The following is a 101,147-nucleotide window of genomic DNA, read 5'->3' on the forward strand; positions in this document are numbered from 1 at the left end:
CCTTGTGGCGCGGCACCTCGACGCCGACGGAGATGTCGAAGCTGACGTCGCGAACCGGTTCGACATGGCTCTCATGAATGACCTGCGTGATCTGCGTCCTCTGTTCCACCGTCACGTTATTGATCGACGCCGTCTTGTTCTGGTCGGTCTCGACGTTGGTGTTGCCCTGGGCGTTCTGCTGGGTGGTCGTGCCGGTCTTGCCCTGGGCGTTCTGCTCAGTCTGCATCTTGGTGGTGCCCTGAGCGTTCTGCTCGGTGGTCGTGCCGGTCTTACCCTGAGCCTGCTGATCGGTTTGGGTCTTCGTCTTGTTCTGGGCATTCTGCTGGGTCGTCGTACCGGTCTTGCTCTGGGCGTTCTGCTCAGTCTGCATCTTGGTGGTGCCCTGGGCGTTCTGTTCGGTGCTGGTGCCAGTCTTGCCCTGCGCCTGCTGCTTCTTCTTCAGCTGTGTGTTGTCCTGGGCGTTCTGGTCAGTGTTGGCGCCTGACTGACCCTGAGCCTGCTCTTCGGTCTTCATCTTGGTCTTGCCTTGAGCCTGCTCTTCGGTGTTTGCGCCGGCCTTGCCCTGGGCGTTCTGCTGGGTTTGCGACTTCATCTGACCCTGGGCCTGGCCGCCCGCCTTGCCGCCCTTTTGGCAATCGGCCGTGCCGGCCGTGCAATTATTGTCGCCGCCGCTCGGCTGCGCGGACTCGGTCTGCGCCATCGCGGCGCCGCAACCGACGCCGAGCGCGATCATGCTTGTGATCAGCAGATGTTTCATTGGATTTTCTCCTCGGAAAGTCGGTCCCTTCGGATGGGTAACCCAGCCCGAAACGCATTGTTCCGAAATTGTTGCCACGGCCGAAGGCGATGGTCGCGGAACACGGCGGCAGTTGTTTTTGCAGGCGCCGGTCCAGTTTTGCAGGAACAAGGGTAGGCGAACGGCGTTACGGCAATGCCGACCCGCTGTGGAAAATCGCAGGCGCAGCATTCAGGCGATTCGATTCAGATCCACATAGGAGAGACGACCAATGAAAATGCACCTCACCTCCGCCGCCGCTGGCTTCCTGCTGCTTGCTGGTATCGGCGCGGCTGCCGCGCAGGATGTCGTGATCGCGCCGGAGCAGGAAACCGTCATCAAGGAATACGTGCATAAACAGCCGCTGGCCTCGGTCAAGGTTCCGGGCGTCGAGCTGAATATCGGCAGCACGCTTCCCGACACGGTCGAATTACATGAAGTGCCCAACGTCAAATACCGTTACGTCGTCGTCGATAACCGGACGGTGATCGTCGACCCCGGTACCCGCAAGATCGTCAAGGTCCTCGATTGATCGATAGCGCATCAAATCGGATGGCCCGCCGCCTGGTTACGGCGACGGGCCATTAACCGATTATTATTTTGTTACCATGTGCTAACGGAACCTTCCCTCAGCGCTTGAGTTACCGGCTCTGGTTCACGTTGTCTCATAGACAACACAAACCAGTGGCAACGTGAAAATACGGGCGGTGGCGAACAGTACGGCGGGGCGAGGAGGAGTTTACCAACATGTCGAAACGAGAAATCGGAACATCCCGTTCGCTCGGGATGCGTGTTGCCCATCTCAAAGCCAGGATGCAAGACGCCCGGATCACCGAGCATGAAATGAAGGCTTTCCAGAAGGTCGCGGCGATCATGGGGGGCGGCGAGGGCTCCCTACGCATTGAGGCCGACGATCTGATCGCTGCGTCCTTCGTTGCCGAGGCGCTGGGCGAATCGGCACCGAACTGACGGCGGCTACCAGTCGAGATCCCGGATCGTTTCAGCCCGACCGTCAGCCGGGAAGGCGGCGGTCGGCAGGCACGATGGACGCCAGGAGGCGCCGAGCTTCCTCCCAGGATCGGCCGGCCAAATCCCAAAACTTGCATGACAACGCCGATCACCTTGCAGGACAACGCCGATCACATGGTGTGCCGAACGCGTCGAGGCTGGGCCTAGCCAGGCACGTGCCGGTTTGGTGCCCGGCTTTCGCGTGCCCGGATTCGCCTGATCTTTGCTTCGCGCAGCACCGCGACGGGATCGGCGCCCGTCCATTCGATCCCGGCCTTCCGCGCGAAGACCAGGAACGCCTGTCGCGCCTTGTCGAGATCGATCTCTCCGCTCCGCGCCGCCTCACAGGCGCGGAATGCATTGGCGTAGCTGCCGCCCCGCATGGCCTGGGGCCATTCCTTGAGAAAGTTCTGCATCGCGGTAAGAGAGGCGATCTCGCGCTTGAAGCCGGCACCCACCGCGATGGCCACGGGGGGGCGAAGTTCGATGTCGCTTCTGATGGAGTCTTCCTGCATGACTGCGGCATCCTTAGGATTTCAACGACTTGGGCAGTTTCAATGCCTTCCAAATGCGGAGCCGATGCGAAGGTTCCGCCAAATCATTTAGTCGCCGCTGACGGAACAACACCCTGCCGGCGGCGTTTGCCCCGGGAGCTCCCATGTTCGACCTGCTCGTGTTTCCGCCCCTGCGGAGGCAGGGCGGAGCTCACCAACGCAACAGGAGAGAAACGATGAAAACCACCCTCATTCCAGCTGTCGCCGGCTTGGCTCTGATGGCCGGCATCGGCATCGCGGCCGCGGACGAGGTGATCGTCACCCCCGAGCAGCAGACCGTGGTCAAGGAATATGTTCACAAGCATCCGATCGCCTCGGTCAATGTGCTCGGCCTTGAGCTTGGCGTCGGCTCGACCGTGCCTGACACCGTCGAGTTGCAGCAGGTTCCGGACGTCCAGTACCGCTATGCGGTCGTCAACGACCATACCGTGCTGATCGATCCCGGCACGCGCCGCGTTGTTCAGGTGATCGAGTAGATCCAGCCCTGGAAGAGCCCGATCCTCCGAAGCACTGGGCAAGGATCGGGCTCTTTTCGCATCCGGGCATAAGGCCTAAGATAGGGCAGTGGTTTGGGAGGCAACGAAGCGCGGAAGGAGTCGTTGCCATGCATCATCCACACGTCGAATCACCTGACATCGCACGCCAAGTCGACAAGCTTTTGGCGGAACATAGGACTGGCCTGCTGTCGATGCACGAGGCGATTACCCTGCTGCGCCAGCGCACGGGGACCGACCGCTCTGACGCGGATTTAGCCGGATTGATTACAAAAAAGGCAGCACATCTGGGCATTGCAGTCGTCACGGACGGACACTGAGCGAAATTGCCGTCCAGGTCGGTCGCTTATTCGTGATACCGAAGACGACACGCGAAAATTCGGCTAATGTTCGCGCCGGGGAACCGTCCCAACATCAGGAGGCGACAGTGACGGACGACAGGCACGAACGCATTCGCCAGCGCGCGCACGAGATCTGGGAGCAGGCCGGCCGGCCCGAAGGCGCTCATAAGGAGCATTGGGATCAGGCGACGGCCGAAGTCGATGCGGCCGGCAAGCCGAAAGCCAAGAGCCCAAAAAAGGCCGCCGCCGCCAAGGCCGACAAGCCGAAAGCGGCCAAGGCGGAGAAGCCCGCCAAGGGCCCGGCCAAGGCAAAGTCCCCCGCCAAGAAGACCAAGGGCTGACCGCCAGCCAAGGCCTGCACCCCTTTCCACCGGATCATGTGACGGTGCGACGCTCCGTGTGAGAACTGTGCCCGGAGGCTATACCGACCATGCGCAAAGTCGTCTTGATCATGACCATGTCTGTCGACGGATATGGCGTAGGGCCGGTAGGAATGTCGACGGGCGGTTTTCCTGAACCGGCAGAGCTCAAGCGGTGGAAACTCGATCGCATCAGTCGCGCTGGCACACACATCATGGGCCGCGTGAGTTACGAGGAAATGGGCCCGTACTGGCAAAAATCCGAGGATGCCTATGCCGCGCCGATGAACGTCATCCCCAAGGTCGTGTTTTCGAAAACGCTGAAAAAGGCAACTTGGCCAGAGTCCACTGTTGCGAAAGATGACCTGCACGAGGAATCGCTAATTGAAAAAGCAACCCGGCGGCGAAATTATTGCATGGGGCGGCGCAGAGTTCGCTCAGGCGCTGTCGAAGGCAGGTCTGATTGATGAGTATGTCATCCTGACTCGGCCGATCGCCTATGGCGGTGGCAAACCGCTATTCAGCGGTTTGACGGACGCGCTCAAGCTAAACGTCCTCGTGACGGCCGCTTACGATAACGGCACCATGCTTCGCATCTACGCTCCCCGCTGAACCGTCACGACCTCTGAGCGAAGGCTTCGACCATGGCGGCTAGCTGACCGGCACGCTCGGCATCGCCGCCGCCAGCAGCCACGCCGGCGGCATGCGGGTTGCAATTAAGCTATAAGAGGAGGCTATCGCGTCCCTTGCTTTCCGGCGTATCGCGCGACCGCGCAGAGGAAGGCAAGCGCTGCCATGTCGCAAGCTGCGCGTGACGGCGACGGACCTTTGGCGAAAAGGACCGCGTCGGCAACCGGGACCGTCAGGCCATGCTTGCGGGCGAATGAAGTGACTTCGTAGGGCTGATCGTCAGGCTGTATGCCGATGTCGATTTGTTGGTCCATCAAAACGAAATTCCTCCCTGGTATACGGCTTTACCCTCCTTCGCCTGCGCAGAATTAACGCCCGGCCGCTCGCCCGCGTCCACCAATTGGCGATTGTGTGAAACGATGCATTTTTCGAGGCCCAGAGCCGAGGGTTGCAGCGGCATGATTGTTCGCGTCGCTGGCGGCATTGGAGTTCCTTCCCTTCTCTAACGGAAGAGGTCAGAACGCTCTCACCACGCATCGCTCGATCGGGCAAACCTGACCCCCGCGGCGATCATCGCGCTTTCGCATTCGCTGATCAGCCTGAGGTTGCGCAAATACCGCGCCGCCGTCTCCGGCAGCCAGGCCGCGCACGCCTCGACATAGGCGCGGCCATGCACCAGCGTGCCGGTCGAAAGCCGCTCGTCCTTTTCGGCGATCACCTTCAGATATTGCCGGATGAAGCGGATGTCGTCGGCGATGTCCTGGCTGGCCATTCGCCAGGCGCCGGCAAGGCGTTCGCGCTCGGCGAGCGGCAAAGGCGACAACAACGGATGGGAGAGGTCGGCAAAAGCGGCATGGTTCGCGGTGTTCAAGCAAATCCCCTCAAAGGAAGGGAAGTATCGTACTTTACGTACGAAAAGCAATCAAGCGAGATTCGTACAATTTGAACGACAAAATAGGTTAGATAAAACGGTTATAACCGCCGGCATCTCCCATAGGGAGATGGGCGCCTGGCCCAACTGACACCGCAAAAAACCGCTTTCCCAGCACCGCAAACAGTGCTTTAACCCCGCCATCCACAGGGGTGCTCCGTACGGTCGGGGCTGAGATGGTGGCGGCAAGCCTCCGGACCCTAAAGCTGATCTGGATAATACCAGCGGAGCGAGGCGGGCCATGTTTTCCGGCGCACAGATTTTCAACGCCGACCGCGCCGCCATCAAGACTCCGAAAAATCTCGACGGCCTGACCTATGGCGGCTTCGGCAGCGCCTGGGAGAACGCGCTGATCTCGACCATCATCCGCCATGACGGCGGCAAGGGGGAGTTTTCCACTGTGACGCTGGGCACCTCGGCTTACGAGGCATTGGCCAACGGCGCGGTCGATTTCACGCTGGAAGTCTCGACCTGGGAAGGCGTCGAGGCCGGACTGAAAGGCCTCAAGCAGCGCAGCTTCCGCTATGCCGATTATGGCGTGCAGGACGAGCACACCACGTTGATCGTCTCCAGCAACGCCTTCCTCGCCGCCAACCGACAGGCAGCCGTGGCCTTCGTCCAGGCGACGCGGCGCGGCTACGCATTCGCCGTCGACCATGCGCAGCAGGCGGGCGAGCTGCTGATCGCCGCGAACAAGGATACGCTGACCAACCCGGCGCTAGCGTACGCCTCGTTGAAGGCGCTGAACGACGGGCATTTCCCGAAAAGCGCGGACGGCGCCATCGGCACGATGGACAAGGCCAAGATGGAGGCGATGGGCGGGTATCTGTTCGCCTCGGGGATATTGCTCGATGGCGATGGCAAGGCGCTGAAGCAGAAGCCGGATCTCGGGGCATTTTTCAGCAACGAGTTTCTGGGTGCCTGAGAGGACGCAGGAACGCAGTGTCGCGCCGGAACCTGCCCGGAAAATCCGGCGCGGTGCCTAATTCTCGACGATGGTAAGAAGCAGCGCGGTCTTAATGTGCCACCCGGGTTCGCCATGCATTACCAGGGCGGCCTCATAGAATTTCGCCATGGCCGGGCACAGACCCGGGAAGTCCTGGTTGACGTTCGAGATAGCCTCCATCTCGGCCGACGTGCCGCCGATCTTTGTGAAAACGTCGGCGATCAGCGACCAGTCCTGATCGCTAGGCACTGCCGCCGGTAGGCCGCTTCTTTTGGCGGCGCCGAAGGCGGGGAACAGGGTGGCGCCGATCCTGTCCAGGTCAGCCCGGAAATCGTGGCCGGGCGCACTGATCGCGTCCGGCCCGTTGCGCAGGTAGTTGTTGCAGGTGGTCGGCGTTTCGCGCGCCATGACATGATTAAGCATGTCGAGTTGCGCCGAAAGCGCTTCCGAGACGTTGCTGTCCGGCGCCGAAGGTAGGAGCGGTGCATATCTGTGCCTCAGATCGGCGACCGCCTGCCTGCTGGCATCGCGCACTTCTGTTTGGTTTCCGGTCTGGGCCGCGGCAGTAATCTTGCGCAACATCGCATCGTAGTCCTCCGGAAATTCGCGGGCGATAGCCTCGAAGATCCGGAGATCCTGCTTCCGGATCTCGGCATCGATGTCGGCGGTGGTTACCGGCTGGGGCGACATCTCCACTGATTGATGGTGATGATGTCTGCCGCCGCCGAACATCGTTGGCATCACTTCAGCCCCAATGATGCTTACGGGGATGACCGCCACCACTTGCAGCCATTTCCAAGGTGACATCCGCCTGCGCTCCGACACCCTGCTCACTCTGCCCCGAGACTTAGCGCCTTCTTGCGGTCGGCTTCCGCACGCTTGCGATTGCCCTTGGCTTCCCACACCGCGCTTCGCGATTTGTAAGCGGCAGCGAAATTTGGCCTTAACTTGATCGCTTGGTTGAGGTCGGCGATCGCGCCGTCATAGTCCGCTTTGCGGGCGCGGATCGTGCCGCGGCCCGAGTAACCGAAAACATTGTTGCGATCGAGTCTAAGCACCGTCTCGAAATCGCTGAGTGCTCCTGTGTCTTCATGGAGCTTCATGCGGAACGCGCCCCGACCGGCATAGATCCTTGCGTTCGTTGGATCGAGGCGGACGGCGTTTTCGTAGTCCGCCGATGCTCCGTCATAGTCCCCCTGGTAGCTGAGGACGCGGCCGCGATCGCTGTAGGTGTCGCCGATGTCTGGGTCGATGGCTTTAGCCTGGCTGTAATCGGCGATGGCGTGGGCATAATCGCCCTTCGTCTCCCAAAGGATGGCGCGCGCTACATAGGCGTCCCGGAAGGCGGGAAACAGCGCAATCGCTTTGCCGTACTGCGCGATGGCGCCGTCATAGTCGTTTTTGTTGTCCAGCACCTGAGCCTCGTTGAAAGCCGCCCTGGCTGCGGATGGAATGCTGCCTGCCGAGGTCGCCGCTCCGCTCTCGATCTTGCCTGACGTCTTTGCCTTCGCGGCCAGTGCCAGCTTGTGGCCCTTGCGGGCGTCGGCATTGCCTGGCTGCAGGCCGAGTGCTTTGTCGAAATCGGCGATGGCGCGACCGTAGTCCTTCTTGTCCGCCAAAAGCTTGCCGCGCGCCACATACATGGAGGCGTCCTGCGGCTTGAGATCGATCGCACGGCCATAGTCGGCAATGGCTTTCTCGGGATCGCCCTTGGCCTCAAAGGTGAGGGCTCTACAAAAATACGCATCGCGCGACTTCGCGTCGATGCCCATCGCCCGTTCGCAATCGGCGATGGCCAGATCGAAATTGCCCTTCTTCATCCATGTCAGGCCGCGGCGGACATAGGCATTGGCCAAGCTCGGATCGAACTGCACGGCCTTGTTGTAATCGGCCATAGCCCGATCGTATTTCTGCAGGCGGAACCACAAATTGCCGCGGCCGAAATAGCCGACCACGTTTTCGGGAGCGAGCTTGACGGCTAAATTGTAGTCGGCGGAGGCGCGGTTGTTGTCACCTTTCGCGAACCAGTCGCTTCCCGCAGTGAAGGCGGCCAGCGCAATTTCTGTGTCCGACATATTTCGATTGGCTTGCAGGATCGCCTGTTGCTCGGCTTTCGCGGCGACTGCTTCCGCGCGCCGGCCGCCGATATCGTCGCGGTCGGGGTCAAGCTTGATCACTTGTTCATAGTCCGCGACGGCGCGATCATAGTCGCCGATATCTTTGAAGGCGTCGCCGCGTAATGAATAGAAGAACGCATCGCCCGGCTTCAGCGTTATGGCCTTCGTGTAGCCGTCAATAGCGCGCTCCGTTTCACCTTTGGCCGCCACCGTAGCGGCCAACGTGGCGACGATGTCGGCATTGTTGGGATCGAGCTGGGCGGCCCTTTCGTAGTCCTGCCTGCATCCGTCGTTGTCGCCGGACTGCGCCTTAGCCATTCCCCGGTGATAATAAGCAAGGGCATCGTCCGGGGCGAGCTCGATGGCCCTGCCGTATTCGACAAGCGCCCGAGCGAATTTGTGCTGCTTGGTTAGCTGGTCGGCATGTTCAATAACCACCGCGACATCGGAGCCATACGCTTTGGAGGCGTCGCCGGCAGGCTCGGGCGCCTCTCCGCCGGCCTCCAAAGCCGCCCTGCGGCTGGCGGCATAATCCGAATTGCCGGGGTCGAGCCGGAGCGCTTGGTCGAAGTCGGCGATGGCGCCGTCATAGTCTTGCCGTCCGGCGCGCGCCATGCCGCGCCCGTAGTAACTGGCGTCATCCTTGGGATCGATCCCGATGGCGACCGAATAGGCGGCGATGGCGCGCCCGGCGTCGCCCTTTGCCTGCCAGGCCAAGCCTTTGCAGTAGTGAGCTTCGCGCGCCTTCGGGTCCAGTTTGGCGGCTCTGTTGCAGTCGGCGAGCCCGCCGTCCACGTCACCCAACATTATCTTCACAAGACCCCGGCGAAGATAGGCCGTGGTAAAAGAAGGGGCGAGTTTAATGGCCGTGTCGTAATCGGCAATCGCTTGGGCGTAGGCGCGTTTGTTCACAGCCGCGTTGCCCAGGCCGAAATAGGCGAACCGGTTGTCGGGATCGAGAGCGATAGCCCCATTATAGGCGCCGATCGCTTCGTCATATTGGCCCATGTCCAGCCAGGCGTCGCCGCCCAGGATCAGTTCCACTTCATGCGGGTCTCTCGCCTCGATAGACTTCTCGGCAAGGTCGTCCGTGGCGGCGAAATTCAGCACGACCGGTGGCATGCCAAAAGCCGCGGTCGCAGACTTCGGACTGACGATCGCCGGTCTTGGCTGCTCCAGGTCTGGCGCCGGCGCAGCTTTGCCCTCATCACCGGCAGCCTGCTGGTCGCAGCTTCCCGACCGTGCGCGATCCAGTTCGACGGCGCGCCGGCAATCCGCCGCCGCGCCGGCCTCGTCGCCCTTGAGCGTCCTGGCGCGGCTGCGGCCGAGATAAGCGTCGGCATTTTTGGGATCGAAGCTGATCGCCTTGTCGAAATCGAGCAGTGCGCCGTCGACGCCATATTTTGCCAGACGCGCTCCTGCGCGTTCGACCAGTATTCTGGCGGCGGCCTGATCCTGGGCAGCCTGGTCCTGTGTGGTGGCGACCGGAACGGTTTGGGCCATGAGCGCGGCGCACGCGTCGGCACGTTTCGGGTCCAGTTCGACGGCGCGCCGGCAGTCGCTCGCCGCAAGGGCATCGTCTCCTTGCGAGGCCGCGGCGACCGCCCGGTCGTAATAGGCCTCGGCGTTGTCGGGATCGAGTGATATGGCATAGCCGAAGGAAGCGATCGCGCCCGGCACGTCGCCGGAGACCTGCTGCTTCAATGCATCCTGGATTTGCGCGGCAGCATCTTTGGAACGGATCTGCCTGCCAGTGGCCTCCAACTGCTTGGTCAAAGCGGAAAGATCCGGTTTGGACGCCGTTTCCACCGCAGGGACCTCGGCGTCGGCGGGTCCCGCATCACAATCACCGGCCTTCTCCGGCTTGAGCGCGATGGCCTTCCTGCAATCGGCCGCCGCGCCGGCAGCGTCGCCGCGCCGGGCTCGTATCAGCGAACGGGCGAACCAGGCTCCGGCATCGTTCGGATCAAGTGCGACCACCTGGCCGAAATCGGCAATGGCGCGTTCGTCGTTGCCTTTGCCCGCCCAGGCGACGGCTCGGTAGTAATAGCCGTCGACGTTTCCAGCATCGAGCTCGATCGCCTTGTTGGCGTCGGCGATCGCGCGAACCCACTCCTTCTTGTTGGCCCAAGCGGCGCCGCGTTTGGCATAGGCGTCGGCGCTCCTGGGGTCGATGCCCAGCGCAGTGTCGTAATCGGCAATAGCACGGTCGAATCCGCCCTGGGCGGCGTGGGCGATGCCGCGGTTGACCAAGGCGGTCACGTCCGTCGGATCGATCCGGATCGCCTCGTCATATGCGGCGATCGCCTTTTCCTGCTCGCCCGTCGCGGCCAAGGCGGAGCCGAGTTCGGCATGCGCCCTGCCGTTTCCCGGATCAGCCTCGATCGCCTGCTGGAAATCGAGGATGGCCGCGTCAACCTTACCCTTGTGCAGGAAGGCCGAGCCCCGGCTGGAATAGGCTTGGCTGTCGGACGGCTCCAGGCTAATCGCCATGTTGAAGTCCGCGATCGCCCGGTCGTCGTCCCCCTTGTTGGACCAGTCGGTGCCGCGATTGAAATAGGCCGAAGTCTGCTTGGGATCGAGCGCGATCACCTCGCCATAATCAGCGATCGCGCCATCCCAGTCTTGCTCGTCGTCCAGGGCCATGGCCCTGAAGAAATATGCCTTGGCGCGCAAAGGGGATGCCCCCGTGACGTCCTCGGCAATCACGCTGCAGGCTGCAATGCGGCGGTCGGCTGCGACTTTGGCATCGCCGGCGCTTTTTTCATCGCCAAAACAAAGGGCAGGGTCCTTGACAACAGCGAGCGCTGGCTCGGTCAGCCCGACAAGCACCAGCATCCCCGCCAGGACTATCAGCGGCCCGCGCAAAACCTCACCAACAAGCACGCGCGAAAACGCGCCGATGCGGCATGACATTGTTGATCCTCCCCCCGGAGTTACCACGGCTGCTGCGACGGACGCTATATAGTTCTCTTTTTGTTCTTTAATGCAAGCAAAAATTGCAAGGGCTGAATTTATGCGCTTGGCCTGGTTGGACAGAAGGACAGAAGGACAAAAGGGGCGGAGGATCGTGACCTTTGCCGGACGACACCGGCCTATCCCCTCACATATCGATCATCGACCGCTTCACCCGTCCGATAATCGTGATCGCGCCTTCCAGCTCCGGCGGCGGGATGTCGAGGTAGGATGCCGGCTGGAAGGGCGGATTGTCGTTCGGGCGCCAGCGCTTGTAGGTGGCGCGTCCCGTCTCGTCTGAAATCACGTAGCAGCCATTGGTCACCAGCCGCTTGTCGCGTAGGTTGACGAAGATGATCGAATCCGGCGGCGAGATCTTGTTCATCGACGGCCCGTCGACGCGCAGCGCGATCCACTCGCCTTCCTCGAGGTCGGCGGTGGGGATGGTCGGATAGTCGGAGAGGTTGACGACGCTGTCCTGGCTGCCGAGCTCGCCGGCGCTGATCCACGACACGATCGGCACATCGATGGTGACGGGCGAGGGGGCGAAATTGACCGGCGCCGCCTCTGTGCCATCCCCGTTGAACAAGAGCCAGCCGGGATCGACGCCGAACAGCCGGCCGTACTTCTCCGCCGCCTTGCGCGACAGCGGCCGGTTGCCGTTCTCGTGGCTGATCAGCGTGTTCTTGTTGATGTCGCGCAAGGCCCGCGCCGCATCGCTGGGCGAGGCATAGCCGGCCTGGGCGCGCGCCTGCTGCAATCTGTGCCGAGAATCCATCATCGTACAAAATGCCTGAAAATTATCGTCCAAAATGTACGATTTCGCTTGCGCGGGTTTCGTACATAACGTACGCTTAGCGCATGAATGAACATCCCGCAAGCATTTCCGCACTGCCAGTGATTCCGGCGCCGCCGACGAGCATTTCGGGGCTTATCGATTCCTGGCGGAGCATCGATGCGTTCGCCGCCATGCAAAAGGAGGCGGCATGAACGCGTTGCCTTTCCAATTCGAACCGTCTTTCCCGTTCGAATTGCCTGTCGAATTCCAATCGTCCGGACCGTCCTCCTCCCCGGTCCGGGCGCATTCCGGGGCGCTTGCCCCGGCTCCGGCTGAACCGCCCGCACCCCGGTTCACCGGAACGGCCGGAGCCGTTCCTCCCCCGGCTCCGGCCCCCAATTCGGGCATAAGCTGCATCCGCACAGAGGACGGCACCGTCATCCTGTTCGACCGGAAGACGGGCCGCGCGGTGTCGGGCCTGACGCGGGCTGCGGCCGAGGCCGCTCTTCTCCGACTGACCGGCGGGGCGCCGGAGCAATTCCAGGAAAGGTGCAAAGCGGTTTTCCGTCCCGAATTGCGCCAAAACGAGATGGAGCGTCCGCCGTTCCTTAAAACGGCGAACGCTCCAGGCGCCGCCTGAGCTTCAACCCTTTCGATGACCACTAAACGGCCTCGCGGCCGAACCTTGGCGCTTGGCCTGAAGGCTGGCGCTTCGCCCCAAGCGCTTCGCAATCAACGGAATGAGCAGATGGCAGCCGCCTACACCGAGAAGGAAATCGACGAGATCGCCGCTTTGCTGAAGGAAGGGCTGTCGGCCTCGCGCATCGCCGGCCGCTTCAGCGCGCTGCGCGGCAGCCCGGTCTCGCGCAACGCTATCATCGGCATCGTCCACCGCAACGCCGGTCTGAGCGCCATCGGCTTCGCCAATCCCAAAGGCGGCCGCGCCGGCGGCAGGCCGAGGAAGCACGCCCGGCCGGATCGTCCGGGCAGGCGGGGCAGGGCGGCGGCCGGAGGGATGGCACTGACGGAGCCGGCCGTGCTTTCGAGATACGCCGAGCTGGCAGAGGGCGCCGGCGCGGAAGCTGCCAATCTCCCCGCAAGCGGGGGAGATGGCCGGTCCACCCTCCGCAGCTGCAGCGCAGCTGCTGCGGAGGACGGGCAGGCCAGAGGGGGGCGCTGTCCCACCGACGTGTCGGTCTATGCGGTTCCCGTGAAACCGGACGCCATTAGCGCTCGTACCAACCGCGCGTCGAAAAAGTCCAACGCCCGCAAACCCGCGCGCACCCTGCCACCCGCCTGGCTCGCCCCCGGTACCCGCGAAAAATCCGAAGCGCATCTCTATAAGCTCCCGGCGCCGCCGCCTCCGGTGAACCCCGGCCGCCAGCCGCATGTCGCGGCCATGCGCTTTCTCGATTGCCTGTTCGGCCGCTGCCGCGCGCCGCTCGATCTCGCGATGCGCGAGGATGCCGAAGCCGACCCCCAAGGCGCGCGCCCGGGCCCGGATATGCTCTGCTGCGGCTTGCCGACATCGGCCACGCGCTCCTACTGCGCCCATCACCATGCAAGGTTTCACGGCCATCGCGGCAGGTGATGTGAGGGCGCAGGCTCTCCCTTCTCCCCTTGTGGGAGAAGGTGGCTCGGCGCTCTGCGCCGAGCCGGATGAGGGGTGCCTCGCGCCAACATCTCTAGAATTCCAACCCAAGGACCGCACCATGCCCCGCAAAGCCGCCAAGAAACCCCAGCCGCCAAAGCTCCCCAAGGGCGAGGCCGAGCAGGTACGCATCCGCCGCGAGGTCGGCCACGACTTCGCGCTGAAGCCCGACGGCTTCGGCCGTCAGCGCCTCACCACCGGTACGGCGGAAGCGCGCCGCCTCTACGAGGTATCGAACGGCGGCTACACCTCCACCGGCGGCGTCGTGCGCCTGCGCAATATCGATCCTCTTGTGGGTATCACCTCGCTCAGCCGCCAGCAGCGCGAGGCAGGAGGGCGCTTCCGCGACGATTTCGAGCGTAGTCAACGCGAAGGCCTGCAGCCGCAATCCTGGAGCGAGCGCGTCGACGGCGGCCGGATCGGCGGTGGCGTCCCGGACCGGGTGCTGTCAGCCGGCCGGGCGTATGCCCACGCTGCCGCTGCGCTCGCCCATTGGGAAGTGGCTGAAGTGGTCCGAAAAATCTGCCTCGAAGGCCAGTCGGTGAAGGCCATCGCCGAACGCAGCGGCGAAGGGCGCGACGTGGTGGTGAAGCTGCTGAAGGTCGGGCTGGACCTGTTGGCGGTGCATTATGGTATGATGGGGACGAAGGCGGGGTGAATATTAGAAAGTGCTGTTTGATCTTGGGATAACCATAAGCAGAGAACACAACAGTCAAGTTGTCGAAAGATGGTTATGGGTACGAGGAGTCGGTATTGTTGTTAAAGCAATGCAATCGGTTCGAAATGTAGCGGGTGGGGATATGCCTAAAGCGAGGGCCAGACTGATTGCTTGGCTCCTGATAGGCCTGGTCGTGGTGGTAGCAATTGGCGTGGGGTTGTTGCTGCTGCGAAACAATGAGATGGACAGAGGTGTACAAGCGCTGAAGCGAGAGGACGGCACCGCTGCATTGGCGAACCTGAAACCGCTGGCGCAGCTTGGGGATCGATCTGCCCAGATGCTAGTAGGATCAATCTACGCCTACGGATGGGGCGGTATACCGAAGAGTGATGCGGATGCCATATACTGGTTCCATCGGCTCGGTTCGAGGGGCCCGCTGGTTGCCGAGGAAGGCGCCGATCCTGCTGCGCCGTACCAGCTTATGGTTGCAAAGGCTTATGCCAGCGGCGCTGACGGGGTGAGAACCGACCCTGCCGAGAGTCTGAAGTGGCTGAAACTAGCCGCCGAAGCTGGAAGCAAGGAGGCGTCCGGGGCACTCTCCCAGCCTCAGCCTTGATCATCGCCGCCCTTTCTTCCCGGCCCGCTTCTGCTCTCCAAGTCGCGTCCCTCCGGCTTCCCCTCCCACCCGAACACACTCCGCCCGCCTAGCAAATGCGACTGGTCCATCTCGCCGGCGACAATCTCCTTCAGACTCGGCCCCGTCACATACCGCTCCATCCTGCGCGACTCGCCGTCCAGCCGCCTCAGCGCCTCCAACTCTTCGGTTCTTCCGAGCTTGGCCTTGCTCACCGCCGATTTGAGCACGGTGATCGTCTCGTCATAGACCTTCAGCGGCACGGGGAAGGGGTGGCGGTCCTTGCCGCCATGGGCGAGGGAGAAGCGCGCCGGGTCGGAGAAGCGATAGGGCGCGCCGTGCACCACTTCCGACACCATGGCCAGAGCCCGCACCGTGCGCGGGCCGACGCCGGGGACCAGCAGCAATTCAGGAAAATCCTTCGGGCCGCTTTCGATGGCCGAGGCGATGTTGCCATGCAGGCGGCGCATGACGATGTCGCTTTCGCGCACGTCGTGATGAGCCGGCATGACGAGGTTGGGCAGCAGCGGCTGCGCGGCGGGCTCGGATTCGGGTTGCGGCTCCAGCGCCGCGAGCTCGGTCAGGATCTTCTCCGGGCTCATCGTCTTGAGCAGCGCGATCTGGCCGCCGCGGGCTTTCTCGGCGCGACGGTCGGTCAGGTTGACGATCTCGCCCTGGCGCTCGCCTTCGATCGCCGCATGCGGCTGGTCGACGAAGCTTTCCAGCCCCTCCGACAGCCAGTGGTAGCGGCGTGCCTGGCGAGCATCGCCATTCATGCCTTGCTGCACCACCACCCAGCGCCCGTCATCGGTGACAATGAAGCCGTGCAGGTAGAGGTCGTAGCCGTCCTGCACGGCGGCGCTGTCCACCTTGGCGACGAGCCGGCTGGCGGTGGCCAGGGCATCGCCGTCCAGCCCGACGCGCTCGCCGATCGCCAGCAACTCGCCGGGCGTCTTGCGCGAATGCGCGCCGCGCCCGCCGCAGACATGGATGCCGAGCTCGTTGCTGAGCGGGTTAAGCCCGCGTTTCAGCGCGCCGATGACCGAGGTGGTAATGCCGGACGAATGCCAGTCCATGCCCATCACGGCGCCGAAGGACTGGAACCAGAAGGGATGCGCCAGACGCCGCAGAAGCTCATCGCGGCCGTAGTGGTGGATGATCGCCTCGCACAGCACCGCGCCGAGCTTCGTCATCCGATCGCCCAGCCACTTCGGGACCCGCCCGCCATGCAGCGGCAGGTCGGCGCTGCCGCTTCGCTGCGTCAAGGATGTTCTCCGTGGATGCCGGAGAATTAGATGGCATTTTGCCGCGAATTTGCAAGGCGCCGACACGATCTCCCCCCACGAGGAGGGAGATCAGTCCGCCGGCCCGCTAATACCGGTAATAATACCCGTGGTGATGCCTGTGATGGTGCCGGTGATGATGCCTGTGGTGGTACCGATGGGGATAGATGTAGTAGTGCCTGTAATACCGATGGTACCGGTAGTGCGGATAGCGGACCACGTAGCCGGGATAGTAGTCATCGTAGTAGCGCGGGCCGTAATAGCGGCCGCCGTAATCGTAGAACGGGCCGCCGCCGTAGAACGGGACACCGAAGAACGGGCTGAAGCCGCCGAACGGCCCGAAGAACTGTGCATCCGCAGGCGCGACTGTGGCTGCGGCGGAGGCGATGGCAATCGCCGAAGCAAGTAAGAGTTTTCTCATGGCAACCTCCTCCTGAAGGCCGATTACCAAATAAACGGTCGCTGCAAGCGTATGTTCCCGATCGCTAATATTCGCCGCGCGTGCTCGCCCTCGAGGGGTAGGTCGCAAAGCGGCTAACTGGAAAACCAGCCGCCGTGCCAGCGAGGTTCAATACCTACAGACGCGGATCGCCTCGTAGACCCGATGGTGATGACGCCAGTGTCTCACATATTCGACTTGGCAGCGCCTGTGATGCCGGAAATAGTAATTCCGGTAGTAATGCGGCCTGTAACTGTAATATTGGTGGTAATACGGCCGATACATGTAGCGGTCAATGTAATAGTCGTCACCATAGTATGGCCTGTAATCGTCGTCGTAATAACCGTCCCCGATGCCGATCCCGAATTCTAGGCGTCCGGCATTGGCCGGGCCGATCACGGCGAATGCCGACGCAATGGCTATAACGGAGGCGAGCAGGAGCGTTTTCATAACTACCTCCTCCTGGAGTTGATCACCCCATAGACGCGCCGGAGGCAGGTTATGTTCCAAATTGCTAATATTCGCCCGCCCATCCCGGGGGATGGGCGGGCGGCCATCTCCCTCGCGAGTAGGAGATCAGCCAATCATGGGCACCGCTCGGTCAGCGCTCGCAGATGCGGATTTTTTCGATGACGCGGTGGTGATGGCGCCAGTGCTTCACGATCCTGACCCGGCAATTGTCGCCATAATACCGGCTATGATAGCGGACCACATAGCGTTCGCGACGCGGGACATAGTAGTCGTCATCATCGTAGACATGCCGGTAATAGCGGTGAGGATAGTATCCGCCATAATAGTCGTCGTCATAGCCTGGACCGACGCCGATACCGAGTTGTAAGCTGCCGGCGCTGGCCGGCGCGATCGCGAACGCCGAGGCGATGGCGATCATCGAAGCAAGCAGAAGCTTTTTCATCGCTGCCTCCTTGAGTTGCAGGACGCCCCTTCAGGGGATAAACGGTTTCGACGGGGCCGGTGTTCCGAGGAAAATGCGCGGCCCTATCGCGGGGACGAGCCCAATGCGGGAAAACGCTCGCTTCGCCCGCAAGGCTGCACGGACCAGGAATAGCGCGTCGCGCGATGTCGCAGCATCGCTCGCGCACCCTTGGCGCCATCGGCTATGCCACACCTGACGTAAATCTCAACCGCAGGAGTTCCCATGACCAAGCAGACCATTCTCAAATTCGGCGCCGTCGAGCATGCCGAGGCCGGCGACCTGCCGGGCTGGATCGTCGTGGAGGGCAGGCCGACCATGCAGACGGCCGTGCAGCACACCACCGAGGACGGCAAGGTGATGTCCGGCACCTGGCGCGCTTCGCCCGGCACCTATCACGCCACCTACACCGATTATGAATTCGTCCACATGATCGCCGGCCGCATCATCATCACGCCCGACGGCGGCGAGCCGGTCGAGGTCGGCCCCGGCGATGCTTTCGTGGTCGAGGCCGATTTCAAAGGGACGTGGAAGATCCTCGAGCCGGTGACGAAGCATTTTGTCGTTGTGGCGGGGTAGGGGGCATGAGCTGCTGATCTCTCCCCACAACGACTACGCTACGCACACAACCTCTGTGGCTGGCGTGACTGATCAGGCCGAAGCTTGATTGCCAGGTGGTTCCCCCAATCCGTCGCTGCTTCGCAGCGCCACCTTTCCCCCCTCCGGAGAAAAAGGAAGGGAGCGTTGCTGGACGGACGTTGACGGCAAAAGCTTGGCGCCTTTCCTCTACCCCGTCGATCGGGCATATGCGCTAAGATAGCTTTGGCATGGCTTGAAACTTGCGTTTTCGCGGTGGCTCACGCCATCGGTGTCGCAAGGCATGGAGCTTTCGGCGCAGGGCTACCAGGGGTGGCTGGGTAAAGATCGCTGCGATCAGGGAGGCGACGATCTGGCGGGTAGCACGCCACAACAGCGGTCGCCCGTCGCTGAAGGGGGAGAGACACCCAACTCCTGCGAGAGGGGTTCGGTCACAAGCGCGATGAGGAAGTGGGCAAGTATCCAAGGCTTTGCGATCCTTGGGTCTTTGGCGGGAGGCGCGCGCAGCCCGATCAGGCTCTTCAGGCGTTTGAAGGCGAGCTCGATGCGCCAGCGCATGCGATAGAGCTGGAGAACCGTGCCGGCGGCAAACTCCTCCCGGTCCAGCGAGGTCACAAGGATGACGAAGCCGGCCGCAATCAGCGTCTGCGGTTGAACCTTGTTGCCCTTGGCCCTGGCTTCCTTGTTGATTTTGCGCCGCGCTTCTTGTGCCGCGGCCTCGGATTTGCGCAAGGCGATCAGGCGCATCTTCACCGACGCGCCCTGCTTGAGGCCCAGCCGGACAGGCGTTTCGAAGACTTCCTCGCGGCAGCTCTCCAGATGGCCGATGAGATCGAACGCCTCGCCGTTGGCGTCGAGCCATCGCGCATTCTTCCACGACGCGCGCACGACAACGTCGCCGCCTTGCGCTATGACCTTTGCGATCCGCTCGGCCTGCAGATAGACGCGGTCGCCGATGCGGATCTCGCCCGCCACCACCGGCACGCGGTCGATCAGCTCGGCCTCGCTCTGGTCGGTGATCTCGAGGAAATCGAACCGCTCGCGCTCAAGCTCGAAGGCGCAGTGCATGCGCCAAAGGCCATTGTTCTTCTTCTCATGCGCACCGGCCTTGGCAACTGCCGTCGCATCGAGGATGCGGATCAGCCGGCCCTTGGTCAGGTCTTTCTCTTCGCGCTGCAAAAGATGCCCGATCAACTGCTGCAGCCATGGCCCTGCGTTGCGCAGCCGGCCGAGCAAGGCCACGTCCGAAATGTCGGCAATCCCGCTCGCCGCCGCCCAGGCCACGACGCCCCGCATCCCTACCTTGCCAAGGCAGTAAGCCAGCGTCAGGCGCAACAGGTCGCTCGCCGACCTGATGCCGCGCGGGCGCAGGAATGCCTTCGTCTCACGCGCACTTTCTGCGATCAACTCTTCGCCGCCGAGAAGCTCAAGTGTCTCGGCCCAGCCGTCTGTCTCGGCCCAGCCGTCATCAACAAGCGATTCGTGTGTCATCCCCAGCGTAGAATCACAATCGATTCCGCGCCGCAATCCCTATCTTAGCGCTTATGGTCGATCGGGGGAGAGGTGGCTCGGCGAAGCCGAGACGGAGTGGGGGTCGACCAGCGCTACATAGGACAATGCATGCGCCAAGCTGCCATGCACGCTATCGCCAAAGGCCAGCCGCTTGGAAATGTGTGCATGCCGTAGCCCACAAGGGGGAGATTGGCAGCTTCACCTTCCCACCTTCGAAATCACCCTCTTCTCCACGTCCGGCTCCAGCGATTTCGCGAAGGGTGTCGCCATATGGTGCCGGTCGCGGAAGGCGAGCTTGCCGTCGATGAAGACGTGGCAAATGGTGGCGGTGCAGAAGCGGTCGGTGAGGTCGACGTAAGCAGCGTTGGGGATGCTGTCGACAATATCGCGCTCCACCGCCGCCATCTTGTCGTTGGCGGCATAGGCCCGCGTCTGGTCGCAGCGCGAGGGTGTTTCGTTCCGCCAAAGCGCCCGCGCCACGCAGGTGTCGACATTCGCGTTGTTGAATGGCACGTCGCGGATGAAGGCGACCTTGAGGCCGGCCTGGCTCAGGCTGGTGAGCGTGGAGCGCAGGCCGGCCCGCCAGTCGGCGTCCTGATCGTCCGTATCGCCGTCGCGCCCCGCCATCTTGCGCCCGCTGCTCAGCGCCAGTTCCGATATGACCACCAGCGCCGGTCTCGCCTCGATGATCTCCTTGATCGCCTGCTCGCGCCAGCGGTCGCATTCTGCGTAGGCGCGCTTCAGCTCGGCCGACCAGACGCTGATGCGCGAGGCGCGGCACGAGTTTTTCAGCCAGGTCATCACCCGGTAGCCGTTTTTCCGGCCCGCCTCGATCAGCGGCGTCGACCAGTGGTCGGCGTGGGAGTCGCCGAACAGGGCTATGGTGCGCCGGCCGTCGCCGAACACACAAGGGATCGGCGTGACCGTCTCGTAGTCCAGCACGCAGCCTGCTTTGGCGCGGGCCGTGGAGGGTTCGGCGGCGCTCGCGGCGATGATGCGCTGCCGCGGGTCGAGATCATGCGCGGCGAGCCTGGCATTGCCGTAGGCGGCTGCGACGCCGGTGCCGGTCAGGAGGAGGGCCGGCACCAGCGCCCGCGCCGCATTGGCCATCAGCCAGCCGCTGCGACGGATCGGGTTCTCGATGAGGTGGTAGCTGAGGACGGACAGCGCGAGTGTCAGCGCAAGGCAATAGAGCCGCTCGGGAGGCGTCAGCTCCGGCGCCAGCATGCCGGCATAGACGATGATCGGCCAATGCCAGAGATAGAGCGAATAGGAGAGCCTGCCGATCCATTGCAAAGACGGCAGCGCCAGGGCGGCGTTCACGCAGTTCCGTTCGGAATTGCGCAAACGAGGAGTGCCGTCCCTGACGCCGGCCGCTCCCGCCTTGAGCAGAAGGACTGTGCCGGCCACCGGCAGAAGCGCCAGAAAGCCGGGGAAGGGAGCGTCCTCGCTGAAGGTGAGATAAGCGGCCCCGATCATCGCCAGTCCGGCCAGGCTCAACGCCCGCCCCAGCCGCGGACGCTCCTGCAACAGCCGCGCCGGCACCATCGATGCGAGGCCGCCGGCGGCAAATTCCCATGCGCGCAGCGGCGAAAAGTAGAACGCCCAGGGTGGCGATACGCTCGTCAGCCAGGCGCAGAGGACAAAGGAGACGAGGCCGGCCGCGGCGATTGCAATGACAATCGAGCGTTTGCCCGGCTTCAGCCAGGCGGCCAGCATCAGCAGCGCCGGCCAGGCGAGGTAGAATTGTTCCTCGACCGACAGCGACCAGTAATGGATGAACGGGTTGCTCGCGGCGTCATTGGCGAAATAGTCGAACGACCAGCGGATCAGCCACAGATTGATCATGTAGGCCGAGGCGAACATGGCGCCCTTGGAATAGAGCGCCTGTTCTTCCGGCGACAGGAAGACCGCGCCGGCGGCAAGTGTGGTGACGATGACGAAAAGTGCCGCCGGCAGCAGGCGCCGCGCGCGCCGGGCGTAGAAACGCAGAAGGTCGAGCCGGCCGGTGCCGGAAATCTCGGCGACCAGATGGCGGGTGATCAGATAGCCCGAGATGACGAAGAAGATGTCGACCCCGGCAAAGCCGCCGGGCAGCGCGGTCAGGCCGAAATGGTAGGCGATGACGCCCGCCACGGCCACCGCCCGCAACCCTTCTATGTCGGGCCGGAAATCCTGCGCTGATGCTGACACGAATACGAACCTCGCAAGCTCGTTCGTATCCCGCCTTGGGGAAGACTTGCGCCTGCGGGCTCATATCGCAATGCAACAAATCTAACGCGGTGCAACATAAAGGGAGGGCGTGACAGGCTTTCGGCGGTGACGGCCGCAGTGCCATCCTCGGACTTCACGTTCTGAGATCCGATCCGATCACGCGCCGATGCCGTCGGTAGGCCTGGTTGGGCGATATTTGAGGCCGATGCCAGACAGGCGCCGGGAACTGGCGGCCGCGGTGCCGTTGTCGGTCAGCGTTGAATCGGGGCGGTGACGCTCCGGCTTGGTCCCGCGATATCCGGCTTGAAAATTGAGGCTGGCCAGGAGCGGGCGGTACACCTCGAGGTGTCCGCCCGTCCGGCGCCGCCGCCAAGCTGCTGAAACCCCGTCCGTCCCCAACAGCAACGGTCATGGCGTGACCAGTGGTTGCCGAGTGCCATTGGCGCGGTGCCCTGTCAACTTCGCCGGACAGCGGCCCGGAAGCGCCTTTTTAGCCGCCTTTTCGTCCTCGAAGCGCGCTTTGCAGCCGTGCCGGGGACACGGCCAAAAGCCACGAAATGGCGGAATTCCGGGCTTTTCAGACATCCACCAGGCAGCGCCGCGCATATGCCTATCCGCTTGAATAGGCTGATTTTTCGCCGGCCGGCATATCGCTTCGACCCCGACTTTTTTTGGGTGCAATTCGGCAGTACGGCATTGATGCCCGGCGACGACGGGATTCCGCTTGAAAGCGGCATCGAATCTATCTGTGAGCCGTTTCATGACCCGCTCATCAAAGACGTGATAGAGTGTCGCCGAATGGGGGAAGTTGCGATGGCCAAACGGTTGTTCGAGGTTCTTGCCAGACGGCGGTCATGGCTGGACCGGGTCGCTTTGGGGCTGCTCGTGTTCTTGGCGACCCTGGTCGCCGCGCTGATGGGCGGCGCCAGCACTTAAAGCCAGGAAAAGTGCGTGGCGGTTTGCTCGGCGACTTCGCCGCGCTTCGTGCACACTGGCGCCAATGCAAAACGAAGCGCGCTATTTTCTTTGGCCTATAGCCTTGAATTCGAATGTCGTGGGCCTGAGCCTGACCGGTTTCGGCCGCTCGGTGAGATCGACGACGCGGACCCATCTGTCGGCGCCGGCGCGCAAAGTGACTTTCTGGCCAAGCGCCTTCTCAGCCGCTTCGAAAGGCGTCTTTGCTGCGGCCGAATGGACCGCGACGACGGCTTCGCCGTCCATTTCCTCGACACGATAGATTGTCATGCGGGGCGCCCGCCGCTCCGCTCTCGCCCTTATACATTTTATTAGAAGTTACGAATGAAAGGCAAGACTCCCGGGTGTAGCGAAAGCGAAGCCGGCCGGGTTTAGTCCTCTATAGCAGAGGGCGCGCCGTAGCCGCGCAGGCCGGTTCCGTTGCAGGCCTGGCAGGAAGCCCGTTGTCCAGGGCAATTGTGGCGCAACGCGCCAGAGGGACAGCATGCGCCGTTCGACGCCACCTGTTTCTCGCACTCGAACACCTTGCCGGCGCCCAGGCACCGGGGGCAGGCGAACTTCCTGAATTCGCTCAAGCGAGCCTCCGGCTATTTCACGCGCGCCCGGCAACGCGCTGACTATGCCGCGGGTTCCATGAGAGATACGGTAAGTCCTGCGTACGACAGTATACTTTAGTAGAAGCTAATATGATAACGGCATCGCCTGCAACGCGCGGTTGGTTCCGCGATGCCGCGGCGTATCAGGGCATGGGTTCCTCGCCCTCGCGAAACGACGGAGAGGAAAGGCGGCACACCTCTTTCACCAGCCCGCGCAGCCAGCGATGCGCCGGATCGGCGTCGAGCCTCGGGTGCCACAAGAGCGAGACCGTCAGCGCGGCGAGCTTCACCGGCAGCGTGAAGGTGAACAGCCCGTCGCGCAGGGTGCCCGTATAGCGCTCCGGCACGGTGGCGATGAGATCGGAGCCCCGCGCCAATGCCAGCGCTTCGGCAAAGCCGCCGACCACGGTCGCAACCCTTCGCGTCAGTCCGGCGAGCTGCAAGGCGTCGTCCACCGGGCCGCGGTCGAGCCCGCGGCGAGAGATCAGTATGTGCCGGCCGGCGGCGAAGCGCGCGGCGGTGATCCGGCCTTCGCACAAAGGATGGCCGGCCCGCGCGACGCCGACAAAGCGGTCGCGGAACAGCGCCTGCGCGCGCACCTCCGGCCCGGTCGAACCGCCCACCACGCCGGTCTCCAGATCGACCGCGCCCTCGCGCATCGGGCCGCTGTCCTTGTCGGGCTTGGGCACGAAACGCAGTTGCACGCCCGGCGCTTCCTCAGCCACGCGGGCGAGCAGCGCCGGGCCGAAATTTTCGACGAAACCATCGCTGTTTCGCAGCGTGAAGCTGCGGCCAAGCCGCGCGAGGTCGAGCCGCTCAGCGGGCCGCAGCACCGCTTCCGCCTCCTTCACCAGCCGCCCGACCTGCCCTCCGAGCTCGACAGCGCGCGGCGTCGGCACCAGGCCGCGCCCGGCACGCACCAGAAGCGGGTCACCGGTCGCCTCGCGCAGCCTCGCCAGGGCCCGGCTCATTGCCGAAGGGCTGAGCTTCATGCGCCGCGCGGCTTTGGCGACGCTGCCTTCGGCAAGCAGCACATCAAGCGTGACGAGCAGGTTGAGATCGGGTCGCGGCATGGCGCGACCATAGCACGGATTTGTCAAAGCGGCATGGCGTCTGATGCACTGTTCAAGTGCATACGCTGCGTGTTCCGCCATGTCATGCGCACGCCTATCTTCCCCGCGAGTTCAACCGACGGAGAAGAAATCATGGTCGACATTGCCGAAACCCGGGCTGCGCCCGTGCGCCATTCGACGGCGGGCGCGCTGGCTGGCCTGTCGCTTGCCATGCTCGTCTCCTCGCTCGGCACCAGCATCGCCAATGTCGCGCTGCCGACGCTGAGCGTGGCCTTCGCCGCGTCGTTTGCGGCGGTGCAATGGGTGGTGCTTGCCTATCTGCTCGCCATCACGGCGCTGATCGTCAGCATCGGGCGCCTCGGCGATGTCGTCGGCCGCCGGCTGCTGCTGATCGCCGGCCTGGCGCTTTTCAGCGCCGCTTCGTTTGCCGCCGCGCTCGCGCCGTCGCTGGCGATGCTGGTCGCAGCCCGCGCCGTGCAAGGCCTGGGCGCCGCGGTGATGATGGCGCTCACGATAGCCCTCGTCGGCGAGACGGTGCCGAAGCAACGCACCGGCAGCGCCATGGGCTTGCTCGGCACCATGTCGGCGATCGGCACGGCGCTTGGGCCCTCGCTCGGGGGCGTGCTGATCGCAGCTCTCGGCTGGCGCTCGATCTTCCTCGTCAACGCCGCGCTCGGCGCCGTCGGGCTGCTGGCCGCCTGGCGCTTTTTACCGGGCGACAAAGGGGCGGGCATCGACCGCGCAGAGGCGAAGGGAGCCGCGCGTTTCGATATGCTGGGGACGCTGCTGCTTGCCGCCACGCTTGCCGCCTACGCGCTGGCCATGACTATGGGGCGCGGTCATTTCGGTGGTCTGAACATGGCGCTGCTCGGCGGGGCAATTGTTGGCGCGGCGCTGTTCGTCGTCGCCGAGGCCAAGGTGGCGTCGCCGCTGGTCAAGCTCGCGCTGTTGCGCGACCCGGTGCTGGCGCCGAGCCTCGCCATGAACGCGCTGGTCTCCACGGTGATGATGGCCACGCTGGTCGTCGGCCCGTTTTTCCTGTCGCGTGCGCTGAGCCTCGGCGACGCTGCGACCGGAGCCGTGATGTCGATCGGGCCCGTGGTCTCGGCGTTCTGCGGCATCATTGCCGGGCGTGTCGTCGACCGCCTCGGCGCTGCCGCGATGGTCATGGCCGGGCTGGTGCTGATGGTCGCCGGCTGCGTCGCGCTCGCCGTGCTGCCGGGCGTCTTCGGTGTCGTCGGCTACGTGGCGGCGATCATCCTGCTGACGCCCGGCTACCAACTCTTCCAGGCGGCCAACAACACCGCCGTCATGGCCGACGTCGACAGCTCCGAGCGCGGCGTGGTGTCGGGCATGCTGAGCCTGTCGCGCAATCTCGGCCTTGTTACCGGCACGGCGGTGATGGGCGCGGTGTTCGCCTTCGCCGTGGGCACCAAGGATGTCGCGACGGCATCGCCGGCAGCGGTCGCCGGCGGCATGGGGTTCACCTTCGCGGCGGCCACGGGGTTGGTGGCGTTGGCGGTCGCGATAGCGGTGGCTGGGCGGAGAGGGCGGATCGCGTAATCTGGGGAGAGCGGCAGCTTCGGCGCCACGCCGTCCCTTCCGCGATCGCGCAATTTCGTCACCGCACGGGGAGCATATTCTGACACGCGGCGGTGCCCATTCCGCCTTCGGCCGGTGCCTCAGCTATCCCAACGAACCCCCGCCCACTGCGGCGCCGGCCCATCCTCCCACCCGATCTCGACCGCGCGCCGGACCGGATGGCGCATGTCTTCCTCCCCGGAACCAAAGCGACAGGCAGCGGTTTACCCAGCCGAAGGGATGATTCAGGAATCAGGAATAAAGCAATGAAAACAGTGCTTCTTGCTGCCCTGGCGCTCTGCGTCGCCGCACCCGCCGTCGCTTCGGCGGCCGAGGCCGATGTCGTCATCAGGACGCATCACAGGCATCATTATCATCACCGCCCCGCCATCATCATCAATGACGAGGGCCATCGCTTGCATCACCGCCATCACGGCACGGTCGCCTTCTATGACAATGGCAAGCGTAGCTGGCGTTATCGCCATCACCGTCGTCAGGACGTGGTCGTCACGAGTTCGATCCACCGGCACCATCATCGTCGGGTCGTCGTCGAGGGCGGCTCCGACTATTGACGCCCCGCGCCCCGGCTCGTGCGATCAGACACGGGCCGGGAGCGCTTTTTTCCGATTTGTCTCTTCAGGACCGATTCCGCTGCGCAGCGCTTTCAGCGCGCTGGCCTGAAGCATGGCGCCCAACCGCAGCCGCCGACGGTTGGCGCAGGCGCCCTTCGACGCCCATTGGACTTCGCCACGGCACAACCCATATTTGAGCTCATGGAGCTTCGAGCGTGACCTTCGCGCGGGTGGCCCTTTTCGCCGTTGCCCTCCTGGCCGCGGCTGCCGTTTCTTCCTTCTCCTCGACCGGGAGCGGGAAGGTCGCGTTGAGCGTTGCCATTGACGGCGCTATCGGGCCGGCCAGCACCAGGCAGCTCGAGGAGGCGCTCGATACTGCTGCTCAACGCAACGCCGAAGTGCTCGTCCTTCAGCTCGACACGCCGGGCGGCCTGGTCACCTCGATGCGCGAGATGATCGCCGACATTCTGGCCTCGCCCGTGCCCGTCATCGGCTACGTCGCGCCGGCCGGCGGCCATGCGGCGAGCGCCGGCACCTACATTCTTTACGCAACCCATGTCGCGGCGATGGCGCCGGGCACCAATCTGGGCGCGGCGACGCCGGTCGAGATAGGCGGGCTGCCGTCGCTGCCGGGCGGCGACAAGGACAAGAACCAGGAGGGCGTCGCCGAGCCGCCCGGCGACGAGATGATGGCCAAGGTGACCAATGACGCGGTCGCGCTCATCCGCTCGCTCGCCGAGATGCGCGGCCGCAACGGCGACTGGGGCGAGAAGGCGGTGCGCGAGGCAGCGAGCTTGTCGGCCAACGCCGCCCTGCAGGAGCATGTCATCGACTTCGTCGCCCGCGACACTACCGAGTTGCTGCAGCTTGCCGACGGGCGCACCGTCGATGTCGCCGGCGCCAAGAAAGTGCTGGCGACGAAAGGGCTGCCGGTCGAGACGCTGGAGCCTGGCTGGTTCATACGGCTGCTCTCCGTCATCACCGACCCGAACACCGCCGTCATCCTGATGCTGGTCGGCGTCTATGGCCTCGTCTTCGAGTTCACCAGCCCGGGCGCCGTGGCGCCCGGCGTCATTGGCACCATCTGCCTGGTGCTCGGGCTCTATGCGCTCAACCTCTTGCCGATCAACTATACCGGCCTGGCGCTGATGGTGCTCGGCATCGCCTTCCTGATCATCGAGGCCTTCAACCCCACCGTGGTTCTGGGGTTGGGCGGCGTCGCCGCTTTCCTGCTCGGCTCGGCCATGCTGCTCAGGATCGAAGGGCCGGGCTTTGCCATGTCGTGGGCGGTCATCGGCCCCGCCGCCGTGCTGACGCTCGGGCTGGCGCTGCTCACCGGAACCTATGTCTGGGCGGCGCGCAAGAAACCGCCGCGCGTCGGCGGCGAGGCGATGCGCGGCCTGCCCGTCGAGATCGTCGACTGGCAGGGCGGTGAGGGCCATGTGCTGGCTTTGGGCGAGCGTTGGCGGGCGAGGGCCGACGAACCGGTCGCACCCGGCGACAGCGTTGAGGTGACCGACGTCAGCGACCTCGTGCTGACCGTGCGGCGTCGCGATGCGAGCAACAACGGAGTGAAATGATGGTCGGTTACGTGGCCTATCTCATCATTGCGCTGCTGGTGATCATCTTCCTGGCGGCTGCCATCCGCATCCTAAGGGAATATGAACGCGGCGTGGTCTTCACGCTCGGCCGCTTCACCGGGGTCAAGGGCCCTGGCCTCATCATCCTCATCCCGTTCGTCCAGCAGATGGTGCGGGTCGATCTGCGCGTGGTCGTCCAGGATGTTCCGCCGCAGGATGTCATCTCGCGCGACAACGTCTCGGTCAAGGTCAATGCCGTGCTCTATTTCCGCATCGTCGACGCCGAGCGGGCAATCATCCAGGTTGAGGATTTCATGGCCGCGACCAACCAGCTGGCGCAGACCACGTTGCGCTCGGTGCTCGGCAAGCATGAGCTCGACGAGATGCTAGCCGAACGCGACAAGCTCAACAGCGATATCCAGGAGATCCTCGACCAGCGCACCGATGCCTGGGGCATCAAGGTCTCCAATGTCGAGATCAAGCATGTCGACCTGAACGAAAGCATGATCCGCGCCATCGCCAAGCAGGCCGAGGCCGAGCGGCTGCGCCGCGCCAAGGTGATCAATGCCGACGGCGAGCAGCAGGCGGCGGCGAAGCTGGTCGAGGCCGGCCGCATGCTTGCGGCCGAGCCGCAGGCCATGCAGCTGCGCTATTTCGAGGCCCTGCACGACATCGCCGGCGAGCGCTCGTCCACGGTGGTATTCCCGCTGCCGGTGGAATTGCTCGGGCAGTTCATGAAGGGCCAGGGCAAATGAGGCATTGACGCTGCCGGTCTTCCCTCGTCGGTAGAGTCAATCAGCCTCGCCGCCCGAACCCTTGCCGCATTCTGCCAGCACCTTGCCGATCCGCAGCACCTGAGCCTTTCAGCGGAAAGGTATTTGTCGGCCGAGATCGTCACCTCGCCCTTTCCCCGCAGCAGCGCCAGCAACGGGTCGGAAGGGCCGGACAGGTCTGCCGTGAAGTAATTGTACATCGCCTCGAGCTCGAGCTTTTTGGTCACGCTCTTGCCGCCGGCCTTGAAGGTGAAGGATCCGCCGATGCCGGGCTCCAGCTGCCCGCCCTCGGCGCCGAGATCATAGCTCAGCACCGGCTTATCGAAGCAGGCCAGCATCAGACGCGCATCGCCCTTCGGCCCGCCGCACACGGAAGCCGTCATCACGCTGCCGCCTTCGTCCTCCTCCATCCGGGCGGACCAGGCGCAAGGCGCGGCATGGGCGGAAGGGGTGGCTAGAAGGGCAAGTGTGACGATTGCCAGTGCGCTTTTCATAGTCGATCCCCACCGTGGCGGGCATCATATAGATATTGGCGAAAGTCGGCGAGCGGCCAATCTCTCCTGAATGGATCTCGCTTAAGTGCTCTTGGCCGGCTCGAACAATTCCAGCAGATTGCCAAAGAGTCGACCAGCAAGATCTGCGAGCCGCCCGGCCTCGTCACGATTTCATTGCGGAAGTTTAGGCCTGCCATGCGCAACCGGGCGACCTCCTTCGTCGCAAAACGCGCGCGATAGCGCTCGGGTTCGTCCGCGGCGTTGCCGGCGACGGCGATTGCACCAGGTATTGACGACAAATCCGACCGCCGACGATTGCAAGGAGGTAAAGCGATGACCGATGACGCAACCGCGATCCGCCAGGTGGTCGAGACCTGGATGGCGGCGAGCCGGAAAGGCGATCTGGAGACCGTGCTTGGTCTGATGACGGACGATGTCGTCTTCATGGTTCCCGGCAAGGAGCCCTTCGGAAAGGAAGCCTTCGCCGGGCCTCCAGGAACATGGGCGAGACGAAGATCGACAGTGACAGCGAGATCGTAGAGCTCAAACTGCTCGGCGACTGGGCCTATATCCGCAACCGCATCGATATGACCGCGACACCGCCCGGCGGCGAGCCGGTGCGGCGGTCCGGCTATACGCTGACGCTGCTGCGCAAGGAGAATGACGGCCGCTGGCGGCTGGCGCGGGATGCGAATTTGCTGGCGGCAAAAGGATAGGGCGCGGCCGCCGGAATTGCCCCTTCTGGGGCGAGGAATCTTGTCCTGCGGCCACCGCGTCCGCGATCTCCGCCGCGGATGCCCGCTATGTCGCGCTTACTTTCGCCACGGCGGCTCAGGCGCAAAGCGTTTGCCGATCCAGTCGGCGAAGGCGCGGGTCTTGGCGGCCTGACCCTTGGCCGAGGGCATGACGACATAGACCGCGCCCTCGTCGGCAAGTGTCCAGTCCTCCAGGATCGGCACCAGCCGACCGTCGGCGAGCTCGCGCCCGACCAGCCAGTCGGTGCTCATCATCAGGCCGACGCCCTGCACGGCGGCCTCGACCAGCACCTCGGCGTCGTCGCTGACCAACGGCCCCGAAACCTCGACGCGCACGCGCCGACCCTCGCGGTCGGTCATCTCCCAGGCCGGAAAGGTCTGGAAGCCGGAGAAACCCAGGCAGCTATGCTCCAGCAGCGCCTGCGGCGTTTCCGGCCTGCCCCTTCTGGCGAGGTAGGAGGGCGCGGCGCAAAGCAGCCGGCGCCGCGTCGCCACCTTGCGCGCCACCAGGCGCGAGTCCTCCAGGCTACCCAGCCGTACGGCGACGTCGAAATTCTCGGCGACGAGATCGGCGAAGCGGTTGGAGAACTCTGCCTCGATGTGGACCTCGGGGAACTCCGCCAGGAATTGCGGCAAGAGCGGCCCGATCCACATGCGCCCGAAGGTCCCGGGCAGCGCCAGCTTGAGCAGGCCGCGCGGCCCGCCGGCGGCATGCGCCGATGCAGCCGCCTCGGCCTCGTCGACCGAGGCAAGGATGGCGCGTACGCGCAACAGGAATTCCGCGCCCGCCTCGGTAAGCGACACGCTGCGCGTGGTGCGGTGGAGCAGCCGCACCCCCAGCCGCTCTTCCAGCGATTGGAGACGGCGCGACAGGATGGTCGCGTCGCGCCCGACTCTCGCTGCCGCCCTGGTGAAGGAGCACGCCTCGGCGACGGCCGCGAAGGCCGCCATTTCGGCAAGGGCGGAGGGCTCAACTGATTGCTGCATGATTTGCAATACTCAAATGCAAAGTCCAACGATTATCGAGTAGTAGCGCAGCAGATAGGTTCGCTCAATCGTCCATCGACCACGCACGGAGTGAACCCATGAAAGCCATCGAACTCAGCCAACCCCGGCTCGACGCCTTCCGCGCCGCCAGCATCGCCACGCCCGAACCGCAACGCGGCGAGGTGCTGATCCGCCAGCGTGCGGCGAGCCTGAACTTCGTCGATGTCGCCGTTGCGAGCGGCAATTATCCCGGCCCGGTGTTTCCGCTCGTTCCCGTTGCCGACGGTGCCGGCGAGATTGTCGCGCTGGGCGAGGGCGTGACGACATTCAAAACTGGCGACCGCGTTGTTGCCCACGCCAAGCCGCGCTGGATCGGCGGCCGGCCGCGTCCCCACGAGATGACGCAGATGCGCGGCATCTCGTTGCCCGGGTCGCTGGCCGAATATGTCGCGCTGCCAGCCAACTCGGTCGTGCCGGTCCCGGCGCATCTCTCCTTCGAGTCGGCCTCGACCTTGCCGATCGCCGGCACCACCGCGTGGAACGCCATCCGCGCCGCCGATGTCGGGCCGGGCTCCGTCGTCGTGCTGCTCGGCACGGGCGGCGTCTCGATCTTCACCCTGCAGCTTGCCAAGGCGGCCGGGGCCACCGTCATCATCACGTCGTCCTCGGACGAGAAGCTCGAGCGGGCCAAGGCGCTCGGCGCCGATCACCTGATCAATTACCGCGCGACACCGGATTGGGACGGCAAGGTGCTGGAACTGACCGATGGCCTCGGCGCCGACCTCGTCGTCGAGACCGGCGGCACCGCCACCTTCGCGCGCGCCGTCAACGCCACCGCGCCCGGCGGCGCGCTGTTCACCATCGGCTTCGTCACCGGCGCCGAGGCGACCGTCAACCTGCTGCCGATCATCATCAAGGCGCTGAAGGTGGTGGGCAACAACACCGGATCGGTCTCAGACTTGCGCGACGCTGCCCGTGCCATCGGCGCCGCCCGGATCGAGCCGGTCGTCGACAAGGTGTTTTCACAAAACGAGGCGACCGAAGCCTACACCTACATGGCCGCCGGCGGCCTGCATTTCGGCAAGCTGGTGTTCGGCTTGGATTGGTAGGAAGAGCCGGCGCTGGAGTGGGCGAAAGCGATGAATCTCTCGGTCTCCCTGAAGCCGACTTCCCTGACAGGAAGATGTGGGAGCTTCAATCCGCCTCGCCGCCCGAGCCCTTGCCGTATTCGGCCGGGCTCCGTCGACCGAGCGTTCTCACGCTACTCCCGATCCTTCTCACCTTTCGCCGTCAGAACTTGACGTCGAGGTTGGCCTTGACGCCGTTGTCGGCGTCATGGGAGCCGAACCAACCGGTGTAGGACAGGCCGAGCGTGGCATTGGCCGAGATCGGCAGGTCGAAACCGGCATCGATCACCACGCTGTCCCTGGCGACAGGTACGCCGGCGATTGTAAAGGCATCGCCGCCGGCGAAGGCGAAAGTCGAAGTCGGAGAGACATCGCCGAATGCATGGCGCCAGCCGAGCGTGCCACTCGCGGTCGCCTCGATGTTGCCAAGCGTCAGGCCGGTCGAGGTGCGTAGCCCGAGCGTGGTGAAGGTCGCGTTGATGGTTGAACTTGCGCTGGTCAGGGCTGCACCGCCACCTTTCTCGGTGAAGCCGTCGGTGTCCACGCTGACATAGGCGAGATTGGCGAAGGGCTCGAACTTGAAGCGCCCGGCATCGGCCTTGTAAGCGAGTTCGCCGAACACCTGTGCCGTGCCGGCATCGTAGTCGGCCGACAGTTGACCGGCGAAGCCGTTGAAGGCAACCGCGCGTTTTGCCGAGACGCTGTTCCAGCTGTAGGCGGCGCCGGTGCGGAACGCGATGGCGCCCCAGTTGGTGCCGCCATAGAGCCCGAGATGATAATTGTCGCCGGCGCCGCTGGAACGGCGAGCGTCAGCGTCGAAAGTCGAATGGCTGTAGCCGCCGATGGCGCCGACACGCCAGTCCCCGACCAGGCTATCGGCGCCGACCAGCAGCCCCCCGGTCGAACGATCGAAGGCGGCGGCATTGCCGTCGCTGCCGGTATTTCCCCACGAGCCGAAAGCTTGGCCCCAGACGGCGACGCGATCGGTGTCGGCCGCGACCATTTCCGGCCCGCCCTCGCCATAGGCCATGACCGGCAACGCGGCTGCGTCGGCATCGCCAAACGCGGCGCTGATCCGCCTGGTGGCGGCGTCGCGGATGAAGCGGCTGTCCTCGAGCAGCATGCCCTTGGCCGAGGCGTGAATTTCCCCGGAAAGCTGGTCGAAGGCGTCCTGGGCGGCTGCCTTGCTCGGCAAGGCAAAGATGGCATCGAAGAGCGGATTGCCGACGCCCAGACTATCCGCTCCGCCGCCGGTGGCGATCTGGTTCGACGTCAGGCCAACGCTGGCAAAGCTTGCCTTGGCCAGGTTGAGATAGACATTGTTCGCGTCATAGGTCAGCGTCGGCGCAATGAAGATCGAGCCTTCGAAACTGGCCTTGTCGAAGGCACCAGTGACACCGCCCGCCGCCGTGACGATCGTATAGGTCGTGCCGGTCGCATAATCCGGATAGGGGATGACGACGACCGTGCCGCCGCCGATCGTCACGGCGCCGGTGGCGCTGATCAGATCGGATGTGCCGCCGCTTTCGACTTCAACGGCATAAATCGAACCGGCCGAGAAGGTTGTATTGCTCACATTGATCGTGCCGATCGAATTGCCCGGTGCGAAGGTCCCGCCCGAAGCAATGGTCACATTGCCTGCCGTGCCCGATCCGCCAAGCAGGCCGCCGGTGACATTGATCGCGCCGCCGAGCGAGCCGTTGACATAGAGGCCGCCGCCGAGAACGTTCGTCGTCCCGGTGAAGCCGGCGGAATTACCGGTCAACTTGGTGTTGCCGGCGATCTGGTTGATCGTCCCCAGTCCGCTGATCGCCGCAGCGAAGCCATTGTTCGCGCTGGTATGGTTGAAATTGAGCGTGCCGGTGCCGGCGCCGAACTGCAACGTGGCCGAATCGAGGACGCCGGCGCCCGTCGCCGCAGTGCCCGCCGCGCCGCCGATGTTCAGCGTGCCGGTCGAGCCGGCCTGGCTGGCGATCACGGTAACGCCGTCCACCAGAGCGATGCCGCCGTTGGAGAGCGTCACCGAAGCTTTGCCGCCGAAACCGATCCCCAGGGCGCCGTGCATCTCCCACAGCGCGGCCGGGCCGTCGACGGTTGCCTGTCCGGTGGCACCCGTGGCGATCGCCATGTAGGCGGTGCCGCCGGAGGCGACGCCGCCATTGGTGACGGCAAGAGTGCCGCTTCCGAGACCGCCAAGGTACATGCCGTTCTTGTTGGTCCATTTCGAGCCCGCGCCGTCGACGGTAATTGCACCGGTGGCTGTTGCCGCCTGGCCGACAAAGACGAAATTGGCATCTGCTGAGCCGCCGTTGGAGATGGAAAGTGTCGCGTGACCGGCGCCTCCCAGGGTAAGACTGTCATCGGTGCTCCAGGAAGATCCCGCCCCGTCCACCGTCACGGTCGCGGTTGCGGTATCGAATTCTCCGAGGATCGCGGCCTGGTTGAGGACGTGGCCGCCATCGGTGACCTGGAGCGTACCCGCGCCCTTGAAACCGACGAACAGGTCGCCGGAATTCATCCAGGTCGAACCCGGTCCATCGACCACGACTCCGCCGGCCGAATCGGCTTCGAGTGCGACATAGCCCTTGGTGTCGTTGACAGCGCCGCCGTTTGAAATCGCCAGCGTGCCGGTACCATGATAGCCGACGACGAGGTTCCCGCTATTGGTCCAGGTCGAGCCGGCGCCGTCGACCGTTGCCGTGCCGGTCGAGGCTGCATCGAAGCCAAGGTAGCCCAGGTCATTGCTGACCGTGCCGCCGTTCGAAATCGTCAACGTGCCCTTGCTGAGGCCTCCGACGTAAAGATTCCCGCTGTTCGTCCATTTTGATCCCGCGCCGTCGACGAACACCGCGCCAGTCGAGCCCGCCGAGTTGCCGACATAGCCCGAGGCGCTGCTGACCGCGCCGCCATTGCTTACCGCCAAAGTGCCGGCGCCGAAATCGCCAATACCCAGGTTGGAGCTGTTGGTCCAGGTCGAGCCGGCGCCGTCGACGAACACCATGCCGATGGAGCCCGCCTTTGCGCCGACAGCGGCCCAAGTGTTGCTGACAACGGCACCGTGAGAGATCGCCAGGGTGCCGTTACCGAAATCGCCCACCATCAGGTTGGAGCTGTTTGTCCAGGTCGAGCCGGCGCCATCGACGAACGCGATGCCTGTCGAGCCTGCCTGCGCGGCGATATTGCCCCCACCATTGCTGACCGCGCCACCATTTCCAATCGTCAGCACACCAGTGCCGCTATCGCCGACATAGAAGTTCGAACTGCTGGTCCAGGTCGAGCCGGCACCGGTAACTGCCGCTGTGCCGACAGAGCCCGTCTGCGCGCCGATCATACCGATGGTGTTGCTGACCGCGCCGCCATTCGAGACCGTCAGCGCACCCTGGCCCTGGAAGCCGATGAAGAGGTCCGAAGTGTTGGTCCAGGCCGAGCCGGCACCGTCGACCGTCACCAGGCCTTTGGACCCCGCGGCATAGCCGGCATAGCCAACCGAACTGGTGACTGCGCCGCCATTGGTGATCTCCAGCGCGCCGAAGCCCGCGTTCCCAACCGCAAGGGCCGCGTTCGCCCAGGTCGAGCCGGCACCGTCGACAGTTGCTGTGCCAGTGGAGCCGGCCAGGTTGCCCAGAATGCCGCTCAGATTGCTGACCTTGCCGCCGTTCGAGATGTTCAGCGCACCGGTGCCCTGATCGCCGACATACAGGTGGGAAGAGTTTGTCCAGGTCGAACCCGCGCCGTCGACCGTCACCATGCCGTTGGAGCCTGCATGCGTACCGATGCTGCCCGTGGCATTGTTGACCGCGCCGCCATTGGTGATGTCCAGTGTGCCGACGCCACGTTCGGCGATATAGAGATCGCCGCTGTTGGTCCAGGTCGAGCCGGTCCCGTCCACCGTGACCGTGCCAGTGCCCTGACCGAAACCGACATGGCCCACGGTGTCGCTCACGGCGCCACCGTTTGAGATCGTAAGGGTGCCGGTGCTGTCGGTGCCCAAGGCAAGGAAAAGGTCGGTACTGTTGCTCCAGAGCGAGCCCGCTCCAACGACGCTTACGTTGCCGTTGGCGTTCGAAGCGTAGCCGAGATAGCCGGCGGTGTCGGCAAGCGTGCCGCCGTTCGTAATCGTCAGCGAGCCTGTGTAACTCGCTATGGTGCCAACAAACAGATTTTGCGCGGCTGCGTTCGCCGCATTGACCACGGTCGGGTGCGGAAACGCCGCGTCGAGGGTGACGTCGTCGCTCGATGTCGGGACAGCGGTGGGATTCCAGTCTCCGGCGGTGAACCAATCCGTGGACGCCGCGCCGGTCCAGATCTCGGCTGCCGTGGCGCTTGGCTGGCCAAGGCCGATCAGCGCCGTCGACGTCAACGCCAGATATTTCAACGCCTTCTTCCGGCCTTCAAATCCATTCTTCGGCATTTAATCCCCTGACAGACAAGTCATTTCACCCTGAAGGTGGACATGTCATTGGAGCCCGGGCATTGTCTTGGGCAGCGCCGCACTGGAATTGGACTGGAAAGAGATGCCGGTTCTTTTCTGCGCGCTGTGATGGTTTGGCACCACCGAGCATTTTGCAGCCAAGCGGCGTCGCTTGGCGTCGCAGAAATGCGGCTAAAACAAACAGATAGAGCGAATGGGTAAATCGGAAATCGCGTCGCCTGACCGATTCGGGAGACGCCCGGTTCTATCTGGCGCTCGTCGGCGTATAGCCGAAGCGACGGCGGAAACAGCGATTGAAGTAGGACACGTCGCTGAAACCGCTCATCATCGCAATTTCGCTGACCCGCATACCGTCATTGTGTCTTTGGGCGAGCATCTTATGTGCGCTTTGCAAGCGCAGCTCGAGCACACGCTCGGAGAAGCTGATACCCGTCTCCTGGAGGATGTCGTGAATATAGCGCGTCGACAGACGGAGTTCCTTTGCGACGCCCTGCGCAGAGATGCCAGGATGGGCGAAATTGTCTGCGATGTTGGCCAGGACCGCCCGCAGCCTGGCCGCGCGCAGGCCGCGCAGGCCAGCCAATTCGGCAGCCTCACCTTTCGCGCCCGTCACCAGACCGATCAGATCGACGATCACGTCCGTTGCGTGCGTGATGAGATCGGCCGAGACGAGGGGGCGGCCGGTCTCGAGAAGTTGGCAATAACGCTTGAGAAGATCGAGAGCCTCGCTTTCGGCGCCGATCTTCAACGCCAGCCTGTCATCGATCTGTGGGAAGGCCTGTATGAGGACGGCGCGTGGGACCACCACGTTGGCCCACACATTCCGGTCGGCACCGACCATTTTCAGTGCTTCCGATGCCGTGACCAGGACCGCTTCTCCCTTGCCGACGCCGTATTCGCGGCCGACCTGCGCCCCGGTCAAAACGGTGTCGGCCTTGTTGATCAGCAGGAGATATCCGTCATTGTCGTCGTCGGCAATGTTGCTTGCTTTCCTCGTTGCATGCCTGATCGTTCCGGACATCTGGCCGAGAACCAGTGATCCGACAGCCGTGGCTTCGATCGCCGCCTCGAAAGGCAGGTCTGCGGATATGCCGTATTCAACCGACCATATCTCCGCGACATGGATGTCCTGCCAGAGGGAAAACCGATCGCGTTCATTGAGATGCGAGGGCAACTGAGCCGATGAAAACACCGTCTTTCGCGACAATCGAACACCTCGAAAAGCTACAGCTTCAAAAATTGTCGAACGCGATGCTTTCCAATCCGGGAATAACAAGCGACATTGATCGCTCGGCGTTCGACCGATCGCATTAGACCCTTAATCGAGTTCAACCAGGCGTGGCGTCACCCCAAAGTATGACGTCGCGAAATCCTTCCAGACGGGATCGGCGTTTTTTGCGCCGGGCGGCTGTCGATTTGTTGCTGTATTCATCTTTTTTCGCTCGTCCCTCATGCGGGGCAGGGCATGTCAGGGGGCGTGGTGGAGAGGCTGGGCAGCGAAGTACTTTATTCGATTATCGGTGAAATTTATGATTGCGTCTTGAATCCGGAAGGCTGGACCGGAGTGATGACCCGTGTCACCGAAGCTGTCGACGCTGCCTATACCACTGTCGCGCTGGCCAGCACTGCTGACAATCAGGGCCGTTTCGCGGCTCAATCAGCTTGGGATCCGGTGCAAATGCGCGCGCTCCAGGAGGATTATGACTTTGACGAAATTCCCGGATTGAAGGCCGCGGTCGTTGGCGACATCGACACGCCTGTTGCGACGCTGTCGCATATGAGCGAGGCCGAGCTCCAGCAAACGCCGTTCTTCCAGAATTGGGCCGGACCGCAGGGATTGCGCGAGGCTTGCATCACTAAATTCGTTCACACGCCGGACCGGATTGGTCTCATGGGCTGCACCACGCGTGCCAACAGGGGTATCATAACCGTTGAAGAGCAGCGGTTCCTGGCATTGCTCTCGCCGCATCTGCGTCGCGCTTCCCTGATTGGAGATCTGCTCGATCAGACCCGCATTACCGCCAATTTCTATCGCGAAGCGCTCGACCATCTCGCCGTGCCTATCGTTTTTGCCGGCGCCGACGGAGCAATCCTCCATGCGAATGGGGCTGCCGACCGGATGTTTTCCGGGCAGGGTCCCATTCTTTCCAGGAAGGGCCTGCTCCAACCGCAGAACCCCGTGGTCGCCCGCGCTTTGGCGGAAGCATTAGCAAGCGCTGCCGGCGCAGATGCTTCGCTTGGCTCTCGCGGCATAGGGCTGCCCGTTTCAGCGCCGGGTCAACCGCCCGCCGTAGCCTATGTGTTGCCGCTGACCGAAGGAACTGCGCGCGCGGCTTTCCGGCCCGCCTGCGCTGCCGTCTTCGTATCGACCACGACGTCCTCTTCTCCGCTGCCGGAGGCCGTTCTCACGACGCTGTTCGATCTTACTCCCGCGGAGGCACGGGTCCTCCTGCGGATCGGCAGCGGATTGCCCGCGTCCAGGAGCGCCTCGTTGCTCGGCATCAGTGAAAACACGTTGAAGACCCATCTCAACCGGATATTCGCCAAGACCGGTACGAGGCGCCAAGCCGATCTCGTCAAACTGATTTCGGACATAGGCATGCCTTTCGTAACTGATCAGGCTGCCGCCCGCCGCTGAGCTGACCGCGCCGAATTCCTCGTCGGCGCCGGGCGGAGCCAGGTAGACTCACACCCAATCGCTGCGTCCAGACCGGCAATCGACTGAGGCTGTATGGCCACACCGACCGGGAAAGCGTTGCGGCGCTCTCCAGGACAATTCAGGTGCGGTCCAGCCCAAGACGCCGCTGGCGAACAATGCAAAACCTCGACGACACCCGGATCGCCGCCGAGCATTTCGCGGCTGGGGAAGCAACATTGGGGTAGCAAACAGTGAAAACGGTTCTTCTCGCCACAGCCTTCATTCTGGCGCCTGTCGGCATCGCGTCGGCGGCGGACATCAATGAAACCTTGCCCGTTGCCGCCGACTACGACTGGTCCGGCCTCTATGCTGGCGCTCACTTCGGCTACGTCGCCGGAAAGTCCAATCTCTTCATCGCCGACGCTGGCCCTGGGGGTGCCGACGTTAACGCGCCCCTCGACCCGGATGGGTTCATTGGCGGCATCCATATCGGCTTCGATCAGGAAATGGCGAACCGCTTCGTGCTCGGCGCCGAGGCGGACATTGCTTACAGCAATGTGGATGGGGTGGGGACCTTCACCGGTGCCGGTGCGTTGCTCAAGACCGAACTCAAGTGGTCGGGTTCGGCGCGGCTGCGGGCCGGCTACGCTTTCGATCGGACCTTGCCTTACATCACCGCGGGCGTGGCCGCGGCCAAGTATGAAATGACTGTGATCGCCACCAGCGGTTCAATACCGATCCACGACGAAACCCATCTTGGCTGGACGGTTGGAGCCGGCGTCGAGCACGCTTTCACCGACAGGTGGATCGCGCGCGTCGAATATCGCTACTCCGACTTCGGCAAAAAGGATGTTTCGGTGCCGCTGTTCGGTCCTGGCACGGTTGCGAACATCGATCTCAAGACGCACGATCTGCGGGTCGGCCTCAGCTACAAGTTCTGATCTGGCAGGCCGAGCAAAACCCTGGCCTCGCGCCGAGGTTTTGTTCGTGCCGTAAAGGCATTCACGTCCGCCGGCGCGGGCCGAGACGATGACGACGCGCGCTCGGCCCGTCGGCGCGACACGTGCCGCCGGCCAGGGCGGAGGCCGTCCCTGGCGTCGACCTCAGATCAGCTTCTCCAGCGTGATCGGCAGATCCCGTACCCTTTTCCCTGTCGCGTGGAACACTGCGTTGGCAATCGCCGGCGCGATGCCGACGATTGCCAGTTCGCCCACGCCCTTGCCTCCAAGGGCGGAGGAGTGCGGGTCTGGGATGCCGACCGAGATGGTCTGGATGTCTGGGATATCGGCATTGGTCGGCAGCATGTAGTCGGCGAAATTGCTGTTGACGATGCGGCCGTGGCGACGATCGACGATGCCTTCCTCGAGCAGCGCCTGGCCGATGCCCATGATGATGCCGCCCTTCCACTGGCTCTCCGCCAGCTTCGGGTTGTAGAGCCGGCCCGAATCCAGCGCCGACACCACGCGCGACACGCGCACCGTGCCGAAATCCTCGTCGACGCGCACCTCGACGAAATGCGCGCACCAGGAATGGCGCGAATAGTCGCCCTCGGTGTGCGGGATCGACATGGCTATAGTGGTGTAGTTCTTGTAGCGCTCTTCCGGCGTCGTGCTGGCCGGCAGCGTGTCGCCCTTGGCTTCGATTTGGTCGCGGCCGATCGCCATCATGAAGTCGGCGATCGACAGGTCCGGCCCTTCGCCGCGCGGCGAGGCGATGCGGCCATCCCTCACTTGCAGCGTGTTCGCCTGCAGCTTCTGGAACGGCGAGCGCGGGTCGGAAAGCGCTAGCCCGATCAGCCCGTCCAGCGCCTGGCCTGCCGCCTTGTGGACGGCGCCGGTCATGACGCCGGCAAGTCGCGAGCCGCCGGTGACGCCGGCGCGGGCGAAATGCGAGTCGCCGAGCTTCACCGACACCCGCTCCACCGGCACGCCTAGCGTCTCGGCGGCGGTCTGCGCCAGGATCGTGTAAGTGCCCTGGCCCATGTCGATGGACGAGCTTTCGACTTCGACGGAACCGTCGGAAAGCAGCTTCACCACCGCCTCGCCATGCGCGCGTCGCACCGGATAGGTGCCGGCCGCGACGCCCCAGCCGATGAGCTGGCGGCCGTCGCGCATCGAGCGTGGCGCGTTGCTGCGCTTCGCCCAGCCGAACGCTTCCGCGCCGGCGGCAAAGGCCTCGCGCAACTGGCGTGTCGACCACGCCTTCTTCGCATGCGGGTCCTGCTCGGCATAATTGATCAGCCGCATCTCCAGCGGATCGATACCGAGCTCATAGGCAAGCTCGTCGATGGCGCTTTCGATGCCGAAGGCGCTCGGGTTCTCGCCCGGCGCGCGTTTTGCGCCCGGCACCACCGTATTGACCCGCACGACATTCTGCTTCGAGGAGAAGTTGGGCGTGGCATACATGATCGAGGTGACCGAGCCGAGCGGCTCGACCCACATGCCGTCGACCGCTGTCTCGTTGACGCCGCGATGCACGATCGACTGGATTTTGCCATCCCTGTCGGCGCCAATCGCAACGGTCTGACGCGTCGCCGCGCGGCCGCCGTAGGACGTAAAATTCTGCGGGCGGGTGAGCACCAGCTTCACCGGCCGGTCGAGCATCCTGGCGGCAGCCGCCGCCACCGCGCTGTGCGCCAGCGCCAGCGCCTTGGAGCCGAAGCCGCCGCCGATATAGGGCGAGACCAGCCGCACATTCTCGAACGGCACGGAGAACCACTCGGCATAGGTGCGCGCCATGCCGTCGAGCCATTGGCTGGGCTCCCAGATGGTCAGCTCGTCGCCCTCCCAGCGCGCGATCAGCCCATGCGGCTCCATTGCCGCCTGGAATTCGCGCGGCGTGTTGTAGGCCGCGCAGATGCGCACAGGCGCTTCGGCGAAGGCGGCTTCAGCGTCGCCCCATTCCTTGGTCATGGCGTCGATCGGGATGCCGTCGCCCGCCTTGCCGTCGCTCAGGTCGACGATGGCCGGCGTCTCGTCATACCACACCTTGACCAGCGCCGCGGCGGCGACCGCCTGCTCGAACGTCTCGGCTACCACCGCCGCGACATGCTGGCCGGAAAAGGTGACCTCGCGCACGAGCGGCGCGTAGGTCGGCTGCGAGGGCGGGTTGCCGAGCCAGTCCGATGCGCCCCTCAATTCCATGATGGTGTCGGGCGTCAGCACAGCGAGCACGCCGGGCGCGGTCTCGGCCGCGCGGGCGTCGATCGCCGTCACCTTGCCGGCGGCAATCGTTGCGCCGACCAGCACCGCATGCGTCAGCCCCTCGAGCTGCTGCTCGAAGGCATATTTCGCTGCGCCCGTGATCTTGGCCGGGCCGTCGACGCGCGACAGCCGGCCGCCGACCGCTTCGAGACGCGCGCTGTCGGACGCGGCGTGTTTCATGTCATGAACGGTCATGCCGTCTCTCCCAATTTGAGAATGGCGCGCGCGATCACGCGCGGCGCCAGCGCAATCTTGTAGTGGTTGGCGCCATGGTCGACGGCGCCCTCCATGGCGAGCTCGCTCGCCTTGCGGATCATGGCTTCGTCGAGCGGCTTGCCTTTCAGCGCCTCTTCGACGGCGCGCGCCCGCCACGGTTTCGTGGCGACGCCGCCAAGCGCCACGCGGATGTCGCGGATGGTGCGGCCATCGCCTTCAAGCTCCAGTCCGACCGCCGCGCTTGCCGCAGCGAACTCATAGGACTGGCGGTCGCGCACCTTGATGTAGGTCGAGCGTCTGGCCGCGGCCGAGCCTGGGATCTCTACTGCGGTGATCACTTCGCCGGGGCGGATGTCGTGCTCCTGCTCGGCGGTGGCGCCTGGCGCAAGGAAGAAGTCCCCGACCTTGAGCTTGCGCCCGCCGAGATCGACCTCGGCGTCGAAGGCGACGAGTGCCACGGCGAGATCGCCCGGATACGTGGCGATGCAGGCCTCGCTGACGCCGAGCACGGCATGGCCGCGCGTCGCGCCGCCGATCGCCGAGCAGCCGCTGCCGGGCGCGCGCTTGTTGCAGGCCGGGAAGTTTTGCGGATCGCGGAAATAGGGGCAGCGCGTGCGCTGCATCAGGTTGCCGCCGATGGTCGCCATATTGCGCAACTGCGCCGAGGCCGCCTGCCACAGGGCTTCCGATACGGCCGGGAAGCAGCTCTTCACGGAAGTATGGTCGGCGACATGGCTCATCCTGGCCAGCGCGCCGATCACGGCGCGGTCGGCGTTGACATCGATGGCGTTGAGCCCTTCGATGTGGCTGATGTCGATGACGGTCGAGGGTTCGGCGACGCCGCATTTGGCGAGGTCGATGAGCGTGGTGCCGCCTGCAAGCAGCATGGCGCCGGGAAGAGCGGCGGCGTTGCGCGCGGCCTCGACGCTGTCGGCGCGTAGATAGGAAAAATCTCTCACGAGCGCAGCTCCTGTGCGGCTTGGCGGACGGCGGCGACGATGTGCGGATAGGCGCCGCAGCGGCACAGATTGCCGGCCATGTATTCGCGGATCTCATCGTCGGAACCGGCATGGCCCTCGCGGATGCAGGCCACCGCAGACATGATCTGCCCCGGCGTGCAATAACCGCACTGGAAGGCATCCTGTTCGAGGAACGCGGCCTGCACGGCGTGCAGCGTGCCGTCCTGGCCGGCAAGGCCCTCGATAGTGGTGATCGAGCGCCCTTCGACTTGGGCCGCGAGCGTCAGGCAGGCCAGCACGCGCTCGCCGTCGACGTGCACGGTGCAGGCGCCGCACTGGCCCTGGTCGCAGCCTTTCTTGGTGCCGGTGAGGTGGAGCCGTTCCCGCAGCGCATCGAGGAGGGTGACGCGCGGCTCGACCTCTAACGCGTGGGCTTGGCCATTGATGATGAGGTGGAGTGAAAGCGTGGTGGGACTAAGGGTTGAACCGTTGGCGGCAAGACCGTTCCTGAAATGGCCGTCTTCGGGAGGATCGATGATGGTCTGGCTGGTCATGGGGCGTCGGGCTCCGATTGCTGGACGCTAGGGATGGAAATGGGACTTGGCAGGGGAGGGGCAAGGGCAACGTTTGAGGAAGGCGCCGTCGGCGGGGAGACTAATCTCCCCCTTGCGGGGGAGATGCCCGGCAGGGCAGCGGGGGGTGTGACGGAACGAGGCGTTTGCCGCTTCTGCGATTCGCTAGATAGCGCCAGGAAGGAAGCGCCTGTCACTTGCCGAGACGTTGGCGGGACAGCACCCCCCTCTGTCCCGCCGGACATCTTCCCCGCAAGGGAGGAGATCAGCAGCCTCATCGCCGCGCTCCACCAACCAGGGTGCGCTTCCCGTCCTTCTCTACGTGACATGCCGCTTCCCCTGGTTATATGATAAAAGCACTCCACTAAAACGGAGGCGCCTCCGTTTATTTACGTGGGGTCTGGCCGGTCATGGTTCAACCCCCATATTGCGTTCGGTGGAGAAAAAAGTGCCTGACCAGGAAATGACCGCTGAAGCGAAGCGCAACACGCATGCGCCAAAGCCGCTGCGCGCCGATGCGCAACGCAACCGCGACAGGCTGGTCGAAGTGGCGGCGCAGGCTTTCGCCACCGATGGCGTCGACGCCTCGCTGGAGGAGATTGCCAAGCGGGCAGGGGTCGGCATCGGCACGCTTTATCGCCATTTCCCAACCCGCGAGCATCTGGTCGAGGTCGTCTATCGCCGCGAGGTGGAAGGACTTTGCCACGCCGCCGAGGAACTCGCCCGGGAGCACACTGCCGATGTCGCATTGGAGCTCTGGATGCAGCGCTTCGTCGACTATATCGCCACCAAGCGCGGCCTCGCCACCAGCCTGCGCCTGTTGCTCACCACCAACTCGACGCTGTTCTCCGACACGTCCGGCCGCGTCTCGGGCGCCATGCGAAGTCTGATCGAGGCCGCCGCCGCCGCGGGAAAAATCCGCGCCGACGTCGACGCCTCCGATGTGATGCATGCGCTGGGAGGCATCTACTCGGCGCCGAACACGCCAGACTGGCGCGAGCGGTCGGGGCGGCTGGTGAAGCTGTTGATGGATGGGCTGCGGTTCGGGGCGAGGGGCTGAGGCGCGGGAACTGCTAATCTCCCCCACGAGGGCGAGATCAGCAGCTTCGGCGCCGCGCCATCTTCTCTCTCCCTGACTGGCATTCCCCAACCCGTGGCCTACATAGTCGGCACCACCCTCCCTTCCAAAAGGAACCTCTCATGCCCGAACAGCTCAAATTGAACGACGGCGCCACCATCCCGCAGATCGGGCTGGGCGTCTGGCAGGTCGATCCGGAGATCACGGCCAAGGTTGTGCGCTGGGGCATCGAGGGCGGCTACCGGCTGATCGACACCGCCGAGGGTTATCGCAACGAGGAAGGCGTCGGCGAGGCGATCCGTGCTGCCGGCATCCCGCGCGCCGAGCTGTTCATTACCTCCAAGCTGCGCAACGGCGCGCATCAGCGTGACGCGGCGCTGCGCGCCTTCGACGACACGATGCAGAAGCTCGGCATTGACCAGATCGACCTGTTCCTCATCCACTGGCCGGTGCCCAGCCAGAACAAATATGTCGAGGCCTGGAAGACGCTGGTCGAACTGCGGAAGGCGGGCCGTATCAAGTCTGTCGGCGTCTCGAACTTCAACCAGGACCATCTGGAGCGCATCATCGGCGAGACCGGCGTGACGCCGGTCGTCAACCAGATCGAATTGCATCCGCGCTTCCAGCAGCGTGACAAGCGCGATTTTCACGCCAGGCACAACATCCGTATCGAGAGCTGGAGCCCGCTGGGCAGCGGCCGGCTGCTGGCCGATCCGACGCTGGAGAAGATCGCGAAGAAGCACGGCAAGTCGGTGGCGCAGGTCATCATCCGCTGGCACCTGCAGGAGGGGCTGGTCGTCATTCCGAAGTCGATCCACCGGGAGCGCATCGCCGGCAATTTCGACATCTTCGGCTTCGAGCTGGACGCGGACGACATGCAGACCGTTCACGGTCTGGAATCGGCCGGCGGCCGGACGGGACCCGATCCGGCCACGGCGGCGTTCTTGTTCTGAGGGCTGCGCTCCTTTTGGCGCGGAGTCGGAACCGCCAACCTTCCCACGGATGGGGAAATAGCAGTTCTGCCGACGACATGCCGCCGCTCATCCGGTGAGCGCAGAGATGGTCTTTCGGGATGTCGATCCGGTGACGAAGCTTCGTATCTCGTCAACCAGACTGTCGCAATCTTCACCCCAGATCACGTGGTCTCTCCCGGCCAGCTCGACGTATTTGGCGCCTTGGATGTGGGTTGCCAAGTAACGCCCTTCCTCTGGGCGTACCCAGCGGTCGCCCGTCCTCTGCACGATCAGCGTCGGCACGCGGATCGCCGGCAGGATGTCGCGAACGTCGACTTCGGTACCCCAGCGCCAGAGCGCGATTGCATCGGCGGGCGAGGCCGAATTCCTGAGATAGGCGGCGAACCATTCGCGTTCGACCATGTTTTCGGTCAGGCTCGGCGCTGCGTTGCTCATGTCGGCTGGCTTGCCCCATTGTCTCTCGACGGCCGCTACGTCGTCGTCCACCTGCGCCACAGTTCTGGCCCAGGGATACTCTTTTGACCAAGTGCCCTTGGCGTAGGTTCCGTTAAGCACCAGCGCGGACGTACGCTCGGGATAGGTGGCGGCGAAAAGCATGCACATCGGACCGCCCTCCGAGCTGCCGAACAGCACCGCTCGGGTGGAGCCGACTGCGTCCAGCACCGCACGCACATCCTCCATGCGCTCTTCCAGCGTCGGCAGGCCGACATTGCGGTCGGATAGACCGGTGCCGCGTTTGTCGAATCGGATCAGGCGTGAAAAGGTGCCGAGCCGCTTGAGCACATGCGCGAAGCGCGGCGAGCCCCAGGCAAGGTCGAGATTGGAGACCCAGCCGGGCACGTATATGAGGTCAATCGGCCCTTCGCCGGTCACCTGATAGGCGATGTTGATTCCTGCCGATTTGACGTAGTGGGTGGTCGGCGGCATCGGCTCGCCGCCGGAAAGGCTCCCATCGGCATTTGCCCCCGAACCGGCCGCCGGCTCGGCGGCCGCAACCGGACGTGTCGAGTGAGGCGATGAACTCATCCGGCGTGTCCGCAGAGCCTCGTACAGTTGGCGCGTTTCCAATTCTGGCTGCAGCCCAAGATCTCTCTCCAGCGCCTCACGGCAGAGCTCATACTGTTTAAGAGCAAGGTTGATGCGGCCCTGCGCGGCATAGGCCCTCATCAATGCCCGGTGGATATCTTCGCGCAGAGGCTCCATTGCGAGCAGTCGCGCAGCCGTCCGCGCACAGGATGAAAGGTCGTTCGACGCGCTGTAATGCGCCACCAGCCTGTCCAGCGCTGCAACCGCGATCGTTCTCAGGCGCTCGCGTTCAATTCGAAGCCAATCTTCGAACGGCTCCTCTTTCACGCCAAGACCGTCGAGCAGGTCGCCGCGGTAGACGACGAGTGCCTCCTCGAGGTGTTCGGGCGACGATCCTGTCGCAAGCGTCTCGAACCGGGCGACATCGAAGTCGATCTCGTCGAGATACAGGCCGACACTGACGCCGTCTGTCAGAAACCGTCCGCTGCCGCACTTATGCATAGCCTTTCGGATGGCCGAAACGGCTTGCCTGAGGCTCATCCGGGCCTGGGTTTCGCCATTCAGGCTCCAGAGCAGGGCGGCCAGCTTCTCGCGCGATTGTGCCTGTCCGGCTTGCAGCGCGAGATAGGCCATCATCGCCCGTGCCTTGCGGCTCAAGGTTGGAGCAGCCGCGCCAGTACCGGCGAGATCAAATCCGCCCAGAAGATAAAGATGAGGCCCTTTCATTGAGTTCGGCCCCGGCCACGATTATGGCAATTCTTTCGCTTCGCCCCTGGTAATTCAACCGCTATCTGTCCCAAGCGGTCTTTTTCACGTTTCGATCACGCTGCCATCTCCAGCTTTATCACGGTCGCGCCAGAGAGTTGGCCGAACCTGAAACGTGGGAGAACCTCAATGCTGCCATTCAGCCCGACCGATTGGCCCTTCCGGCAAGATGACGGTTTCTACCGGCTCCAAGGCCTACCCGCAATCTTTCGTCACGACATCGCCCAGGCGCGGTACTTGGAGCAGCAGTTAGCGCAACGGTTGCCCGGCGCTCCCAGGATAAGTCTACCAATGCTCGCGAGCAGGCTTTTTGCCGTGGCAGCGTCGGCCCGTGCAGCGCTCTCTCGCCGGCATGCCGGGCGAGGACCCGCCTCCTTTCGGCTTTGAAAGCCGGCCTTCCGAGCCACGGCGGGCTTGACCTTAAATTCCCTCCCCGTCCACCAGCGGCACGTCATCTCCCTCCCACGGGCTGGGCATTGTCCCGCGTCCTGCGGTCGGCAGCGGCATCCAGCATCTGAGTTCCGGTTCTGCATATTCGACGATGCGGCCGGGCGAGGAGTCCGACGCCCGCCAGCCTTCCTCGCCGAACTGGTCGGCGCGCGACCAGTAGGCCATGTCGACCTCGGCCGGCCCCTGCTCGGAGGAACGCACCGTCACCAGGATGCGGCTGCCGTCCCGCGGCGCGCTCGCCATATTGCGCCACTGTTCGGTCTCGTCCATGCGATCTCCTCCTGCTGAACCAATTCCAGAAAACCGGCCGTCGCAATAGTCGCCGCCCGCCGGGAAGGGGTCAACCCGAACTTGGAGCGCGACAGGCAATTCATTCACAGCTAATATGTCATTGGCCGCAATCGGACAGACGACGATGGATGATGGATTGCTGTCTCCGGTGACCCGTCTCGGGCCGGTCCATCTCAAGGTGACCGACGTGCCGGCGGCCTTGAATGTTTGGCGCGACGCGCTTGGGTTGGCGCTGCTTGGCGAGGACGCCACCATGGCGAAGCTTGGCGCCGGCGGCCGGACGCTGATCGTGCTCCATGCCGGCGCGGAGGCACCGCTGCCGCAGAAGGCGCGCGATCTCTTCCACGTCGCCATCCATATCACCAGCCGCCGCGATCTCGCGCATACGGCCGCCCGCCTCAAGGCATCTGGCCTACGGTTCAGCGCCCAGGATCACCTGGTTTCGGAATCGCTCTATGTCTCCGACCCCTCCGGTAACGGCATCGAGATCTGCTTCGACACGCCGCAGCGCTTGCTGCGCCGCAACGTGTCGCCCAATGGCCGCGTGACGCTGATTGCCACCGACGGCAGCGGGCATTCGGGGCTCGAGCCGCTGGACGTATCGGGCTTGCTGCGCGACCTCGGCAATTCCGGCCATATCGAGCCGAAGATGGCGCAGGAAGCCTTTATCGGCCACATCCATTTGCGCGCCCGCGCGCCCGAGATGCTGATGAAATTCTATCTCGGGGTGCTCGGCTTCCGGCCGCATATCCAGTCCCGGACTTTCGGCATGTTCGACTGCGGCACGGCGCGCCGCGCCCATATGGTGGCCTTCAACATCTGGGCGCGCGACGAGCTGCGCGAGCCGCCGCCGGGTGCAGCCGGCCTCGACCATTTCACCATCGAGCTTGGCTCCGCGCAGGAGCTCGCCGCCGTGGAGCGCAGGCTCGAAGCGGCCGACATACCGGTGAAAAGGGACGGTCGCATTATCTCGACCGCCGATCCGGAAGGCAACCGCCTGCGGCTCGTGGTCCAGGGAGATTGATCGCAACGAAGGAGGAGGGGAAATGTCGCTCAAGGTGATTGGAACCGGCTTCGGCCGGACCGGGACGGATTCGATGCGCGAGGCGCTGACCATGCTGGGTTTCGGCCCTTGCCATCATATGTCGGAGGTGATGGCGCATGAGGAGCAGAAGCTGCTCTGGCGGGCGCTGGCCAAGGGCGCCGCGCCCGACTGGGACAAGCTCTTTGCTGGTTATAAATCCTGCGTCGACTGGCCCTCGGCGCATTACTGGCGCGAGCTGATCGAAATCTATCCGCAGGCGCGCGTCATCCTGACCTGGCGCTCGCCTGAAAGCTGGTGGGAGAGTTTCGAAAAAACCATCCTGCCGGCGATCGTCGGCAGCACGGACCAGGAGTCGCTCGGCATCTCGCTCATTTCGAAACAGGCTTTTGACGGCCGCCCGCAGGATCGCGCCCACGCGATCGCGATCTATCGGGACAATGTCGAGGCGGTGCTGAATACCGTGCCGGCCGAACGTCTGCTGGTCCACAAGCTCGGCGACGGCTGGCCCCCGCTTTGCGCCCATCTAGGCGTTCCCGTGCCGGAAGAGCCTTATCCCAGCCGCAACTCGACCCGGGAGTTTCGGACGGCGCTGTCGCTGCAGTGAAGGGAACAGGGGAATAGGGGAGTAAGGGAATAAGGGAGTAGGGAGTAGGGAGTAGGGAGTAGGGAGTAGGGAGTAGGGAGTAGGGAGTAGGGAGTAGGGAGTAGGGAGTAGGGGAGTAGGTCAAGAGTCTCAGGCCACGTAGACGCCGCGAACTCCCATCGCAAACTTACTCCCTACTCCCTACTCCCTTCCCTCACACATGCACGTCGCCGAAGGACAGCTCGCCGTCATCGGCGCGGACCAGGAACGCCGCGGCGAGCAGCGCGAGGTAGCAGCCGGCCACGCCGCACACGACGACGACGCCGGGAATCGGGCCGAGCGTCGCCACCCGGAACGTGTCGACGAGCGAGGCGCCGAAGCCGATGGGAGAGCCTTCGCGCGACAGGCTCGGCGTGGTGATCTTCAGGATCCAGGCAAGCAGCAGGATCGTGTACATGAAGATGTAGTTGCGGCGCAGCCGGCGGATCAGCGCCGCGCGCTGCGTGATCAGGAAACGCGGCGAGCGCAGGCCTTCGCCGAGGATCGCGAGCCAGTTGGAAGCATAGTCCGGCTGCGGCGAAAAGATCTGCGCGAAGTAGTAGCGCTCGAATTGCCGCACACGGGCGCGGTAGACGTCGAAGAAGCGGTAGCGCCTCGCCTCGATCCACAACAGCAGCGTGATCAGGAGCATGGCGAACAAAAGCACGCCATGATGCGCGCTGGGCGTCGACAGCGATACCGACAGCATCGCCGCCACCACCGTGATCGCCCAGTTGCTGGTGCGGTCGAGTCGGTCGCGCCAGCCGGCCATGCGCGCGATCTCGGCGCGATGGAAATGCGACAGCGTCGTGGTGAATTCAGGAGAGCTGAGCTTCAGCGCCAGCGTGTCGGAAGCGCGCGGCGGCGCGGCCTTCTCGGTGGATCTTGCCGGCGCAGCCGCCTCTGTCGGCCTTGCCACAGCTGCATCTGTGGATTTTGCGGCATTCGTCTGGGCCATTCTGCCGGGCGCCTCCCGCCGCCATGGCCGGTCCTCGCCTTGACATCGACCGGCCACACCCCTGTCGCTTCAACGTGCGGCCGGCCGGAATGTTCCCGTCTTTTCAGGCGGATAAGTCAGGTTGCAAGCGGGAGACACCACCGTTCGCGCGTCGCGGAAAGGGCAGCACATCGGCCATCGGCCTGGCATGCTGGGCTGCCGCCACTGCCTCGATCACAAGGTCGAGCGCCGCAAGCGCCGCGCGGCTCGTTTCATCGTCGCCGCGCAGGTAATGGCAGGCCCTGTCGAGGTGCAGGTGGGCGGCGGCAAAGTCGCTTTTCATTAGCTTCTCCTTATTGCCCGCCACGGCGCGAACATCGCCGAGTCGCTTTACCGGGAAGCAAAAATCCGCGGCGGCATTTGATTAGAATTGTAGGAAACGGCGCCGGAACTGCTGATCTCCCCCCTTGTGGGGGAGATGCCCTGCAGGGCACAGGGGGGCGCCGTAGAGCACCAACTTCTGCCTGTCTCTCTTGCTGCATGTCCGATGTCGGACCTGCAGATGTTAACGCTTCTGGCTGTGAAGCCGCGTTCCTTCGCGCCTCCCTCTGTCCCGCCGGACATCTTTCCCACGACGGGAAGATTGGCAGCTCCGACGCCGTGCAACCGAACCACCGGCCAAACCGTTATGACGCGAAATCGAGGGGAGACAGCTTGTCCAAAATACTCAATCGGCGCCGGTCGGTCGTGTTAGCCGCCGCTGCACTTCTGCTGATGCCCGTCGTCGCCTTCGCCGCCGAGAAGACCGGCATGTCCTCGGAAGGCATTTTCGTCGCCGAACTCATCCTGCTCCTTGTCGTCGGTCGCGGCATCGGCGAGGTTCTGGAAATACTGGGCCAGCCGGCGGTGATGGGACAGCTGATCGGCGGCATCCTGCTTGGGCCTTCGCTGCTTGGCTGGGTCTGGCCGGCGGCCGAGCGGCTGGTCTTTGCCGGTGACGCCTCGCAAAAGTCGATGATTAACGCCATCGCCCAGCTGGGCGTGTTGATGCTGCTCCTGCTCACCGGCATGGAAACGGATCTGCGGCTCGTGCGCCGCGTCGGCCGCGCCTGTTTTTCCATTTCGGCCGCCGGCGTGGCGGTGCCCTTCGCGCTCGGCTTCGTCGCCGCCCAGTTCATGCCGGCCACGCTGCTTGCCGCAGGCAGCGAACGCATCGTCGCCGGGCTGTTCCTCGGCACCGCGCTCTCCATCTCCTCGGTCAAGATCGTCGCCATGGTGGTGCGCGATATGAACTTCATGCGCCGCGACCTCGGCCAGATCATCGTCTCGTCGGCCATCATCGAGGACACGATCGGCTGGGTGATCATCGCCATCACCATCGGCATCGCCACCCAGGGGCGGATCCAGATCGGCAACCTGGCCTTCACGGTTGCCGGCGTCGCCCTCTTCATGGCGTTTTCCTTCACGCTCGGGCGCCGCATCGTCTTCGACGCCATCCGCTGGACCAACGACACTTTCCGCTCCGAATATGCGGTCGTCACCGTCATCCTCGCCATCATGGGCGCCATGGCCTTAATCACCGATCTGATCGGCGTGCACACCGTGCTCGGCGCCTTCGTCGCAGGCATCTTGGTCGGCGAGTCGCCAATCCTGTCGCGCCACATCGAAGGGCAGCTGCGTGGCATCATCACCGCCCTTTTTATGCCGGTGTTTTTCGGCGTCGCCGGACTATCCGCAGACCTCACTGTGCTTCTCGATCCTCAGCTTGCGCTGCTGACGGTAGCGCTGGTCATCATCGCCAGCATCGGCAAGTTTCTCGGCGCCTTTATCGGCGCCGAGGTCGCCGGCATGAGCCGCGCCGAGGGCGTCGCGGTGGGCTGCGGCATGAACGCGCGCGGTTCCACGGAGGTCATTGTCGCCTCGATCGGCCTGTCGATGGGCGTGCTGTCGCACAACCTCTTCACCATGATCGTCACCATGGCGGTCATCACCACCTTGGCCATGCCGCCGACATTGCGCTGGGCGCTGCGCCGCCTGCCGATGGGCGAGGGCGAGCAGAAAAGACTGGAGCGCGAGGAGATCGACCAGCGCGGATTCGTCGCCAATCTGGAGCGGCTGCTGGTTGTGGTCGACGAGGGTATCGTCGGACGCTTCGCCGCCTATCTCGCCGGCGTCATCGGCGCCGGCAAGCCGACGACGGTGCTGCATTCGAGCGGCGAGACCGATGCCGAACCGACCGAAGGGTTGCATCTGGAGGAAATCGAGAAAGGCGCCGAAGACAGCCGTGAGGCGGCGAAGCAAGGCGACGAGACGCCGGTGCGCGAGGCCCCGGTCACCCGCCGCCAGCATGAGGAGCTCTCGGCCGAAGCGGTCATCAAGGAGGCGCGCAAGGGCTACGGCATGCTGCTCGTCGGGCTCGGCCGCGCCGTCACTTCCAAGGGGGCCTTCTCGCATCGGCTGAACGAGGTCGCCGGCGCCTTCGACGGGCCGCTCTGCCTGGTGTTGAAGCCGGCCACCGCCGGCCGCCAGATGCCTCGGCTCGGCCCGCGATCGGGCAAGATACTGGTGCCGGTCAACGGCACGGCCGTTGCCCGCCGCGGCGCCGAACTGGCTTTGGCCGTCGCCGCCGTCACCGGCGCGCCCGTCAAGACGCTCTATGTCGCACGGGCCGGCCGCGACGAGCTGCGCGACACCGTCTCGCACCGCCGCAGGGAAGCCGTGCTGAAGGACATCGTCGCGCTTGCCGACCGCTACGGCGTCGAGATCGAGACGGCGATCCGCAGCAGAGCCGCCGCCGCTGACGCCATCGCCCGCCAGGCCGGCCGCAACGTGGCGTTGATCGTCATGGGCGTGGCACGGCGCCAGGGCGAGGAACTGATCTTCGGCGAGACGACGACGGCCGTCCTGCGGCGCAGCCCATGCCCAGTGGTGCTGATCTCCGACGAGCGGGTGAAGCGCGACGAGAGCGACCGCGAGGCGGTACGCACGGGCACGGGGACCGGGTGAGAGGACTGGCTAATCTCCCCCACAAGGGGGGAGACCATCAGCAGTTCTCAAGCCATCTGCAGTTTCTGCCGGCTCGGCTGCGGCGGGAAGGCAATCGCGATGCCGGCGGCGCCCAGCCCGATCAGCGCCGAGCCGATGAACAGCCAGCGATAGCTGGCAGTGGCGTCGTAGATCATGCCGCCGGCGAGCGGCCCGAGCGACATGCCGAGGCTGGAGAGCATCGTGGCCGCGCCGAGGACGGTGCCGATGATGCGCAGGCCGAAATATTCGCGCGCCAGCACCGCGTAAAGCGGCATCACGCCGCCATAGGTGGCGCCGAAGATGACGGCCAGAAGGTAAAACTGCTCGAGCTGGCCGACGGTGAGATAAGCTGCGATCACCAGGCCTTGGATAGCAAGCCCGGCGACCAGCACAGGCTTGACGCCCAGCCGGTCGCCGAGCACGCCGTAGAGCACGCGCCCGCCAAGGCCGGCCAGCCCCTCGACGCTATAGATCGTCACGGCCGCCATCGGCGCCACACCGCAGGACGTGGCATAGCTCACCATGTGGAAGATCGGGCCCGAATGCGCCGCGCAGCAGGCGAAGAAGGTGAGGCCCAGCACGATGAATTGCGGCGAGCGCAGCGCCTGGCCGACGCTCATGCCGGGATCGTCGGTGACGGGCGCCGGCGTGCCGTCGCTGGCTGCGACCGCCGCCGGTGGCTGGCGCACCAGCAAGACGGCGGGCAACAAGAGCACCCAGGCCATGACGCCGATGTCGAACATGGCGGTGCGCCAGTCATAGGCCGTGATCAGCCAGCGGGCGAAGGGCGAGATCGTCATCGGCGCCACGCCCATGCCGGCCGAGACCAGTGAGACGGCAAGGCTTCGGTTGGTGTCGAACCAGGCGGTGGTGAGCGCGATCATCGGCGCGAAGAAGGCGCTGGCCGCCAGCCCGACGATGACACCGTAGCTGAGCTGGAAGACCAGCAGCGAGGTCGCCCGGCTCGCCACCACCAGCGACAGTCCAAGCAGCACCGCGCCCGCAAGCACCACGGGCCTGGCGCCGACCCGGTCATAGATCGCGCCCCAGGCGAAGCCGCCGAGGCCCATCACCAGGAAATTCAAGGTCATGGCGCTGGAAATGCCGGTGCGCGACCAGTTCGTGTCGAGCGACATCGGCTCCAGAAAGATCGCCAGCGAAAACATGGCGCCGAGCGCCACGCAGGTCATCAGCGCGCCGGCCGCGACGATGACCCAACGATAGGAATGGTTCATGGTTTTCTCCATGCCGTAAGGCATCCTGTTTGATGCGGCACGGTTTTTCCAGTCCACCGGGCCGCGTGCGTCCGAAGGACGCCGGAGCGGGAGCCGATCCTACAATCTGGTTGCATTTTTTATCCGGATTTTTTTGAGGGCCGATTTCGTTGTCCCAGGCGCTGTCCCGAGTGGCTGAAGTGTCAGCAGCCGGCAGTACCCGTCATTGACCGCACACCAGCCCCATCTAGATTTACCCTCTCAACCAGGAGCATCCCATGGAACTCTATCGCGGCCGGCTCATCGATCACCTTCACCTGGTGGTGCGCGACATCGAGGCCAGCCGGCGCTTCTACAGCAGCCTGTTCGAAGTGCTGGGCATCCCGATCGGCGGCGGCGCTGAGGACCATTTCTGGGCCGACGAGCTGTTCGTCTCGACCCCCGACAGCCGTTCCGCCCAAGGCGTGCTCACCGGCCGTCACCATCTCGCCTTCCAGGCGAAGGACCGCGCCATGGTCGACGCCTTCTACCAGGCCGGGCTCGCCGCCGGCGGCAAGGACAATGGCGCGCCGGGCGAGCGCCGCTACCACCCGGGCTATTACGCCTGCTTCCTGCTCGACCCCGACGGCAACAACATCGAGGCGGTGTTCCATGGGCCGGCGAAGCGGAACGCGGATGCGGTGGTGGTGAGTTTCTGAGGCCTATCGGCGCCAGAACGGTTTAGCGAGCTCCTCCCGCACCTCGTCCATGGTCAGACCGATATCGCCGATCAGATATGGCGTATAGCGCGCCTTGAGCGCCAGCTCCTCGCGGAAGCAGGCTCGTTCGTGCCACACGGCTAAAAGGCCCAACACCCCGGGATGACGCGTCAAGCTTTCTCCGGCCGGCTGGTCGCGGAGGTCGAGCTGCACGGCGCCATAAAAATCGGAAATCGTGTTCAATATGGGTTTCATCGTCGGCTCCTCGGAAGAACGGCCCTCATCGAGGGCACGCCGGGAGCCTGAACCGCCACGCTCAGTCGATCCATCGGCTGCATGCAGTGTTTTGGGTCCTGCATTTGTAGTATTTTGCGGGGGGCGGGGCGTTGATAATGTCGCCGTCCGTGGGCAGGGAATCGAGATGAATCACGACGCTGCGTCCATACCGGCCGCGCTTTCAGCGCGCCAGCCTGTGCCGGCCTTGTCCGAGCGCGAGCGTGCGGTGGCGGAAAGGTTCGCGGCTGGCCTGACCTATCGCGAGATCGGCGAGGCGCTGTTCATCGCGCCATCCACCGTGCGCACCCACCTCGCCGCGATCTACGAAAAGCTCGGCGTCCGCAGCAAGGTCGCGCTCGCCATGCATATCAACGCCGTCACAGCCATGCCGACCGTGCCCGACACTTCGCCGGTCCTTGCGATATTTCCCATCGAATGCCTGAGCGCCGACGAGCAATGGCGCCGCTTTGCTCGCGGGCTATCATCCGACATCACCATCGACCTTGCGCGCTACGCGGATCTGCCGGTCATTGCCTTCCACACCATGAAGGCGCTGGGCAGCAAGCCGGCCGATTTCACTGCCGACGGCAAGGCCCTGGGCGCGGCCTATCTTCTGTCCGGTCAGTTGCGCGCCGACACCCAGCGAGTGCGGCTCACGATGGAGCTGGCCGATGCGCGAACCGGCGTCAGCCTGTGGAGCGAACGCTTCGACCGGCCCGTCGAGGACATCTTCGCGCTGCAGGACAGCTTGACCGAAAGCGTGATCAACGTGCTTGCCGGCTGTTTCGGAGCGATCGCCACGGTCGGCCGCAATGCAATCCTTCGCAAGCCGCCGGCCAGCCTGCGCGCCTATGACTGCTATCTGCTGGGCGTCGAGCAGCACAACACCTTCAGCCGCAGCGGCAACAGGGAAGCCATCAGGCTGTTTTCACGCGCGCTCGAACTTGACCCGACCCTGGTCAAGGCCTGGACCGAACTTGCCTACGCCTATTCGATCGAGGCATGCAACGGCTTCGGAGACAATCTGAGCGCCTCGATCGCCAAATGGCGCTGGGCGGCCGAGAATGCGCTGCGGCTCGATCCGAGCGATAGCACTGCGCACAACTGCTTCGGCGACCTCATGGGTTGCCTGGGCGATTTGGAGGCAGCTGAAAGGGCGCACCGGCGCGCCTTCGAATGCGGTTCCAACCATGCCGACACGCTGGCGCTGCTTGCCGGCAGCAAGGCGCTGGTCGCCGGCGATCCGGCGGAAGCCATCCCGCTCATCGAGCGCGCCATGCGACTCAATCCGCTTGCCCCGCCCTGGTATTTCGGCATGCAGGGGCGCGTCCTGTTCACGGCCGGCAGGCACCGGGAAGCCATAGCCGCGCTGCGACGGAGCACGCCGGATTCGCCGCACGTGCTGATCTTCCTGATGCTTGCCCACGCAACACTAGGCGAAGCTCGCGAGGCCGCAGCCATCGCGGACCGTCTGCGCACCGAATTCCCCAGCTTCTCGGTCGAGGGCTTCATCTCTGGCTATCCGGTCAGCAATCCGGGCGCCGCGCGAGCCATCCGCGAAGCGGCGAAGTTGGTGCCGCTCTGCTAGCCCCGGTCACAAGCCCGACGCCACGTGCCAGGCGCTGATGCACTTCTATTCCTTCACCGCGCCAGTCATCGATGAAACATAGTGCTCGACGAAAAAGGAATAGAGCACCACCACCGGCAGCGACCCGATCAGCGCGCCGGCCATGAGCGCGCCCCATTCATAGACGTCGGAGCGAACGAGTTCGGTGAGCACGCCGACCGGCACCGTCTTCTTCTCCGAAGACTGGATGAAGGTCAGCGCATAGATGAACTCATTCCAGGACAAGGTGAAAGCGAAGATGCCGGCCGAGATCAGGCCGGGAACCGACAGCGGCAGCACGATCTTGGTGAGGATCTGCCAGCGGCTCGCGCCATCGATGAGCGCGCATTCCTCCAACTCGAAGGGGATCGAGCGGAAGTAGCCCATCAGAAGCCAGGTGCAGAACGGGATGAGGAAGGTCGGATAGGTGAGGATCAGCGCGAACGGCGTGTCGTAAAGACCGAGATTGAACACCATCACCGACAGCGGAATGAACAAGATAGAGGGCGGCACGAGATAGGCGAGGAAGACGGCGAGGCCAACCTGCCGCGCCCCCGAAAACCTCAGCCGCTCGATGGCGTAGGCGGCAAGCACGGCAGCCGCCAGCGACAGGAAAGTTGCGGCGGTCGAGATGATGATCGTGTTGAGCAACCAACCTGGATAGGAGGTCTCGAAGAGTAAATAACGGATGTGCTCCAGCGTCGGATGCACGACCCAGAGCGGATTGTAGTTCACATAGTCGGTCATCTCGAGATTGGGCTTAATCGCCGTGATCGTCATCCAGTAAAACGGAAACAGGAGCACGATCAGGAACACCAGCAGCGGCAGATAGACCGTCACCACACGCCGCGGAAGGCTTTGCAGGTATCCCATGCCGCCTTCGTCGGTCTCCAGGCGCTCGACTTCCTTGATCGCGGCCATGTCAGTCTCCGCCGCCTTGCTGCCATCTGCGCCGTTGCAGCCCGAAATAGCTGAACAGGATCGCGGCCAGCAGGAAAGGAATCATGGCAACCGCGATTGCCGCGCCTTCGCCCAGTTGGCCGCCCGCAATACCGCGCTGGAAGGACAATGTCGCCATCAGATGCGTGGCGTTCACCGGCCCGCCGCGGGTCAGCACGTAGATCAGCTGGAAATCGGTGAAGGTGAACAGAACCGAAAACGTCATCGTGATGGCTATGATCGGCGTCAGCAACGGCAGGGTCACGTAGCGGAACAGCTGCCAGCGGCTGGCGCCGTCGAGCGTAGCGGCCTCGTAGAGCGATTGCGGAATCGTCTGCAGCCCGGCAAGCAGCGTGATGGCGACAAAGGGAATGCCGCGCCACACATTGGCCGCGATGACCGAGGCGCGCGCATTGGTCGGGTCACCGAGAAAATTGATGCGGTGGTCGATCAGGCCCATCTGCTGCAACGCCCAGGACAGGATCGAAAACTGCGAGTCGTAGATCCACCAGAAGGCAATGGCCGACAGCACCGTCGGTACGACCCAGGGCAGCAGCACGACGGCGCGGAAGAACGACTTAAAGGGCAGCTTCTCGTTGAGGATGAGAGCCAGCCAGAGGCCGAGCACGAATTTTAGGATCGAAGCGCTGACCGTGTAGAGCAGCGTGTTGAATACCGAGAGCCAGAAGACGCTGTCGCTCCACAGATATTCGTAGTTCTCGACGCCGATGAAGATGCCCGGCCGGCCGATGCGCGTGTCCGTGAAGCCGAGCCAGACACCGAGCCCGAGCGGGTAGGTGAGAAAGACCAGGAGCAGCGCCGCCGCCGGCAGCATGAAGCCGAAGCCGAGAGCGTTCCTGCTCTCGGCGAGCCTCGAACGGATCGACGGGCGCGTCTGAACGGCAACGGACGGAACGGCCATGGCGCGGGCTCCTTCTTATGCGGGTGGAACTGTGGCTGACCGCGCTTGGCTCGAGTAAGCCGCAAAGCGCGGTCATCCTGCTTCAAACTGCGCCAGGATCAGACGCGGTAGTAGCGATTGGCGCGTTTTTCGGCCTCCTCCATCGCTTCCTGCGGCGTCGCCTGGCCCGTCACCGCCTTGGCGAACATGTCCACCAGCACGTAGTCAGCCATTGTCGCGGCGGATGCATAGCCGAGCGGCCCGGCATAGCCGTTGGGGCGCAGCGTCGCCGAGGCTTTCGCGTAGGCTGCATTGTTAGGATCGGCCTTCCAAACCGGGTTGTTGTCGAAGGCTTTCAGCGTTTGGCAGCAATAGCCCGCCGACGAAGTGATCCAGTCGGACATTTGCGGGTCCTCAAACATGAACTGCAGATAGGCTTTGGCGGCATTGGGGTAGGGCGTGTAATTGAAGATGACGGCCGTGGTCACCTGGAAAAGCTCGACCGATTTCCCGACCGGACCGATCGGCATGTTGGTCGTGCGGATGTCCTTGGCGATCTCGGCCAGCTTCGGGTCCTTGTCCTTGTTGATCTTTGCTGTGTTGTAGGCTGAGATGCCGTTGGCGATCACGCTCACTTCCCCGGCCAGGAATGCGCGGTTGTTGTTGACGTCGAGCCAGCTTTCGGTGCCGGGGATGAAGGTCTTGTAGAGCTCCTGCGCATACTGGATCGCCTTGAGCGTCTCCGGACTGTTGATCGTCACCTTGCCGGCTTCGTCGACCATCTGGCCGCCGTGGCTCCACAGCAGCCAATGCGCGTAATTGTTGCCGTCGCCGACGCCGTGGCCATGGGTGAAGCCGGCGGGATGGCCTTTCGCCTTCAATGCCTTGCAAAGTTCCAGGAAACTGGCCGTGTCCTTGGGGAATTCGGAGAAGCCTGCCTCCTTGACCCAGCTTTCGCGGTAGACGATGGCGTTGCCGATGGTGGCCAGCGGCAAGCCGATGAACTTGCCCTCGCGCGTGGCATATTGTTTCGGGCCGTCGTACCAGCCGCCATACTTCTTGCCGAGATGATCACCCAGTTCCGTCACATCGAGCAGCTTGTCGGGATACTGGTGCGGGTCGTCGAACCAGACGAACATCAGGTCGGGGCCGGAGCCGACATTGGCGGCGACCGCCGCCTTGGGACGGATGTCTTCCCAGCTTTCCTTGTCGACGCGCACCTCCACGCCCGTCGCCTCGGTGAACCGCTTGGTATTCTTCAGCCACTGATCCTCGTCGCCCTGCACGAAGGGCGACCAGCGCAGCAGCCTGAGCTTGGCGCCTTCCTCGGGCTTGTAGGTCACGCCTTCCTGGGCGAATGCGCTCGAGCCGACGAAGCGGCTGCCCAAGGCTCCGGCCGCCGCGGCTGCGGTCGTGCGGATTACATCGCGTCTGGTGAACTTCATACTCGTTTCCTCCTGTTGCTCTGCCGTTGCCTGGTTTTATCGCGCCGTCTCGATTCGCTTGCCGGTCTCGCCGTGGAACAGGTGGATCGGACCAGGGTCGACCGACAGCCGAATGGTTTCTCCCGGCGCGAAGGAATGGCGCTCGCGGAAATTGGCGACGATGTCCTCCCCGCCGACCGTGCGGCCGATGATCTGCACTTCCGACCCGGTCGGCTCGATCACCGCCACCTTGACTGGAATGCCGTCGTCGGCCAGCCGCAGATGCTCGGGTCGTACTCCGAGCACCATGGCTTCGCCGTTGCCAATCGAGAGAGGCTTCGGCAAAGGCACGGAAATGCCTCCCGCACCTCTGAATGACGGTGGGCCATCATTGGCGAATGCGCCCTTGAGCAGGTTCATGGCGGGCGAGCCGATAAAGCTTGCCACGAACAGGTTGTTTGGCCGGTCGTAGAGCTCGAGCGGCGGTCCGATCTGCTCGACGAGGCCGTCATGCATGACCACGATCTTGTCCGCCATGGTCATAGCCTCGATCTGGTCGTGGGTGACATAGACCGTCGTGGTCTTCAGCCGCTGGTGCAGTTCCTTGATTTCGGCCCGCATCTGCACCCTCAGCTTGGCGTCGAGATTGCTGAGCGGCTCGTCGAACAGGAACACCTGCGGATTGCGCACGATTGCCCGGCCCATGGCGACGCGCTGGCGCTGGCCGCCCGAAAGCTGGCGGGGATAGCGCGACAGAAGCGGCACCAGCCCGAGGATTTCGGCCGCCCGTTTCACCCCGGCATCGCTTTCAGCCTTCGGGACGCCCTTGAGCATGAGCGAGAACGCCATGTTCTCGGCAACCGTCATATGCGGATAGAGCGCGTAGTTCTGGAAGACCATGGCGACGTCGCGCTCCTTCGGCGCAACGTCGTTGACGATACGGCTGCCGATCGAGATATGGCCGCGTGAGATTTTTTCCAGGCCTGCAACCATCCTGAGAAGGGTCGATTTTCCGCAGCCTGAGGGGCCCACCAGCGTGACGAACTCGCCGTCGTCTATGTCGACGCTGACGCCATGCAGGATCTGGGTGGCCCCGAACGATTTGTAGACATCGCCAATCGCGACAGACGCCATCGAACTCCTCCCGATGGTCCCTGCGAATCTCGCGGGGAGCCGTTCCAATCAAGGTGTGGCTGAAACGGGTGCCGGCAAGCACCCACCACTGGCGTCGGCGACGTTTGCCCTCCTCCCCCGGTCACGCGACTGTGAAACGGTAGCGCTACCACATCCACCTGTAAAGCGGCGGCGCGCCTTGCTTACTGCCATCGTTGAAGACAGTTTGAGCGAAGGCTGCGCTGAAGCGAAGTGGATCCAGCCAGTCGCCGGAGGGCGGCCGATTGATCTTCAAACCGCCACCGATGGATATTAGGCATCGTTAATGTATTTCAGCGTGTCCGAGAAAAGCCGAATCCTGCTGATTTTACATCGCCAACGGGATTGGTCGTTATCCATCCAGGACGCGCGCATTACTTCCGCCATGGCGCAGGGAGCGGGGCTGTCGCTGCCGCTCTTGCCTTCGTTCTCAGCCTCCGCCCAGAAACGCCGCGATCAGCTTCAGCATGTTGCCGTCGTGCCCGAACTCGATCTTGTCGAAATCGCGGCTGCCCTGGCGCTGCGCCTTGGAGAGCTGGTCCAGATAGGCCGTCAGCTCGGCCCGGACCTTCTTGCAGCCGGGATCGTTCTGGGCGGTGAGGCCGGTGCTGAAGGCGACGATCTTGTCCACCATGTCGACGATGCCGGCGCCATGCACCTTCTCATGCGCGATCAGCCCGGCGGCGAAGGTGTCCCAGCGCGTTTGCAAGGCTGAGCCAAGTTTCCCCGCCGGCTTGGGCAGCGTGTAGGTGATGATCAGCTTCGGCTGCGCCGTCCTCAGCACACAGGCGTCGCCTTGCGGCTGGTAGTCGCGCTGCCAGGTCAGCTTGAAGAAAGTATGCGCGATGACGCGCCGTTCGTTGCCGGCCGAATCCTTGCCGATCACCGGGCCTTTCTTGCCGATCGAGAGATAGAGCTGCTCCGCGCTGTCGCCCGAGACGGCATAAGTCTCGATTTTCTCGATGGGTTTCCAATCGGCGAGCGCCGGCGTGGACGAAAGCAGGGCGGCGAGGAGGAGGGCGGGCTTCATGGGCGAGCCATAGCATTGGGCCTCGTTTGGTAGAAGCCGGCCCGCGGATTTTCGGAACCGGCTTCACCGGTCGATCGTTTTCCTGGGCAATCGACCCATGGGGAAGGACAAGATGACCCGCAACGAGATCATTTCCGTGCTTGGACCGGTCGACGAGGCCGTCATCGCCGATATCGCGCTCACCGGCGCCAGCCTCGAGGAATTGCGCGAGGCCTTCGCCTGGATCGGCGCCGACGAGGCGCTGGTCAATGAAGGTCGCGCCATGCCCGGCGCCCGTGTGGCGAAACTGATCGAGATCCTCGAACCGCCCGAGGATGAGCCCGAGACGCCGGGCGCGATGGAGTAGGGCGGCTGCCCATAGGTGCTTCTCCCTACTTGCCGCTCGAACCCCTCCTGTCATAGCTTTTGCCGCCTTGGCGGGAGGAAAGCCATTTGGACACCAATGTCGTCATCATCGGCGCCGGTCCTGCCGGGCTCGCCGTTGCTGCCTGCCTCAAACAGGCGGGGCAGGACTTCATCATCCTTGAAAGGGCCAATGAGGTGGCGCCCGCCTGGCGGCGGCATTACCGGCGGCTGCACCTGCACACGGTGAAGTCCTTTTCGTCGCTGCCCTTCGTGCGGTTCCCGAAAAGCCACCCGCGCTACGTGCCACGCGAGAAAGTGGTCGCCTATCTCGATGCCTATGCCGGGCGTTTCGGGCTCAGGCCGCGCTTCGGCGTCACCGTCAAATCGGTCCGCCGCGAAGGCGAGCGTCTGCTGGTCCAGACCGACGCCGGGCTGTTCAATGCCCGCAAAGTGGTGGTGGCCACCGGCAACAATGCCGAGCCGATCACACCAAGCTTCCCGGGCATCGAAGCCTTCAAGGGCAAGGTGCTGCACAGCGCCGCCTATACCGAGGCCGCGCCTTATGTCGGCAAGGACGTGCTGGTCGTCGGCATGGGCAATACGGGCGCGGAGATCGCGCTCGACCTGGCTGAAAGCGGTGCCAGGCCCACAATCTCGGTGCGCAAGGGCGTCCACATCGTGCCGCGCCAGCTGTTCGGCGTGCCGATCCAGATGGTGGGGATCGCCAGCCGGGCAATACCGCAGGCGCTGAACGACTGGGTGTTCCCAAAGATCCTCGATCTGGCGCTGGGCCGGCTGGAGAGCTACGGCATCGTGCGGCCGCGGCAGGGCATCATGCGGGGGATCGAAGCCGGCCGCATTCCGGTGATCGACGTCGGCACGGTGGCGGCGATCAAGGCCGGCCGGATCGGCATCGCACCGGATATCGCAAGCTTCACCCCGGACGGTGTGAAATTCGCCGACGGGTTGGAGAAGAAATTCGACGCGGCTATTTTCGCCACCGGCTACCGCCCGGCCTATGACAGCTTCCTGCCGGCGGAGCTCAGGCCGGACAAGAGCGGCGTGAACGCCCGCGCGACGGAGCTCGGCGTCTATCTCGTCGGCTTCTACAATCCGGTCACCGGCCTGTTGCGCGAAATCGGCATCGAGGCGCAGGCGGTGGCAAAGGATATTGCGAGGCGGTGAGAGGCGACGGCCACCTTCCTGCAACGTTGACGATTGGCGAAACCCCGCGTGACATCTAATCTCCCCCCTATGAGGGGGAGATGCCCGGCAGGGCAGAGAGGGGGGCCTCGCTCAGACCTTTCTGTGCTGATCTGCGCCCGCCTGAATCGGGTGGCGCCGTCATTCGCCGCATGGCAAGCCAATCCACCAACGAGGAATGCACTCCATGCTCACGCTCTACGATTATCTCCCGTCGCAAAATGCCTGGAAGGTTCGCGTCCTGCTCGGGCTGCTCGGCATCGCCTACGACACCCGCATCATCTCGATCTTCGAGGGCGAGTGCCGCACCGAGACGTTCCTGAAGCTCAACCCGGCAGGCGCAGTTCCGGTGCTCGGGCTGGACAATGGCGAGGCGATCGCCGAGTCGAACGCGATCCTCGCCTATCTCGCCGAGGGCACACCCTACCTTCCGTCGGACCGCTTTGCCCGCGCCAAGGTGATGCAATGGCTGTTCTTCGAGCAGTACCATATCGAGCCGGTCATCGGCTCGTTGCGCTACTGGACGCTGACCGGTCGGCTGGAGCGTAACCAGGCGATGGTTGCCGGCAAGCGCGAGGCGGGCGTGCGCGCGCTTGGCGCGCTGGAGCGCAGCCTGGCCGACACGCAATTCCTGGTCGGCAACGCGCTCACCATCGCCGACATCGCCGTCTACGCCTACAGCCACCGAGCCGAGGACTGCGGTTTCTCGCTCGCCGACTATCCCGCTGTCGATGCTTGGATGGGACGCGTCAGCGAGACGATCGGCCCGGATTATCCTGTGCATCCCTACAGCATCGATCCTCATTCGCGCGCCTGAGCCGCCGGAACACAGCGGCGGACAGGGCGTTTTCCAAAGGCAGCGTGTCGTGCGTCGCCAATCGGCGCCCGCCGGTTTCGCGTTGCGTTCCAACCAGAGCCATGGAGGTCCGCAATGGTTCGCACCATCCTCGCCGCAATCCTCGCCACCGGCATCATGAGCCTACCGGTCATGGCAGCCGAGCAATACTGGGTCGCCAGAGACGCCGTGTCGAAGCAGTGCGAGATCGTGCCGAAGAAGCCCGACGGCACGCTTGTCGTCGATCTCGGCAAGAAGAAATACGCCAGCGAGGGTGAGGCGAGGAAGGCGATGGAGGCGATGTCGGACTGCAAGAAAAAATAGGGCCGTTGCCCAATCCTCCCTAGGGAGATTAGCCAGCTTCTACCGGTCCACCAGAGACATCGTCCGCTCGTTGTAGCGCGGCCCTGACACCTTGTCGGGCGTCAGTGCCATGTCGAGCCCCAGCATCTCGGTGGCGTCGAGCGTGATGTCGGCCGCCGCGACGTTCTCCTCCAGATAGATCCGGCGCTTGGTGCCGGGGATTGGCACGATGTCGATGCCGAAATCCGGGCCCTTGGCGAGCAGCCAGGCGATCGCGATCTGGCTGGGCTTGACGCCCTTCGCCGCGGCGATGTCGCGCACCGTGGCGGCCGCCGCGACATTCAGGTCGAAATTCTCGCCCTGGTAGCGCGGATCGCCGCGGCGGAAATCGCCTTCGGGATACTCCTCCGCGCGCCTGACGTCGCCGGCGAGAAAGCCGCGGCCGAGCGGAGCGAACGGCACCAGGCCGATGCCGAGCTCCTTCAGCGCTGGGATGATCTCGGGCTCGAGGTTGCGTTCCCACAGCGAATACTCGCTCTGCAGCGCCGAGACCGGATGCGCGGCATGCGCGCGGCGGATGTTGGCAATGCCCGCCTCCGACAGGCCGAAGAAGCGCACCTTGCCCTCAGCCACCAGTTCGCCGACCGCGCCCGCGACATCCTCCATCGGTACGGCGGGGTCGACGCGGTGCTGGTAGAGGAGGTCGATGCGGTCGGTGGCAAGTCGCGAGAGCGAAGCGTCGACCACCTCGCGTATATGCTCGGGCCGGCTGTCGAGCCCGGCCTGCTTGCCGTCGGCGATGCGGAAGCCGAACTTCGTCGCGATCGTCACCTGATCGCGCCGGCCTTGCAGCGCGCGTCCAAGCAGCTCCTCATTGGCGAAGGGGCCGTAGACCTCGGCCGTGTCGAGAAAGGTGCAGCCGAGCTCGATCGCCCGGTGGATCGTCGCGATCGACTCCGCCTCGTCGGCCGGGCCATAGGCCTGGCTCATCCCCATGCAGCCGAGGCCGATGGCAGAGACTTCGAGTCCCTGGCTGCCGAGTTTCTGTTTGCCGAGGCTCATGCGTCTTGCTCCGCCGAATTTTCGATCCGGCTAAATTATAGGGCGGGGCATGAATGCGTCCAGCGCTGGCCCTATTGGCGGCGCAATCGTCGCCATCCTTGCCGGTGGCGATTCCACTGTGGTGACGGCCAATGCGGCACGACAGGCTTGTCCTAATATTGCTCTGGCGCGAGTTGGTCGCCGGCCTACGCGCAACGCGGCGCCGCGATCTCGCCTGGATTGCGCTCGGCGGCGGTGGACTTCTGGCCTATGCGATCGCGGATATCGTCGTCGCCCTGCATGCCGCGGGTCCGAAGCTGCGGCACGACCAGCTTCTGTGGATGCTTGGACTGCCAGTCGCTTTCGCCGCGCTGGGATGGCTGGCGGGCAATGCAATGTCGCGCCTTTGCCTTTCTCGCGCCTTTGCCCCCTTCCTCAAGGCACTGCCGCTCGCTTCGGCGGAGCGCCGTCGCATGGCGGCGGTGGGAGCCTTCGCGCTCGGCCTTCCACTCACGCTGATGATCGCCACGGCGGTCGGCTTCGCCTGCGCCGTCATCGGAAAGCCGTTGGCGCCGGCCTGGGGCTTGGGCGCGGCCACCCTGTTTGCCTTGAGCTTCGGCACGGCAGGCCTTTGGCGCCTACGGAGGCCACACCTTCTCGTCGATGTGGCGGCGAGCGAGGCGGCGCCGGTCGGAAGGCCCTGGCTGCGTCGCCTCGACCGGGCGCGTCCAAGCTGGCTTTCCAGCTGGGCCTGGAAACTGCCGGCCCGCAATATACGGCCGTCTTGGAAGCTGGCGGCCGCCAGCCTGCTGCTCGGGCTCGCCACCATCCTCGGCGCCTGGGCCAGCCTGGCCGGCCATACGGCTGGGCCTGCGGCCGTCGCGGGCCTGGCGGGCGGCATTCTTGTTTTCATGCTCAGCCTGCGCTGCCAGCCGCTCGGCTCGCCGGTGCTGCGCACAGCGCCCATCGGTTTTACACGGGTATGGCTGCGGCTTGTGCGACTGCCGCTGCAATTGTCGCTCGCCTTCTTCCTGCTGCCGGCCGGCGCGGCGCTCGCGGCCGAACCGTCGGCCTGGTCGGTGCCGGTCGCGAGCGGCCTTTGGCTACTGGTGCTGAACGGCGCCTATGCGGTGTTCGGCGCCTTTTTCCTCAACACGCCCTTCGTCGCAATGCTGAGCTTCGCCGGCGCGCTCGCCTATGCCGGCTACGAGACGCTCGAATATGGCCGTACCGTTCTGATCGGCCTGGCGGCGCTGGTGTTTTTCTTGTGGCACCGAACCCGACAGAGATATCGCAATGGCTGAAGTCCTCACCGTTAAAGAGCTCAGCGCCGGCTATCGCGGGCGCATTGTCGTTCGCGGCATCGGTCTTTCGCTCCATCGGGGCGATATAGTCGGCCTGCTCGGTGCCAATGGCTCGGGCAAGTCGACGCTCATCAGGGCGATCACCGGCCAGATCCCGTTGATCGGAGGCAGCGTGGTGATCGACGGCATCGACCTCGCCGCCGCGCCGGAACGCGCCAAAGCCGGCTTCGGCCTTGCCATCGAGCCGCACGAACTGCCGGCGCCGCTTTCGGGACGTCAATATATCGAGCTCGTCGCCTCGATCCGTGGCTGCGCGCCAAACGACCTGCCAAGCGGCGACCTGCCGGGCGGCGCTCTCCTGGAGCGACTAGACCTTGGACGCTGGATCGACCGCCCGATCGCCGAATATTCGCTCGGCACGCGAGCCAAGATCGCCATCGGCGCAGCGCTTCTCGGCGGGCCGCCACTTCTGATCTTCGACGAGACGCTGAACGGCCTCGATCCGGTCGCCGCCTGGGAGGTGAAACGCGTGATCATCGCGCTCTGCGCGAGCGGGCGGCATGCCGCCATCGTCTCGACCCATGTGGTGGAGGCCGTGCCGGCGCTCTGCAATCGCGCGGTGCTGATGGCCGACGGCAGCCTGAGCCGAAGCTGGGATGCCGCCCAACTGGCCGAAGCGGCCAGGGCGCCTGGGGCGTTTGAGGAAAGCGTCATGCAGGCGTTGCGCATGCGGGCCGCCGCCTGATCTAGAGCAATTCCAGGAAAAGTGTGAGCGGTTTTCCGCCTGGAATTGCGGCAAAAACAAAGCTCTAAGCCATCGGCAGCATGCGGCGCATGATCAGCGAGGCGTGACCGCCGACGCCGTGGGCCGCTTCCCGGCGTTCGACCACTTCGAAGCCGTGCTTGCGGTAGAAGGCGATCGCGCGGTCGTTGCCTTCTATCACCTCCAGCGCGATGCTGGGGATGCCGGCATGCGCGGCAAGCACCGCATGCAGAAGGTCGCCCGCAAGACCGCTGCCGAAGGCCTGCGGCTCGATGTGGAGCCGCTGCAGCATCACATCGCCTTTTCCGTCCATTGCCGCCATCGCATAGCCGGCGATCGAGCCATCGGCGCGCTCGGCGACGAAGGACATCTTGTCCTCGTCATCGAGCTCAGCCGCGAGCCTTTCCGGCGCGTGCCTTTCATCGGAGAGCCTGGCCACGGTCTCGTCGCCCATGATCGGCGCATAGGTCCGCCGCCACGATTGGCCGAGCAGCCGCGACACATCGGCCAGGTCGTTTCTCGTCATCGCCCGGATGCGGGTCATGGTCGCCATCCTTGTTGGAGTCTGAAGATAGGGCGAAGCGATGGGTACAGCCAATCTCCCCCTTGCGGGGGAGATGCCCGGCAGGGCGGAGGGGGCTGTCCCGCCAGGCTATCCGCGCTTGGGATCTCCGCTTTACGCCGCGCTCGGCGCCAGCAATTCTTCGCGACGGCTTATCTTGCGGCACAGAATCACAAGCTGGCGCGCGGTGTTGTTGCGCAGGCGGCCCAGCCGCCATTCGAGCCCCGTCTCGATGGTGATGCGCCTGGCGTAGATGCTGGAGCGCATGCTGGCTTTGTCGGTCGCGACCTTCACCGGGTCCTCGTAGGATAATCCGCTTTGTGAGAGTCGCCATTCGATAGCCCGCCGCCGAACCGATAAAGGTGGCAGCGGGCCATTGGAGCGACGGGCGTGCTGTCCCGCCGAGCAGGAGACACTGCTCGCCACGATCTAAACCGGCTTTGCCAAGGACCGCGACTTACGGATTGGTAAGATCGCTCACGATCATGTTCCCAGGCCGGCCGGTGCCTTGCCGGTTTGGTCGAAAGCAGTTCCCTCTGGGCCAGGTCCGGCGTCACCCGATTTTCCCGCCTCGCGGAATCGACGGGCAAAGATCATCAAGCGCCGCGCGGTGTTGTTGCGCAGGCGGCGCAGCCGCCATTCAAGCCCCGTCTCGGTGGTTATCCGCTTTGCATAGATGCTGGCGCGCATGGCCCTGGCGTCGGCGGCGATCTTGGCAGGATCGTCGTAGAAGGCGCAGATCTTGTCGGCCGCCATGCCGGGCGTCTCGAGCCAGGCGGGGATATGCGTCGAACTGAGGCAATAGACATCGGTCAGTACCCGGTGGATGCCGTCGCCTTGCGCCGGGCAGGTCGTGGCGAACGCATCGCCGATGAAGACGACACCGTCGCGCCGATGGCCCTGCGTCGTTGTCAGGCCGACCTGCCTCACCTCGACCTCGCTGGCGACGGCGAAGTTGCCGCATCGAGCCGCGATCTCCGGCATCAACTCCAGGAGCATCCTTTGCGGATCCTCACGGAACGACCGCACCCACGGATCGGCGACGGTCCGGTAGACGAACATGTTCGCGCGCATCCGCTCGCCGATCCGGAAGATGGTAAGAAAGGCAATGCGATCGGCGATCCGCCTTCCGTAGAAGGTGAGGGACGACAAGCCGAATTCCTGCGGCGTCACCGCGAGATCGAACCCCAACGTCAGCGAATGCGCCTTCGATTCCTCGACGCGCTCGACGCCGATCGCGCGCCGCACCGCCTCGCTATAGCCGGTGGCCACGACCAGTAGTCGGGCATCGATCACGGAGCCGTCGGTGAGCACCAGCCGCTGCCGGTCCGGTCCCGTCGAGACCTCCGCCACCTTGCCGATCGTCAGCGGCACTTGCGGAGGCAGCGCCGCGCGCAGGCCGTTGACCAGCGGCGTGTAGGAAAAGGCGTACTCCCAGCTTTGCTTGCGTTCGAACAGCTGGCCGAAGCGGAAGACATGGACGTCTGTCATCGGGGTGACGAGAGACCTGAAAACCGGGCCGAGGCCGAGTTTCTCGAACAGTCCCATCTGCTCCGCCCGGGTTTTCTCGGCCCGGAATTCGTCATGGTGGATACGATGCGGATCGACCAGTGCGATCTTGCGGCCCGCCTTGGCGAGCGACAGCGCCAGCACGGTTCCGGCGAGCCCCGCGCCGACGATCGCCACTTCGACTTCGGTCCGGTCGGCCGGCACGGCGGGCGCTGTGCGGTCCTCTATGATGCTCATTTGTAGTCTCCACGGCCCGCAGGCATGACGTCGCGCCGTTGGATCTGTTTCCAGCGCGGCGCCATTGCCGAACCATCTATGAATTCCAGCCCGCCTGCCTCGTTGAGCGTGTGCAGCTTGCGGCCGGCCCAGCCGGCACCGGGGTTGAGGATCGTTTCGACGACCTGCCCAAAGCCGCTCTCGTCAAGCTGAGTGACGCGCGCTATGCCGAGCGCGGCGCCATAGCTCCTGCGGCAGTCCTGCACCGGGCGAAGGAGTTGGCCGCCGCGGCTGACCATGCGGCCCGCCGGCCGCGCCGAGGCGATGTCGATCATAACGGGGTTCTTGGGGTGCGGCGTCCACGGCCCGCGGAAATCCGGCGCCGACCACAGATGCAGCTGGTCCGAGAAGGCGCCGCCGCCGTCGCGTACGGTAGCGAACATCCACCAGCGCCCGCCATGCTCGACAAGCGTGGCGTCGCTGGCGATGATGTCTGACAGGAGCGTCGCTTCCTTGACCCAGCCGCCCGGGAAGGCGGTGGCGCGGTAGAGGTCGACGGTCCGGTTGGCGGAGCTTTCCGGCACCATCCACATCTCGCCGTCGCGCTCGAACACGAAGGGGTAGGAGAGGTGGTAGGGCAGCTCCAGAACCGGCTTCGGAGTGCCGACTGGGCCGGACGGGCCAAACGCCACTGCCGACAGGATCGCCTTCCCGGTGCCGTGGATGTAGTCCTCGACGAACAGCGTCACCTGGCCGCGGTAAAGCACCGGGAACGGGTCGGCGTAGAAGCGGCTGCCGTCGTCCGGCAAATCGCGCCAGCCGGATTGCGGATGGGCGCGCAGCTCGTAGAGATCCTTGCCGCCGGTCTCGCGCCAGCCGACCCGCCAATGCGGGGCGTTGTAGCACAGATGGTAGATCTGCTGGACGATGCGGCGTGCCGTCGCCTTGGCCGCACGCACACCGAGCTTCGTGGCCGACGGCATGGCTGGCGGCGCCGTCTCGGATGGCGGTTCGGGCAGCACCGGGAGCGATGAGCGGGCGGCGCCGTTGACCGCCGCGACGATCAGGCTGGCGCTGCGCGCCAGCATGTCCTGGAAGGAAGCCAGCGCGATGCCGTGATATTCGGTGCCGAGCCGTCCCTCGGCGACTGTCGCGCCGTTCTGTTCCAGGCGGGCCAGCGGCGTGCGGCCGGCAAGGATCAGCGCCAGGAGGGTCTGCTCGCCGCAGACACCGTCATAGGCGAGCCGCCAGACCCGTCTGCCCTGCGGCTCGACGTCGCCGATGAGATCGATAGTGAGGTCGGCCGGCGCGGACGCTCTCGCATGGCCGGCCAGTGCCGAAAGCGGCACACGCCTGGCCGTCCCATTGGCGGGCAGGCGATGGATCAGCGTCTCAAGCTGGAACAGCGCTTCGGCTTCGCGCGGCACGCCGCCCGCCGCCGGACGGCCGTCGACCGCAAGCTCCACGCCGGGCAGCAGCGACAACCGCTCGGCCAGCGCCACATGAAAAGCACGCACGCAATCGCCGTCGAGGCGCAGGGTCAGGCGCATCGCCAGCCCCGGGCATATCCGGTGCCGCCGACCCGGCTGGCCAGATCAAATTCCCGCCGCATGCGCACGATGTCTCCAATTTAGGCTGCACTTAGATTCTACTGCGTTGGTGCAAACTTCGTGCCAGAGCGGCCTCAATTTATGAACATAATTAACAGTGTTTTAATCGTTGCCGGGAATAGCTAGACCAACGCCGCATTTCTCGTTTGCCGGCCGATGGAGCGTTCTCGGAGCGACCTTTGCAATCACCCCTGCTCATGGTGCCTCAGCAGAACGCTCCGGAGGCGATCGCGCCGGCGCCGGCCTATCACGCGCCTGCGCCCGCGCCCGCCACGGTCGAGCTTGGCGATCTCGGCCGCATCCTGCTGCGCCGCCGCAAGCTGATCTTCGCCACCGTCGCGTTGCTCACTATCGCGACGCTGATCTACGCCTTCCTGACACCGGCGCTCTATTCCTCGACGGCGCAGATCATCATCGATCCGCAAGACCTCCAGGTCGTCACCAACGATGTCAATCCCAGCCGCATCTCGCCCGATGGCGGCATCACTCAGGTCGAAAGCCAAGTGAGCGTGGCGCAATCGAACGGCGTCCTGCTGCGCGCCATCAAGGCGACCAACCTGACCGAGAACCCGGACTTCAACGGGCAGGGCGGGCTCGGCGGCTGGCTGGGCATGTTCTTCGGCTCGGGCGACGGCGACAGGACAGCTGAAACGCTCGACGCGCTGCGCCGCCGCCTGGCGGTGAAGCGCGACGACAAGGTGCTGGTGCTCAACATCATCATCACGGCCAAGAGCGCCGACCTGGCGGCCGAACTCGCCAACGCCATCGCGCAGGCCTATCTCGACGACCAGGCCGAAGCGCGCTCGAAGGCCGCGGCCGACGCCTCCGACGCGATCAGCGCCCGGCTGGAAGACCAGCGCAAGCGCGTCGAGCAGGCTGCCAACGCCGTCGAGACCTACAAGGCCGAGCACAACATGGTAATGGCGGGCGGCAACCTGGTGAGCGATCAGGAACTGACCGATCTCAACACGCAACTGACCGCCGCCCAGACCCGCACGGCGCAGCTCAAGGCGCAGGTCGACCAGCTGCGCCGCCAAGGCAGCGCGCCGGATGCAACGTCGGAGGCGATGCGCTCGCCGGTCATCGCCAGTCTCAGGGCGCAAGAGGCGACGCTCGTCGATCAGATCTCGCAGTTCGGCACCGCGCTCGGGCCGCGCCACCCTTCGATGATCTCGGCGCAGCAGCAATTGAGCGACTTGCGCAAGCTGATTTCGCGCGAGCTTGGCCGCCTCGTCGCCGCCGCCGAGACGGATTATCAGCGCGCCCTGGCCAACCAGAAGGAACTGGAGGCCAAGGTGGCGTCCCTGAAGGGCAAGTCGCTCGACACCGACCAGGCATCGGTCAGGCTGCGCGAGCTGCAGCGCGATCTCGATGCCGTGCGCACCGTCTACGCCAATTATCTGCAACGCGCCCAGGAAACGCGCGAGCAGACCAACGTCAACAGCACCAATGCCCGCATCATCTCTGAGGCGATGCCGGCGCTGAAGAAGAGCTGGCCGCCGAAGGGGCTGCTTATCTTCGGCGCCATCTTCGGCGGGCTGGCGCTGGGCATCGGCATGGCGCTGATCGCCGAATATCTGTCGCCGACCGTGCTGTCCGCCAATCAGATGCAGTCGGCTATCGAGGCGCCGGTGCTGGGCGTTCTGCCGGGCAGGGGGCGCCGCCGCTCCGGCGCTGCTGCCCAGAAGACCGACGCCGTGGCCGGGCTCGCGCTGCAGCGCATCGCCGCCGCCACCAGGCGCCCGCCGGACTGGCCGTTGGTACCCTCCATCCTGGTGGCGTCGCCGCCCGAGGATAAGGCTGAGCGGTCGAGGGTGGCATGGCAGCTCGCCAACGCGGCGGCGGCCAGGGGGCGCCGCGTGCTGTTCATCGACATAAATGCCGGCAAGGGCCAGAAGGACCCGCAGCCCGGCGTGCTCGACGTGCTGCGCGGCGAATATCCACTCGACGCGGTCAGCCGCTATGCACCGGGCAGTTCCGTGGCGCTGGTCAGCCGGGGGCGGCCGACCGCGGTGTTCCAGGAAGCGCAGGCGCTCTATTTCGCCCATCGCATGTTGGCCGAGGCCAATCACAGCTTCGAGCTCGTCGTCGTCGACGGCGGCGCGCTGGCGGACGACCTCAACGTCCTGCCGCTGGTCGCCATGGCCGACGAGATCCTGCTCGTCGCCAGGCTCAATGCGACGCCGATGCGCGACGTCGCCGCGACCTCGGAAGCGGTCTCCGTCATGGGGCGGCTGCCGACCGGCGCCATGCTGGTCGACGAGGCGGCCTGACATGGCCTCGATCCTGGCTGGTACCGGCCGGCCTGTTTCGGCTTCGGGCTATGGCATGGCGGGCCCGCGCACTGTCCCAGTCGACACGCTGACCCGTCTTGGCCTGACTATCGCGGTGCTGCTTCTGTTTTCCGTCTCCGGCGGCATGCTGTGGCTCGCAGGCTATAATTACGACGGCCTGCAAGGCAGCCCGCTGAGCAAGATCCACCCGTCCACCTATCTCTTCGTGCTCGCCTTCGTCTGGCGCTCCTGCATCTTCGGCAATCCGGTCGGCTATGTGGTCCATGTCACCAACAGGCGGCCGGCCACGATGCTGATGGCGGTGATCTCGACCGTGCTTCTCTTCGTCGTCATCCTCAGGCAGCGCCCCGGCATGGCCGGCATGATCGACACCTTCGTCGCCCCGGCGCTGCTCGTGCTGCTGCTGAGCGAGGATGACGAGAAGACCTTTGCCTGGCTGCAGCTTGTCATCCATGTGGTCATGACGGCGAACGCGCTGCTGGCGCTGTTCGAGTTCGGCACCAAGCATCTGGTGTTCCCCTACAGGTTCGACGGCGCGGTGTTCGTCAACGATCTGCGCTCCACCGCGCTGCAAGGGCACCCGCTCTCCAATGCTACAGTCACCTCGATCTATGTGCTGTCGCTGCTGTCCGGCTCGCGTTCCCTGTCGACGCCGCTCAGGCTGGCGCTTGTCGGCCTGCAGTTCTGCGCATTGGTCGCCTTCGGCGGCCGCTCGGGCATGGTGCTGACGATCCTGCTCAGCGGCGTTTATCTGCTGATCCAGGGCCTGGCGCAGCTCAGGACCGGACGCGTCAACCTTCTGGGCGCCGCGCTGGCGATCATGCTCGCCGCGCTGTTGCCGCTGGCCATCGCGCTTGCCGGCTATTATGGCTTCTTCGACGCGCTGCTCGAACGTTTCGTTTCCGACAGCGGCAGCGCCAACGCCCGCGTCGAGATGTTCGATCTCTTCAGGCATCTGGAATTGCGTGACCTGATCGTCGGGCCCGATGTCGACCTGCTCGACAGCATGCGCCGCATCACCGGCCTTGAGCAAGGCATCGAGAACCCGATCCTGCGCCTGACGCTCTACCAGGGGGCGTTCTTCACGCTTCTGATCTTCTTCGGCTTCGCGCTGTTCATGCACGAGGTCGCGCGCCGCTGCCATTCGGGCATCTGGCTGCCGATGCTGGGTTGGCTCATCCTGCTCAACACCTCCGAAAGCATCGCCTCCAAGACGACGCTGATGACCAAATTCGTGGTCATCGCGCTGGCGCTTTATCGACCGGCAAGGCCTGTTGCGCGTCAAAGGACGCAGGCGTAGGAACGCGGCGAGTCTCGCTACGCATTCGCCGCCAGATGGAAACCAAACCCTTAGCGCGGTTTGATGATTCAGCAAGTCAAGCGCGCGGCATCCTCAGCCCGAGCGCCTCGACCATCGCGGGATCGAGCGCGCGCGTGGTGTCGTCCATCATGCCCCAGCCGTCGAACAGGTCCCAGAATGCCCAGGGAAAGCCGAATGCCTCGGCGCTCTGCCGGACATCGCCGATGTAGCGGGCGCGGTCCGGGTTGGGCGCGGCTGTGTATCGTGCATCGGTTCGCAACGCGCCGAACTCGCCCATGATGATGCGCTCGCGCGCGATGCCATGGGTCTGCGCCCAGTCACTCACCTGCTTGAGGTAGCGGTCGATGAAGCGGCGGTCGGGCTGCGCATCGAAATAGACCTTTAGCACCTTCTCTGTCTCGGCATAGGCGGCCTTCTTGGCTTCGTCGGACCTCTCGGAATCCTGCGCCATCCTTGTCCTAACAGAGGCCAGCGTTCTTTCCAGCGTCCCGGCGGAGGCTGGCCACGGCACATTGTTCAGCGCCCGGTAGACCGGCTCGCGCATCCACGGCGCGCCTTGATGGCTGAACAGGTAGGGCTCGTAGAAGTGGAAGGTGAACAGGATCGGCTCGAAGGCCGCCAGCGGCGCCGGATCGAGCGCGGCGAGGCCCCGCACCATCGAGCCGCAGCCGCCGGTGGCGAGCAGCGGCAGGTTGCGCGCCGAGACCCGAGCCGCGCTCAGCAGAGCCGCCTGCACCTTGGGCCACAGCCCGGAGGAGCAGTCCTGCGGCGGCTCGTTGACCGGCTCCAGCGCTATCCTGCCGGGCGCCATATCGTCCAGCATGCCGGCCACTTCGCCGACAAAGACCTGGTAGCGCGCGAATTCCGGCGCCGCGGTGCTCGAATACATGCGGTCGGGATTCCAGTAATGCGTGGCGCCGTTGGCTTGTATATTGACGATGACGCCGAGATCGGCGCTGAGCGCTGCCTCGACCGCCGCGCTCAGCATTGCCATGAGGTCGGCGCGCTGGCCCGCGTCGGCGGCCAGGAACGGCCCCGGATCGACAGGCAGGCGGATGAAGTCGAGCCCGCTGGCGCGCAGGCGGGCAAGGTCGGCCGGCGTCGGCACCGGCCGCTGCGACTGGAAAGGCGGCCAGTCATAGTCGGTGCGGGGTGCAGGAAATTCGCGCGTCAGTGCAAACCAGGGCCAGGTATTGACGCCGCGCCTGAAAGGCCATGCCCCGGCGGCACGCGCTGGAGATGACAGTGGCGGAAGCGCGCTCGCCAGCGGCGCTATTGCCGCGACCAGCGCCGCGCCGAGGAGCCGGCGGCGCGACCAGCCGGTCATGCGTGCTTGGCGCGGTCGGCTTTCGCCGGCGCGGCGGTGGTGACGCCGAGTTGCCGCAGCGCTTCCTTCTCGTAGGCAATGAGCACGTCTTCCCAGCGGAAAGCCTCGCGGGCCCGCGTTCGCGCCGCCTTGCTGCAGCGCGCCACCAGCGCGTCGTCGGCCAGCGCCTCGTCGATCCGCTGGCTCAGGCTGTCGGTATCACTGAAGTAAATCGCCGCCTCGCCGGCGACCCAGCGATTGTAGCGGTTATCATGCGCGATCACCATGTTGCCGGCGGCAAGCGCCTCGACCAGCGAGGGGTTGGTGCCGCCCACGGTGTGGCCGTGCATATAGGAGCGCGCGTGGTAGCGCAGCGCCTTCACTGTCGCCTGATCGTAGATCGCGCCGGGCATGATCACCGTGCTGCCTGCCGCCGCGCGCACGGCGCGGTGGTAGGGAATGTCGTCGTTGAGCGTGCCGAGCACCACCAGCTTCATGTCGCCGCGATCGCGGCTGCGGAAGGCTTCGATGATCGGCAGGATGTTGTTGTCGGGTTCGACCCGCGCGATCGAGATCAGGTATTTACCGGGTTCGAGCCCGAGCGCGCGAACGGGTTCTTCCGGCGCTGAGGTCACCGGGTCCGCGCCATAGGCGATCGTGGCGATGGCGCCACGCGGCCGCCTTGTTGCGAGATGGTCGGCAATTGCCGGGTGGTCGGCGATGAGCCGATGCGAGACCCAGGCGCCGATCCATTCGTTGAGCCAGAACCAACTGCGCGCCGCCGGGCCCCATTTCGGCCGCCGCCACTCGATGCCGTCCATATTGGTGAAGATCTTGCGCCGCATGAGCCTGAGCCAGGTCAGGAACACCGCGCCATTGTAGCCGAGCACCAGGCACACGCCCGGCCGCCTGGCGGCGTCGAGCACGCATTGCCAATCGAATTCCAGTGTCGCGCGGGGACCCTTGGAGGCGACCTCGATGGTGATGAGCTCGATGCCGCGCCAGGTCTCGCTCGTCACCCTTTGCCCTACGCGCTCGACCTCCTTCTGGCAGTAGACGCCGACCTTCCAGCCGCGTCCGGCCAGGAAAAGCGCCAGGCGCTCAGCGAAAGTCTCGAAGCCGCCGTGAGAAGCCGGAATGCCGCGCGTCCCCAGGATCAGGATCGAAGGCTTTTCGATCAGGGTGGAAGGTCGTTCCGGTTTCAAAATAAAGGAATCCCCAGGGTCCGGTCATAGTTGTTGTTACGGCAATGACACGCCCAGCAACTTCCGTGCCAGGGTACCCCCAGGGCGAATATTCACATGAAGGTGTAAAATTTCTCTTCAAGCTACATGGCTTGCTTCATCATCGGTCAACTTTCGCGACGTATCTGTATCGATATGGGGCACGGCTGGGGTTCGTGGGTCGCGGCCGGACATTCGAGACCCGGCATGATCCTTGCTCCCGGCCTGCAGTGGCCATCGCCGGGTAGAGCGGCGTGCGGATTTGGCATGAAGTTCCTTCCGCGCTTGAAAGGTCCGGTGCTGAGCGGACTCGGGGTGCAAGGTGGAAAGATAGCAATGCGCATAGCCTGCGTTCATCAGGGCTACGAGCTCTATGGTTCGGACCGCAGCTTCGCGGAGAGCGTGGCTGCGCTGCGCGCCGCGTTTCCGGCCGCCGAGATCGAGGTCGTGCTGCCGCGCGAGGGACCGATTGTCGATATCCTCAAGCCGCATGCCAGCCGCATCGTATTCGAGCCGCTCTGGGTGCTCAGGCGCCAGGCGATGCTCAAGCTCGCCACCGCCGAGATGGCGCGGTTGCCGGCGGCGCTCTGGCGGGCCTGGCGGCGCATGCGGGGCAGCGACCTGACCTATATCAACACCTCGATCATCGCCGACTACGCGCTGGCCGCGCGTCTCCTGCCGCGCAATGCGCTGCTGCACATCCACGAGATTCCCGAGGGCATCCTGCGCAAGGTGCTTGTCGCGCTGATGCGCTGGAGCAAGGCGGATCTCATCTTCAACTCGCGCGCAACGCGCGCCACCTTCGGCGATCCGCCGGCCCTCGATGCCAAGGGGCGGCGCACGCATGTCGTCTATAACGGCGTTGCCGGTCCCGCCGCGGCACTGCCGATGACTTATGACGGCAACCGGCCGCTCAAGGTCCTGCTGCTTGGCCGCGTCAACCGCATAAAGGGGCAGGAGGTGCTGCTCGAAGCCGTCGCCTCGCTCCCCGCCGAGTTGCGCGACCGTGTCGAGGTCCGCCTCGTCGGTGGCGCCTTCGAAAGCGTCGAGCGCGAGCAGGCATTGGCCGAGCTGGTTGGGCGCATGGGCCTGACAGGGCATGTCGAGGTGCTGCCTTTCGTCTCCGACCCAACTAACCATTATCGCTGGGCCGACATCGTCGCGGTGCCGTCGCGCCGCCCGGAATCGCTCGGCCGCGTGGCCATCGAGGCGATGGGCTGGGGACGGCCGCCGCTGGTCTCGGCGATCGGCGGACTGGTGGAAGTGGTGGCCGACGGCGAGACCGGCTGGCATGTTCCGCCGGGCGACGCGGCCGCCCTCGCCGGCAAGCTCGGCGAGATCATCCTGCGGCCGGATCTGTGGCGCGGCTTCGCCGCCGCCGGTCGCGCGCGCTACGAGGCGCTCTTCAGCGAGCCGATCGCCGCCGCCGCGATCGTGGCGATCGTGGCCGACAAGCTGAAGGCGACGCCGCCGCGGCAGGGGCGGGCGCGTGTCGCCCGCGAGGCGGAGACGAGCCCGTGAAGTTTACCTTCCCGGCCCATCTGGTGCGGCGCCTCATGTTGATGATCGGCGGCGAGGCGATGCAGAGCGGTTTCCATTTCGCCCTGAACATCGCGCTGCTGCATCTTTTGTCGGCCGAAGGTTACGGGCTCTTCGCGCTGGCCATGGTGATGGGCGGCGTCGGCTTGTCCTATATCCGTTCGCTCACCGCCGTTCCCGCCACCATATGGATGAGCAAAAGCGCCAACAGCGCCGGCGTCGACGCCTACGACGTGACCTTCGGATCGGCGGCGCTTGTGGTGGCGCTGCTGATGGGATTGGGCACCGGGCTGCTGATGCGCCTCCTGGGCGACCCGAGCGGCATCGGCGCCGCCTGCTTCGTCGGGGCCTGGTCGCTGCGCAGCCATATGCGCACCGCCTTCTTCGCGCGCCGCATGCAGCTCGTCGTCTCCGTCAGCGACGCCGCATTCACGATTGCGGGCATAGTACTAGCAGGAGCGGCGATCTGGTTCTTCGCGGACGCGCTTCAGGTCACGTTCTACGCGCTTGCCGTGGCCAATGTGGTCGGCATCGCCGTGCTGGTGAGACTGGCGCGTCGCAGGCTGCGTATCTCCTTTCGTGCGCCGACCTTGCGGCGCTACGCAAAGCTCTGGCCGCAGCTTCGCTGGTCGGGGTTCAGCGCCACAACCACCAACATCCAGGGGCAATGCCTGGCCCTGCTGGTCGCCGGCATCGCCGGACCCGCGGCCTATGCGCCGCTGGCGGCGGTGCTGGTGCTGTTTGCTCCGCTGCGCATCTCCAGCCTTGCCTTCTCCAACATGACCCAGCCGGAACTCGCAAAGCTGGTGCGCAACAAGGAGTTCGACCGCGTATGGACGCAGGCCAAGATATGGGCGCTTGTCATGGGGCTCGGCAGCCTGGCCTATGGTTGCGGCATCCTGTTCATCTTGCCGATGATCAAATCCCAGGCGCTGCAGCATGCCTCGGTCGGGTTGATCGGGCTTTTCGCCATCGCCAACTTCGTGCCGATCATGGCCTATATCATGCCGCGCGTGGTCCTCGAGATTCTTGGCGATTTCCGCATCGTCGCCTTCATCACCATGGCCGGCGCGATTATCGGGCTGGCGGCGATCGGGATTCTGTTGGCCGTCGCCCCGTCGACATGGTCGCTGGCCGGCGCCGCGGTCTCCGAGATCTTCGTGCTTGTGGCCTCCTGGTATTTCGCTGCTCACCGTATGTGGAACGCCAAGCACCCGAACGAGCACCGCCCCAGCGTGTTCGGCGCCTGGCGCCGTGCGGCCACGCTGGCAGTGCAGAGACGATAGGAGAATGATGTGGCAAGCCAGGCAATGCCGATGGCCGCGATGACGACCGGCTTGGCCGGTGATGAGGCTGCAGTGCACGCCACCGGCGGCGCTTATGTGGCGCAGCTGCACACCAGCCTCGAAGCGGTCAAACCGCTCTGGCTGCGTCTCGAGACAGAGGGCGTGTGCACCGGCCATCAGCATTTCGCCTGGGCCGAAGGGATCGTCGAAGGGCTTGTGCCGCCAAAAGCCGATCTCGCCATCGTCGAGGTGAGGGACGCCGCCACGGGCGAGCTGAGAATGCTGGTGCCGTTGATGCGGCGCCGTGCATTCCAGCATTGGGTGATCGAGTGGCTGAGCTGCGGGGTGTGCGATTATTCCGCGCCGTTGCTCGCCGACGCGACGCCCTGGACCAGGCAATCCGCCGAGGCCGCATGGGCGGCGGTGCTTTCCGTACTGCCGCCGGCCGACCGCATCCACATCGTCGGTATCCCGAAGCAGATCGGCGGCATCGCCAATCCCCTGGCGCTGCTTTCTCCGGCGCGCGATTCCATACATTCCCACTACGGCATCGCCATGGATGGCGACGCCGAAACCGTCGTCAAGCGCATCTGTCGCCCGTCCTTCGTCAAGGCGCTCAACAAGGACCTGCGCCGGCTCGATCGCAATGGCGGCCTGGCCCTGGTCGAGGCCGACACGCCAACCCTGGTGGATTCCACCTTCGACAAGCTGGTCGAGATGCGGCTTAGCCGTTTTCGCGAGCTCGGCCGCTTCGATCTGCTGGCGCAGCCGCCGGTCGTCGATTTCTACCGCAAGGCCGCGCATCGCGGCCTGACCGACGGTTCGGTGCGGATCTTTGGCCTGCGCGCTGGCGACGTGACGGTCGCGGTCCAATATCTGGCGGTCCATCTGGGCACCCTGCACGCGCTGCTGGTCGCGATCGACCAGGGTGCGGTTCCCAATGTCTCGCCGGGACTTTGCATCATGGGCGAGCTGATCAGATGGGGGCGCGGGCAGGGGTTCGACTATTTCGACCTGTCGGTCGGCAACCAGAGCTACAAGGAACATATGGGCGCAGTGAAGTCGGTTCTGTCCGAACTTTGCTACGGCATCACGCCGAAGGGCATGGCGGCGAGCGAGGCCATCAAATACCGTGGCTGGGGCGTGGCTTTCGTGCGCGCCAACCCGCGCCTGTTCAAGGTCGCGCAGGAGGCGATGCAGCGCTGGCGGCGGCTGCGTGCGGGGCGGTGAATGGGCCGCCTTCACCGGCAAATTGACTCACATCCCGCTCTCCGCCATCCTTATGGGCAGCCGCTATCGGAGCGGCAGCGTGCTCGAGTGAGGCCATGGCCAGTCCCGTTGCCAGAGAAAAGTCCCGCCGCGCCGCGGTGAAGACCGCGCTTGAGCGCCACAAGGTCTATGTCACCGCGCAGCGCTTCTCCGGCGGCTCCTACAGCGCCCGCGTGCTGGTCGACGGCGAGGCCTACTGGGTCGACGAGTTCCGGCTGAGCCAGTTGCAACAAGGGCTTTCGCCCGCCGAGCTGGAACTGACGCCGGCTGTAGACGATTGAGGGTGGCGCCTCTCGCAGCGCGCTGGGAAATCTGAGATGCTGGCGGGACAGCACCCCCCTCTGTCCTGCCGGACATCTGTCCGGCAGGACAGAGGGGGGTGTGACGGAACGCGACGTCGGCAAGGTGAGCTTGCCGCTACAGCAACCTGACTCATGCCCGCCAATCTCAAACCCTACCGCGCGAAGCGCGAATTCTCCCGCACCCCCGAACCGGCAGGCACCCTGTCCGCCGGTGCCGGCAACCGCTTTGTCGTTCACAAGCACCACGCCACCGCCGACCATTACGATCTGCGCCTGGAAGTCGGCGGCGTGCTCAAAAGCTGGGCGGTGCCGCGCGGGCCCTCGCTCAATCCGGCCGACAAGCGCCTCGCCGTCGAGACCGAGGACCATCCGATCGAATATATCGATTTCGAGGGCGTCATCCCCGAGGGCGAATATGGCGGCGGGCCGATGATCGTTTGGGACACCGGTACCTGGGCGCCGATGGAGGATGTCGAGAAAAGCCTCAGGACCGGCGCGTTCAAGTTCCGGCTGGCCGGGCAAAAACTCAACGGCGGCTGGATGCTGACCCGGCTGAAGCCGAAGCCGGGCGAGGATGAGAACAAGAAGAACTGGCTGCTCTTCAAAGAGCGCGACCTCGCCTCCGATACAAAGCTCGACATTCTCGATGCGCGCCCGGAAAGCGTGAAGACCGGCCGCCGCATCGAGGAACTGGCGGCGCCGCCGAGGAAGCGCGAGCGCCTGCCGCCGAAAGCCGGCTCGCTCAAACCGGGCGTGCTGCCCGGCGCAATTAGGGCTGAGCCACCCGCCCGCGTCGAGCCGCAACTCGCCAGCCAGGTGCCGAAGCCGCCGGGCGGCACGAGCGTTGCCGAGGACACGGGCGAGCTCTGGTTGCATGAGATAAAGTTCGACGGCTACCGTACCATGGCGCATGTCGTGGGCGGCGAGGTGCGGTTGATCACCCGCGGCGGCATCGACTGGACGAAACGCTATGGCGATCTGCCGCAGGCCTTTTCGCGGCTGCCGATCGCCCAAGCGATCATCGACGGCGAGATCATGGTGCTCGACGACAAGGGCATCTCGCGCTTCGCGCTGCTGCAGGACGCGCTGGCCGAGGGCGCCGGCTCCAAATTGCATTTCTACGCCTTCGACCTGCTCCATCTCGACGGCTGGGATCTGCGCAAGGTGCCGCTGCAGAAGCGCAAAGCCCTGCTCGCCGAGCTGCTCGCCGGTCAGCCCGCCAATTCCGCCATCCAGTACAGCGATCATGTCGAGGGCGACGGCCAGGGCCTGTACGATCAGGCTTCGGACCTTGGGCTGGAAGGTGTCGTCTCCAAGCGCGCCGACGCAATCTACCAGAGCGGCCGCACCAAGAACTGGACCAAGGCCAAGGCGCAGAAGACGGACGATTTCGTCATCGCCGGCTATACCGTCTCCGACCAGGCGGAAGGGCTGGCGGCGCTCGGCATGGCTGAGTTCGAAAACGGTGAACTGCACTATCGCGGCAAGGTCGGCACCGGTTTCGACGCAGACATGGCGACGGACCTGCTCGCCCGTCTGGAGCGGCTGACCGCCGGCGCGACCCCGCCCGAAGGCGTGCCGCGTGAAATCATGCGCGAGATGCATTGGGTGAAGCCGCTGCTGTCGGCACGCGTCCGCTATTCGAACCGCACCACCGACAACGCGATCCGGCACGGCGTCTTCCGCGGGTTGCGCGATATCGGCGGGCTGACCACTCCGGTGCCGGTCAAGCGCAAACGGCTGATCGCCGAATCCGACCTCGCCACCATCTGGGTCACCAATCCGGAGCGGCGGCTGTTCGGCAGGACCGGGCCAACAAAACTCGACATCGCGGTGTATTACGCGCTGGTCGGCGATTTCATGCTGCCGCATATCATCGGCCGACCGGTGTCACTGGTGCGCTGCCCGACCGGCAGGCCGCAGGACTGCTTCTTCCAGCGCCACGCCTTCACCGGCATGCCGCCTTCGGTTGCCGTGTTCGAGTCGATCAATTCGGAAGGCGAGACAAAAACATATCTCTCGGTCGAGGACGCCAAGGGCTATCTGGCGCTGGCGCAATTCGGCGTGGTGGAATTCCATACCTGGGGCACGCACCGGTCAAAACTCGACAAGCCCGACCAGATCGTCTTGGATCTCGACCCGGGCGAAGGGATTTCCTGGCGCGAGGTGGTTGAGGCCGCGGTCCACATCAAGGGCGGGCTGGAGAGCCTGGGACTGGTGCCGTTCGCCAAAACCTCGGGCGGCAAGGGCATCCACATCACCGTGCCTGTGACCCGAAAGCAGAACTGGAAGAAGCTGCATCAAATTTCGAGCGCGATTTCGACTTTGCTGGCGGCAAGCGCGCCCGACACCTTCACCACCACGATGGGCAAGGAAAACCGCAAGAAGCGCATCTTCATCGACTTCCACCGCAACGCCCGCGGTCACACCTCCGCCGCGCCCTATTCGCTGCGCGCCCGCACCAATCTGCCGGCCTCGACGCCGGTGAGCTGGACCGACCTGGAGACGATCGACGCGCCGGAGGACCTGAATTACGCCTCGCTGCCGGGGCTGTTGGAGACATCTGGTGATCCCTGGGCGGAGATCGACGAGGCGGCGCGGGATTTGCCCGTGTTTGAGCGCTAGTTCCTCGCCCCAACATCGCGGGGGAGAGGAAAAGGGCGACGCCGTGTCCATCGACGCTTGCTACAATTTGAACTATTCTCCGCGCCAACCGCCCCAGAAAACACTTCGTCAGGAATTCGGCAGTACAATCAGGGGTCGGTGTAGGATTTCCACGGCGCTGATCGTCCTACGGACGAAGCGCTGCAAAGAGCATGGTCCTAAAAAGGCCGGAACCGGTTTTGGACAAGACCATGCTCCAACATAGTGTCAGTGCATGGCCGCGTAGGAGTTCATCATGGCGCCCAGGGCAAGTTGGAAAGGTTACCTCAAGCTCAGCCTCGTCAGCTGTCCGGTCCGGCTTTACCCGGCCACCAGCGCGAGCGAGCGCATTTCGTTCAATCAGCTGCACAAGAAGACGCACAACCGCATCAACATGAAACCGGTCGATCCCGAGCTTGGCCTTGTCGAGCGTTCGGATCTGGTGCGCGGTTACGAGTACGAGGACAAGCAGTACATCATCATCGATGATGCCGACCTCGATGCGGTCCGGATCGAATCCAACCACACGATGAACATCGAGGCCTTCGTCGACGAGGACGAGGTCGACGTCATCTACCAGGACGCGCCCTATTATCTCGCGCCCGACGGCGCCATGGCGGAGGAAACCTTCGCGGTGCTGCGCGAGGCGATGCGCAAGTCCGGCAAGCTGGCGATCGCCCGCCTGGTGCTCTCCAGCCGCGAGCGCGTGGTGACGATCGGACCGCGCGAGAACGGCATGTTCGTCTGCACCTTGAGAAACCCCAACGAAGTGCGCGGCACGGCTGAATATTTCGGCAACATTCCGGCCGGCAAGCCGGATCCGGAAATGCTCGAGCTGGCCCAGGCGTTGATAAAGCAGAAGGAAACCCACTTCGATCCGAAGAACTACGAGGATCGCTACGAGGTGGCGCTGATGGCCATGATCCGCGAGAAGCTGAAGGGCCACAAGCCGATCATCGCGGCTGCGCCCGAGCGCGGCAATGTTATCAACCTGATGGATGCGCTGAAGGCGAGCCTGTCGCAGCAGGCGAAACCCCCGGCCAAGTCGAAGAGCAAGGCCGAGGAAGCGCCGGCGAAGCCGTCCAAGAAGGCGGCCGCCGGCGGTGCGCCTGAGAACCCGCTGAAGGCGAACCTGTTGAAGGCCGTCGGCAAGAGCAAGAAGTGACGGGAAATGCCGGGCCAGTGATCGTTCCCGGCGCCGTCTTCGGCGTCGTCGGCGCGCTGGCCGCCTTTCCATTGCGGCTCGCCGCGCGCGAGGTCGGGCGCCGCCATGCGGAGCTGAGGCGCGGCGTCACGCGCCGCACCACGCACGTCGTGTTCGGCCGCGCGCTTCTCGCCAAGGCGGCGAAATCCGGCGATGCCGAGATCGAGCGCCGCGTGAAAGCGGAGCGCGAAGCAGGCCGCCAACTCATCAGCGAGAACGGCTTCCTGCGCCTGCTTGGACTGATGAAGGCGCCCGATGCCTCGTCGCTCTCCAGGCAATCGCTGATCGACCAATCGCGGCTGGCGGGTGATGATCTCGACCTTCTGTCGCTGTTCGATGCCTTCGAGCATGATGGCGAGCCCTATTCATTCCGCGACCTGATCCTGGCGAGGAAATATGCCGGGCTGATCGCCAGCGGCGCCACCTGGGGCGCGATCGCGCGCTCGGTGCATCGCTCCGGCCCGGTCGCCTCGCTCACCGCCAAGTCGCTCAATCTCGGCTCGCAGCATGGCCGCCCGGATGCGATCTATCTCGACGAAGGCAGGAGCGAGCTCGACGGCCAGCTTTTGTTCGACCTCGGTTCACCCGAGGATGACACGCTGGAGGAATTGTTCGCCGAGGCCGAGATGGCAGAAGAGGAGGGGCGCCACGACGATGCGGCCGCGCTCTACCAGCGTTGCCTGGCGATCGATCCCAAGGATGCGATTGCCGCCTTCAACCGCGCCAATTGCCTGCGCGGCGCCGGCCGGGTTACCGAAGCCGCGCATGATTATGCCCGCGCGATAAAGCTCGACCCCGGTTTCGTTGAGGCCTGGTTCAACCTCGCCGGCCTGATGAGCGACGAGGGCAGGGTGGCATCGGCGCGAAGGCACCTCCAGAAGGCTGTTGCGCTCGACAAGACCTATGCCGATCCGGTGTTCAACCTCGCGCGCCTGGAATTCGATGCGGGCAATCTGGCCGAGGCTCGCCGGCTGTGGGTGCGATATCTGGAGCTGGATGCGGTGTCCGATTGGGCGCGGACTGCGCAGAAGGGCATACAGTTCGTGGATCTGCATATGGCGCGGACGGCGGGGTGAGCGCCTTTTCCTTCTCCCCTTGTGGGAGAAGGTGGATCGGCGCGCCAGCGCCGAGACGGATGAGGGGTGCTGGAAGGAATGAGACGTTGGTGACCTTGTCGCAAGTAGGAGTATTGAAGGGCGTATCCGCCAAGCTGGAGCACCCCTCATCCGTCCGAGCTTCGCTCGGCCACCTTCTCCCACAAGGGGAGAAGGTGAGATTGGCGCTCCCATGACCTACTTCCTCTTCGACGGCTTCGACACCGCCCCCGTCACCATCCTGCTCGCCCACGGCGCCGGCGCGCCGATGGATTCAACCTCGATGGTTGCCACCGCCAAGGCGCTCGCCGCCGCCGGCTTTCAGGTCGCACGCTTCGAGTTCCACTATATGGCCGCGCGCCGCTACGGCCATCGCAAGCCGCCGCCGCGCGCCGAGACGGTGAACCCGGAATATGTGAAGGCGATCGCCGATCTGCGCGCCAAGGGCGTGACCGGAAAGCTGATCATAGGTGGCAAGTCGATGGGCGGCCGCGTCGCCTCCATGGTCGCCGACGAGATGTTCGCCAAGGACGAGATCGCCGGCCTGGTCTGTCTCGGCTATCCCTTCCATCCGCCGGGCAAGCCTGAGCAGTTGCGGACAAAACATCTCGCCGACCTGAAGACGCCGACGCTGATCTTCCAGGGCACGCGCGACGAGTTCGGTACAAAGGAGGAAGTAGCGACCTACGGCCTTTCTCCTGCCATCGAGGTGATCTGGCTGGAGGACGGCGACCATGATTTGAAACCACGCAAGGCGATCTCGGGCTTTTCGACGGGCGATCATCTGAAGACGGTAGCGGAGACGATCAAAATCCGGATGGCGGACTGACTACGCCGCCAAGTCTGGCGAGATTCAGGTCAGGCCGAGTCGAAAATGGTGGTTTCCGAGAACCGGAGCGGAGCGTACTTAAAGTACGTGAGCACCGGAAGCGCAGGAAGCCGCCATTTGCAGGCCGGCATCACCTGAATATCGACAGACTTGATGAAACTCGCCACCTTCAACATCAACAATATCAACACCCGGCTGGACAACCTGCTGGCTTGGCTCGCCAAGGCAAAGCCCGACGTCGTCTGCCTGCAGGAACTGAAGGCGCGCGACACGCAGTTTCCGCTGACCCGGCTCGCCAACGCCGGCTATGGCGCTGTGTGGAAGGGTGAGCCGACCTGGAATGGCGTCGCGATCCTCGCGCGCGGTGCCGAGCCGGTGCTGACGCGCGATGCACTGCCCGGCGCCGATGCCGACCGCCAGGCCCGCTACATCGAGGCGGCGATCGACGGCGTCGTCATCGCCTGCCTCTATGCGCCGAACGGCAATCCTCGACCGGGGCCGAAATTCGACTACAAGCTCGCCTGGCACGAGCGCTTCGCCGCGCATGCGGGTGAGCTCCTCGACACCGGTCTGCCGGTGGCGCTCGCCGGCGACTTCAACATCGTGCCCGAGCCGCGCGACATCTACCAGACACGCTCCTATGACGATAACGCGCTGGTGCAACCCGAAAGTCGCGCCGCCTTCGCCGCGCTGATCGCGCAGGGCTGGACAGACGCGTTGCGAAAGGTTTTTCCCAAGGAGGAGAAGCTCTACACTTTCTGGGACTATCGCCGGAACCGCTGGCCGCGCGACGCCGGCCTGAGGCTCGACCACATCTTGTTATCGAAGAAGCTCGCTCGAAAATTGAAAGGGGCGGGCATCGACCGCGAAGTGCGGGGAGGGGACAATCCAAGCGACCACGCGCCGGTCTGGGTGGAGTTGGCAACCTGACCTTCACCCGCAAGGTGAGAAGGGAAAGCTGGCGCTGTCCCGCCAGCATCTCAATCCTGACTCGTCCATCGCAATGACTTGCGGCATCGATGCCCAACGCTAATCTGCTGCAAACTTGGATGGGGGGACAATTTCATGCACGCGGTCTTGAACGGCGATCTCCAGCCATCGCCTCTCCGCCATGGCTGACACCGCCCTCGTCGCGCTTATCTCAGCCCTTGTCCTTGCCGGCGCCATCGCTCTCATTGCGATCGCGCTGCGCTGGCGCCGCAAGCGCCGCAGGGCGCGCGGCAATCCCGATCCGGCGGGTGACTACGCGCCGCGCGCCCACTGGGCGCCGACATCCGGCAAGCTCAACTTCTCGTCCTTCGTCTACATGGATGTCGACGGCGACGGCGCCTATGGTCAAGCCGACCGGCCGATGGCGGGCATCGTGGTGCGGCTCTATGACGAGCGCGGCACTTTCCTTGCTTCGGCGCGCAGCAACGCTGCCGGTTTCGCGAATTTCCCGATGTCGTCGAAGCGCCGCAGCGCGGCGATCCAGCGGCCCGGTGTCTATCGTTTCTCGGTCTCCGTGCCGCCGGGCTGGCGCGCCAGCAGCGCCAACCAGGACCAGACGGTGCGCCTGCGGGATGCGCCGGGCGCCATGGTCGGCCTCATCGGCGAGGCGTTGCCGAAGCCGGTCGGGCTCGCGCCGGGGCGGACGTTGAACGGCAGGACGCCGGCCGCGACGGGCGTCACGCTGTCGGTCATGGCCAAGGGTCAGTTGCTTGAGAGCCGGGCGCTGCCCGCCGACGCGGCCTTCCGCTTCCCGCTCGGCGTCGAGGCCGATGAAATCGTCATTGCGGGCTCTGGGCTCGATCGGCGACTGAAGCTGTCGGGCTATCCGGTCGATCTCGGCCTTTTGGTGTCCGGCGCGCTCTCGCCCGGCGCGGCGCTCAGGGCCATCGGCTTCGACGACATAACCCCGCGCGGCCTGTGCAAAGTGCCCTCCGGCCACGCCGGGCTCGACTGGCGCAATCTCAACGCCATGGCGCGCGACCACACCGCCAACAGTGAGGGCTATGTCAACGGCAATGTCTCGGGTGCTTACATCGCCTATACCAGCAGCGGCCATCCGGCCGAGTTCGGCCGCGATGCGCCCTTCGGCTTCCACTCGGTGATGCTGACTGCGGCCTGGCTGGCCTCGGAAGGCGAGACCGCGCGTGTCGAAAGCTGGTTAGGGGAGGAGCTGATCGCCAGCGATGAGATCGCGCTGTCGGCACTAGCACCGGTTCAATACGCGCCCATGCTGCAGGCGGTGACGCGTGTCCGCATCTCCACCAGACACCACTGGCAGGCCGTGCTCGACGATCTGATCGTGGCGCTTTGACATATGCCGGCCAAAGCACGGCAATTCTTGCGTTCTCAAGCAAGACTAACCCGCGCCGCCCCAAGGTCTGCAACGCGTCTTTGGCTCAGAATACGACGGAAGCTGCGCCGTTAGCGGTGATTGCCGAAAGCCTATCCTTCTTGACCAGCGTCGGCCTCAAATAGGTCTTCCTCATCCACGCTCTCCCGAAAATTCCGCCGCATGATCTCATACGCACGTCTGCCGTCAAGCAAACGCCCGAGCAAGCGCTTCCCCTTTGCGTATTCTTGCTACTGCACTGAAATTATATCGTCAGGTAGCGCCATTGGTGATAGCGAGCGACGGACTTGCCACCACCGCCGAAAGCTTGCCCTTGCGGACGAGAATCGGCTTCTCGTAAATCTTTTTCATCCCAAATTTCCCCCGTTAATCAGTGCCGGCAAAGGCACCGATTATTTTCATCAACCCGGCACGACGGGCGGCGAACCCGCCACGACTGTCGAAAGCTTGCCCTTGCGGATCAAAACCGGCTTCTCGTAAGTCTTCTTCATAAGATCGCTCTCCTAGAAATCCCCGGCGGATAATCTCACATATGCAATTTCTGTCAATCACCGGCTCCAGCGGGCTGTTCTGTTCCTGGGGATAGCGTTCTACTGATAGAGCCGCCGCCCAATAGTGGGGCGACCGCGCGGGCCGGAACCGGATGCGAAGGATATCGCCCGGGGAAGCTGTGTGACGTCTTGCACTTAGCCTTGGCCGCAAGCTCGGCTGGGATGCCGGGGCCCGCTGCCGCCGGTTGCAACGCGGCGGGGCGATGGGGGGAGACCGATGAAGAGATCGACCGAAAGGCTGCTGGCGCTGGCAATGCTGATCGTCGGCATTGCCTGTTTCGTCAAGCTCTATGCGGCGCTGGGCGGCAGGCCGCCGGCGACGGCGCGCCTGGAAGTCTTCGGCGCGGCCGGCGTGCTGTCGGTCCTTGCCGGGCTGCTTTTCTTCGCCGGCCTGCTGCCGGGCGCCGCCGGTCACGATCCGGCCGCCCCTTTGTTCGGCCGCGACGCCGAGATCGCGCCGGCCGGCCATCCGCGGCTGCGCCGCGCAGCGCTCGCTTTGCCGCTGTTGGCCCTGATCGTCATCGTCGCCGACCAGTTCGGTTGGCGGGCGCCGGGCGCCGAACCGGCGAAGGAAGTCGCCACCGCGCCGGCAGATCCGGCGCCTCGACCGCCCGAGCCGGAGGCGAGCGCAAAACCTACCACGCCCGAGTCGAGCATCGAGCCAGCCTTGCCCGCACCCGCACAGCATGAGGCTGCAAAGCCCCCGTTGCCCGAGCCGGTTGCGGCTCCCGCTCAGCCGGCGCAGACAGCCGCTCCACCGGCCGAGTCCGCGCCGCCGCGGCCTGCCCAGCCGGCAGAGCCGGTCCAGCCAACCCAGCAGACGGCGCCCGCTCCCGCAACGCCGCCGCAGACGGTGGCGCCGCCTCCACCGGTGCCGCCGGCCCAGCCAACCGCGCTGGAAGGCCACCGCGACGCCGTCGTCTGGCTGGCGGTGTCGGCCGACGGCCACCAGATCATGAGCGCCAGCACCGACCGCATGATCAAGCTCTGGGATATCGACGGCAAGCGGCTGATCCGCGACCTTGGTGAGCACAAGGACATGGCGCGCAGCGCGCTTTTCATGCCCGACGGCAAGACCGTGCTCACCGCCGGCGACGACGGCGAGATCGTGCTGCGCCAGCTATCCGACGGCACGGTGCTGCACGTCTTCTCCTCAGGGGCAAACGGCGGCGTCAGGCAACTGAAGATCAGCCGGGACGGCAAGCTCGCCGTTAGCGGTCACGACACCGGTTCCGTCGCGTTTGGGACCTGGGGAAGAGAGCGGTCTTGCATGTGCTGCCGGGCCACGACTGGCCGGTGAGTTCCGTCGCCATCTCGCCCGACGGCACCAGGGCGCTCACGGGCAGCATCGACGGTGAGCTGAAGCTCTGGGACATCGTTGCGGGCAAGCAACTGCGCAGCTGGCTTGGCCACGAGCGAGGCGCCTATGGCGCGGTCTTCCTGGCCGATGGTCACCACGCGGTGACCGGCAGCGGCGATTACACGATAAAGCTTTGGGACCTCGACACCTTCAAGGAGGTCCGCCGCTTCGAGGGGCATTCCGGCACGGTCTATGCGCTGGCCTTGTCGGCCGACGGCAAGCGCCTCGGCTCCGTCTCGCTGGATGGCACCGCCAGGATATGGAACATGGACACCGGCAGCGAGATCGCCGAATTCGACCCCGGCACTGGTCCCATGTACGCGGTCGCGTTCGCCGCCGACAGCACGCTATTGACCGGCGGCATCGACCGCGCCATCCGCGACTGGCCGGCGGCGGGCGGGGAGGGCACGGTGCTGTTTGCCGGGGCGCCGGAGTGAGTGTGACGTTGGAGGTGGGCGAAAAGCGGCCTCGACAGCCAATCTCGCCCAAGTGGGGAAAAATGCCCTGCAGAGCAGATGGGGCGCCACGAACGGCCCTGTCAGAAGGAGACCTGTACAAGGACTGTCCGAGCAGCCATCGTCGCCGCATGAGCAACACTGCCGAATCCACTTATTTTGTCCTGCAGCAGATCGATCCTGCGACCGGTTCGGCTATCGCTGAGGCTCGAATCCGCGTCTTGGACCTGAAAAAGCTTAGCGCGGTTCTGGGTTGCGGCAACACACAGCTATCAGGCTCATGGGAATTGGACCCGGGAGATATTCAAAGGCTGGGCGCGATATGCATCCCACCTCGCGAGCTTGATCCGAGGCTCAATCGCATCGAGCCCTGGCATCCAATCCGCGAGACACCGTATCTCGTTCACACGAATTTCGAGCTGCCGCTGATGCTTGAAGGTCGCAAGCCTCTGGCGGTGTTCCAAGACGCCTATCCGGTGGAGTGGTTGACGGAAATGCTGGCCCGCTTCGACCCGTTCGTCCGTTCGGGTCGGTTGGTGCGCCGCATAATCGACACGCCCTTCACCGAGGCCGAGCGCGCCCGCTTCCCAAAGTTCGAAAGATGGCGGCGCGCCCTCTTCGCACTCTCCGGCGAAGAATGGCGAATAGACGCATATCTGCTGGCATCGAAAGTCTCCGCCAAGATCGGCTGGAACGAAGCCCTCGAACGGATGGAGGGCTCGCTTCTCGGCTATGAAGATTGGCAGAATGATTGGTGGGTTGAGCGTAGAGCACGAGGGCGAGAGGCGGGCATTCGTCCGGAAAAATGAATAGCGCCCTTGGACACCTGACAGGCCGGCTGGACAGCCCCCTGGCCTGCCGGCCATCTCCCCCGCAAGGAGGAAGATTGGCAGTTCCTGCGACGGCACCCTCTCTGCAGCGTCAGCGATTGGCAAAAGCCGTCGCGACATCCAATCTCCCCCTTGCGGGGGAGATGCCCGGCAGGGCAGAGGGGGGTGTGACGGAACGCAGCTTCTGTAAGGAAATTCGATCCCCATCATGCTCCACCTCGTCGAAGCCTCGATAGCCGACCTGCGCCACGCGCTGGAAAATGGCACCGTCACCAGCGTCGAGCTTGTCGCTGCGTATCTGCGGCGCATCGCCCATTACGACCGCCACGGCATCACGCTCAACGCCGTGCCCATCCTCAACCCGAAGATGTTCGAGGAGGCCGAAGCGTCCGACCGGCGCCGGCGCGAGGGCAAGACGCTCGGATCGCTCGACGGCATCCCCTACACCGCCAAGGACAGCTACAAGGCTGAGGGGCTGACGGTGGCGGCCGGGTCGCCGGCCTTCGAGCATCTCACGGCGAACGAGGACGCCTTCACCATCGCTAGGCTGCGCGCCGCCGGCGCGGTGCTGATCGGCCTCACCAACATGCCGCCGATGGCCAATGGCGGCATGCAGCGCGGCGTCTATGGTCGCGCCGAAAGTCCGTACAACAAGGATTTCCTCACCGCCGCCTTCGCCTCCGGCTCCTCCAACGGCTCGGGCACCGCGACCGCCGCCAGCTTCGCCGCCTTCGGGCTCGGCGAAGAAACGTGGTCGTCCGGGCGCGCGCCCGCCTCCAACAACGCGCTGGTCGCCTACACGCCTTCGCGCGGCGTGATCTCGGTGCGCGGTAATTGGCCTTTGGTGCCGACCATGGATGTGGTCGTGCCGCATACGCGCAGCATCCCCGACATGCTGGAGCTGCTCGATGTGATCGTCGCCGACGATGCCGAGACGCGCGGCGATTTCTGGCGCGTGCAGCCCTGGGTGCAAATCCCGAAAGCCTCGGCGCTACGGCCGGCGAGCTACACCGCGCTTGCCGTGCAGGGTGCGCTCAAGGGCAAGCGGCTCGGCGTGCCGAAAATGTATATCGGCAAGGATGACGGCGCGGAGCGCCCGATCGAGACGCGCGCCTCGGTACTTGAGCTCTGGCGGCAGGCGGCGCGCGACCTTGAATCACTCGGCGCCGAGGTGGTCGAGGTCGATTTCCCTGTCGTCTCCAACTACGAACGCGACCGGCCGGGCGCGCTGTCGATGGTCGACCGCGGCCTTGTGCCGCCGGAATTCGCCGAACGCGAGATCTGGGACCTGTCCATCTGGTCCTGGGACGATTTCCTGCGCGCCAATGCCGATCCGGCCATCCCCGATCTCGCTTCGGTCGACGGCGCAAAGATCTTCCCGCAGCCGCCGGGCACGTTGCGCGATCGCTATGGCGATGCCGATTTCGACCTGGCGCAGTATGTCGAGCGGGCGAAGCGGGGCGTGGCGCCGCTCGCGGACATTCCCACCATCGAGGCGGGCCTGAAAGGCCTGGAAGCAACGCGCCGCGCCGACTTCGAAGACTGGCTCGATGCCAACCGGCTCGACGCCGTGGTGCTGCCGGCGGTCGCCGATGTCGGTCCGGCCGATGCCGACATCAACGAGGCTTCCGCCCGGCTTGCCTGGCGAAACGGCACCTGGGTCGCCAACGGCAATCTGGTCTGGCGGCATCTCGGCATCCCGACGGTGACGGTGCCGATGGGCACCATGGCCGATATCGGCATGCCCGTCGGCCTCACCTTCGCCGGCAAGGCTTATGACGACGTGGCATTGCTGATGATCGCCGGTGATTACGAGCGCTCCACAAGGCGCCGCACCGTTCCGCCGCGCACGCCGGCGCTGGCCGATGATGTGTTCGAGGCCAGGGGCGCGGCAAGTCGTGTTGGCGATCCCCCGCTCACGCTGGCGCTCACGGCTGAGACGATCCGCGCCGGCGACACCGATGAGATCGCGATCGCGCTGGAGACCGGCGACGCGGCGGTGGTGAAAGTCCACGTCAACGGCGAGCCGGTTTCCATGCAAGGCAGCGCTAACCGATTCACCGTTCGCGTGATCGTGCCGGCCACGACCCATCAAGGCTTCCACAGCGTCTGGCGCGGCGCCTATGGTTCGATCGTCACGGCCATTGTAAGGTCGCCGGATGGGCGCGTCAGCGGGGCATATACGGTGACGGGTGGGATTGGATAGCTTCCTCCCCCACAAGCGGAGAGGAGAAGATCGAGCTACTCGGTCCAATCCACCACCAGCGCCACCACCCCGAACAGCGCTCCAACCGCGCACACCGCGTTCCAGCCGCCCCAGGTCCAGGCGATGCCGGCAAGCAGCGAGCCGATCGCGCCGCCGATGAAGAAGATGCCGACGAACAACCCGTTGATGCGGCCCCGTGCCTTGGGCTGCAGGAGATTAACCGCACGGCGGCCCAGCGTCTGGTCGCCGGTGACGCCGAAATCGAGCAGCACGGCGCTGACACCCATCAGGATGAGCGGCAGCCATGCCCCGGCTTTGGTCGCCCCGGCCCATGCGGCGAGGCCGAGCGCCGCAATCAGCACGAGATGGCAGAGGATCGTGGCGGTGCGCGTAAAGCCGCGGTCGCCGGCGCGGCCGAAGATCGGCGTCACAGCCGCGCCGCCGGCGCCGACAAATGCGAACAGCGCAATGCCTTTCTGGCCAAGGTCGAAAGGCGGGGCGGACAGGCGTAGCGCCACCGCCGTCCAGAACACGCTGAAAGCCGCCATCACCAGGCACGCGGTGAAGGCACGACGCCGCAGCACCGGTTCCTGACCCAGAAGTCCGACCAGAGAGGCGATGAGCCCCGCATAGCTCGCATGCGCCAGAGGCTTGCGCCTTGGCAAAGCGAGGCCGAGCAGGATGGCGAGCAGCCCAAGTGCCGCGGCGCTGATGCCGTAGAAGGCGCGCCAACCGAAGGCGTCGGCGACGAGGCTGGCGATCGGACGCGAGAGCAGGATGCCGATCATCAGCCCGCTCATCACGTCACCGATAACGCGCCCGTCCTGTCCCGGCGGCGCCATCGAGGCCGCGACCGGCACCAGCACCTGGATGCAGGAACAGGCCGCCCCAAGCACGAACAGCACGGCAAGCAGCGAGGCGGCCGACGGCGCGAATGAAGCGACCGCCGCCGCCAGCGCGGCCGCGCACAGCATGCGCAGCACCAGCACACGGTTCTCGACCAGGTCAGACAGCGGCACCAGGAAGAACAGTCCGGCCGCATAGCCGAGCAGGGTGGCCATTGATACTAGGCCGCTTTCCGATGCCGCCGCGCCCAGCGACGGTCCGATCAGCCCGACCAGCGTCTGCGGCGCGAACAGATTGGTGACGATGATGCCGACCGAAGCGGCGAACAGCAGCGTCTGGGATCGCGTGATCGTGCCGCCGCCGGCATGCGGCGACGGATCGGCGAACTCGGCCGTCGCGATCCGGGCGTTGTCTGTTCCGTTCATGGGTAGCCTCGCTGTTTGAATATCTCGCGAGGACTTTATTCGCGCTGATCATAATGCTACAATTGAAATTATTTGATAATGATTATGCGAGATACGCATGAACATCCATGACCTCGAAGCCTTCGTCGCCGTCGTCGAAACCGGCTCCATCGTCGGCGCCTCTGCCAGGCTCAATCTCACCCAGCCCGGCGTGACGCGCCGGGTGCAGAATCTCGAGGAGCGGCTGGCGACGCCTTTGCTCGACCGCCAGTCGAAGCCGCTCAAACCCACCGCATCGGGTCGCGAGGCCTATGAGCATAGCCGTCGGCTGCTGCGCTCGCTGGAGGATCTGAAGGCGGGCGTCTCGCCGGCCGGCGAGGTGAGGGGCGAGTTCCGCCTCGGCATCATGCCTTATCTGTCGACCAGCGCGCTGTCCGAGCCGCTCGACAGTCTTCGCGCGGCCTTCCCGCAATTGACGCTGAATATCACCTCCAGCCTGTCGCCGCGCCTGGTGGAGCAGGTGCTGCACAGCGAGATCGACGCGGTCGCCGTCTGTCTGGCCGAGGGCGTCGCGCCGCCGCCGGAGCTCGTCGGCGACGATCTCGGCGTGCAGGCGGTGCTGCTGGTGGCTTCGCCAGGCCTCGGCGTGCCGAAGCCGGCCGAGCTCAACGATCTCGCGCGCTACCCCTGGGTGCTCAACGAAACCGGCTGCGGTTTCCGCGCGTTCATCCGCCATCGCTTCGAGGCGGCGCGGCTGCCCTTCCATGTCGGCGTGGAGGCGCAGGGCGCGGATCTGAGGATGTCGTTGGTGGCGCGCGGCCACGGCATCGGCGTCGTCACGCCCGGCGCGCTGTCGGGCAGCCAATGGCGCGACGCGGTCGAGGTGGTCGACTGCCCCGGCTTCAAGCCGCAGGTGCGCTGTTGGCTGCTCCACCGCCCGCCGGCCGGCAGGCTGGCGCGTCCGATCGCGGTGTTCCGCGACGCGCTGGCGGAGGCGCTGAAGGGGCCGATGCCGCTGATGTCGTAGAAGCCAGGTGCCTTATCTTCCCCCTGACAGTGGAAAAAGCGATTTCAACATCTTGGCAAAGCGAAGTGTTAGAGACTGCCAGAGGGAGTGGGTTGCACCGTCCGTCGAGTTCGCTATCTCCGGGTCTTGTGATCGGGGCAGGGAGGCGAGCCACGAATCCCAAAACTTCTGCTGCATCGAGACGAACACGGGCATCACGTCATAGCCATCGTCAAATATATTGACTAAGTCGCTCCTCTTGGGACGCTCGCCCGTTTTCACTTTGCAGACCACCAATCCTCGACTCATCTCTGTCACGGTGCCTTCAGGGAAAACATTGGCGCTCGCGCCATAACAAAAGGGTAGTAGTCCTTCCACTTCGAGCCGATTGCGGATTTGGCATAGGGCTTCGAAATAGTCGTCTTCTTCAGCAGCGATGACTTTATTGCGATAGCTGCAGGTGAGCCTGCATCGGGTCCCCGCATCGTGCGGCGTGAACACCGCCTGCTCGTCACCTCCCGTGCCTCCTCCGATCAGGAATACGGTGTATTGTTCATCCATTGTCATCCCCCGATCTCTCGATCATCTTAGTTGTGATTAATCCTGAATGCAACTCAAAATTGTAGATGGTTTGCGCGAGTTCATGCTTGTTGGCTCCTGCCTCGTCCTTGACCCGCCCCCCACCCACGCTATCTTCGCGCCATGCCAGACACAGCCCCCTCCGCCGCCGCGCCGCTGATCGTCATCGACCTGCAGACCGGCATGTTCGACGGTCGGTTCGATCCGCCGATCCATGACGCCGACACGATCGCCGAGCGTGCCCGTCGGCTGATCGACTGGGCACGGCGTTCCGGCCGCAAGGTGGCGTTTATCCGCCATGACGGACCGGAAGGCGATCCGCTGGCGCCGGGCGCTTCCGGTTGGCCGGTATGGCCGCTGCTCGGTCAGGCCGCCGACGAACCGACCTTCGGCAAGACCGTCGGCAACGCCTTCTCGAATCCCGAACTCGTTGAATGGGTGGCGGGACACGGCGCGAAGGACGTCGTGCTCCTCGGCGCCCAGACTGATTTCTGCGTCGCCGCCACCGTGAAGGGCGCCTTTGCCGAGGGATTTGGCGTCACCGTGGTTTCGGACGCGCATTCGACGCTGGATTCTGTGGAGGAAAACGCGCCCGACATCATTGCCCGCCACAACGAGGCTTTCGCGGGGCAGGGCGTGCGGATGGCGACGACGGCGGAGTTGATCGAAGGCTGAGCGCGCCTTCACCTTCTCCCGTTGTGAGGGCTTTGCACGGGAGAGTGAATTCTGTTTGTTGGGCTAATGAGGCGTTTTTTGAAGGCCATGGGAGCGGT

The 101,147-nt window shown here is 64.6% G+C and carries 96 protein-coding genes, 1 pseudogene and 1 riboswitch (1 of these 98 only partly in view); of the genes and pseudogenes, 53 read left to right on the plus strand and 44 right to left on the minus strand.

From position 1 onward, the window contains the following. Positions 1 to 733: the 5' portion of a DUF1236 domain-containing protein gene (locus LB538_RS22455; RefSeq protein ID WP_318011895.1), read on the minus strand. The gene continues 137 nt to the left of window position 1, outside the view; 733 of the gene's 870 nt are visible here — the first part of the coding sequence; the start codon lies at positions 731 to 733; the stop codon falls past the left edge of the window. A 274-nt stretch (positions 734 to 1,007) separates the two neighbouring features. Here LB538_RS22455 and LB538_RS22460 point away from each other — a divergent pair, with 274 nt between their 5' ends. Together LB538_RS22460 and LB538_RS22465 are read left to right on the plus strand one after the other, a co-directional pair. Next, on the plus strand, positions 1,008 to 1,307 hold the full coding sequence (locus tag LB538_RS22460) for a DUF1236 domain-containing protein (RefSeq protein WP_224529617.1): 300 nt from the start codon (positions 1,008 to 1,010) through the stop codon (positions 1,305 to 1,307). Positions 1,308 to 1,522: 215 nt separating this feature from the next. Continuing rightward, positions 1,523 to 1,744, plus strand: a complete 222-nt coding sequence (locus LB538_RS22465; protein ID WP_140541743.1) for a hypothetical protein — start codon at positions 1,523 to 1,525, stop codon at positions 1,742 to 1,744. 203 nt (positions 1,745 to 1,947) lie between these two features. On the opposite strand, the gene LB538_RS22470 is transcribed toward LB538_RS22465, so the two are convergent. After that, positions 1,948 to 2,298 (minus strand): DUF982 domain-containing protein, encoded by a 351-nt coding sequence (locus tag LB538_RS22470; RefSeq protein ID WP_224529614.1) that lies wholly within the window; start codon positions 2,296 to 2,298, stop codon positions 1,948 to 1,950. Positions 2,299 to 2,513: 215 nt separating this feature from the next. Here LB538_RS22470 and LB538_RS22475 point away from each other — a divergent pair, with 215 nt between their 5' ends. The 5 genes from LB538_RS22475 to LB538_RS29375 all read left to right on the plus strand — a co-directional run bounded on the left by LB538_RS22475 (position 2,514) and on the right by LB538_RS29375 (position 4,143). Then, a complete protein-coding gene (locus tag LB538_RS22475) occupies positions 2,514 to 2,813 on the plus strand; it encodes a DUF1236 domain-containing protein (RefSeq protein ID WP_140541659.1) in 300 nt (99 codons plus the stop codon). A gap of 128 nt (positions 2,814 to 2,941) precedes the next feature. Then, positions 2,942 to 3,151: a hypothetical protein gene (locus tag LB538_RS22480; RefSeq protein ID WP_095768291.1), complete on the plus strand. Its 210-nt coding sequence runs from the start codon at positions 2,942 to 2,944 to the stop codon at positions 3,149 to 3,151. Between the two features lie 107 nt (positions 3,152 to 3,258). Continuing rightward, positions 3,259 to 3,513 carry a DUF2934 domain-containing protein gene (locus tag LB538_RS22485; RefSeq protein ID WP_224529611.1) on the plus strand — a complete coding sequence of 85 codons (255 nt, stop codon included), beginning with the start codon at positions 3,259 to 3,261 and terminating at the stop codon, positions 3,511 to 3,513. A gap of 89 nt (positions 3,514 to 3,602) precedes the next feature. After that, positions 3,603 to 3,998: a dihydrofolate reductase family protein gene (locus tag LB538_RS22490; protein ID WP_224529778.1), complete on the plus strand. Its 396-nt coding sequence runs from the start codon at positions 3,603 to 3,605 to the stop codon at positions 3,996 to 3,998. Continuing rightward, positions 3,916 to 4,143: a dihydrofolate reductase family protein gene (locus tag LB538_RS29375; protein ID WP_224529609.1), complete on the plus strand. Its 228-nt coding sequence runs from the start codon at positions 3,916 to 3,918 to the stop codon at positions 4,141 to 4,143. Before LB538_RS22490 ends, LB538_RS29375 begins: the two co-directional genes overlap by 83 nt. A 544-nt stretch (positions 4,144 to 4,687) precedes the next feature. Here LB538_RS29375 and LB538_RS22500 read toward each other — a convergent pair. Continuing rightward, the gene (locus LB538_RS22500) at positions 4,688 to 5,032 is read right to left on the minus strand and encodes a hypothetical protein (RefSeq protein ID WP_224529590.1); all 345 of its coding nucleotides are present in this window, start codon (positions 5,030 to 5,032) and stop codon (positions 4,688 to 4,690) included. Between the two features lie 198 nt (positions 5,033 to 5,230). Next, positions 5,231 to 5,343, plus strand: a riboswitch (TPP riboswitch). Here LB538_RS22500 and LB538_RS22505 point away from each other — a divergent pair. After that, the gene (locus LB538_RS22505) at positions 5,334 to 6,017 is read left to right on the plus strand and encodes an ABC transporter substrate-binding protein (protein WP_224529587.1); all 684 of its coding nucleotides are present in this window, start codon (positions 5,334 to 5,336) and stop codon (positions 6,015 to 6,017) included. It overlaps the preceding riboswitch by 10 nt. 57 nt (positions 6,018 to 6,074) lie before the next feature. On the opposite strand, the gene LB538_RS22510 is transcribed toward LB538_RS22505, so the two are convergent. From LB538_RS22510 to LB538_RS22520, 3 genes are all read right to left on the minus strand, one after another. Beyond that, positions 6,075 to 6,845 (minus strand): hypothetical protein, encoded by a 771-nt coding sequence (locus LB538_RS22510; RefSeq protein ID WP_224529585.1) that lies wholly within the window; start codon positions 6,843 to 6,845, stop codon positions 6,075 to 6,077. A 23-nt stretch (positions 6,846 to 6,868) separates the two neighbouring features. Then, entirely contained in the window at positions 6,869 to 11,071 is a 4,203-nt protein-coding gene (locus LB538_RS22515; RefSeq protein ID WP_224529583.1) for a tetratricopeptide repeat protein, read from the minus strand. Positions 11,072 to 11,258: 187 nt separating this feature from the next. After that, positions 11,259 to 11,891: a helix-turn-helix transcriptional regulator gene (locus LB538_RS22520; RefSeq protein WP_224529581.1), complete on the minus strand. Its 633-nt coding sequence runs from the start codon at positions 11,889 to 11,891 to the stop codon at positions 11,259 to 11,261. 205 nt (positions 11,892 to 12,096) lie between these two features. On the opposite strand from LB538_RS22520, the gene LB538_RS22525 reads away from it, so the two are divergent. The 4 genes from LB538_RS22525 (at position 12,097) to LB538_RS22540 (ending at position 14,813) form a co-directional block, all read left to right on the plus strand. Next, on the plus strand, positions 12,097 to 12,528 hold the full coding sequence (locus LB538_RS22525) for a hypothetical protein (RefSeq protein WP_224529580.1): 432 nt from the start codon (positions 12,097 to 12,099) through the stop codon (positions 12,526 to 12,528). Positions 12,529 to 12,636: 108 nt separating this feature from the next. Then, positions 12,637 to 13,479 carry a GcrA cell cycle regulator gene (locus LB538_RS22530; protein ID WP_224529577.1) on the plus strand — a complete coding sequence of 281 codons (843 nt, stop codon included), beginning with the start codon at positions 12,637 to 12,639 and terminating at the stop codon, positions 13,477 to 13,479. A 121-nt stretch (positions 13,480 to 13,600) separates the two neighbouring features. Continuing rightward, complete coding sequence (locus LB538_RS22535; protein ID WP_224529575.1) at positions 13,601 to 14,197, plus strand: DUF6456 domain-containing protein; 597 nt, start codon at positions 13,601 to 13,603, stop codon at positions 14,195 to 14,197. Between the two features lie 10 nt (positions 14,198 to 14,207). Further along, the gene (locus LB538_RS22540; RefSeq protein WP_224529574.1) at positions 14,208 to 14,813 is read left to right on the plus strand and encodes a tetratricopeptide repeat protein; all 606 of its coding nucleotides are present in this window, start codon (positions 14,208 to 14,210) and stop codon (positions 14,811 to 14,813) included. On the opposite strand, the gene LB538_RS22545 is transcribed toward LB538_RS22540, so the two are convergent. The 4 genes from LB538_RS22545 to LB538_RS22560 all read right to left on the minus strand — a co-directional run bounded on the left by LB538_RS22545 (position 14,804) and on the right by LB538_RS22560 (position 17,466). Next, a complete protein-coding gene (locus LB538_RS22545; RefSeq protein ID WP_224529572.1) occupies positions 14,804 to 16,096 on the minus strand; it encodes a DUF763 domain-containing protein in 1,293 nt (430 codons plus the stop codon). The genes LB538_RS22540 and LB538_RS22545 overlap by 10 nt on opposite strands. Positions 16,097 to 16,202: 106 nt before the next feature. Beyond that, a complete protein-coding gene (locus LB538_RS22550; protein WP_224529568.1) occupies positions 16,203 to 16,535 on the minus strand; it encodes a hypothetical protein in 333 nt (110 codons plus the stop codon). Positions 16,536 to 16,682: 147 nt separating this feature from the next. Then, a complete protein-coding gene (locus LB538_RS22555; RefSeq protein WP_224529565.1) occupies positions 16,683 to 17,003 on the minus strand; it encodes a hypothetical protein in 321 nt (106 codons plus the stop codon). A 151-nt stretch (positions 17,004 to 17,154) separates the two neighbouring features. Next, entirely contained in the window at positions 17,155 to 17,466 is a 312-nt protein-coding gene (locus tag LB538_RS22560) for a hypothetical protein (RefSeq protein WP_224529561.1), read from the minus strand. 243 nt (positions 17,467 to 17,709) lie between these two features. Here LB538_RS22560 and LB538_RS22565 point away from each other — a divergent pair, with 243 nt between their 5' ends. Then, positions 17,710 to 18,063 (plus strand): cupin domain-containing protein, encoded by a 354-nt coding sequence (locus tag LB538_RS22565; RefSeq protein WP_224529553.1) that lies wholly within the window; start codon positions 17,710 to 17,712, stop codon positions 18,061 to 18,063. Positions 18,064 to 18,417: 354 nt separating this feature from the next. Here LB538_RS22565 and LB538_RS22570 read toward each other — a convergent pair whose 3' ends face one another. Together LB538_RS22570 and LB538_RS22575 are read right to left on the minus strand one after the other, a co-directional pair. Beyond that, a complete protein-coding gene (locus LB538_RS22570) occupies positions 18,418 to 19,572 on the minus strand; it encodes a transposase (protein ID WP_224529552.1) in 1,155 nt (384 codons plus the stop codon). A 219-nt stretch (positions 19,573 to 19,791) separates the two neighbouring features. After that, positions 19,792 to 21,786, minus strand: a complete 1,995-nt coding sequence (locus tag LB538_RS22575; protein WP_224529546.1) for an acyltransferase family protein — start codon at positions 21,784 to 21,786, stop codon at positions 19,792 to 19,794. Positions 21,787 to 22,413: 627 nt separating this feature from the next. Here LB538_RS22575 and LB538_RS22580 point away from each other — a divergent pair. Continuing rightward, positions 22,414 to 22,743 carry a hypothetical protein gene (locus LB538_RS22580; RefSeq protein WP_224529544.1) on the plus strand — a complete coding sequence of 110 codons (330 nt, stop codon included), beginning with the start codon at positions 22,414 to 22,416 and terminating at the stop codon, positions 22,741 to 22,743. A gap of 81 nt (positions 22,744 to 22,824) precedes the next feature. On the opposite strand, the gene LB538_RS22585 is transcribed toward LB538_RS22580, so the two are convergent. Continuing rightward, positions 22,825 to 23,052 carry a hypothetical protein gene (locus LB538_RS22585; protein ID WP_095768306.1) on the minus strand — a complete coding sequence of 76 codons (228 nt, stop codon included), beginning with the start codon at positions 23,050 to 23,052 and terminating at the stop codon, positions 22,825 to 22,827. 469 nt (positions 23,053 to 23,521) lie between these two features. After that, positions 23,522 to 24,451, minus strand: a complete 930-nt coding sequence (locus LB538_RS22590) for a LysR family transcriptional regulator (RefSeq protein ID WP_224529543.1) — start codon at positions 24,449 to 24,451, stop codon at positions 23,522 to 23,524. A gap of 132 nt (positions 24,452 to 24,583) precedes the next feature. Between LB538_RS22590 and LB538_RS22595 the strand changes: the two genes are divergently transcribed. The 4 genes from LB538_RS22595 (at position 24,584) to LB538_RS22610 (ending at position 28,939) form a co-directional block, all read left to right on the plus strand. Beyond that, the gene (locus LB538_RS22595) at positions 24,584 to 26,014 is read left to right on the plus strand and encodes an MFS transporter (protein ID WP_224529542.1); all 1,431 of its coding nucleotides are present in this window, start codon (positions 24,584 to 24,586) and stop codon (positions 26,012 to 26,014) included. A 284-nt stretch (positions 26,015 to 26,298) separates the two neighbouring features. Then, positions 26,299 to 26,604 (plus strand): hypothetical protein, encoded by a 306-nt coding sequence (locus LB538_RS22600; RefSeq protein WP_095768308.1) that lies wholly within the window; start codon positions 26,299 to 26,301, stop codon positions 26,602 to 26,604. Positions 26,605 to 26,819: 215 nt separating this feature from the next. Beyond that, positions 26,820 to 28,184: an NfeD family protein gene (locus tag LB538_RS22605; protein ID WP_224529541.1), complete on the plus strand. Its 1,365-nt coding sequence runs from the start codon at positions 26,820 to 26,822 to the stop codon at positions 28,182 to 28,184. Next, positions 28,181 to 28,939 (plus strand): slipin family protein, encoded by a 759-nt coding sequence (locus tag LB538_RS22610; RefSeq protein WP_095768310.1) that lies wholly within the window; start codon positions 28,181 to 28,183, stop codon positions 28,937 to 28,939. The genes LB538_RS22605 and LB538_RS22610 overlap by 4 nt, the downstream gene beginning before the upstream one ends. On the opposite strand, the gene LB538_RS22615 is transcribed toward LB538_RS22610, so the two are convergent. Beyond that, positions 28,834 to 29,451: a hypothetical protein gene (locus LB538_RS22615; protein ID WP_224529539.1), complete on the minus strand. Its 618-nt coding sequence runs from the start codon at positions 29,449 to 29,451 to the stop codon at positions 28,834 to 28,836. The two genes, LB538_RS22610 and LB538_RS22615, sit on opposite strands and share 106 nt — an antisense overlap. Positions 29,452 to 29,829: 378 nt before the next feature. Here LB538_RS22615 and LB538_RS29380 point away from each other — a divergent pair. Continuing rightward, positions 29,830 to 30,167: pseudogene (locus LB538_RS29380) on the plus strand (YybH family protein). A 96-nt stretch (positions 30,168 to 30,263) separates the two neighbouring features. Here the strand turns inward: LB538_RS29380 and LB538_RS22630 are convergent. Further along, entirely contained in the window at positions 30,264 to 31,193 is a 930-nt protein-coding gene (locus LB538_RS22630) for a LysR family transcriptional regulator (protein ID WP_224529533.1), read from the minus strand. A 98-nt stretch (positions 31,194 to 31,291) separates the two neighbouring features. On the opposite strand from LB538_RS22630, the gene LB538_RS22635 reads away from it, so the two are divergent. Further along, positions 31,292 to 32,302, plus strand: a complete 1,011-nt coding sequence (locus LB538_RS22635) for a zinc-dependent alcohol dehydrogenase family protein (RefSeq protein ID WP_224529529.1) — start codon at positions 31,292 to 31,294, stop codon at positions 32,300 to 32,302. Between the two features lie 181 nt (positions 32,303 to 32,483). Here the strand turns inward: LB538_RS22635 and LB538_RS22640 are convergent, their stop codons facing one another. Together LB538_RS22640 and LB538_RS22645 are read right to left on the minus strand one after the other, a co-directional pair. After that, complete coding sequence (locus tag LB538_RS22640; protein WP_224529528.1) at positions 32,484 to 36,731, minus strand: autotransporter domain-containing protein; 4,248 nt, start codon at positions 36,729 to 36,731, stop codon at positions 32,484 to 32,486. 265 nt (positions 36,732 to 36,996) lie between these two features. Next, complete coding sequence (locus LB538_RS22645; protein ID WP_224529527.1) at positions 36,997 to 37,959, minus strand: AraC family transcriptional regulator; 963 nt, start codon at positions 37,957 to 37,959, stop codon at positions 36,997 to 36,999. Between the two features lie 258 nt (positions 37,960 to 38,217). Here LB538_RS22645 and LB538_RS22650 point away from each other — a divergent pair, with 258 nt between their 5' ends. Both LB538_RS22650 and LB538_RS22655 read left to right on the plus strand, forming a co-directional pair. Continuing rightward, a complete protein-coding gene (locus LB538_RS22650; protein WP_224529526.1) occupies positions 38,218 to 39,390 on the plus strand; it encodes a helix-turn-helix transcriptional regulator in 1,173 nt (390 codons plus the stop codon). A gap of 251 nt (positions 39,391 to 39,641) precedes the next feature. Continuing rightward, on the plus strand, positions 39,642 to 40,331 hold the full coding sequence (locus tag LB538_RS22655) for an outer membrane protein (RefSeq protein ID WP_095768316.1): 690 nt from the start codon (positions 39,642 to 39,644) through the stop codon (positions 40,329 to 40,331). Positions 40,332 to 40,493: 162 nt separating this feature from the next. On the opposite strand, the gene LB538_RS22660 is transcribed toward LB538_RS22655, so the two are convergent. The 3 genes from LB538_RS22660 to LB538_RS22670 are packed head-to-tail and all read right to left on the minus strand — an operon-like array spanning position 40,494 to position 44,217. Beyond that, the gene (locus LB538_RS22660) at positions 40,494 to 42,788 is read right to left on the minus strand and encodes a xanthine dehydrogenase family protein molybdopterin-binding subunit (protein WP_224529525.1); all 2,295 of its coding nucleotides are present in this window, start codon (positions 42,786 to 42,788) and stop codon (positions 40,494 to 40,496) included. After that, entirely contained in the window at positions 42,785 to 43,768 is a 984-nt protein-coding gene (locus LB538_RS22665) for an FAD binding domain-containing protein (RefSeq protein WP_224685864.1), read from the minus strand. The genes LB538_RS22660 and LB538_RS22665 overlap by 4 nt, the downstream gene beginning before the upstream one ends. Further along, the gene (locus LB538_RS22670) at positions 43,765 to 44,217 is read right to left on the minus strand and encodes a (2Fe-2S)-binding protein (RefSeq protein ID WP_318011889.1); all 453 of its coding nucleotides are present in this window, start codon (positions 44,215 to 44,217) and stop codon (positions 43,765 to 43,767) included. Before LB538_RS22670 ends, LB538_RS22665 begins: the two co-directional genes overlap by 4 nt. Before the next feature lie 586 nt (positions 44,218 to 44,803). Here LB538_RS22670 and LB538_RS22675 point away from each other — a divergent pair. After that, on the plus strand, positions 44,804 to 45,400 hold the full coding sequence (locus LB538_RS22675; protein ID WP_224529772.1) for a TetR/AcrR family transcriptional regulator: 597 nt from the start codon (positions 44,804 to 44,806) through the stop codon (positions 45,398 to 45,400). Between the two features lie 140 nt (positions 45,401 to 45,540). Next, positions 45,541 to 46,371: an aldo/keto reductase gene (locus LB538_RS22680; RefSeq protein WP_224529519.1), complete on the plus strand. Its 831-nt coding sequence runs from the start codon at positions 45,541 to 45,543 to the stop codon at positions 46,369 to 46,371. Positions 46,372 to 46,458: 87 nt separating this feature from the next. On the opposite strand, the gene LB538_RS22685 is transcribed toward LB538_RS22680, so the two are convergent. Both LB538_RS22685 and LB538_RS22690 read right to left on the minus strand, forming a co-directional pair. Further along, positions 46,459 to 48,144, minus strand: coding sequence for an alpha/beta fold hydrolase (locus tag LB538_RS22685; RefSeq protein ID WP_224529517.1), 1,686 nt, complete (start codon positions 48,142 to 48,144; stop codon positions 46,459 to 46,461). A gap of 459 nt (positions 48,145 to 48,603) precedes the next feature. Next, on the minus strand, positions 48,604 to 48,903 hold the full coding sequence (locus LB538_RS22690) for a hypothetical protein (RefSeq protein WP_095768322.1): 300 nt from the start codon (positions 48,901 to 48,903) through the stop codon (positions 48,604 to 48,606). A gap of 145 nt (positions 48,904 to 49,048) precedes the next feature. On the opposite strand from LB538_RS22690, the gene LB538_RS22695 reads away from it, so the two are divergent. Further along, complete coding sequence (locus LB538_RS22695; RefSeq protein WP_224529514.1) at positions 49,049 to 49,948, plus strand: VOC family protein; 900 nt, start codon at positions 49,049 to 49,051, stop codon at positions 49,946 to 49,948. A gap of 22 nt (positions 49,949 to 49,970) precedes the next feature. Then, positions 49,971 to 50,573, plus strand: coding sequence for a sulfotransferase family protein (locus LB538_RS22700; RefSeq protein WP_224529511.1), 603 nt, complete (start codon positions 49,971 to 49,973; stop codon positions 50,571 to 50,573). 193 nt (positions 50,574 to 50,766) lie between these two features. Here LB538_RS22700 and LB538_RS22705 read toward each other — a convergent pair whose 3' ends face one another. Both LB538_RS22705 and LB538_RS22710 read right to left on the minus strand, forming a co-directional pair. Further along, positions 50,767 to 51,549: a DUF2270 domain-containing protein gene (locus LB538_RS22705; protein ID WP_095768325.1), complete on the minus strand. Its 783-nt coding sequence runs from the start codon at positions 51,547 to 51,549 to the stop codon at positions 50,767 to 50,769. Positions 51,550 to 51,652: 103 nt separating this feature from the next. Next, positions 51,653 to 51,871 (minus strand): hypothetical protein, encoded by a 219-nt coding sequence (locus tag LB538_RS22710; RefSeq protein ID WP_140840561.1) that lies wholly within the window; start codon positions 51,869 to 51,871, stop codon positions 51,653 to 51,655. Between the two features lie 431 nt (positions 51,872 to 52,302). On the opposite strand from LB538_RS22710, the gene LB538_RS22715 reads away from it, so the two are divergent. Then, positions 52,303 to 54,534, plus strand: a complete 2,232-nt coding sequence (locus tag LB538_RS22715) for a cation:proton antiporter (protein ID WP_224529767.1) — start codon at positions 52,303 to 52,305, stop codon at positions 54,532 to 54,534. Positions 54,535 to 54,581: 47 nt separating this feature from the next. On the opposite strand, the gene LB538_RS22720 is transcribed toward LB538_RS22715, so the two are convergent. Continuing rightward, positions 54,582 to 55,790: an MFS transporter gene (locus tag LB538_RS22720; protein WP_224529508.1), complete on the minus strand. Its 1,209-nt coding sequence runs from the start codon at positions 55,788 to 55,790 to the stop codon at positions 54,582 to 54,584. A 257-nt stretch (positions 55,791 to 56,047) separates the two neighbouring features. Between LB538_RS22720 and LB538_RS22725 the strand changes: the two genes are divergently transcribed. Next, on the plus strand, positions 56,048 to 56,467 hold the full coding sequence (locus tag LB538_RS22725) for a VOC family protein (RefSeq protein WP_224529504.1): 420 nt from the start codon (positions 56,048 to 56,050) through the stop codon (positions 56,465 to 56,467). A 3-nt stretch (positions 56,468 to 56,470) separates the two neighbouring features. On the opposite strand, the gene LB538_RS22730 is transcribed toward LB538_RS22725, so the two are convergent. Continuing rightward, entirely contained in the window at positions 56,471 to 56,722 is a 252-nt protein-coding gene (locus LB538_RS22730; RefSeq protein WP_224529501.1) for a DUF1127 domain-containing protein, read from the minus strand. Between the two features lie 166 nt (positions 56,723 to 56,888). Here LB538_RS22730 and LB538_RS22735 point away from each other — a divergent pair, with 166 nt between their 5' ends. Then, on the plus strand, positions 56,889 to 58,331 hold the full coding sequence (locus LB538_RS22735) for a LuxR C-terminal-related transcriptional regulator (protein WP_224529499.1): 1,443 nt from the start codon (positions 56,889 to 56,891) through the stop codon (positions 58,329 to 58,331). Between the two features lie 45 nt (positions 58,332 to 58,376). On the opposite strand, the gene LB538_RS22740 is transcribed toward LB538_RS22735, so the two are convergent. The 5 genes from LB538_RS22740 to LB538_RS22760 form a co-directional block, all read right to left on the minus strand. Beyond that, on the minus strand, positions 58,377 to 59,270 hold the full coding sequence (locus LB538_RS22740; protein WP_224529496.1) for a carbohydrate ABC transporter permease: 894 nt from the start codon (positions 59,268 to 59,270) through the stop codon (positions 58,377 to 58,379). A 1-nt stretch (position 59,271) separates the two neighbouring features. Continuing rightward, complete coding sequence (locus LB538_RS22745; protein WP_411909051.1) at positions 59,272 to 60,123, minus strand: carbohydrate ABC transporter permease; 852 nt, start codon at positions 60,121 to 60,123, stop codon at positions 59,272 to 59,274. Between the two features lie 185 nt (positions 60,124 to 60,308). Further along, positions 60,309 to 61,634 carry an ABC transporter substrate-binding protein gene (locus LB538_RS22750; RefSeq protein ID WP_095768332.1) on the minus strand — a complete coding sequence of 442 codons (1,326 nt, stop codon included), beginning with the start codon at positions 61,632 to 61,634 and terminating at the stop codon, positions 60,309 to 60,311. 36 nt (positions 61,635 to 61,670) lie between these two features. Further along, positions 61,671 to 62,747 carry an ABC transporter ATP-binding protein gene (locus tag LB538_RS22755; RefSeq protein WP_224529494.1) on the minus strand — a complete coding sequence of 359 codons (1,077 nt, stop codon included), beginning with the start codon at positions 62,745 to 62,747 and terminating at the stop codon, positions 61,671 to 61,673. 448 nt (positions 62,748 to 63,195) lie between these two features. Beyond that, positions 63,196 to 63,795, minus strand: coding sequence for a DUF922 domain-containing Zn-dependent protease (locus LB538_RS22760; RefSeq protein ID WP_224529492.1), 600 nt, complete (start codon positions 63,793 to 63,795; stop codon positions 63,196 to 63,198). A 112-nt stretch (positions 63,796 to 63,907) separates the two neighbouring features. On the opposite strand from LB538_RS22760, the gene LB538_RS22765 reads away from it, so the two are divergent. From LB538_RS22765 to LB538_RS22780, 4 genes are all read left to right on the plus strand, one after another. Next, positions 63,908 to 64,141, plus strand: a complete 234-nt coding sequence (locus LB538_RS22765) for a hypothetical protein (RefSeq protein ID WP_095768487.1) — start codon at positions 63,908 to 63,910, stop codon at positions 64,139 to 64,141. An 86-nt stretch (positions 64,142 to 64,227) separates the two neighbouring features. Then, positions 64,228 to 65,325, plus strand: a complete 1,098-nt coding sequence (locus tag LB538_RS22770; RefSeq protein ID WP_224529490.1) for a flavin-containing monooxygenase — start codon at positions 64,228 to 64,230, stop codon at positions 65,323 to 65,325. A 205-nt stretch (positions 65,326 to 65,530) separates the two neighbouring features. Beyond that, positions 65,531 to 66,160: a glutathione S-transferase family protein gene (locus LB538_RS22775; RefSeq protein WP_224529486.1), complete on the plus strand. Its 630-nt coding sequence runs from the start codon at positions 65,531 to 65,533 to the stop codon at positions 66,158 to 66,160. Between the two features lie 114 nt (positions 66,161 to 66,274). Further along, entirely contained in the window at positions 66,275 to 66,502 is a 228-nt protein-coding gene (locus LB538_RS22780; RefSeq protein ID WP_140631530.1) for a hypothetical protein, read from the plus strand. 39 nt (positions 66,503 to 66,541) lie between these two features. Here LB538_RS22780 and LB538_RS22785 read toward each other — a convergent pair whose 3' ends face one another. Further along, positions 66,542 to 67,543, minus strand: a complete 1,002-nt coding sequence (locus LB538_RS22785; RefSeq protein ID WP_224529483.1) for an aldo/keto reductase — start codon at positions 67,541 to 67,543, stop codon at positions 66,542 to 66,544. A gap of 131 nt (positions 67,544 to 67,674) precedes the next feature. Between LB538_RS22785 and LB538_RS22790 the strand changes: the two genes are divergently transcribed. Both LB538_RS22790 and LB538_RS22795 read left to right on the plus strand, forming a co-directional pair. Further along, complete coding sequence (locus LB538_RS22790; RefSeq protein ID WP_224529469.1) at positions 67,675 to 68,826, plus strand: hypothetical protein; 1,152 nt, start codon at positions 67,675 to 67,677, stop codon at positions 68,824 to 68,826. Further along, positions 68,819 to 69,571, plus strand: coding sequence for an ATP-binding cassette domain-containing protein (locus tag LB538_RS22795; protein ID WP_224529446.1), 753 nt, complete (start codon positions 68,819 to 68,821; stop codon positions 69,569 to 69,571). The genes LB538_RS22790 and LB538_RS22795 overlap by 8 nt, the downstream gene beginning before the upstream one ends. Before the next feature lie 64 nt (positions 69,572 to 69,635). On the opposite strand, the gene LB538_RS22800 is transcribed toward LB538_RS22795, so the two are convergent. The 4 genes from LB538_RS22800 to LB538_RS22815 all read right to left on the minus strand — a co-directional run bounded on the left by LB538_RS22800 (position 69,636) and on the right by LB538_RS22815 (position 73,426). Next, positions 69,636 to 70,133 (minus strand): GNAT family N-acetyltransferase, encoded by a 498-nt coding sequence (locus tag LB538_RS22800; RefSeq protein ID WP_224529444.1) that lies wholly within the window; start codon positions 70,131 to 70,133, stop codon positions 69,636 to 69,638. A gap of 132 nt (positions 70,134 to 70,265) precedes the next feature. Further along, positions 70,266 to 70,445, minus strand: a complete 180-nt coding sequence (locus tag LB538_RS22805; protein ID WP_224529441.1) for a hypothetical protein — start codon at positions 70,443 to 70,445, stop codon at positions 70,266 to 70,268. 189 nt (positions 70,446 to 70,634) lie between these two features. After that, on the minus strand, positions 70,635 to 71,897 hold the full coding sequence (locus LB538_RS22810) for an FAD-dependent oxidoreductase (RefSeq protein ID WP_224529439.1): 1,263 nt from the start codon (positions 71,895 to 71,897) through the stop codon (positions 70,635 to 70,637). Next, entirely contained in the window at positions 71,894 to 73,426 is a 1,533-nt protein-coding gene (locus LB538_RS22815; RefSeq protein ID WP_224529437.1) for a formyl transferase, read from the minus strand. The genes LB538_RS22810 and LB538_RS22815 overlap by 4 nt, the downstream gene beginning before the upstream one ends. A gap of 239 nt (positions 73,427 to 73,665) precedes the next feature. Between LB538_RS22815 and LB538_RS22820 the strand changes: the two genes are divergently transcribed. Both LB538_RS22820 and LB538_RS22825 read left to right on the plus strand, forming a co-directional pair. Continuing rightward, on the plus strand, positions 73,666 to 75,759 hold the full coding sequence (locus tag LB538_RS22820) for a GumC family protein (RefSeq protein WP_224529435.1): 2,094 nt from the start codon (positions 73,666 to 73,668) through the stop codon (positions 75,757 to 75,759). A 1-nt stretch (position 75,760) separates the two neighbouring features. After that, entirely contained in the window at positions 75,761 to 77,080 is a 1,320-nt protein-coding gene (locus tag LB538_RS22825; protein ID WP_411909050.1) for a VpsF family polysaccharide biosynthesis protein, read from the plus strand. Between the two features lie 76 nt (positions 77,081 to 77,156). Here the strand turns inward: LB538_RS22825 and LB538_RS22830 are convergent, their stop codons facing one another. Next, entirely contained in the window at positions 77,157 to 78,428 is a 1,272-nt protein-coding gene (locus LB538_RS22830; protein WP_224529433.1) for a glycoside hydrolase family 5 protein, read from the minus strand. Further along, positions 78,425 to 79,612: a DUF1972 domain-containing protein gene (locus LB538_RS22835; RefSeq protein WP_224529430.1), complete on the minus strand. Its 1,188-nt coding sequence runs from the start codon at positions 79,610 to 79,612 to the stop codon at positions 78,425 to 78,427. Before LB538_RS22835 ends, LB538_RS22830 begins: the two co-directional genes overlap by 4 nt. Before the next feature lie 354 nt (positions 79,613 to 79,966). On the opposite strand from LB538_RS22835, the gene LB538_RS22840 reads away from it, so the two are divergent. From LB538_RS22840 to LB538_RS22885, 10 genes are all read left to right on the plus strand, one after another. Beyond that, a complete protein-coding gene (locus tag LB538_RS22840) occupies positions 79,967 to 81,151 on the plus strand; it encodes a glycosyltransferase family 4 protein (protein ID WP_224529428.1) in 1,185 nt (394 codons plus the stop codon). After that, positions 81,148 to 82,455 (plus strand): hypothetical protein, encoded by a 1,308-nt coding sequence (locus LB538_RS22845; RefSeq protein ID WP_224529425.1) that lies wholly within the window; start codon positions 81,148 to 81,150, stop codon positions 82,453 to 82,455. Before LB538_RS22840 ends, LB538_RS22845 begins: the two co-directional genes overlap by 4 nt. A gap of 9 nt (positions 82,456 to 82,464) precedes the next feature. Next, complete coding sequence (locus tag LB538_RS22850) at positions 82,465 to 83,685, plus strand: GNAT family N-acetyltransferase (protein ID WP_224529421.1); 1,221 nt, start codon at positions 82,465 to 82,467, stop codon at positions 83,683 to 83,685. Positions 83,686 to 83,780: 95 nt separating this feature from the next. Continuing rightward, the gene (locus tag LB538_RS22855) at positions 83,781 to 84,005 is read left to right on the plus strand and encodes a hypothetical protein (protein ID WP_224529417.1); all 225 of its coding nucleotides are present in this window, start codon (positions 83,781 to 83,783) and stop codon (positions 84,003 to 84,005) included. Positions 84,006 to 84,158: 153 nt separating this feature from the next. Beyond that, positions 84,159 to 86,651 (plus strand): DNA ligase D, encoded by a 2,493-nt coding sequence (gene ligD / locus LB538_RS22860; RefSeq protein ID WP_224529413.1) that lies wholly within the window; start codon positions 84,159 to 84,161, stop codon positions 86,649 to 86,651. A 274-nt stretch (positions 86,652 to 86,925) separates the two neighbouring features. Next, the gene (locus LB538_RS22865) at positions 86,926 to 87,834 is read left to right on the plus strand and encodes a Ku protein (RefSeq protein ID WP_095768347.1); all 909 of its coding nucleotides are present in this window, start codon (positions 86,926 to 86,928) and stop codon (positions 87,832 to 87,834) included. A gap of 17 nt (positions 87,835 to 87,851) precedes the next feature. Next, positions 87,852 to 88,949 carry a tetratricopeptide repeat protein gene (locus LB538_RS22870; RefSeq protein WP_411909052.1) on the plus strand — a complete coding sequence of 366 codons (1,098 nt, stop codon included), beginning with the start codon at positions 87,852 to 87,854 and terminating at the stop codon, positions 88,947 to 88,949. Between the two features lie 211 nt (positions 88,950 to 89,160). Beyond that, on the plus strand, positions 89,161 to 89,796 hold the full coding sequence (locus LB538_RS22875; protein WP_224529407.1) for an alpha/beta fold hydrolase: 636 nt from the start codon (positions 89,161 to 89,163) through the stop codon (positions 89,794 to 89,796). A 153-nt stretch (positions 89,797 to 89,949) separates the two neighbouring features. After that, positions 89,950 to 90,726 (plus strand): exodeoxyribonuclease III, encoded by a 777-nt coding sequence (locus tag LB538_RS22880; protein WP_224529403.1) that lies wholly within the window; start codon positions 89,950 to 89,952, stop codon positions 90,724 to 90,726. A gap of 181 nt (positions 90,727 to 90,907) precedes the next feature. Further along, complete coding sequence (locus LB538_RS22885; protein ID WP_224529400.1) at positions 90,908 to 92,098, plus strand: hypothetical protein; 1,191 nt, start codon at positions 90,908 to 90,910, stop codon at positions 92,096 to 92,098. Between the two features lie 85 nt (positions 92,099 to 92,183). On the opposite strand, the gene LB538_RS22890 is transcribed toward LB538_RS22885, so the two are convergent. The 3 genes from LB538_RS22890 to LB538_RS22900 form a co-directional block, all read right to left on the minus strand. Further along, the gene (locus tag LB538_RS22890) at positions 92,184 to 92,273 is read right to left on the minus strand and encodes a putative RiPP precursor (RefSeq protein ID WP_224529399.1); all 90 of its coding nucleotides are present in this window, start codon (positions 92,271 to 92,273) and stop codon (positions 92,184 to 92,186) included. 116 nt (positions 92,274 to 92,389) lie between these two features. Beyond that, positions 92,390 to 92,488 (minus strand): putative RiPP precursor, encoded by a 99-nt coding sequence (locus tag LB538_RS22895; RefSeq protein ID WP_224529390.1) that lies wholly within the window; start codon positions 92,486 to 92,488, stop codon positions 92,390 to 92,392. Between the two features lie 50 nt (positions 92,489 to 92,538). Next, a complete protein-coding gene (locus tag LB538_RS22900) occupies positions 92,539 to 92,628 on the minus strand; it encodes a putative RiPP precursor (RefSeq protein WP_224529388.1) in 90 nt (29 codons plus the stop codon). A gap of 277 nt (positions 92,629 to 92,905) precedes the next feature. Between LB538_RS22900 and LB538_RS22905 the strand changes: the two genes are divergently transcribed. From LB538_RS22905 to LB538_RS22920, 4 genes are all read left to right on the plus strand, one after another. Then, on the plus strand, positions 92,906 to 93,988 hold the full coding sequence (locus LB538_RS22905; RefSeq protein WP_224529385.1) for a WD40 repeat domain-containing protein: 1,083 nt from the start codon (positions 92,906 to 92,908) through the stop codon (positions 93,986 to 93,988). Further along, on the plus strand, positions 93,961 to 94,485 hold the full coding sequence (locus LB538_RS22910; protein ID WP_224529760.1) for a WD40 repeat domain-containing protein: 525 nt from the start codon (positions 93,961 to 93,963) through the stop codon (positions 94,483 to 94,485). The genes LB538_RS22905 and LB538_RS22910 overlap by 28 nt, the downstream gene beginning before the upstream one ends. A 149-nt stretch (positions 94,486 to 94,634) precedes the next feature. Next, positions 94,635 to 95,312: a hypothetical protein gene (locus LB538_RS22915; RefSeq protein WP_224529383.1), complete on the plus strand. Its 678-nt coding sequence runs from the start codon at positions 94,635 to 94,637 to the stop codon at positions 95,310 to 95,312. A 229-nt stretch (positions 95,313 to 95,541) separates the two neighbouring features. Further along, on the plus strand, positions 95,542 to 97,539 hold the full coding sequence (locus LB538_RS22920) for an amidase (protein WP_224529381.1): 1,998 nt from the start codon (positions 95,542 to 95,544) through the stop codon (positions 97,537 to 97,539). Positions 97,540 to 97,574: 35 nt separating this feature from the next. Here the strand turns inward: LB538_RS22920 and LB538_RS22925 are convergent, their stop codons facing one another. Beyond that, positions 97,575 to 98,810 (minus strand): MFS transporter, encoded by a 1,236-nt coding sequence (locus LB538_RS22925; protein WP_224529379.1) that lies wholly within the window; start codon positions 98,808 to 98,810, stop codon positions 97,575 to 97,577. 97 nt (positions 98,811 to 98,907) lie between these two features. On the opposite strand from LB538_RS22925, the gene LB538_RS22930 reads away from it, so the two are divergent. Further along, positions 98,908 to 99,816: a LysR family transcriptional regulator gene (locus tag LB538_RS22930; RefSeq protein ID WP_224529377.1), complete on the plus strand. Its 909-nt coding sequence runs from the start codon at positions 98,908 to 98,910 to the stop codon at positions 99,814 to 99,816. Positions 99,817 to 99,828: 12 nt separating this feature from the next. Here LB538_RS22930 and LB538_RS22935 read toward each other — a convergent pair whose 3' ends face one another. Further along, positions 99,829 to 100,356, minus strand: coding sequence for a hypothetical protein (locus LB538_RS22935; RefSeq protein ID WP_224529357.1), 528 nt, complete (start codon positions 100,354 to 100,356; stop codon positions 99,829 to 99,831). Positions 100,357 to 100,497: 141 nt separating this feature from the next. On the opposite strand from LB538_RS22935, the gene LB538_RS22940 reads away from it, so the two are divergent. Continuing rightward, a complete protein-coding gene (locus tag LB538_RS22940; protein WP_224529354.1) occupies positions 100,498 to 101,049 on the plus strand; it encodes a cysteine hydrolase family protein in 552 nt (183 codons plus the stop codon). Positions 101,050 to 101,147: the final 98 nt, after the last annotated feature.

Origin of the sequence: Mesorhizobium sp. Ca11 (assembly GCF_020165275.1) — a bacterium.
GTDB lineage: Bacteria > Pseudomonadota > Alphaproteobacteria > Rhizobiales > Rhizobiaceae > Mesorhizobium.

Coding starts and splice junctions, on each gene's coding strand:
- LB538_RS22460 (WP_224529617.1), top strand. CDS start 1,008: ATGAAAATGCACCTCACCTCCGCCGCCGCTGGCTTCCTGCTGCTTGCT.
- LB538_RS22465 (WP_140541743.1), top strand. CDS start 1,523: ATGTCGAAACGAGAAATCGGAACATCCCGTTCGCTCGGGATGCGTGTT.
- LB538_RS22470 (WP_224529614.1), bottom strand. CDS start 2,298: ATGCAGGAAGACTCCATCAGAAGCGACATCGAACTTCGCCCCCCCGTG.
- LB538_RS22475 (WP_140541659.1), top strand. CDS start 2,514: ATGAAAACCACCCTCATTCCAGCTGTCGCCGGCTTGGCTCTGATGGCC.
- LB538_RS22480 (WP_095768291.1), top strand. CDS start 2,942: ATGCATCATCCACACGTCGAATCACCTGACATCGCACGCCAAGTCGAC.
- LB538_RS22490 (WP_224529778.1), top strand. CDS start 3,603: ATGCGCAAAGTCGTCTTGATCATGACCATGTCTGTCGACGGATATGGC.
- LB538_RS22505 (WP_224529587.1), top strand. CDS start 5,334: ATGTTTTCCGGCGCACAGATTTTCAACGCCGACCGCGCCGCCATCAAG.
- LB538_RS22510 (WP_224529585.1), bottom strand. CDS start 6,845: ATGTCACCTTGGAAATGGCTGCAAGTGGTGGCGGTCATCCCCGTAAGC.
- LB538_RS22515 (WP_224529583.1), bottom strand. CDS start 11,071: ATGTCATGCCGCATCGGCGCGTTTTCGCGCGTGCTTGTTGGTGAGGTT.
- LB538_RS22520 (WP_224529581.1), bottom strand. CDS start 11,891: ATGATGGATTCTCGGCACAGATTGCAGCAGGCGCGCGCCCAGGCCGGC.
- LB538_RS22525 (WP_224529580.1), top strand. CDS start 12,097: ATGAACGCGTTGCCTTTCCAATTCGAACCGTCTTTCCCGTTCGAATTG.
- LB538_RS22530 (WP_224529577.1), top strand. CDS start 12,637: ATGGCAGCCGCCTACACCGAGAAGGAAATCGACGAGATCGCCGCTTTG.
- LB538_RS22535 (WP_224529575.1), top strand. CDS start 13,601: ATGCCCCGCAAAGCCGCCAAGAAACCCCAGCCGCCAAAGCTCCCCAAG.
- LB538_RS22550 (WP_224529568.1), bottom strand. CDS start 16,535: ATGAGAAAACTCTTACTTGCTTCGGCGATTGCCATCGCCTCCGCCGCA.
- LB538_RS22555 (WP_224529565.1), bottom strand. CDS start 17,003: ATGAAAACGCTCCTGCTCGCCTCCGTTATAGCCATTGCGTCGGCATTC.
- LB538_RS22560 (WP_224529561.1), bottom strand. CDS start 17,466: ATGAAAAAGCTTCTGCTTGCTTCGATGATCGCCATCGCCTCGGCGTTC.
- LB538_RS22565 (WP_224529553.1), top strand. CDS start 17,710: ATGACCAAGCAGACCATTCTCAAATTCGGCGCCGTCGAGCATGCCGAG.
- LB538_RS22570 (WP_224529552.1), bottom strand. CDS start 19,572: ATGACACACGAATCGCTTGTTGATGACGGCTGGGCCGAGACAGACGGC.
- LB538_RS22580 (WP_224529544.1), top strand. CDS start 22,414: ATGCCTATCCGCTTGAATAGGCTGATTTTTCGCCGGCCGGCATATCGC.
- LB538_RS22585 (WP_095768306.1), bottom strand. CDS start 23,052: ATGACAATCTATCGTGTCGAGGAAATGGACGGCGAAGCCGTCGTCGCG.
- LB538_RS22590 (WP_224529543.1), bottom strand. CDS start 24,451: ATGCCGCGACCCGATCTCAACCTGCTCGTCACGCTTGATGTGCTGCTT.
- LB538_RS22595 (WP_224529542.1), top strand. CDS start 24,584: ATGGTCGACATTGCCGAAACCCGGGCTGCGCCCGTGCGCCATTCGACG.
- LB538_RS22600 (WP_095768308.1), top strand. CDS start 26,299: ATGAAAACAGTGCTTCTTGCTGCCCTGGCGCTCTGCGTCGCCGCACCC.
- LB538_RS22610 (WP_095768310.1), top strand. CDS start 28,181: ATGATGGTCGGTTACGTGGCCTATCTCATCATTGCGCTGCTGGTGATC.
- LB538_RS22615 (WP_224529539.1), bottom strand. CDS start 29,451: ATGAAAAGCGCACTGGCAATCGTCACACTTGCCCTTCTAGCCACCCCT.
- LB538_RS22630 (WP_224529533.1), bottom strand. CDS start 31,193: ATGCAGCAATCAGTTGAGCCCTCCGCCCTTGCCGAAATGGCGGCCTTC.
- LB538_RS22635 (WP_224529529.1), top strand. CDS start 31,292: ATGAAAGCCATCGAACTCAGCCAACCCCGGCTCGACGCCTTCCGCGCC.
- LB538_RS22640 (WP_224529528.1), bottom strand. CDS start 36,731: ATGCCGAAGAATGGATTTGAAGGCCGGAAGAAGGCGTTGAAATATCTG.
- LB538_RS22650 (WP_224529526.1), top strand. CDS start 38,218: ATGTCAGGGGGCGTGGTGGAGAGGCTGGGCAGCGAAGTACTTTATTCG.
- LB538_RS22660 (WP_224529525.1), bottom strand. CDS start 42,788: ATGACCGTTCATGACATGAAACACGCCGCGTCCGACAGCGCGCGTCTC.
- LB538_RS22675 (WP_224529772.1), top strand. CDS start 44,804: ATGACCGCTGAAGCGAAGCGCAACACGCATGCGCCAAAGCCGCTGCGC.
- LB538_RS22680 (WP_224529519.1), top strand. CDS start 45,541: ATGCCCGAACAGCTCAAATTGAACGACGGCGCCACCATCCCGCAGATC.
- LB538_RS22685 (WP_224529517.1), bottom strand. CDS start 48,144: ATGAAAGGGCCTCATCTTTATCTTCTGGGCGGATTTGATCTCGCCGGT.
- LB538_RS22690 (WP_095768322.1), bottom strand. CDS start 48,903: ATGGACGAGACCGAACAGTGGCGCAATATGGCGAGCGCGCCGCGGGAC.
- LB538_RS22695 (WP_224529514.1), top strand. CDS start 49,049: ATGGATGATGGATTGCTGTCTCCGGTGACCCGTCTCGGGCCGGTCCAT.
- LB538_RS22700 (WP_224529511.1), top strand. CDS start 49,971: ATGTCGCTCAAGGTGATTGGAACCGGCTTCGGCCGGACCGGGACGGAT.
- LB538_RS22705 (WP_095768325.1), bottom strand. CDS start 51,549: ATGGCCCAGACGAATGCCGCAAAATCCACAGATGCAGCTGTGGCAAGG.
- LB538_RS22710 (WP_140840561.1), bottom strand. CDS start 51,871: ATGAAAAGCGACTTTGCCGCCGCCCACCTGCACCTCGACAGGGCCTGC.
- LB538_RS22715 (WP_224529767.1), top strand. CDS start 52,303: ATGCCCGTCGTCGCCTTCGCCGCCGAGAAGACCGGCATGTCCTCGGAA.
- LB538_RS22720 (WP_224529508.1), bottom strand. CDS start 55,790: ATGAACCATTCCTATCGTTGGGTCATCGTCGCGGCCGGCGCGCTGATG.
- LB538_RS22725 (WP_224529504.1), top strand. CDS start 56,048: ATGGAACTCTATCGCGGCCGGCTCATCGATCACCTTCACCTGGTGGTG.
- LB538_RS22730 (WP_224529501.1), bottom strand. CDS start 56,722: ATGAAACCCATATTGAACACGATTTCCGATTTTTATGGCGCCGTGCAG.
- LB538_RS22735 (WP_224529499.1), top strand. CDS start 56,889: ATGAATCACGACGCTGCGTCCATACCGGCCGCGCTTTCAGCGCGCCAG.
- LB538_RS22740 (WP_224529496.1), bottom strand. CDS start 59,270: ATGGCCGCGATCAAGGAAGTCGAGCGCCTGGAGACCGACGAAGGCGGC.
- LB538_RS22745 (WP_411909051.1), bottom strand. CDS start 60,123: ATGCTGCCGGCGGCGGCGCTGCTCCTGGTCTTTCTCACCTACCCGCTC.
- LB538_RS22750 (WP_095768332.1), bottom strand. CDS start 61,634: ATGAAGTTCACCAGACGCGATGTAATCCGCACGACCGCAGCCGCGGCG.
- LB538_RS22755 (WP_224529494.1), bottom strand. CDS start 62,747: ATGGCGTCTGTCGCGATTGGCGATGTCTACAAATCGTTCGGGGCCACC.
- LB538_RS22760 (WP_224529492.1), bottom strand. CDS start 63,795: ATGAAGCCCGCCCTCCTCCTCGCCGCCCTGCTTTCGTCCACGCCGGCG.
- LB538_RS22765 (WP_095768487.1), top strand. CDS start 63,908: ATGACCCGCAACGAGATCATTTCCGTGCTTGGACCGGTCGACGAGGCC.
- LB538_RS22775 (WP_224529486.1), top strand. CDS start 65,531: ATGCTCACGCTCTACGATTATCTCCCGTCGCAAAATGCCTGGAAGGTT.
- LB538_RS22780 (WP_140631530.1), top strand. CDS start 66,275: ATGGTTCGCACCATCCTCGCCGCAATCCTCGCCACCGGCATCATGAGC.
- LB538_RS22785 (WP_224529483.1), bottom strand. CDS start 67,543: ATGAGCCTCGGCAAACAGAAACTCGGCAGCCAGGGACTCGAAGTCTCT.
- LB538_RS22790 (WP_224529469.1), top strand. CDS start 67,675: ATGCGGCACGACAGGCTTGTCCTAATATTGCTCTGGCGCGAGTTGGTC.
- LB538_RS22795 (WP_224529446.1), top strand. CDS start 68,819: ATGGCTGAAGTCCTCACCGTTAAAGAGCTCAGCGCCGGCTATCGCGGG.
- LB538_RS22800 (WP_224529444.1), bottom strand. CDS start 70,133: ATGACCCGCATCCGGGCGATGACGAGAAACGACCTGGCCGATGTGTCG.
- LB538_RS22810 (WP_224529439.1), bottom strand. CDS start 71,897: ATGAGCATCATAGAGGACCGCACAGCGCCCGCCGTGCCGGCCGACCGG.
- LB538_RS22815 (WP_224529437.1), bottom strand. CDS start 73,426: ATGCGCCTGACCCTGCGCCTCGACGGCGATTGCGTGCGTGCTTTTCAT.
- LB538_RS22825 (WP_411909050.1), top strand. CDS start 75,761: ATGGCCTCGATCCTGGCTGGTACCGGCCGGCCTGTTTCGGCTTCGGGC.
- LB538_RS22830 (WP_224529433.1), bottom strand. CDS start 78,428: ATGACCGGCTGGTCGCGCCGCCGGCTCCTCGGCGCGGCGCTGGTCGCG.
- LB538_RS22840 (WP_224529428.1), top strand. CDS start 79,967: ATGCGCATAGCCTGCGTTCATCAGGGCTACGAGCTCTATGGTTCGGAC.
- LB538_RS22855 (WP_224529417.1), top strand. CDS start 83,781: ATGGCCAGTCCCGTTGCCAGAGAAAAGTCCCGCCGCGCCGCGGTGAAG.
- ligD (WP_224529413.1), top strand. CDS start 84,159: ATGCCCGCCAATCTCAAACCCTACCGCGCGAAGCGCGAATTCTCCCGC.
- LB538_RS22865 (WP_095768347.1), top strand. CDS start 86,926: ATGGCGCCCAGGGCAAGTTGGAAAGGTTACCTCAAGCTCAGCCTCGTC.
- LB538_RS22875 (WP_224529407.1), top strand. CDS start 89,161: ATGACCTACTTCCTCTTCGACGGCTTCGACACCGCCCCCGTCACCATC.
- LB538_RS22880 (WP_224529403.1), top strand. CDS start 89,950: ATGAAACTCGCCACCTTCAACATCAACAATATCAACACCCGGCTGGAC.
- LB538_RS22885 (WP_224529400.1), top strand. CDS start 90,908: ATGGCTGACACCGCCCTCGTCGCGCTTATCTCAGCCCTTGTCCTTGCC.
- LB538_RS22890 (WP_224529399.1), bottom strand. CDS start 92,273: ATGAGGAAGACCTATTTGAGGCCGACGCTGGTCAAGAAGGATAGGCTT.
- LB538_RS22895 (WP_224529390.1), bottom strand. CDS start 92,488: ATGAAAAAGATTTACGAGAAGCCGATTCTCGTCCGCAAGGGCAAGCTT.
- LB538_RS22900 (WP_224529388.1), bottom strand. CDS start 92,628: ATGAAGAAGACTTACGAGAAGCCGGTTTTGATCCGCAAGGGCAAGCTT.
- LB538_RS22905 (WP_224529385.1), top strand. CDS start 92,906: ATGAAGAGATCGACCGAAAGGCTGCTGGCGCTGGCAATGCTGATCGTC.
- LB538_RS22915 (WP_224529383.1), top strand. CDS start 94,635: ATGAGCAACACTGCCGAATCCACTTATTTTGTCCTGCAGCAGATCGAT.
- LB538_RS22920 (WP_224529381.1), top strand. CDS start 95,542: ATGCTCCACCTCGTCGAAGCCTCGATAGCCGACCTGCGCCACGCGCTG.
- LB538_RS22925 (WP_224529379.1), bottom strand. CDS start 98,810: ATGAACGGAACAGACAACGCCCGGATCGCGACGGCCGAGTTCGCCGAT.
- LB538_RS22930 (WP_224529377.1), top strand. CDS start 98,908: ATGAACATCCATGACCTCGAAGCCTTCGTCGCCGTCGTCGAAACCGGC.
- LB538_RS22935 (WP_224529357.1), bottom strand. CDS start 100,356: ATGGATGAACAATACACCGTATTCCTGATCGGAGGAGGCACGGGAGGT.
- LB538_RS22940 (WP_224529354.1), top strand. CDS start 100,498: ATGCCAGACACAGCCCCCTCCGCCGCCGCGCCGCTGATCGTCATCGAC.